The sequence below is a fragment of the Acidobacteriota bacterium genome (assembly GCA_026393755.1).
Taxonomy (GTDB): Bacteria; Acidobacteriota; Vicinamibacteria; order Vicinamibacterales; family JAKQTR01; genus JBAXOX01.
Map to the genome: position 1 here is coordinate 173,015 of JAPKZO010000032.1, position 115,343 is coordinate 288,357.

The window sequence follows — 115,343 nt, forward strand, 5'->3', positions numbered from 1 at the left end:
GAAGAGCGCGGCGGCGCAGGCCGCACTCGGGAGACGCCAGATCCGCAGACCCGCAAACAGAATCGCCAGGGCCGCGATCGCATCCGCGACAAGCCCGATGCCCCTCAGCAGTCCGACGTGATTGGCAATCGCTTTCCAGAACGGCACGGCCAGCACGAACATCCCGGGCGCGTACGGGAATTCGAAGTACGGGGGTGGCGTCACCGATGTAAAGAAGAAGTTGCCGGCAGCCACGTAGTCGGCGCGGTGCGCCTGGAACATGCTGTCGCCGATCGGCGCGTTGGGGTGCAGGAACAGGACGAGCCGCAAGAGGGTGATGACGACGATCAAGAAGACGGTCGTCGGTACGAGGCGTGTCCGAGCGTGCCGCCTGGCGGCAGACCGTGCGCCGATCACCGCGCCGGCAACGAGCGCCCACACGGCCAGCGGCGCGAACGCGTCCGAGAAGTCACACAGGAACGCCGCATCGCGCACGAGCAGCCACGCGTGCCAGCCCGTGGTGGCTACGGCCGCCCCCACAATCACCGGCCACGAGCATCCCGCGACCGCCGCGCCTGCGCCGTAGAATGCCGCGGCCGCGACCGACTGCCCGAGTGCTCTTGTCGGCAGCGGGAACCGGCCCGTCTCGGGCGCGAGCGCGAACGCCTCGACGATGAACCCGAGTGTCCGCTTGTCCTGGGGTCCGGGCACGAACGTTCGTGCCGCCGTCATCGTGACCGAGGCGGTGTCGCGCGTGGCCGGCGGAATCTCGACCGCGATCGCCATTCGATGATCGAGCAGGTCGAAGGGGATGGGACGCCTGGCGCCGTCGACCAGCAGTTCAACTGGCAGCGGGGCCGACGGTCCGCCTCTCGCCACGATCGTCAGCCGATAGCCGACGTGGCGATCCAGCCGCCGCACGCTGACGACCGCGGACCTTCGTGTCCACGCGAACGCCGGCACGCTCTCGGGGTACTCCACGGGGTAGAATCCGCCGGTCTTGAACCAAGCCGGCGAGGTCGAGAGCCAGTCGTTGCCTTCCGAGACCGATCGCACCAGCTCCCGTGGACCGGCGGCATACCACCAGGCCGTTGGCACGGCCAGTCCAATCAGGGCCGAGAGCGCCGTAGCTCCCACGACGCGTACAAGCCAGCCCCGCATGCTTCGCCTCATCTGTGATTCCGGAGACTTGCGCGCTGAGTGCGCGTCGATTCCGGGCCGACGTCCCCCCCGGGCGGGCCGACGCACGGTCGTGAATCGCCCTAGAACGACGTCGCCGTGGCGGCGACCACGCCGAGCGTCCTGGCCGACGCCTCGGCCAGCTCAAAGAGCGGCCGCGGGTAGACTCCCAGGATGATCGTGGCGGCCAGCGCCACCACCAGCACCGCCGCGAGCGCGGGGGCCGGTCTCGGATCAGAGCCGGTGGGATCGCCCTTCATGAACATGAACACGACGATACGAAGGTAGTAGTAGAGCGAGATGGCGCTGTTGAGGACGCCGATGACGGCGAGCCAGTAGTACTGCGCGTCGATGGCCGCGCTGAACAGCCAGAACTTGCCCATGAACCCGGCGGTCGGCGGAATGCCCCCCAGCGACAGCATGAAGATCAGCATGGCCAGGGCGCCGAACGGCTGCCGCGCAAACAGGCCGCTCAGATCCTTGAGTTCGTCGCCGATGGCGTCGGCTCGGCGCATCATGATGACGACGGCGAAGGCGCCGATCTGCATGAAGGCGTAGACCGCCAGGTAGATCATCATCGCCGTGACGCCGCGCGGCGTACCGGCGACGACGCCGATCAACAGGTACCCGGCGTGCGCGATCGACGAGTACGCCAGCATGCGCTTGATGTTGGTCTGCGTCAGCGCGGCGACGTTGCCCACTGTCATCGTGACGATCGCCATGGCGTAGAACAGCATCTTCCAGTCGTCGGCCATCGATGGGACGCCTTCGAAGAAGATCCTGAGCAGCATGGCGAACGAGGCCGCCTTTGATCCGACCGAGAGGAAGGCGGTAATCGGCGTCGGCGCGCCCTCGTACACGTCCGGCGCCCACATATGGAACGGCACCGCCGCGATCTTGAAACCCATGCCGGCGACCACGAGGATGACCGCCAGGACGAGCCACGGATCGCGGCCGTGCTCGGCGATCTTGATGGCGAGCACGTGCAGGTTGGTGGTGCCAGACATCCCGTACAGCAGGGACATCCCGTACAGCAGCAGTCCAAGCGAGAACGTGCCCAGGAGGAAGTACTTGACCGCCGCTTCGTTCGACAGGCGGTTGGACTTGAGCATCCCGGCCAGGATGTAGAACGCGATCGCCATCGTCTCGAGGCCGATGAAGAGCGTGATCAGGTCCGTGCCGCCTGCCATGAACATCATGCCGATCGTCGCGCACAGCACCATGAACACGTACTCGCCGTGCCGGGTCCCCTCGATGTCGAGGTACCGCACCGACATCAGCAGCGTCAGCGCCGCCGAGAGCAGGAAGATCGCCTTGAAGAACGTGCCGAACGCGTCGACGGCGACCACGCCGTGGGCGAGGCTCACAGGCGGCCCGCCGGCCACCGACGCGAGCGTGATCCCGGACGCCGCCAGCGCCGCGATGCCGAGCCACGACATGATCCGCTGATGCGGCCGCGGAATGAACGTGTTCACCACGAGCAGCACGAGCGTGGCGCCGGTGAGCACCAGCTCCGGCAGCAGGTAGTAGAGATCCGAGGTCGAGAACCAGGCTGGCATCAGTCGCGCCCTCCTGTCGGGCTCCCCTCGGGGCCCGGCCCCGGTTTCTTCGTTGCCCCCTTCGACTCGGACCCTTTCGCAGACTCGTTCAGGGCCGGGACTGAAGCCTTGGGCTCGCTCGGGGCCGGTTTGGCGGCCGTCCCGGCGGCGGCATCGCACGGCGCCATCGACACAAACGGGTTGGCGGGCTTGGCGGCCGGTGTCTCGCCGCAGTCATTCGGCTTCGCCGCCGCCTTCGCCACCGCGGGTGCCGCATACGCCGAGTTCAGCCTTGCGATGACGGTCTTGACCGTCGGGTCAATCTTCTCGAGGAACGGCGTCGGATAGATGCCAATCCACACGGCCAGAATGATGAGCGGCGCGAAGGTCATGAACTCGCGGAAATTCAGGTCCAGCAGTTTCTCGTTCTTCGGATTCTCGATCTTGCCGAACATCGTCCGCTGATACAGCCACAGCATGTACGCCGCGCCCAGCACAACGCCGCTTCCCGCCAGCGTCGCCCAGAGCATGCCGTGTCCGGGCACCATGAAGACCCCCGCCAGGATCAGGAACTCGCCGATGAACCCGTTCAGCGTCGGCAACCCGATCGACGACATCGTCATGATCATGAAGATCGCGGCGTAGATGGGCATCACCTTCGACAGCCCGCCGTACTCGGAGATCTGGCGCGTGTGCCGCCGTTCGTAGACGACGCCGACGAGCAGGAAAAGGGCGCCGGTCGAAATGCCGTGGTTAAGCTGCTGGATAATGCTGCCGGCCATGCCGACCGGATTGAGCGCGAACATGCCCAGCGTCACCATGCCCATGTGGCTGACGCTGGAGTACGCGACCAGCCGCTTCCAGTCCTTCTGCGCCATCGCCACCAGCCCACCATAGATGATGCCGATGATCGAAAGCGTCACCATCATCGGCACGAACGTGCGGGATGCGTCGGGCAGGATCGGCAGGCTGAACCGGATGAAGCCGTACGTGCCCATCTTCAGGAGGATGGCCGCCAGAATCACGGACCCGGCCGTTGGCGCGTCGGTGTGCGCATCAGGCAACCAGGTGTGGAACGGGAACATCGGGACCTTGATGGAGAACCCGAGGAAGAATGCCAGGAACAGCCACCACTGCAGGCCGGTGGGAATGTTCGCCGCTTGATACTTCGTGATGTCGAACGACCAGACCTGCGTCACTTCGTGATAGTGGAAGTAGAGCGCCAGAATGCCGAGCAGCATGACCACGCTGCCGACCAGCGTGTACAGGAAGAACTTGATCGCCGAGTAGAGCCGCCGATCGCTGCCCCAGATGCCGATCAGGAAGTACATCGGCACCAGCATCACTTCCCAGAACAGGAAGAACAGCAGGAAGTCCAGCGAGATGAAGGCGCCAATCATCCCGCTCTGGAGGACGAGCAGGAAGATGTAGTACTCCTTGACCCGCTCGGTGATGGCCGTCCACGACGACAGGATGGCGATGACGCCCATCAGTGTCGTCAGCAGGATCAGCAGCACGCTGAACCCGTCCACGCCCAGGAAGTACTCCGCCCCGATCGACGGAATCCAGGGGCACCGCTCGACGAACTGGAACTGCGCGCCAGCCGGGTTGTACGCGAACCACAGCGGCAGCGACACCACGAACCCGATGAACGCGACGATGTTCGCGATCCACCGGATGAGGTTCGTCTGCTGCCGGCTCACGAACAACAGCAGCACAGCCCCGAGAAGCGGGGTGAACAGAATGATCGAGAGAAGATGGGAGTTGGCGTCGTTCACTGCTGCCGTCCTGGATTAAGGGTCACCCGAATCAACATCCGCCTACCGCGACATCAGGTAGATGCTCACAAATGCAAACACGCCGAACAACATGACGAGCGCGTAGTTCTGAATCAGCCCGGTCTGGAGGCGGCGGAACACGAAGCTCCCCTCTTCCAGCACGGCCCCGACGAAGTTCACCAGACCATCGACGACGTACTGATCGATGACGTGCGAGAACCGCGACCACAACATGGTCATCCAGCCCGTGCCGTTGACGGCACCGTCGACCACCTGCGCGTCGAACACCCACAAGCCACGGGCCGACGCCATTGTGCCGGCAATCGCCGTGGCGGCGTAGAACTCGTCCACGTAGTACTTGTTGGAGAGCACGCGATGAGCGCCCGCCCACCGTTGGGCCAGCCGGTCGGCAATCTCGGGCGCCCGCACGTAGAAGCGATACGCGACCATGATGCCGATGACGCCCATCAGAACCGAGACCGCCATCAGGCCCATCTCGCCCCACCACGAGATGTGCGGCTCGCCTTCACCCTCGACTGCTGCAGCATGTGCAGCGGTAGCCGCTTCACCATGCGATTCGACCGTGGATGCAGGTGCGCCCTTCGATCCGCCTTCGCCCCCTTCGGGGGCCGCGGCGTGACTGGCCGTTCCGGCCAGCTCCGCGGTGGTTGCGGGCTTGCTCAGGGTTCTCGCTTCGTTCGTGGCGGATGCCGTCGCGTGTTCCGCCCCGACCGCCTGGGCCACGAAACTCGGCTCGAGGAAGTGCTCGATGTCGTTGTTGCCGTTGAGCGCCGCCGGCACGCCCACGAAGCCCGCGAGGAGCGCGCCCACCGCCAGGATCATGAGCGGAATGGTCATCGACTTCGGCGACTCGTGCGGCCCGTGCCATCCGCCTTCGCCGTGTCCACCAGTGCCGTGACCGGCTACGGCGTGACCGTGGGTTCCACCGCCGCCGTGGCTGTCGTCAGCGGCGTGGCCCGCCCCATGGCCGGCTGACGCCACCGGGCCGTGGCCCGTGGTGGTGCGTCCATGGCCGCCCGCTTCCTCGAACGCCGGGCCGCGGTACGTCCCGAAGAACGTCATCGACATCAGGCGATACATGTAGAACGCCGTCATCAGGGCCGTGACCACCGCGACGCCCCAGATGATTCTGTTGCTCTGGTACGCCCGGAACAGGATCTCGTCCTTGCTGAAGAACCCGGAGAGCGGCGGGATGCCCGCGATCGCCAGCGTGCCGATGAGCATCGTCACGTACGTCACCGGGAGGTACTTCTTCAGCCCGCCCATGTGCCGCATGTCCTGCTGGCCGGCCATTGCGTGGATGACCGATCCCGAACAGAGGAAGAGCAGCGCCTTGAAGAACGCGTGCGTCATCAGGTGGAACGCGCCGGCCGCGTACGCCCCGACGCCCATGGCCAGGAACATGAAGCCGAGCTGCGACACGGTCGAATACGCGAGCACCCGCTTGATGTCGTTCTGGACGAGGCCGATGGTCGCCGCCATGAACGCGGTGGCCACGCCGATAATCGCCACGATCTGCATCGTTTCCGGCGAATGCGAGAAGAGCACGGCGTTGCGGCCCACCATATACACGCCGGCCGTGACCATCGTCGCCGCGTGGATCAGGGCGGAGACCGGCGTCGGGCCTTCCATCGCGTCGGGCAACCAGACGTACAGCGGAATCTGGGCCGACTTGCCGGTGGCCCCGATAAACAGGAGCAGCGTGATGAGCGACAGCGTGCCAAACCCGGCGCTCTCGACGGGCATCGACCCGGCCGCATTCGCCACGGCGCGGAAATCCAGCGTGCCGAACACCGAGAAGATGAGGAATATCCCGAGGATGAAGCCCCAGTCTCCGATGCGGTTGACGATAAAGGCTTTCTTACCGGCGTCAGATGCGCTCTTCTTCTCGTAGTAATAGCCGATCAAGAGGTACGAACAGAGCCCCACGCCCTCCCACCCGACGAACATCACGACGAAGTTGTCGCCGAGCACGAGCATCAGCATGAAGAACACGAAGAGGTTGAGGTATGTGAAGAAGCGCGCGTAGGCGCCTCTCGACTCTCCGTGCATGTAGCCGACCGAATAGACGTGGATCAGGAACCCGATCCCGGTGACCACGAGGATCATCATCGCGGAGAGCGGGTCGAGCCGGAATCCCCAGGGAATGCTGAAGCTGCCGATCGTGCCGTCTCGCAGCTGCAGGGGCAGCGCGGAGATCCAGGTCAGCGGGCGCACGACGTACTCGCGCGCCTCGGGCCCGAGCGTGAGCAATTCGAAGAAGGCGTAGAACGACAGTGCCAGCGCGCCGGCCATCGTCGCACACGCCAGCAGGCCCGCCGCGCGCTTGCTGAAGTAGCGCACGCCGACGACGCCATTGACGAGGGCGCCAAACGCGGGCAACAGAGGAATCAGCCAGATCAGGTGCATACCACTCACCACCGCATCAGGTTCATCTCGTCGATGTTGATGGTTTCCTTGTTGCGGTAGAACGCGAGGATGATGCCCAGGCCCACCGCGGCCTCGGCCGCCGCCACGCAGATGACGAACACGGCGAAGACCTGCCCGGTCACGTCTCCAAGTTGCCGCGAGAATGCGATCAGGTTGATGTTCACCGCATTGAGCATCAACTCCATCGACATGAGAATGATGATGATGTTGCGGCGCGTCATCACGCCGACGACGCCGAGCATGAAGAGCGCCGCCGAGAGCACCAGGTAATGTGTCTGCGTAACCATCTGATCCTCTACTGCTGCCGCTTGGCCAGCACGATGGCGCCAATCATCGCCACCAGCAACAGCACCGACGCCACCTCGAACGGCACCAGGTAGTCGGTGTACAGGGCGCGGCCAACCTGCTCGATGTTCTTGGCGTCCAGCGTTCCCCCGAAGCCCGACGGCTTGAGCCATCCATAGGCGCCAATCGCCATGAGTTCCGCGAACACGGCCAGCGCCATCACCAGGCCCAGCCGGCCGAGCCGGCGCGGATCGACGTGCAGCTCGGGCGGGCGCTTCAGGTTCACCAGCATCACCACGAACAGGTACAGGACGACGATGCCGCCGGCGTAGACCATCACCTGGATGACGGCCAGGAACGGAGCCTCCAGCACCACGTACAGCGCCGCGACGCACAGGAAATCGGCCACCAGAAACAGCACGCTGTGCACGGTGCTCTTCGCCGTGATGACGAGCACGGCGAATCCGAGTATCAGCGCGGCGAAGATGTAGAACACAACGGCTTCGGCCATAGTTCTCCGCGAGGGGCGCTATCGGTTCAGCAGCACCTTCAAGAAGCCGGTCACCACCACGTTCAGGATGGCCAGCGGAATCAGCCACTTCCAGCCCAGTCGCATCAGCTGGTCGTACCGGTAGCGCGGGTACGTCGCGCGCACCCACAGGAAGACGTACAGGAAGAGGAACGTCTTCAAGCAGAACCAGATCCAGCCCGGCACGATCCCGAGCCACCACAGCCACGACACGTTCGGGAACGGCTGCAGCCAGCCGCCGAAAAACAGCGTCGTCGCCACCGCCGACACCACGATCATGTTCGCGTATTCGGCCAGGAAGAAGAACGCGAACCGCATCCCGGAATACTCGGTGTGGAAGCCGGCCACCAGTTCCTGCTCGGCTTCCGGCAGGTCGAACGGCGCGCGGTTGGTCTCGGCCAGCCCGCCGACACAGTAGATGAAGAACGCGACCGGCTGCATGAACGCGAACCACATCCCCGCCTTCGCCTGCGCGGCCACAATCCCCACCATACTCAGGGTGCCCGCCAGCATGATGACCGTGACCAGCGTCATCGTCACCGCGATCTCGTAGCTGATGAGCTGGGCGGACGCCCGCAGGCTGGCAATCAGCGGATACTTGCTGTTCGACGACCAGCCGCCGAGGATGATGCCGTAGATCCCGAGCGAGGCCACCGAGACGATGTAGAGCATGCCGACGTTCACGTCGGCGATGCGGCCAGAAATCGGCAGCCCGAACAGCTTCATCTCGTTCGACGCGAACGGGATGACGGCAAACGCGATGAGCGCCGGCACCAGCACCATGATCGGCGCCGCCGTGAACACCCACTTGTCGGCCATCACCGGCGTGATGTCTTCCTTGACGAACAGCTTCAGCACATCGGCCAGCGGCTGCAGGATGCCGTGCGGCCCTACGCGCATCGGGCCGAGCCGCACCTGCACCCACGCCTGCACCTTGCGCTCGAGTAGGACGATGTACATCACCGTCGCCAGCACCGCCGCCAGGACGATGACAATCTTGATGAGCGGGAAAACGACGGCTTCAGTCATGGGTCGTGATTACCTACCGATCCACCTCGCCAAGCACGATGTCGATGGTGCCAATAAGCGCCACGACATCGGCAATCAGGTGGCCCCTCACCAGCTGCCGGAGCGCCTGCAGATTGCAGAACGACGGCGGCCTGACCCGGAACCGGTACGGGCTGACCGACTTGCCGTCGCTCACGATGAAGTACCCGAGCTCGCCCTTCGGCGCTTCGATCGCGTGATAGGTCTCGCCCGCCGGGGGCTTGATCAGGCGCGGCACCTTGCCCATCACCGGCCCCTCGGGAAGCCCCTCGACCGCCTGGCGGATGATCCGCAACGACTGGCGGAACTCCTCGAGGCGGACCAGGTAGCGATCATACGTGTCGCCCTTGACCCCGATGGGAATGTCGAAATCCATCTCCGCGTAGGCGGCGTACGGCTCGTCCTTCCGGACGTCGCGCACCACACCCGACGCGCGCAGGGGCGGACCGCACATCCCGATGGCAATCGCGTCGGCCGCCGAAATGACGCCGACGTTGATGGTGCGCTCCATCCAGATCCGGTTGCTCGTCAGCAACTGCTCGTACTCGGGCAGCTTCTGCTCCTGGATCTCGCAGAACCGCAGCACCTTCTTGTCCCAGCCCTCCGGCACGTCGGCCGGCTGGCCGCCGATGCGCATGCAGTTGTACGTCAGCCGCGCGCCGCAGTACTCCTCGAACAGGTCGAGCACCAGTTCGCGTTCCCGCAATCCGTAGAGCAGCACGGTCAGCGCGCCGATGTCGGCGGCGTGCGTGCCCAGCCAGAGCAGATGGCTCGCGACGCGCTGAAGCTCGGAAAGGATCGTGCGGATGTACTTCGCCCGGCGCGGCACCTCGAGCGACATCAACTTCTCAACCGTCTCGACGTAGCCAAGGTTGTTGGTCGCCGCCGCGCAGTAATCCATCCGGTCCGTAATCAGGACAATCTGCGTCCAGTCCCGGTTCTCGCAGAGCTTCTCGACGCCGCGGTGCAGGTAGCCGATGACGGCGTCACAATCGACGACCTTCTCGCCGTCGAGCTTCAGCACAAGCCGCAGCACGCCATGCGTGCTGGGGTGCTGGGGCCCCATATTGATGACCAGTTCGTCGGTGTCGAACATCGGGCGGGCGGGTTCTCGCTGCATGGTCACGGTGCTCACTCGATGTCGGCCTCAACCGCCGTCTGCCTTGCCTTCAACCAGTCCTGCGGGTTCTCCATCAGGAGCTCACCAGGTCCCTCTAGCGGGTAGTCCTTGCGCTGCGGATGCCCCTGCCAGTCGAGCGGCATCAGAATCCGCCGGAGATCCGGATGCCCGGTAAACGGCACGCCGAACATGTCGTACACCTCGCGCTCCAGCCAGTTCGCGGCGGGCCACAGACCGGTCACCGACGGCACGGATTCGCCATCCGCCAGGTGCACCTTGACGCGCAGCCGATGCCGCAGCCCGATCGAGTAGAAGCTCAGGATCAGATCAAACCTCTTGCCGGGCCGGGCCGGCCAATCGCTCGCCGTCAGATCGGACAGGTAGTTGAACTCGCACTCGGGCGCATCGCGCAGGAAGGCCGCCACGTCCAGCAGCCGGTCGGCAGCCACGACGACCGACCAATCGCCGACCCAGAAACTCACCTGTTCGACCGCACCCGGCAGGCCGGCCTGTAGAGCCGCGATGAAGGGCGGCATCGCCATCTCGGCTGGCGGCGCCTGATCGGGCGGCATCTTTACAATTTCTTCGGACATTACCGCTCTCCGACTACGCCCATTCCAAGGCGCCCTCACGCCAGGCATAAACATACCCGACCACGAGGATGAACAGAAACACCATCATCTCGATGAATCCAAACCACAACAGCGAATCCATGATGACGGCATAGGGATAGAGGAACACCGTCTCCACGTCGAAGATCAGGAACAGCATGGCCACCATGAAGTACCGCACGCTGTAGCGGTCACGCGCGTCGGTCTTCGGCTCGATCCCGCACTCGTACGGATCGAGCTTGACCTTGCCCGCCCGGTGCGGCGCAACGAGTCGGGCCACCAGCAGGGTGCCCACCCCAAACGCAATCGCGACCAGGATGTAGATGAGAATCGGAATCCACGCGTTGACCATCGACGTATCACCCGGGAGGGACAACAGGAACGCCAGCCTCTCGCACCGGCGCGTTCAACACCACAGCCCACGGGTTATAACACGCGCCTCAAAGATCGGTCAAGAAGGCCAAGTGGCGTGCTGACAATCATTTCGAGCTTTCGCTATACTGATTAACGAGCCTGCCTCCAACAAGGATGAATGAGCCGTGAACCTGACGCTGCTGCGCGCGCCTCGTCGGCTGGTGTTTCCCGTTCTGACGCTTGCGTTGTTCACCGCACTTCTCCCCGGCCGTGCGGCCGCTCAGGCGCTCGAACGCGACATCTTCGTATCCGTACTTGATCGCTCAGATAAACCGGTGCCGAATCTCGGACCGCGCGATTTCGCCATCCGCGAGGATGGCCGCCTGCGCGAGGTCCTGAGAGTGCGCCGGGCGACCGAGCCGATTGATCTGGCGGTGCTGGTCGACACCAGCGCGGCCGCCGGAGCACAAATCAGCGATTTGCGTCTCGGGCTCGAGGCGTTCGTCAGAAGAATGCTCCCGCAGGCGCACATCGCGCTGGTTGAGTTCGGCGAGCGCCCCCATGTGCTGACCGATTACACGAGCAACGCCGCACTGCTGGCGCAGGGCGTCGGGCGGATCTTCTCGATTGCGGGGTCCGGCGCCTACGCACTCGACGCGATCGTTGACACGCTGAACGGGATGAAGAAACGAGAGGCCGAGCGATCGGCGATCCTCGTCGTCTGGCTGGGCGGCTATGAATTCAGCAACCTGGCGTACAGCCGCGTACTGGACTTGCTTGCCGAACAGGGCCCGGCGCTTCACGTGCTCACGGTCTCGGCTGGCGTTCCCCCCGACATGATGACGGTCGACGGGCAGAGCCGCGAACACGTGTTTGACGCCGGCACACGCACGAGCGGAGGCAGCCGGCGGAACGTGCAGTCGTCGATGGCCATCCAGGACGCGCTGGGTCGGGTCGCGACAGAACTGCTCTCGCAGTACCGCGTCACCTATGCGAGACCGCAGATGCTGATTCCACCCGAAACGATCGACGTGCGTGCGACCAGATCCGGTCTGACCGCACGCGGCACGCCGGTCCGGGTCAAGACGAGTCCACCCAGGTGATGTTCCGATCACGAACGGTCGCCCTGGCCCTGGTGCTGGCCGCGGCCGCATCGGTGGTTCTCGCCGGGCGGCCGACGCCGCAGGGCAACACGCCGTTACAAAGCGGGGCGTTCCGCAGCGGCGTCGACGTCGTCGCACTCAACGTGACCGTCACCGATGCCGCCGGACGATACGTCATGGATCTGTCCCGGGACAACTTCTTCGTCTACGAGGATGGCACCAGACAGGACGTCACCTTCTTCAGCCGCACCAGCCTGCCGCTCGCCATCTCCCTGCTGGTCGATACAAGCGCCAGCATGGAAGACAAGATGGCGACGGTCCGCGCGGCAGCCACCGGATTCGTCGCGCGCCTTCGGCCCGAAGATCGGACGCAGCTCATCGAGTTCGACAGCCGCGTCAATGTCCTGCTGCCGTTCACCAGCGCTCATCCGGATCTGAATCGCGCCATCGCGTCGCTCGAGACCGGCGGGTCGACCGCGCTCTACAACGCGGTCTACATCTCGCTCAAGGAACTCAAGAAGAACCAGGCGCGCAGTGCCGACGAACTCCGGCGCCAGGCCATCGTGCTGCTGACCGACGGCGAGGATACGTCGAGCCTGGTTCCGTTTGAGGAAGTCCTCGAGCAGACGAAGCGGTCCGAAACCGCGGTCTATGCCATCGGCCTGCGCGCGCAGGATTCGAATATCGGCAAGGAACACAGCGAGGCGGAGTACGTCCTCCGCCAGATCACCAGCCAGACTGGGGGCCGCGTGTTCTTTCCCGAGACGGTTGCGGACCTTCCCGGCATCTACAACCAGATCTGGCAGGAGCTCTCGAGCCAGTACCTGGTGGGCTACTCGTCGAAGAATCCTCGCCGGAACGGCGCGTGGCGCCAGGTGGTCGTCCGCGTCGAGCGCCCAGGCACGACGTCGAGGACCCGGCAAGGCTACTACGGGCCTTCGCTCTGATATGCTACGTTCGCCTGGCCGGCAGCCGGGCAGGTGTCCCATGCCCAACCGTCCAATGGTGTGTTTTATCGGGGCGGGCCCGGGCGATCCGGGCCTGATCACTGTGCGAGGCGCCGACAGCCTCGGGCAGGCTGACGTGGTTGTCTACGACCGGCTCGTTCACCCGTCTCTACTGCAGTATGCCAGGCCTGATGCCGAGCGGATCGACGTCGGGCGTGCGGCGCCACAGGGTACGGCCCGCGACGCGATTGCCTACCTCCTGCTCGAGAAGGTCCGCGAAGGCAAGCGGGTGGCACGCCTGAAGTGGGGTGATCCGTTTGTGTTCGACGATGGAGGCGAGGAAGCCCTGTTTCTCCACGAACATGGGGTGACGTTCGAGGTGGTGCCGGGTATTCCCGCGGCCGTCGGTGGCCCCGCCTACGCGGGCGTCGCGGTCACGTATCGAGGAGGCGGAGATACACTCACGCTGGTGCGCGGCAACGAGGACGCGGCAGAGGACACGCCGGACCTCGATTGGGCGAGCCTCGCCAGACTCGACGGCACCATCGTCTGCTACGCCGGCCCCCGACAGCTTCCGGCCATGCTCGCGGCGCTGCGGGCCAATGGACGGCCTGCCGAGGAGCCGGTGGCCCTGATCTACAACGCCACGCTGCCCACGCAGCGCACGATCGCCGGCACGCTGGCCTCGCTCGCCGACGCGGCCCTGCCCGCCGACACCCGGCCGGCCATCGTCGTCGTCGGACGCGTGGCCGCCCTGCGTGAGCACATGCGGTGGTTCGACGTGCGCCCGTTGTCGGGACGGCGGGTGGTGGTGACCCGGCCGCGCGAGCAGGCCCGCGAACTGGTCGACCTGCTCGAAGATCAGGGTGCCGATGTGATCGTGGCACCGACCGTCCGCATGGCGCCGCCGACAGATTATGCCGCGCTCGATGAGGCCTGTGGGAAGGTCGGCACGTTTGACTGGGTTGTGCTGCCGACACTGGCCGGGACCGACGTCTTCCTTCGACGGCTGCTGGCGGGGCCTGGTGACGTCCGCAGCCTCCATGGCGTGGGCATCTGCGCGATTGGCCAGACGTCGGTCGATCGGTTCGCGGCGCTTGGCGTTCGGGTCGATGCCCAGCCGTCTGAGTACCGGCCCGAGGGCATCGTCGAGGCGCTGTCCGACACGCGCCGGCTCGACGGCCGTCGAATCCTGATTCCGCGCGCCGAAGGCGTCCGCGACGTGCTGGCGGCCGAGCTCCGGAGAGCCGGCGCGGAAGTGACCGAGGTCGCCGCGTATCGGATTGTGAAGGTGCTGCCCGGCGATCCGGGCGAGCCCGATCTGTACAAGAAGCTGCTCGAGCAGCAGGTCGATATCCTCGTGTTCGGCAACCCGTCGACCGCCGGCGAATTCGTCGACAGTTACGGTGCCGAGGCGCTGGTTGATCTGCTGCCGACGACACTGGTCGCGTGCATCGGCCCTGTGACCGCGCAGGCGCTGCAGGCGCATGGGATCCACACGGACATCGTCGCCGACGCTCATACGAGCGCGGGGTTGGTCGCGGCCATTGTGCGTCATGTGCGCGCGATGAAATCGGCGTAGCCGGACGCGAGCCATTGCCCAGTCGCCATCGACCGCCCGGAATCTGGATCAGGCTGGCCGACGCGCTCACGCTTGCGCTTCTTGCGCTTGCAGGCTTCGCCTTTGTCACCGGCGGCGTACGCGGAAGCGTCTTCGGCGTCATGGTCTCGGTCACGGCCGCGTGGCGCCCGGCACTGTGGGCGGTCCTGATTGCTGCCCTTCGCCACGCCATCTTCCGTGATGACAATCTGTGGCGCCGGGTGAAACGCCGGCTCTGCCCTCTCGGCGACGTCTACATCGACCAACACGCCGCCACTCGCCTCACTGCTGCCGAGTTGCTGGGCGTGACTGCGCTGATGGCGGCGCTGACGCTCGTAATGACCTGCCCGCAAGTGCTCCGGATGGGTGCGGTCAGGGATCTCGGCGACCCGCTGTTCTCGATCTGGCGGCTGTCGTGGATTGCTCACCAGATCGTGAGTGATCCGCTGAACCTGTTCGACGGGAACCTGTACTACCCCAACCGATTGACGCTCGCCTATTCGGATTCGATGGTGCTCCCGGGCGTCATCACCGCCCCGTTCTTCTGGCTTGGTGTCCCGGCCGTGCCGCTCTATAACGCGGTGGTGCTGGCCTCGTTTGTCGCCGCCGGTGTTTCGATGTACGTGCTGGTTCGGTCGCTGACCGGGCAACCAACCGCGGCGCTGGTGTCGGGCGTCGTCTTCGCGTTCTATCCCTTCAGATTTCAGCACTACAACCACCTGGAACTGCTCTTGCCGTGCTGGATGCCGCTCGGATTGCTGGCGTTGCACCGGACGCTCGAGCGAGGCCGGCTGCGGGATGGACTGATGACGGGTGGCGCGGTCGCCGCTCAGTTGCTTTCGTGCATGTACTTCGGGGTGTTCTTTGCGGCGTACCTCGTGCCAGTCGGCGCCGCGCTGGCCATCGGTGGCCGTCGCGTGGGCCGGGCGGTGAAGCCTCTGGCTGCCGGAGCGCTGGTGGCCGCGGTGCTCGTCATTCCGATGGTGTCGCCCTATCTGCACGTCCGGCAACAACTGGGGGAACGCAACCTGGACCAGGTCGAGCACTACAGTTCGAGACCCGGGGATTATCTGGTGGCGAACGAGACGAACGCCACGTGGGGAGGTCTTCTCGGTCGTGGAGATCATGGACCCGAGGACTCGTTTCCCGGGGTGCTCGTCGTAATTCTGGCGCTGGTCGCCATTTGGCCTCCCCTCTCTGTTCCGCGGATCGCCTACGCCCTCGGCGTCCTCTTCGCATTCAATCTGTCGCTTGGGTCGAATGGGAAGGTCTTTCCGGCGCTCTATTGGGCGTTGGTCCCGTTCCGCGGCCTGAGAGCGCCGGGACGCATGTCGATGCTCGTCGGACTGTCGCTCGCCGTACTCAGTGGCTACGGCGTCGCGCGCCTGAACGCGTACCTGCGTCGGCCATGGATCCGGATCGTGTTCGCCGGAGCACTTTCGGCGATCGTGCTTCTCGAATCTCGCTCAATGCTCCCGTTGGAACAGGTCGCGCCGCCAAGTGCCGTGTACCAGTGGTTTGACGGCCGGCCGCCGGGGGTTGTGGCCGAACTTCCTGCGGAGCCTGGACTCGACGCCCAATACACGTATCTGTCGACGGTTCACTGGCAGCCGATTGTGAATGGATACAGCGGCGTGTCGTTGCCGTCGTTCGAGGAATTCAGGCCGCCGATGAGGACGTTCCCGGACGATTCCTCGGTTCGATTGCTCCAAAGCCGCCACGTCGATTACGTCGTGCTGCACGAGGAGTACTATGGCCGCCAGGCCTACCGCGCGGTCGTCGAGGCGCTCGACCGGCGATCGGATCTGCGAGAGCGCGCCCGCGCCGTCACCGACGGATACGAAGCCCGGATCTACCAGGTCGTCAGATAGTCGCCCCGTCCCCGTCGCCTCTCCCTACCGCTTCCGCCCCTTGAGCAGCACCGCCACCTCATCCGGCCTCGCGTTGTTGTAGTCCATCCGCACGCGGCCGTCAGGGGTCATCGTCACAACGGCGGGGATGGAGCTCGCGGTGAGATACCACCCGGCCGGCAGGACGACGGCATTGCGCGGGCGGCCCAGGCTCCGATCCCAGACGAACTGGTCGCCTTCCATGTAGTACCGACTCTGGTCTGCGTAGGTCTCGCTGATACGCAGGCGCACCGACTGGCCCTGTCGCACGGCCGGGAACCGGATCACCACGATCTCGGAATCAGGCTGGACCGGATCGCCGACATCGAGCTTGGCCGCAATGATCTCCCGGCCCGCGATCGTCTCGACCTTCAGTTCCTCGCCGGTATCGAGCAGCCGCGCCGCAGGGCTGGACGCCTTGCTGCCCGCGCGCACGACGTTGAAGTACGCCGCGACGCCGGGGCGCGACTCGGTGTAGTCGTGGTAGAGCGCGAACGCGTGCGTGTCGGGTTGCTGCAGGAAGTACACGATCTCGCGATCCTGATGGGCGCGCTCGTCCAGCCGCGAGGCCATCGAGGGCCCCGATGCCGCAATCGCCCGTGCCACGGGGGATGTGGCACGATCCGCCCGTGTTGTGGGATCCAGGGCGGACACCCTCGGCGACGCCGTCGTCTTCGGGAGCGGCCGCGCCCTCACGACAAGCGGGGCTTCTCCCGGAGATGCATTGAGGAAGCTGATATTGATGCGGCCGTCGCCCTCGGTCAACACCTGCGACGGCACGTTGCACGCCACCAGTTCGTATCCCGGCGGCAGCACGACCGCGTTCCGCTTGATCCCCAAGCCCCGGTTGAACACGATGAGGTCGCCCTCGCGGTAGTAGGACTTCGGATCCTTGTAGGTCTTGTCGATGCGCAGGCGGGTTTCGCCCTTCTCAGGCACCGGCCTGGCCAGCGTCACCTGGATGTAGTTGGCTTCCAGGTCCGCGTTGGCCTGGCCGGCCGCTCGCGCCTCGGCCCCGGTCACCACCTTGAACGGAAGCGGCTGCCCGGTCATCTGATCGAAGACCGCCTCGTCGCTGACCTCGCTGCCCTTGCGGATCACGTTGAAGAAGAAGCGGGCGCCGGGCCGGGTGGCAGTGACCTCGTAGACGATTTTGAACTGCGCCGTTTCGGGGGCCTGCAGTTCGTATCGGGTATAGTCGTCGCCCTCGTGACGTTCGACGATGGGCGAGGCGGGCGGCGCTGATTGGGCGTTCGCGGCCAACACGGCCGCCAGCAGAATGGCGCCAACGACGAACATCGACACGACGTGGCGGCGAGAAGCTGGGCTAAGCATACGGATCCTCCGGACTTGGAGGATATGGTGTATCACGTTTTCTCTCAATCGGCTCATGGTGCAGCGGCCGTGTGAGCGCGGCGTCGGCGAGACACGACCTCTCTCCTCTCACTGGCCTCTCACTGAGCCGCAACCGGCTTGTGCTGCCGCCAAGCAGCGATTTCGGCGGGAGACCTGGCGCCCGACCTCGAGGGCCGCACGCGTCTCGTAGTAACCACGACCCGCTGGCTCATAGCCGATTTGCACGTAGTGTGCGCGCGGCGTCGCGCACGTCGGGCGCGGCGGCGATTTCCACGGCGTGCTGGAGCTCATGGCCCAGCACGGCGAGGAGCTCGGACTGGACGCCAGGGATCGCGACTCTGATCCTGACGTGCCTGACAACGGGCGTCGCGGCGATGACGCGCGCATCTCCATTGAGGCCTTTCTTCGGCAACGTGTGCGCCTCGATCCCGACGATGAGGTCAGTGGACTGGAGGTCGGTCACCAAGCGCGCGATCGTCGGCGACACCGCCACGGCCGCTTCGAGCAGGCGCCGGGCCTCACCATCAAGGCAGCGGACGCGCGAGTTGGGCGAGAACACGAACGCTGCCGGAGCAGGTGCGTCCTGTGCGGCGACGGGATTCGTCACGGTTGCGAGCATCAGTAGGGCGGCAGCAAGAACGCCGATCGTGTGGGTGCGCATCGCTCGGACCTCCTTGGTCATGAGCGAAATGTGCGCCTTCCAGCACGAGCCTGAAATGGACGGAAAGTCCCCTGATCAGGGAACGTACGTCCCTATCTAAGTAGATGATTTTGAAGGAGTTACTCCGGGATGTCCCCGGCTGGACTATCCGGCGGGATCGGTAAGAGTCGCACTGTGTTCCGGCGGGTCGTGCACGACGATCACTGCGGCGCCAATGCGAATTTCATCGCCATGAAGCAGGCGCCTCAAGCCCTCGACGCGCTCACCGTTGACGAACGTTCCGTTGTGGCTGCCCAGATCTTCGAGCATCAGGCCGATGTCATCGACGAAGAGGCGGGCGTGACGCCGGGAGACCACTGACGAGTCGATCCAGATCGCGGAGTCCGGCTCGCGCCCGATGAAGTGTGTTCCCGACGAAAGCGGGATAGCCCGATCGTTCCACACCAGGCGAACGAGGCGCGCCGACGCGATACGCCCGCCGACCGACGGCGAGGTGCCGGCTGCCTCAACGCGTTCAACGGAAGCAATGAACCGGTACCCGCGCCGTTCGAGCGTCTCGACAAATCGCGGGCTCTCGGCCAAATCCCCAAGCGCACGACGGATCTTGCCGACCGCCTTGTTCAGGCCGTGGTCGAAGTCGACGAACACCGCGTCGGCCCACAACGCGGCGCGCAGTTCGTCGCGCGTCACGAGGTCGCCCGGGCGCGCCACGAGTATGGCCAGCACCTGGAACGGCTGATCCTGCAGCGCGATCCTGACGCCGCGCTTGCGCAGTTCACCTGTCTTGAGATCCAGCTCAAACAGACCGAAGCGGACGAGGCGCGGAAGTGATTCCGGAGTCATTGGTGTCGGATCCGGCCGCGGGTGCGCGACAGGCTCGACGACGGCGTCGATGCGACTGTACAGAAAACCGGCGGCCGATTCCAGCAGAGAGAACGGCTGCGGTCGCCATTGAGCGTCCCCGCCGGCGAGCGCGGGCCGCCGCCCTTTCGGGCGCAGACACCGAGGGCCGCTCCGCCCGTTTCTGTCCGTCCGCTCGCCTCCGCTCCGAGGTGATGACATAATGCCCTTGATGCGACAAGTGGGACATCGGTCTCCAAACGGAGACGCACTGGCCGACCAGCGAGCGCTCACCAGAACGGCCGCCGTCCTTCGCGCCACCACGGCGCTTGTCCCGCGCGGCGTGTATCGCTTCCGCAACTTCGACGAGGCTGATCGGTGGCTGATGGACACGATCCGGCGTACGCACGCGCACCTGAACCCGACGATCTCGTCCGGCTCTGCCGGGCGCTGAACGACGCCGGGGCCCGGTACGTACTGATCGGCGGATTCGCCGTGATCGCCCACGGCGCCGCCCGCTTTACCAAAGACATCGATCTCCTGGTCGACGACGCGCCGGAGAACGTGGCGCGCGTCAAACGGGGGATGGCCATCCTGGCCGACAATGCCGCCGCCGAGGTCGCCGACACTGACCTGCGCGAGTTCGTCGTGGTGCGCGTGGCCGACGAGTTCCTCGTTGATCTGATGGGCCGTGCCTGCGGCTTGTCTTACGCGGACGTCGTCGCCGACGCGGAGTCGCGCCAACTTGAAGGAGTGTCGGTTCTGGTCGCGAGCCCGGCCACACTCATCAGAACTAAACAGACCGCCCGCGCACAGGACGCTCTCGACCGGGCTTTTCTTGAAGGGGTGATTCGGGATCGGGACACGGGCATCGGGTGATGCGCCCGCCGAGGGCGTGTCGGTCGCCCGCGCGCCCCGAACGGCCTACTTCGGCGCCGCGTCGGACCTTCCGGTCGCATTCCCTCCCGGCGTGTGCTCGTCGGCGAGGTCGGCGTGCTCGGGATACAGCTTCCGGATGCAATCGGGGCAGATTCCATGACTGAACGCCGCCTCGGAGTGGTCCCGCACGTACTGCTCGATCTGATTCCAGTAACCGCCGTCGTCGCGGACCCGTTTGCACGACGCACAGATCGGCAGCAGCCCGCGGAGGGTCTTGATATGAGCCACCGCCTCGTCGACCTTGGCCTGCAGGACGCGCTGCCGCTTGCGGAGTTGCCCGGTGCGCAGCCGATAGAGACCGACGCAGGATGCGACCAGCGTCAGCGCAGCACAGCCGTAGAACAGGAAGGTCTGATAGAAATGCGGCTCGAGCACGAAGTCGAATGACGCCGGGGTCCCGCTCCAGACTCCGTCGTCGTTCGCCGCCTTCACCAGGAAGCGATGAGAGCCGTACGGGATGCTTGTGTAAGACGCAGAACGCTGCGCGCCCGCGTCGATCCATTTCCGGTCAAAGCCTTCGAGCCGATAGACGAACCGCATCCGTGCCGGCGCGACGAAACTCAACCCTGTAAAGCGGAACTCAAATCGCTGGCTCCCCGCCTGGATGTGGTCGCCCGGCTCGATCGGCCGCCCGTCCACAATCACGTCTTCGACGAGAACCGGGGGCGGCTTGGGGTTTCTCCGCAGATTGGCTGGATCAACCGACGCAAGGCCCTTGAGCGTCGCGAACCAGAGCCGCCCGTCATCGGTCCTCCACCCTCCGGGACTGCCGCCGTTGCATTCGCGGCTCTTCATTCCGTCGGCTTCCGTGTACGTCGTGGACGCAATTGATGTGGCCCGGCCGTCCGAAAACGCCTCGAGTGCCTGCTTGCTGACGCGGAAGATCCCGGTATTACAGCTGAGCCACAGGTTCCCCAGCTGATCGTCGACGATCTGGAATGACGTGTCGCTGAAGAACCCGTCGCGCGTGCCGTACGCGGTGATGCGCCCGTTCTTGAACCGGTTCAGACCGCCGCCGTACGTCGCTATCCAGAGCGTGCCGTCGTCGTCAAAGTGCAGCGACCTGGCAAAGTTGTTCGAGAGTCCTTGCGAGACGGTGTACGTGTGAAAGACGCCGTCCTTGAAGTGATTCAGTCCGCCGTAGCTGCCAATCCACAACGACCCGTCTTTGTCCTGCACCATGGCCCTCACCCGGTTTTCTGCCAAACCGTCACGGGTGGTGTAGGTGACGAGACGATCACCGTCGATGTAACTCAGACCGCCCCCGTTGGTTCCGACCCAGATCCGGCCATCTCGATCCTCGAACACGACACGGACGGAGAAACCGGGAAGGCCTCGTGATTGGTCATAGACCTCAAACACGCCCTGCCTGTACCGGTAGAGCTGTCGTTCCGTGCCAATCCACAGATTTCCCTGCCTGTCCTCGAGGAGCGCCCGGACGATCGTGCCGGCCAGATGCCCGCGGGTATCCAGAGGCGTGAATCGGCCGTCCTTGAAGTGGTATACGCGGCCGTTGCCGGATCCCGCCCAAAGACCGCCGTCCCGGCTTCCCGTGACGGCGTACACGTCATCGGACGGCCCGAGTTGTGGCCCGTACGTTGTGAAGCTCGCATCCCGCCAGCGGTCGAGGCCGCCGCCGTTGGTGCCTATCCAGTAGCTGCCCTCGCGATCCTGCATGATGGCGGTCACGTCGTCATTGGCCAGGCCGTCGCGCGAGGTGAGCGTGCTGACGGCACCTTTTTCGAGTCGAGCCAGTCCTCCGCGGGTACCCACCCAGACGACCGCCGCGTCGTCGACATGGAGCGTCCGAACGACATCGTTGGGCAGCCCCCCGCGCCGAACCGTGTAGGTGGCCGCTTTACCCTCACGCCATCTGGTCAAGCCCTGGGTGGTTCCGATCCAGATATTGCCCTGGCGATCGCCGGCCAGGGCCGTGACCGAATCGCCGGCCACGCCGTTGCGACTGGTATAGGTCACGAATTTCCCGTTGTCGAACCGGCTGACGCCGACGGCGGTTCCCACCCACACGACGCCGCGCACGTCGGCGATGACGGAGGTGGTGGAGCGGCTGCCCAGGCCGTCAGCGGTTGTAAACGTCGTGAAACCACTTTTCGCGGACCAGCGGCTGACGCCCCCGCCTTCTGTCGCAATCCAGATCGCTCCGTCGAAGTCTTCAGCCAGATCCATCACCGAGTCGCTCGACAAGCCGTCTGTCGTCCTGAAGAGCCTGAACTGTCCGTCCTTCATGCTGATCAATCCGCCGCCATATGTGCCAAGCCAGAGTGTCCCGTCCCGGGCCTCGAGGAGCGCCTCCACGTGGTTGCTGCGGAACTGTGGCGTGTTCCGGCTGCCGTACACGGTAAAGCGGACCCCGTCAAAGCGGACGAGGCCTTCCTGGGTCCCGATCCACAGGTAGCCGTCGCGTGTCTGCACCACGGCCTGGATGGAGTTCTGGGGCAATCCGTCGGCCGCCTGCCAGTTCTCGTGACTGAACTGACTGATCAGATGGGTTGGAGTCTGCGCGGAAAGATTGGTGACACAGCCCAGCAACAACAATCCAACGCAGCACGACAGGCACAAGCTCCCGACTGCGGCACTGTGGCGTTCGGCACACCTTGCCCGGCGATTCGTCGATTTCATCAGCGCCTTTGGAGCATCACCGCGGCAAGCATCAGTCCTCACGCCAATAGAAGAGATTACTCTCCACGAAGGCGGATTGCCAGATCGATCGAGACATGCCTGTGTGATTCCAGATCGCGGGCGACGCCGGTGTTTCTAGTGCCCGCCCGGGATGAAGCGCTCAAACCAGGAGAAGCGCGCAAGGTCGTTGTAGACCACCGTTACCATCAGCAGCATCAGCGCCACGAAACCGGCCATCATCATCCGTTCTTTGACCTTCAGGCTGAAGTTGCGGCGGGCCACCGATTCGATCGCCATGATGAAGATGTGGCCGCCGTCGAGGATCGGAATCGGCAGCAGGTTCAGCAGGCCGAGGTTCAGGCTGAGCGAGGCCATGAACGAGAAGAGCGCCAGCCAGCCGAGCGCCGCGTAGTCGCCTGACAACTGCGCAATGGCGACGGGCCCCATCAGCTGGGAGGGAGACGTCTCGCGCGTGAACAGGCCGCCGAGCGTGCGCGCAATCAGGCCGCTGAACTGGATATTGCGATCGATGCTCATCCGGAGCGCGCCGAGGATCCCGGGCTGCACGAGCTTGACCGCGTCCAGAATGTTGACGCCAATCACGCCAATGGTTCCCTGGCGCCGCGGTGTCACGGTGATGTCGAGCGGGGCACTGGCCCGCATGACGCGAAGCGTCATCGGCACATCCGGGAACTTGCGAATCGCCGTCGACAACTGGCCCGAAAACACGATCGTCTCGCCGTTGGCGGTCAGGACGATGTCGCCGATCCTGACGCCGGCCTTTTCTGCCGGCCCGCCGCTCTCGAGAGTCACGATGCTTGGATGGACATCCGGCAACACGCCGATGTCGCCCACCTGCATCCTGGTCTGCCCGACCGGCGTCACCGTGATGACCGTGTCGCGTCCTTCGCGCAGCAGCGTAATCGGCACCTCGCGATTCGCGCGACCGCCAATCGACAGGTAGAAGTCCTCCCACGTGGCCACCGGCTGGGTCCCGACCTTGATGATTCGATCGCCCGGTTTGATCCCGCTCTGTTCCGCCGGCGACTTCGGGGTGACAGCGCCGACGACGACCGGCGCGTCCTGGAACGCGGGCACCTGTGCGCCCTGCGCGTTCACCACCCACATCAACGCCACCGCCAGCACGATGTTCATCAACGGGCCGGCAACCAGAATGCGGAACCGGTCCCACCGGCTGCGTCCGAGGAATTCGCCCGGGCCGCCCGAGAGCGGCTCCTCCGGGTTCTCGCCCGCCATCTTGACGTAGCCGCCCAGTGGGAAGGCGCTGATGCAGTACTCAATGTCGTTGCGCCGGAACTTCAGCAGTTTCGGGCCAAATCCGATCGAGAACGTGATTACCTTGACGCCAAGCCAGCGTGCAACCAGGAAGTGTCCAAATTCGTGCACGAATACGAGGACGCCGAGCACAAACACGAAGGCAACAAGCGAGTTCAGTGAATTCATGACCAAGAGGAACCCTCACCCTTGATTGTAACCCCGGACCAGTTCCTGGGCGAACTCTCGAGCCCAGGTGTCGGCGTCGCGGACTTCGGCGAGGGTGGCGGCGGTCCGACCGGCATGATCGTCAATCGCGCGCTCGATCACTTCGGCAATCTCCACAAAACGGAGGCGGCCGGCCAGGAATGCGGCCACGGCCACCTCGTTGGCGGCATTGAGCACAACCGGCAGGCTTCCCCCGGCTCGAAGAGCGCGGTAGGCCAGGCCGAGGCACGGAAAGCGCGCGTGATCGGGCGGCAGGAAGTCGAGAGGGCCGCACCTCACGAGGTCGAGCGATGGCAGCGGACTGCTCCAGCGCGCCGGATACGAGAACGCATACTGGATCGGCAGGCGCATGTCTGTAACGCCCAGTTGCGCGATGATCGAGCCATCGCACAATTCCACCATGGAATGCACGACGGACTGCGGATGCACGAGGACGTCGATCTGGTCGGGGCCCGCCCCGAACAGCCAGTGCGCCTCGATCACCTCGAGCCCCTTGTTCATCAGCGTCGCCGAGTCGATCGTGATCTTGCGCCCCATGCGCCAGGTCGGGTGGCGCAGGGCGTCTTCGGGGCCGACCTTCTTCAGTTCTGCCGCGGAATGCCCGCGGAACGGGCCGCCAGATGCCGTCAGAATCAACCGCCTGATCTCCGCCTGATCGCGACCGTGGAGGCACTGATGAATGGCGTTGTGCTCGCTGTCGACAGGCAGAATGGCGACGCCGCGGCGCCTGGCCGCCTCGGTGACAATCCCGCCGGCCATCACGAGCACTTCCTTGTTGGCCAGCGCGATGGTCTTGCCGGCCTCGATCGCCGCGAGTACGGCTTCGAGGGCGGCGGTGCCGGACGAGGCGCACAGCAGCACGTCGACGTCCGGGTGTGTGGCCACTGCGAGCAGGCCTTCGGCCCCGGCGGCGCAGACGACGGGGCGCAAAGTCCCGAAGCGATGCATGGCCGCCTCGAGCGCGTGGGCGGTGGCCATCGCCAGCACGCGCGGTCGGTGATGTTCGACCTGGGCGGCCAGCAGCGTCGAGTTGCTTCCGGCGGCCAGCCCCACAATCTCGAGGCGGTCCGGGTGCGCCTCGACAACCGATAACGCGCTGCGGCCGATCGATCCGGTCGATCCGAGGATGGCCACGCGGATCTTCGGGGCGTGCGATCGGACGCGGCTCACGTCAGCAGCCTCAGAAACAGGTAGAACCCCGGTCCGACGAGCAGCAGCGCGTCGATGCGGTCGAGCACGCCGCCGTGGCCGGGAATCAGTCCGGAACTGTCCTTCACGTGCGCGCTGCGCTTCAGCAGCGACTCAAACAGATCGCCGGCAAGCCCAAGCGCCACCATGACGGCTCCGGCGCCGGCAAGCCACCAGATCGGGAGCGCAGGAAGCCAGATTCGGCCAAGGACGATCATGACCGCCACGCCGGCGACAAACCCGCCTGCGGCGCCTTCGATCGTCTTCTTGGGGCTGATCGTCGGGGAGAGCTTGTGCCTGCCGAACAGCCGCCCGGCGTAGTATTGCGCGCTGTCTGACACCCACACGACGATCAACACGAGCATGAGGGCCTCGCGGCCGAACATGCCGCGGATAGCCACCAGACAGCCGAGCGGCAGGCCCAGATAGACGACCGAGAACAGCGCCGCCGCGGCCGAGGCCGGCACGTGCGACGCCGGTTGATACGCGCCGAGCACGGCCGCCGAGATTGCGATCAGGATGGCGACCAGGACGAGATCGGCAGGCGTCGGCCCAGGCCAGGCGAACGCCGCCGCCGTGACCATGGCAGCGGCGCAGGCCGGGACGCGCGGGATGAGCACGCCCGTCTTCTCGTACAGGTCCGCGTATTCGACAAAGGCGGCCACAAGCACGGCCTCGACGAGCAGCAGGACCACCCACTGCGGCGCAAACAGGACGCACGAGACGACAAGGGGGATTAGAACGACGGCGCTGAGGATGCGAGTCACCGGGCCACGCGAGCATGAGCCGGTGGCGCGATGCCGCCGTAGCGCCGATCGCGTTTCTGGAAGTCGGCGACGGCCTCCAGCAGGTCGCGGCGGCGGAAATCCGGCCACAACACGTCGGTGACGTAAATCTCCGCGTAGGCAATCTGCCACAAGAGGAAGTTGCTGACACGCATCTCGCCGCTGGTCCGGATCAGCAGATCGGGGTCTGGCTGGCCGGCCGTGTAGAGAAACTCACCGAAGCGACGCTCGTCGAGGTCCTCGATCCGGACCCCGGTCTCAACGATGCGGCGGGCGGCATCCACGATTTCGGCGCGCCCGCCGTAGTTCAGGGCGATGTTGAAGAACATCCCGGTTGATGACGCCGTGGAGTCAACCGCCCTGACCAGTTCCTTCTGCACGTCGGAGGGCAGGCCTTCGAACCTGCCGATCACCCGGAACCGGATGTTGTTGCCGATGAGCGTGTTCAACTCGAGGCGCAGGTAGCGCTTGAGCAACGTCATCAGCGTCTTGACTTCAACTTGAGGGCGCTTCCAGTTCTCAACCGAAAACGCGTAGAGCGTCAGCACCTGGATCCCGAGCCGCGCGCAGGTTTCGACCGTGTCGCGCACGGCCTCAATGCCGGCATGATGGCCCTTGACGCGCGGCAGATGGCGCTGTGCCGCCCACCGGCCATTGCCGTCCATGATGACGGCGATGTGAGCCGGAAGCCGATCAAAGTCGATGGCCCGCGCCAGCGCCTCGTCAGACGAGCCAGCCTTCACCCAGGCCAGGAGTTCTTCACGCGACATGCGGATAACCTGATGGACGCAAGCTCTAATCTTACCGACTTCCTGCACCAGGCGCCACCGCCGGACGGTAATCAACGCGGACGAGCACCAGGCCGCGCGGCGGTGCGGTCGGGCCTGCCTCGCGACGGTCTGGGCGGCCCAGAAGCGCCGCAATTGAATCGACGGCGCGGCGATGATCCCCGACTTCAACCAGCGTTCCGACAACCGCCCGGACCATGTGGCGGAGAAATCCATCGGCTTCGATCCGCACGACGACCGGATGGCCCTGGCTGTCGCTGGTGACGGATTCGAATGGTGACGCGACCCCGGCCGATCGCACCGCCCCGACGGCGACCCTGGCGGACCAGATCGTCCGCACGCTCGTCTTGACATCACTTCCAGCGGATTGGAACGCCGCAAAATCGTGGCGTCCCTCGAGCAGCCGGGCGGCGGCGTCCATCGCGGCAACATCCAGCACGCGCGGAACATGCCAGCACGACGCCCTGAGCAGCGGTGGCAGCACGTCGCCCTGCCAGATCCAATACTCGTACGTCTTGCCCGACGCGCTGAACCGGGCATGGAACTGGTCGGCCACGTCCTCGACACTGACGACCCGGACATCAGGAGGGAGAATCGCGTTGAGCGCTCGCTTCAGGGTTGGCTGATCCAGCGAGGTCGCAACCCGGGCGCTCGCAACCTGGCCCAGGGCATGGACACCGGCATCCGTGCGGCCGGCGCCGGCCACCACGACTGGCGCCCCATCAATCCGGCTGAGCGCCTCTTCGATCAATCCCTGAATGGACTGGCCGTTGGTCTGCCGTTGCCAACCCGCATAGGCGGAGCCGTCATAGGAGAGCGTGAGTTTCAGGACACGGGGCATCGACATCCACTCTTACTACTTCCCCGTCCTCGACCCCGGTTTCGTCACCGGGATCCCCTGCGCGCACAGCGGGCAGGCCTCGGGCTTGTAGGTCGGCGGCGTCAGCGCGGCCAGCGCCGAAAATGGCACGTCAACCGGCGACCCGCTTCCACTGCGATTGATGACGGCGCCGGCTGCCACCACGGTGGCCCCGGCAGCCCGAGCCACGTCCATGGTCTCGCGGGTCGAGCCCCCAGTGGTCACGACGTCTTCGACGACCACCACTCGATCGTCGGGTGCCAGGCCGAACCCCCGTCTCAGCGTCAACACACCCTCGACGCGCTCGGCAAAGAGAGCCCGCACGCCCAGCGCCCGGGCCACCTCGTGGCCGATGATCAGGCCGCCAAGCGCGGGGGACAGCACCGCGGTCGCGCCCAAACCGGGCATCAGGGCCGCCAGCGCCCGACCCAGTTGTTCGGCTTCGGCGGGATGCTGCAGCACCAGCGCGCACTGAAGGTACGCCGGGCTGTGCAGGCCCGACGAGAGCCTGAAGTGCCCTTCGAGCAGCGCACCCAGGCGCCGAAACTGGCCCAGCACATCTTCCTGATTCATTTCCGGAGCCCCCCGGTGAAACGGCCCTCGACCCGTCAAACGGTCGTGTTCCTAGCCTTCGTGAATGGTCCGGGCTAGTATACCCGGAGCGGATTTGCTGAACCGTGGTCCAACCTGATCCGTCTATATCCAGAGGACAGTCGTGTCCGAAGGGCGCGCCCGCGAGGACTCGCGCCGGCAAGCCGGCTGGGCCGATTAGGGAAGTTATCGCACAAGCCCTGGAGTCGATGGCAATGCCTCAACAGCTTTCTCGTGCCGCACGGATCAGTCTCGTCGTGCTTTCGATCATCGGCCTCTCGGCGTCCGCCTTCGCGCAGACGTCCGCCCCGGTGCCGGCTGGGTCGGCCCAACCGCTGTCACTCGAAGAGGCGGTCAAGCTGGCCCTCGAGAACAATTTGAACGTCCGGGTCGAGAGAATCAATCCGCAATTGCAGGACCTGTCGATCGCCCAGGCCCGGACGGCGTGGACGCCCAACCTGACGTCGACGGTGCGGAATGGCCGGACGGTCAGCCCCATCACCAGTTTCTTCGCTGGGGCAAGCAACCAACTGGTCCGCGATTCGTTCTCGGCCAATGTCGGCGCCAATCAACTGCTGCCGTGGGGCGCCAACTACACGGTGTTGTGGGACGCCTCGCGTGGAAAGTCGAACAGCGTCTACGACAGCCCGAACCCCTCGCTTGCGTCGAATCTCAATTTCACGTTCACCCAGCCCCTGGTCCGCAACCGGCAGGTTGACAACGCCCGGCAGCAACTCACTGTCACGCGGATGAACCGGGAAATTTCTGATGTGTCGCTGCGCCAGACGGTGCTGGCGACGATCCGCAACGTGAAGTACGCCTACTGGAATCTGAAGGCCTCCGCGGCGGCGTATGTCGTCGCCCAGCAGTCGCTCGACCTGGCCAAGGAATCGCTCCGGAACAACCGGTCGCGAGTCGAAATCGGGACGATGGCGCCCATTGATATTGTCGAGGCCGAGGCCGAGGTGGCGCGGCGCGACGAGGCGGCCATTGTCGCCGAATCGAACGTGCGTCGGGCCGAGGACGCGCTGCGGACGCTGATCCTGGATCCGAAGTCCGCAACCTTCTGGGCCGTGAAGTTCGACCTCACGGACCAGCCGGTGTTTGCGCCGCCCACTGTTGACGTGGAAGGCGCGGTCAAGGCGGCACTCGAGAAACGGACGGACTTGCGCTCGGCGCGCAAGAACCTCGATCTGACTGAATCGAACATCAAGTTCCAGCGCAACCAGATACTGCCCGACGTCAATGCCCAGGTGGCGTACGGACTCACCGGATCGGGAGGCACGGAGCTGACCTTCGGCGAAGGCGGTTTCCCGCCGCCGGTGATCGGCCAGGTCAAAGAGGGGCTTGGCAAGGTGTTGAGCCGGTTGTTCAGCAACGATTTCCACGGCTGGTCGTTCGCGGTCAACGTGTCTTACCCGATCGGCACGAGCATCGCCGAGGCGAACCTGGCCCGGACGAGGCTGCAGCTGTCGCAGGCGCGAATCCAACTGCAGAACCTCGAACTGCAGGTGACCAGTTCGGTGCGCGATGTGGCCAGGCAGGTCGAAACCAACCAGAAACGCGTGGTGTCCACCCAGGCAACCGAGCGGTTGATGGCGCGGCGGCTGGAAGCTGAGCAGAAGAAGTACGCCGCCGGCATGTCGACCACGTTCCTGGTCTTCCAGGCCCAGCGCGACCTGGCCGATGCGCGGTATTCGGCGCTGGCGGCGCTGCTCAACTACAACACTTCGCTCGTGGATCTTGAGACGGTTCAGGAAGCGCCCACGGCGGGCGGCTCGTCGATTTCAGTCGGCGGCCAGTAGTTGCATCATCGCGGCCGGGAAAGATTGCTGTACACTCCCCCTCGTGTCCGGCTTAACCGTCACGATCGTTACGCTCAACGAGTCGGCGAACATCGCCGCGGCCCTCGAGTCGGTCTCGTGGGCCGACGAAATCGTGGTCGTTGACGCTCAGAGTACGGATGACACGGTCGCCATTGCCAGGCGATTCACCGATCGCGTCGTGACGCGGGAGTGGCCCGGATACGTCGCGCAAAAGAACTACGCCGCCTCCATTGCCTCCGGCGACTGGATCTTCTCGCTCGACGCGGACGAACGTGTCACGCCGGAGCTGGCCCGCGAGATCAAGACACTCCTGAAAGGCGATCTTCCGTGCGCCGGATACCGCGTACCTCGCGTGAGCCATTATCTGGGTCGCTGGATTCGGTCCACCGATTGGTACCCTGATTACCAGCTCCGGCTGTACGACCGGCGGCGCGCCCGCTGGACCGGCCGGTACGTTCACGAGTCGGTCAACGCCGAGGGCCAGGTCGCCCGCCTTGGCTCGGCTCTGCAGCATTACCCGTACCGGGACGTGTCACACCATCTGGCCACGATCGATCGGTACTCGAGTCTCTCGGCACGCCAGATGTTCGAGGATGGGCGACGCGCCAGTGCCGTTCAGCTCGCGTTCCACCCGCCCGCGGCGTTTCTGCGCAACTACCTGGCCCGCGGCGGCGTTCGCGACGGCGCGGCAGGGTTGATTGTGTCGATACTGAATTCGTACTACGTGTTCCTGAAGTTCGTGAAGTTATGGGAGATGGGAAGAAGTAAGAAGTAATGCCCTTTTCCCTCCACATCGACACCGCGGTCTCCTGGCGCGGAGGACAGAGCCAGGTTCTCCAGACGGTGATGGGCCTCCGCGCGCGCGGCCACCGCGCCGCGCTGGTAGCTCATCCGAAAGGAGAACTCGCCCGCCGGGCCCAGGAGGGACACGATCTGATTCGCCTGGCGCCGCTGCATGAAGTCGATTTCGGGGCGGCGCTCAAGTTGTCGCGCGTGCTGCGCGAATTGAATCCTGACGTCGTTCACGCGCACGATCCGCATGCGGTGGCAATGACGGCGATGGCGCTGTCGATGTTCGGCCGCGAGAGACGGCCGGCGTTTGTCGTCGCGCGCCGCGTCGATTTCCATCTCAAGCAGAACTCCTTTTCCCGCTGGAAATACAAGTTGGCCGACTGCGTCGTGTGCTCGTCGAATGCGATTCGGGCGATGGTCGTCGAGGATGGCATCCCGGATGATCGCGTGATCACGGTCTACGAGGGCGTCGATGTCGATCGGATCGCCGCCATTCCCGCGGCAGACGTCCACACGGAACTCTGGCTGCCGCCGCACGCGCCCGTTGTCGGCAACGTCGCGGCGCTCGTCGCGCACAAGGGCCAGCGATATCTCATCGAGGCGGTGCCCCTCATCGTCCAGCGACTGCCCGACGTGCAAGTGCTTCTCTTCGGCGAAGGCGAGCTTCGATCGCAGCTGCAGCGGCAGATCAAGGCGCTGGGGCTCGATCATCACGTCCGGCTCGTCGGCTTTCAGCCCAACGTGCTCGCGCTCATCAAGAGTCTGGATGTGTTCGTCATGAGTTCGATCACCGAGGGCCTCGGGACGTCGATCCTGGATGCGATGGCCTCGTCCAAACCCGTCGTGGCGACCGACGCGGGAGGCATCCCGGAAGTCGTGGAGCACGGGGTCACCGGGCTGCTGGTGCCCGCCCAGAAACCCGCCGCGATGGCCGAGGCCATCCTGCGTCTGCTCAACGACGCGCCGCTCCGGACGCAGATGGGCAACGCGGGCTTGGAACGGGTGCGGGCCCGATTCAGCGTGGATCGGATGGTGGACGAGACGCTTGCGGTCTACGAGCGCGCGGCCGGCATGCGCCCCGCAGCGGGCAATGGGAGTCCCCCGCCGGCCGATTGAATCCGCACAAGTTCAGCATCCCGAGGTGGCACAGCGCAAAGTCGTAGCGCACCGGATCATCAGGATCGAGTGTCCGCAGGGAGGCCGTGATGTCGGCGGCCATCCGCCAGCCCGGTGTCCGATAGGTCGTCAGGCCCAGGCACTGGCCAACGCGAACGACGTGCACGTCGAGCGGGATGATCAGGCGCGACGCCGAAACGCGCTTCCAGACGCCGAGGTCGATCCCGTCGCGACGCACCATCCAGCGAAGAAACAGGTTCAGGCGCTTGCACGCGCTCCCGGCCGAGGGCCGCGCGAAGAAGGTGTGGACACCGGGCCGTCCTGCGGTGCGCCCGTACACGCGCCTCAGATCAACCTGTTTCGCACGCTCACAGAAGCGATCAAGCCCCGGACCAATATCCGGCGACGAGGGTGTATCGCCGTCAATAAAGAACTGCTCGAGCGATCCGGCATCCTCCAGCAGCTGCTTCAGCGTCCAGAGCAGCGCTGCAAGGTCCCGCCCGCGCGTCCAGCGATGCCCGAGATGTTCAAGTCGTGCGGCGTCGCGCTCCGGCTCGAACCGCCGGACGAACGCCGACGGCGACGGTCCCATCACCTCAAGCAAGGCATCGATCGAGGCCAGGATGCCGGCCACACGGCCAAACGCGAGGCCGGCTGCACAGAAAGCGACAATTTCGGTGTCGGCCGGATCGGTGAAGGGGCGCACCCGCTCGATCGGATCGCTGATGCGCCCGCTCCAATCACACTCGCGGTACAACCGGTCGAGCGCGGGCTTGAGATGGCGGACGTTTGCCGTGTGGCCCCCTAAAACGCGCTGATCGCCCGTCCCTCGCGACATAGCGGGCACGAGGCAACCGGGTAGTTATCCGGCGCCCGGTACTCGGCCACGGCCACATTCGGGACCCCGAGATTGACGATGGCTTCGAGCCGATCACAGATCTCCACGGTGCCGATCACGATGCCCCCGGCCTGTGCGACCAGCGCGGCGCACCGCTCAAACGTCTGGCCGGTGTTGCGCACATCGTCGGCGATCAACACCCGCTTGCCCGCCATCTGCGCGCCGTAGAACGGACGCAGCGTGTGGCCGCCGGCGTGGTCGGGCGCAAAGGGCGCGAACAGCCGCGCCGGTTCCGTCAGTTTGCGCCGGCTGTCGAGCAGGCCGGCAATCGTGTGCGCCAGCAGCGCCCCGCCGGTGGCAGGTCCGGCCACCACGTCGGCCTGTTCGATCATCGCCGCCGGCATGAGATCAATCAGATCCTGGGCGAACCGCCAGATCGTCGAGGGAAACCTGAACAACTGGTGCGGGTTCAGATACACCCTGCCGTGGTACCCATTGCCATAGTCGAAGTGGCCGTCGAGCATGAGCACACCTGCCCGCTGCAGTTCGTCGAACGCCTTCTGGCGGATCTCGTCACGACCTCTCACACCTCTCTCCTCTCCAGGCCGGCGGCCTGAGATACGGCGGCATTGGCAAAGACGACGCGGCCCCCGATGAAGGTGGCGGCCACTCCGCCCCGAAGCGGCCACCCGTCAAATGGCGTGTTCCTGGCCTTGGAGCGGAACGCGGCGGCGGACACGATCACCTGAAGGTCTGGAGCCAGAATCGTGATGTCCGCGGTGTCTCCAGGCGCAATCCGCCCGCCAGGCAGCTTGAGAATCCTGGCCGGGTTCACTGAAAGCAGCTCAACCAGCCGGCCCATGCCGATGACGCCGGCGTGGACCAGGCCGTCGATGCAGAGCGACACGGCCGTCTCGAGGCCGACGATGCCGAACGACGCGCGGTCGAATTCCACTCTCTTGTCGTCGGCGTGATGCGGCGCATGATCGGTCGCCACGACGTCGATCGATCCGTCTCTGATCCCGGCCAGCAGCGCGTCCCGGTCGGTGTCGCCCCGGAGCGGCGGATTCATCTTCAGGTTGGTGTCGTAGATGAGCGGGGCCCGAAGCCGCTCGTCGGAGAGGGTGAAGTGGTGCGGCGTCACCTCGCAGGTGACGCGGGCACCGCGCGACTTCCCGGCGCGCACCGCGCGCACCGCGCCGGCCGTGCTCAGGTGGGCGATGTGGACGTGCCCGCCGGTGGCGTGGGCCAGGACGATGTCGCGCTCGACCATCACGTCTTCGGCCGCCGCCGGGATGCCCCGCAACCCCAGTTGAGCGGCGTGGAATCCCTCGTGAGCCACGCCCTCTCCGGCGAGCGACCGGTCTTCGCAGTGGTCGATGATGGGCATGTCGAACATGCCGGCGTACTCGAGCGCACGCCGCATCAGCGCCGCGGTGGCCACCGGCCGACCGTCATCGGAAAAGGCGACGCACCCGGCTTCTCGCATGTCGGCGATCTCGGCCAGGTGCTCCCCGTTCGATCCGTTCGACACGGCGCCGATCGGGTACACGCGGGCCAGATTCGCCGCGGCGGCCTGCTTCAGGATGAAGCGCGTCACGCTCGCGTTATCGTTGACCGGGTTCGTGTTCGGCATGCACGCGACGGCGGCAAAGCCGCCAGCCACCGCGGCCGCCGTGCCGCTGGCGACCGTCTCCTTGTGTTCATAGCCCGGCTCGCGCAAGTGCACGTGCATGTCGATCAGGCCCGGCACAACGACCAGCGACGGACCCAGTTCCACGATGTGGGCCCCGGCGGCCGCCTCGGCGGGAATCGACGTGTCCACCCGGGAGATTCGATCGCCGTCCACCAGCACGTCGCGAATCCCATCGATGCCGGATGCCGGGTCGACGACGCGGGCGCCTTTAAGCAGCAGCTTCATTCTCGCCTCCTCCGGCCAGCAGGTAGAGCACCGCCATGCGAACAGCCACGCCGTTGGTCACCTGATCGAGGATGACCGACGCGGGCCCGTCCGCGACCTCCGATGCGATCTCGACCCCACGGTTCATCGGCCCGGGGTGCATGATGATGGCATCGGGCTTGGCAAGCCGCACACGCTCCGGCGTCATCCCGAACACGGTGAAGTACTCCCGCAGCGACGGGAAGAAGCCGCCCTGCATGCGCTCGAGTTGAATGCGCAGCATCATGATCGCGTCCGCCCCGTCGACCGCTTCGTCGACGCGGGTGGTCGCATGGACGCCGAGCCGATCGAGCCCCGGGGGCATCAGCGTTGGCGGGCCGCAGGCCCAGACGTCGGCGCCAAGCTTGGTCAACAGCAGGATGTTCGACCGGAACACGCGGCTGTGGAGCAGATCGCCGACAATCGCGATCTTCAGCCCGGCAATCCGGCCCTTGCGTTCGCGGATGGTGAAGGCGTCGAGCAGGCCCTGCGTCGGGTGCTCGTGCGTTCCGTCCCCCGCGTTCACGATTCCCGCCCGGCAGGTGCGCGCCAGCAGGTGGCATGCGCCCGACGAAGCGTGTCGAACCACCATGATGGCCGGCGCAATCGCCTCGAGGTTGAGCGCGGTGTCGATCAACGTCTCACCCTTCACGACGCTCGACATCGCGATCGCGATGTTCAGGGTGTCTGCGCTCAACCGTTTCTCCGCAATCTCGAACGACGTTCGCGTCCGCGTTGACGGTTCGAAGAACAGATTGATGACCGTCTTGCCCCGCAACGTCGGTACCTTCTTGATGGACCGCGACGCGACTTCCTTCATCGCCTCCGCGGTGTCCAGGATCAGATTGATTTCCGACACGTCAAGGTCGGCAATCCCGAGCAGGTCCTTGCCCCGCAGACGACTGGCTGTCTCGCTCATGCCTGGTCTCCTTCCGCGCGCTCGATGCTCACCTCGTCGACCTCGTCGACCTCGGAGAGGCGGACCCGGATCGTCTCGGCCAGCGCAGTCGGCAGGTTCTTGCCGACGTAGTCGGCCTTGATCGGCAGCTCCCGGTGGCCACGGTCGACCAGCACAACGAGCTGGATCGTGCGCGGGCGGCCAAAGTCGATCAGGGCGTCGAGCGCCGCCCTGATGGTGCGCCCGGTGAACAGCACATCGTCGACGAGGATGATGTGGCGGTCGTCGATGGAGAACGGGATCTCGGTGGGCCGGACGATGGGCTGCGGGCCCACCGCGTGCCGCATCAGGTCGTCTCGGTAGAGCGTGATGTCGAGGGCGCCGTTAGGCACCTCACGGCCCGTGATCGTCAGCAGGAGCGAGGCCAGCCGGCGGGCAATCGGCACGCCGCGAGTCCGCACGCCGACCAGTGCGAGTTGGTCGACGCCGCGGTTGCGCTCGACGATCTCGTGCGCGATCCTCATGAGCGATCGGCTGACGCGATCGGCATCCATCACGATGGGCATGGAATCCTCCTGGGAACGGAGAGTCGGGATTCGCGCCTTCGTCCTGAGCCTGTCGAAGGACTTCGGCGTGGCAGGCGGGGTTCGGGAATCGGGATTCGGGATTCGGGATTCGGGAAGCGAGGTTGAACGTCGGTCGGGAAGCCGACCGGGAGTCAGGCGGAGTGCGGCGATGGTTCACGATGTGCCTCTTTGTGGCCTCTCGGGCCACCGTTAAAGAGCTACCTAAGTATACCGCTACCGCTCGTATGTGGGGATGTACGTAATCGGCCGGTGCGTCGTGAAGTCCCGGCTGAAGATGTCGGTCCTGGCAAATCCATCCATGTCGCGGCCCACCGGCAGTCCGAAGAAGTACAACACCGTCGGTACGAGGTCGACAATCGACGCCCGGGCATATCGGCCAGGCGTGACGGCCGACCCGAACACAAACATGAATCCATCCGGCGCGCGCTCGTGAGTACCGGTCGGCACGGGGTTGCCAAATGTCCTCTCCAGCAACTGTTTCCCGATGTCCATCGGGTCCATGCCGAAGCCGGACATCACGATCAACAGGTCTCCCGGCCGCATCCCGGCAATCGCCCGGCCCACAGCGGCGTCGGCGGCTGCGTAGAATCCGCCGAGTGCGAGGTTGTATCGCTCGACGTCCTCGGCGGACACATCGCCAAACGGATTGGGCTGCGCATAGCGAAGCAGATAGTGCCCCGCCGCATCAAGACATCTGTACCGAACGGCTCGGAACCGGCTGGGGAAGGATCCCTCCAGATCGGTGGCCATCCGCTCGTACGCGCGGTCTGAACGGCACGTGCTCGCGATCAGTTCGCTCGCATCGCTGCGGGCCGGCGCCGGCGCTCCCCGCGTATCGACTCCGGGATTGGTGAGCGCGGCAGCGGCCACACTCGCCGCTTCGCGCGGCCAGGCGCCCTCGGTGTTGTCGAGGTCGACGCTCGATCCCGCCAACTGCGCGAACTCATCGCTCACCTGGTACCCACGCAGTTCGCGCGCCGGCTGCGTGACGGACCAGTTGATGATCCCGACTGGGACGCCCTGCTGGCTGAGGATGTTCCAGAGTGATCGCGCCGTCAGGTCGCGGCTCGTATGAAGCTGCTGTCGAAGGAAACCAAACCGCACGAGCGCGTGCGCAAAACACGAATCCGGCAGCACCTCGATCGCGTCCGTGCCGCCAACGGGCCAGTACGTGGCCGCCGACCTGATGCCGGTCTTCACCGGCAGTTTGCCCGTCGCCGCGGCGGTCCACACCGTGCCTGGCTGAGTGGGACGGATCGTCGCGACGTGCATGAACGCCGCCGACTGAGCCAGCCGTCCGAAATGCGGCAGACGTCCATCGGCGGCTCCCGGCGCGATGACATCGAGCGAGGCGCCTTCAAACAGCAGCAGGGTGACCCGGCTTTCGCCCGCTGCTTCGGCCGTCGCGGCGAGGCCGCCCGCGTCGCGCGGCGGTCTGGTGGCATCGGTGCCGGGGCCCCGAAACGTCATCGGCACGGCCACCGACGCCATCAGAAGCAACGCCAGCAGGACCGGTTCGTACTTCGAGCCCAGGGGGGCCCTCCATCGATGCCAGATTGCCAGCATCAGCATGAAGGCGGCACACAGCGTGAGGGCCACCGCCCCGCCCGTCATCCGCAGCACGGTCGACGGGTCGAGCACGGGACCAAAGCCCTGCAGGTTCGTCCAAGTCAGAGCTGCGCCCGTCCCCGCGCCAATCGCGCAGAGCCACACGAGCACGCGGAAGCTGATCCAGCCGGGCGAGATCGGCTCGGCCGCCACCACCTGGTGCACCACGATCAACCCATAGAAGACAGCCGCGACGTTGAGGCCGTAGGAGGCGACCAGCGTCAGTACAAGCGCCGGAAAGCCTGCCAGCGAGTAGTGCGGGTTGAGTTGCAGCATGAGCACGGCGATGTACAGCGCGACGGCCACGCCGGCAATGACCGCATTGGTGAGCATTCGAAGATATCGCACGTCGCTCAGGCTCCGGCCCGTACTTTACACCTCCAACGGTATACTTTCTCCATGGCTGCTCCGGTCGATGTGCACGCCGAGGTGCTTTCGAACACCCACCTGTCGGCGGACTACAACGTACTCGTGCTAGCGGCCCCGGCGATCGCGGCGTCGGCACGGGCCGGTCAGTTCGTGATGGTCCGGACCGTGGGCGGCACGGACCCGCTGCTTCGGCGGCCATTCTCGGTCTTCGAGGTGCTCCGGCGAGCCGACGCCACACCGTACGCGATATCGGTTTTCTGCAAGCGCGTCGGCGCCGCTACGTCGCGCCTGTTCGAGGCGGCGGTCGGTGATCACCTCGACTGTCTCGGTCCGCTCGGCAAGCCCTTCGCCACAGTCGGCCCGCCGTCGGAGGCATGGATGGTGGCCGGAGGCGTGGGCCTGGCGCCGTTCGCCACGCTCACCGAAGAGCTTCGGTCAGCGGGCACGAGGACGCGGCTCTTCTACGGCGGCCGCAGCCACACAGACCTGTTCTATCTTGACTGGTTCGAGAGCCGTGGCGTCGCACTTGAACTGGCGACCGAAGACGGCAGCCGCGGCACCGACGGCCGCGTGACCGTGCCGCTCGAGCGCGCGCTCTCGGCGCAGCCCGCATCAGCCGGCCTCACGCTGTACGCCTGCGGGCCTGAACCCATGCTCAAGGCGGTCGCCGATCTGGCCCGCCGCTACCAACGCCCGTCCCAGCTGTCGACCGAGCGGATCATGGGATGCGGCATGGGCGGATGCTACAGCTGCGTGATCCGTGTTCGAGACGAAGACGGGCACGCGCACTTTGTGCGCTCGTGTCTGAACGGCCCGGTGTTTCGTGGCGATGATCTGGTGTGGGAATGAAGGCTGATCTGAGCGTCTGCATCGGCTCGCTGGTGCTGAAGAACCCCGTCATCCCAGCCAGCGGCTGTTTCGGTTACGGCCTCGAGTACGCGGACGTGGTCGACCTGGCGAGCCTCGGTGCTATCGCCGTCAAGGGCCTCTTTCTAGCTGAACGAGAGGGTCATCCGCCGCCGCGGATCGTCGAAACGCCGTCGGGCATGCTGAACGCGATCGGGCTCCAGGGCATCGGCGTCCACCGGTTCGTCCGTGAGAAGATGCCGGAGTTGCGGCGTCTCGGCGCGGTGGTCATCGTCAACATCTGTGGATCGACCATTAGTGAGTATGTGGAACTGGCCCGCATCCTCTCGGATGTCGAGGGCGTCGCAGCGCTCGAGCTGAACATTTCGTGTCCCAACATCAAGGAAGGGGGCATTCAGTTCGGTTGCGATCTCGCCAGCACCCATGCCGTCGTCAGCGCCGTGCGCCAGGCGACGCGACTGCCGATCATCCCGAAGCTGACGCCCAATGTGTCCAGTGTGTCGTCATTCGCCAAGGCGGCCGAAGAGGCGGGCGCCGACGCGGTATCGCTCGTCAATACGTTTCTGGCGATGGCCATCGACGTCGAGACGCGGCGGCCAAGACTCTCCAATGTCGTGGGTGGATTGAGCGGACCCGCCATCAGGCCAATCGCCGTGCGGATGGTGTACGACTGCGCGCGCGCCGTGCACATCCCGATTATCGGCATGGGGGGCATCGCCTCCGCGCGGGATGTTCTCGAGTTCATGATCGCCGGTGCGACCGCCGTGCAAGTGGGCACGGCGTGCTTTGTCGATCCGTTCATCTGGACGAAGTTGATCGCTGGTCTCGACGAGTACCTCGAGCGGCACGGCATCGAACGCGTCGCCGACCTGGTGGGGACGTTGAACATCGATCGCGACTAGATACGGTTTCACGCTCTGCGCTTAGGGGTGTCAGAACCGGGTGTACACCGTTCTGGGGACGCTGTTGGCATGACTGCTCAGAATCCGATCATTGTCGCGCTGGATGTGGACAGCCCGTCGAGCGCGCTGGCTCTGGCTGACCGGTTGCGGGGCGTGGTTGGCGCCGTCAAAGTCGGCAGCCAGTTATTCACCGCAGCCGGGCCTGAAATCATCCGCCGCCTCACCGAGCGCGGCCACCGGGTCTTCCTCGATCTGAAGTACCACGACATCCCGAACACCGTCGCGGCAGCGGCAGCCGAGGCAGCCAGACTCGGCGCCTGGATGATCGATGTGCACGCCAGCGGAGGTCTCGCGATGATGAAGGCGGCCGGCGAAGCCGCGCGGGCGAGCGCGGCCGCGGCCGGCGTGACGCCCCCGCTCATCATTGCCATCACGGTCCTGACGAGCTTCGATCAGAACACGATCGCGTCAGTCGGCATCCAGCGGTCGATTCTCGATCAGGTCGACGCGCTCGCCTGGCTCGCCCAGGAGGCGGGACTGGACGGCGTGGTGGCCTCGCCGCACGAGGTGGCTCGCCTGCGCGCGGACCGCGGCGATCAGTTCGTGCTGGTCACGCCCGGCATCCGGGCGCACGATCCCGACGACGCCGGCCGCAAGCGCGATGATCAGGCCCGGACGATGACGGCTGGCGCAGCGATGGCCGCTGGCGCCAGCTTCATCGTCGTTGGCCGGCCGATCATCGCCGCGCCAGATCCACTCGCGGCCGCGAAGGCTCTGGCGGAGGAGGCGGGCGTTACTTTGCCGAGATGACGAAGTGGCCGCGCCGGTTCTGCGACCAGCAGGCCTCGTTCTCCTCGGAACAGGACGGCGACTCCTTCCCCTTACTCACGACCATCACGCGATCGGCCGCAATCCCGAGACTGGCCACGTAGTCGCGGACAGCCGCCGCCCGGCGCTCCCCGAGCGCCATGTTGTATTCGCTGGTGCCCCGTGCGTCGCAATGTCCCTCGATCACGATCTTGGCGCCGGTCCAGCGCTTGAGCCAGTCAGCGTTCTTCTGCACCGCCGCGCGGGCATCGTCACGCAGGACCGCCTGGTCGTAATCAAAGAACACGTCCTGTAGCGGCTTCTCCGCATTGAGGTCGGCGAGGCTCTTCCGGGCGAACAACTCGTCTTCGGTCAACGGTCTTGGCGCCGGCGGGGGCGGGGGTGGCGGCGGAGGTGGTGGCGGGGGCGGCGGCGGCGGCGGTATCACGGGTGGCGGCGGGGGCGGCGGCGTCGGCGCGGTCACCGGAGCCTTCTTCGAACACGATACCGATGCTCCGACGGCCGCGCAGGCCACCGCGAGCACGAGGATTCGAACAAAGCGGGTCATCAGGCTCTCTCCTTGTGATTGTCGGGGGCCGGTCATGCACGCAGACCGGCCGGCGAGGACAAACCGCCTACCAGTACGATTCTCAACTGGAATCTACGGCTTTCCGGCCGTGCTGTCAAACGCGCGTCCGTCTGCGCGCTCGACACACATGATGAATCACCTGGTGTCCGACCACGTCCCGTCGCATCCGCTGAACTCCACAGTACAATGCACGCGTGGATCGACTGCTTGAAGCCACATCGCGCGCCGAACGCGACGATGGAGTCGCCCGACGTGAGAGAGTCACCGAGGCTGCCTGAGCCGTGCTGCCCGATCCGCGGCGCCCCGCCGTTCCAGTTGGTCAGCCAGAGCGGCGCGGGCGGGTTCGTAGGAAGGATCTACCGAGAGCGCCTCGGCAAAGCGCGCAACTGCGGCGTGCTCATCTCCGCTGTCGCGGCTCAGGAGCCCCAGATTGAAGTAGACGGAGGGTGATCTGGGGTCCACGCGTATCGCCGATTCGAACGCGTCCCGCGCTTCGTTGCCGCGTCCCATCGATGCCAGCGACGCGCCCAGCAGGGCCCAGGCGCGTGCGTGCGCCGGATCGGCTTCCAGAACGACTCGGGCCAGCCTCGCCGCTTCATCAGATCGGCCTTCGAAGAAATGCAGCACGGCTGAGTAGTAGGACGTATCGGGCCGGTCGGGAAAATCACGACTCATCGCCGTGACAAGCGGCGCCAGCGTCTCTGCCGCCCCGCGATCGGCCGCGAGCGAGGCAAGTTGTTCCCACACGGCTGGGTCGGCCGGCGTGCGCCGGGCGGCTTCCCGCGCAACGCGCACGGCTTCGTCCCACTCGTCGTGCGATGCCAAAAGGCGCGACAGCGCGACGCCGGCCGCCGAATTGGCCGGATCCTGCGTCAGCAGCCGCCGCAACAGAACCAACGCTTCGGGCGCCCGGTTGGCTGGCAGAGCCGCCCTGGTGAGACCGTCAAGCGCCCCGCGATCTTTCGTGTCAAGCCCGATTGCACGAACAAAACTCTCCCAGGCCTGGCGCGGGGCTTCGGCTCGCAGGAGCAGGCGTCCTCGGTCGACCCAGTCGGAGGCCGATGCGTACCTCAGAAGACGCGAGAAATCATCCGGCAGATTCTCAGCTTGGAAGAATCTGGGAAGCTCCTCAACGGCCGTCGTGCCCCCGCGTCCGTAGATCGCTTTGGGCGCCGAGTACTCGAGGGCCAGTCGATCGTCAGACTGGAGCGGCGCGTGCGCGGCGTACGCAAGAACCTGTCGAGGATCACCCGCGAGCAGAGACAGCACCGAGAACGGCCGCGTCGCGTCGACCGATCGAAGATCGCCGGCAACCTCTCGTGTGTTCCAAAAGTCTGCGAGACGCGCCGCCCGCAGATCGAGCCGCGTCGTCGACCCAATCAGCAGCACGTCCGATTCTCCGACCAGCCACAGGGAAGTCTCTGGAAAGACGGAGGCGAAGGTCGCCACGATCGATCGCAGATCGGATTCCCGCATGTCGTAGGCGTGCGCCCACTGACAGGCGATTCCGCCGGGTGCGAGCCGGAGGCGCACAGCATCGAAGAACTCGCGAGTGAAAAGCGCTGCCATCCCCGCGATCCATGGGTTTGACGGCTCTGAAATGATGACATCGTAGGCGGTGCGGGTCAGGAGCAAATGCGAACGCCCGTCGCCAACGACCAGCTGCGCGCGCGCATCGGCCAGCGCGTTGTGATTGACGTCCCGGAAGAACTCCGACGCGCGCACAACCTCGGGAGAGATCTCGATTACATCCACGTTCCGCACCGGGTGACGCAGCACGGCGGCCAGCGTCACGCCGCTGCCGAGGCCGATCACGCACGCTCGTCGCGGCGCCGGATGCATCAGCATCGGCAGATGCCCGAGCAGTTTCTGCGTCAGCATGTCGCCGCCGTCCGATGCGTCGATCTTGCCGTCGATGGCGAGCGTCGTCGTCCCGGCTGTGCGTTTGACTGAGACGGTGCCGATCGCGCCATCGGCGTAGTACAGCACCGTGCCTGCCCGAAGAGCGGACTCGGCATCGAGACCTGTCAGGTAGGGCGCGTACTTGTAGGCACCGCTCGCCAGCAGTTCGACATCCCAGGCGGGAACAATGAGTGCCGCGGCCAGAGCCAGGCCCGGTATCAACATCCCGACGATGCGGGGATGGTACGTGCGGGGTGGCATCGACAAGACGATGGCGCTTCCGACGACGCCCAACGCCGCGGATACTTGCACGGTGTGCTGCAGGCCCAGCATGGGAACGAGTACGAAACCTGCCAACAGCGCACCGACGATGGCGCCGGCCGTGTTGGCCGCGTAGATCCCGGCGACATCGTGAGACGCCCCATCGACGTCACGGGTCGCGACAGCCAGCGCGAGCGGAAAGGCCGCACCGAGGGCGCTCGTCATGGGTAGCAGGACCGCGGCGCCAAGGAGCGCCTGCAGCCCGATCATTCGCACAAGGGCAAAATCGGGGGCCGCTGCCGCCTCGGCGATGATCAGCGGAAGACGGTTGATGAATGTGGAGATCCCAACCGAGCCGATCGTGGTGAGCGCCAGGGCCGCACCGAGCCAGAAGACTGGCTGACGCGTCCTTCGCGCCAGCCATGTCCCAAAGGCCGCGCCAAGGGCGAGGCCGCCGATGAAGATCACCAGCATGGCACTGAACGCGTACGTGGTGGGGCCGAGCACCAGCGCAAGCACCCGCGTCCAGGTGACTTCCGAGATGAGCGCCGCACAACCGGACAGCGCCAGGGCCACCGCCGCAAGCCAGGGCCGGGGCGGCGGCAACTCGAGAGTCTGGCCGGGCGGGTCGAGCCGATACCGTCGATTCCGCGCAGTCGTTGCGCGGCGATTCGGCACCGAGAAGACAGGGGGCGCGACTGGACCCGGTGGCTCAGAAGATCGTGCGGCGATTCGGAACGCCGCCATCGCGGCCATCACATTGATCGCGATCGCGGTGGCCACGGTCTGGCGTGCGCCGAACTGCGGCATCAGCAGGAAACCTGCTGCCAGCGCGCCGACGGACGCACCCAGCGTGTTGGCGGCGTACAGCGCACCGGCTTCGCCACCGGGGTGGCCGGCCTCGCGAACCAGCCACCGCGTCGCTGCCGGGAAAGTCGCTCCCATGGCGGCCGTCGGCAGCGCCAGCAGCGCAAGACTGATGGCCAGACGTACGGCACCGAACAGCCACCCGGCGCCATCGTGGCCATACACAGCCGCCAGCATCGGTTTGCACGCTTCAAGGCCGAAGGGCACCAGTATGGCGCTTGCGGCGATGGTCACCTCGAGACCCGCGTAGATACGAAGGGCCCGCCGCCGGGACCATGACGGCGCCAGTTGCCCTGCCACCAGCGCACCTGCTGCCATGCCGCCCATATAGGCCGCCAGCACCGTGCTGATGGCGGCTGTTCCGTGGCCCATGAGCAGGCCGAACACCCGCGTCCAGACGACTTCGTAGATCAGGGCGGCAGCTCCAGACATCGCATAGATGGTCAGCAACGGCCAGTGGCGTGGCTGGAGAGCGGTCTGGGTGAACCCGTCTCGACGGTTCTGAGTCATGGACTTCCTGGCGTCCGCGTTGCGGGCAGATTCTACCAGATGGTCCTCTTCGGGATCCGGACCAATCGGTCGCGCGCCCCGAAGAGATTGATCGTTGAGCGGATCGGCTTGACGGATTCACTGAATGGATCCGTAGATTTCAGGTCCAAAAGGCGTTAGGCTACCGACCGTGCCTCGACGGTCGGCGTCCGACCGCCGACGTCGCTAGAAAGCTGACGAGGAGGGTCAATGTTGCAGAAGAGATCCTGGCTGGTCGCCTCCCTGCTGCTGGTGCTTGTATCTGCAGCCCCCGTGGCGCAATCACAAGGCAGGTTCACGCCTCCGACATTCGGACCATACACCGTCGGTGACGACTACTTTCTCGGCAACTACGCGCAGTTGCAGGCGTACTTCGCCAAACTCGACCAGGAATCGGATCGGATGAAGGTGGTTGAGGTCGGCAAGACCGCGGAGGGGCGACCCATGATCATGGCGATCATCACCTCGCCCGAAAACCACAAGAAGTTGGACCGTTACAGGGACATTTCCCGGCGGCTCGCGCGCGCCGAGGACCTGACCGACGATCAGGCGCGTGCGCTGGCCGCCGAGGGCAAGGCGGTCGTCTGGATCGACGGCGGGCTGCACGCAACCGAAACGGTCAACGCGCAGGAACTGTTCCTGATGGCGTACCAGATGGTGAGCCAGAACGATCCCGAAACGCTTCGGTTCCTCAACGACGTGATTCTGCTCTTGACGCCGGCCAATCCCGACGGCATGGATCTCGTGTCGAACTGGTACATGCGGGAACCGGACCCCAGGAAACGATCCACGGCAGCCATTCCGCGCCTCTACCAGAAGTACGTCGGTCACGACAACAACCGCGACTCGTACATCGCCAATCAACCCGAAACGGAAGCGATCAACCGCCTGCTGTACATCGACTGGATCCCGCAGATCATGTACAACCAGCACCAGACCGGGCCGGTGGGCGCCGTCCTGTTTGTCCCGCCATTCCGCGACCCGTTCAACTACAACGAAGATCCGCTGGTGCCGATGGGTATCGACCTGGTCAGCGCGTCGATTCACAACCGGTTTGTGACTGAGGGCAAGGGCGGGGCGGCGATGCGGTCCGAAGCTGCCTACTCGACGTGGTACAACGGCGGCGAGCGGACGACGGCCGGCTTTCACAATCAGATCGGCATCCTGACCGAAATCAAGGGTGACCCGACGCCGATCGAGATTCCGTTGGTGCTCGATCGCCAGTTGCCCCACCAGGATCTGCCGCTTCCGCTGCCGCCGCAGAAGGTGTGGCACTTCCGCCAGTCGATCGACTACATCATCTCGGCCAACCGCGCCATTCTCGATGTCGCCTCCAAGCACCGGGAGGACTTCCTGTTCCGGATCTATCGGATGGGCCGAAACTCGATCGACCGCGGGAGCAGCGACTACTGGACGCTCCAGCCCCAATGGATCGAGCAGGCGAAGGCCGCGGCGGCGAAGGAGGCAGCAGGCAGCGCCGCCACCCGTTCTGGTCGCGGCGGTGAAACCCGCGTGGGCGAAGGCGTGCCAGTGCCGATGAAGTACTGGGATCTGATGCGCACGCCCGAGCGCCGGGATCCTCGCGGTTACATCGTGCCGGCCGATCAGGCCGATTTCATCACGGCGACGAAGTTCGTCAACGCCCTGATCAAGGCCGGCGTGGTCGTCCATCGGGCGACAGGCCCGTTCCAGGTTGCAGGCAAGACGTACCCGGGTGGTTCGTACGTGGTGAAGGCCGCTCAAGCGTTTCGCCCGCACCTGCGCGACATGTTCGAGCCGCAAGATCACCCGAACGACTTCTTTTACCCAGGCGGACCACCCAAGCCGCCTTACGACGTGACCGGTTACACACTGGCCTTCCAGATGGGTGTGAAGTTCGATCGTATTATCGACGCGTTCGACGGCCCCTTCGAGGCGCTTCCGCTGACGCCTCTCAAGCCAGTTCCGGGCAAGGTGACGGCGGCGGCGAAACCGGCGGTCGGCTACCTGCTCGACCATCGAGTAACCGATGCGTTCGTCGCCACGACACGGCTGCTTGGCGCGAAGGAAGAGGTCTACTGGCTGAAAGCCCCGTTTGCAGTGGGCGGCAAGACCTATCCCGCCGGTACTATCTACGTGCCGAACAGGCCCACGACTCGACCGTTCGTGGAACGGCTGGCCGCCGACTTGGGTTTGACGTTCGAAACAACGGCGGTGAAGCCGGCCGGCGATGCGTTCAAGCTGCGGCCGATGCGCGTCGCCCTGTGGGACCAGTACGGCGGTTCGATGCCATCGGGTTGGATTCGCTGGATGTTCGAGCAGGCGTTTCCGCTGGCGTTCGATGTGATCTATCCGCCGGCTCTCGACGCCGGCAATCTGGCGGCAAAGTACGACGTGATCATCTTCCCGACCGGAGCGATCCCTCTGGTTGACGGAGCGGCCGGCCGGGAGTCACGAGACGAGGGATCGGCTCCAGCCGACCTGCCGGCCGAGTTCAAAGACCGGGTCGGCAGCGTAACGGTGGCCACGACAGTGCCGCAACTCCGGAAGTTCGTGGAAGACGGGGGCACGATCGTCGCCATCGGCTCGTCGACCAACATCGCGTACCATCTCGGACTGCCCGTGACCAGCGCGCTGGTCGACACAACGGCGGCGGGAGTGGAACGTCCGCTGACGGGAGACAAGTTCTACGTTCCGGGATCGGTGCTCCAGGCTAGCGTCGATCCTACGAATCCGTTGGCGTATGGATTCGACGAAACGGCGGACATGATGTTCGACCGAAGTCCGGCCTTCCGTCTCGGGCCTGATGCGCCGCTCCGCGGCGTGCGCCCGGTGGCATGGTTCCCCACCTCTCGGCCGCTCAAGAGTGGATGGGCCTGGGGGCAGCACTATCTTAAGGGCACGATAATCGCAGTGGACGCCACCTTGGGAAAGGGCAAGGTGTGCCTCCTCGCGCCGGAAATCACCTTCCGTGGCCAGCCGCACGGCACGTTCAAGTTCCTCTTCAATGCCATCTACTACGGAGGCGCGCACGTGGTGAACGTGGCGCAGGCCGGTACGGCGATCAGGTAGGCCCCTCGACGGGAAGAGTCGAACCACGTTCGACTCTTCCTGCAGGCCCTTGCCCGCAGGAGAACTCATGCACGAACTTCCCTGTTCTCGTCTCATGCGAACCGTCGCAATCTCAGCGTTGTGCCTGCTGGCTCTGGCCGGACCTGTCTTTGCGCAGGTCGGACGGATCTCGGGTGTTGTGAGCGACGATGTCGGCCAGCCGGTGAAGGGCGCAACAATCAAAGCAGAGAACCCGACCGCGACCCCCGGCACGGTCACGGCCACCGCCGACGACAAGGGCCGATTCTCTATGATCGGGCTGCAGAAGGGCATGTGGTCGTTCACGGTCTCGGCACGAGGCTACGCGCCGGTCCAGGGAAGAACTGAAGTCTCCACGCTCAGGCCAAACCCGCCGATTGAATTCCGGCTGAACCGGACGGCAGGCGGGTCCTCGTCATCCGCGACGGGGGGCGCGGGTTCAAAAGAACTGCAGGCGGCGCTGGAATCGGCCCGAGCATTCGTGGACGCCGGGCAGTACGACCAGGCGATCGCGGCCTACAGGACGATTCTGGAGAAGACGCCTACGCTGACGACGATTAACCTCGAAATTGGCAACGCGTTCCGCCGGAAGAAGGACTACGACCACGCCATCGAGGCGTACCAGGAAGTTCTCAAGACCGATCCGTCCAATGAGCGGGCGAGAATCAGCGTTGGCATGGCCTACATGGAGAAGGGGGATCTGGCGAAGGCCGAGGCGGCACTGACAGACGCGGCGGTGGCAGCTTCAGCCGGACGCGAAGTCTTCTACAGCCTCGGCGAAGTTCTGTTCGCCCAAGGCAAGCCGGAAGATGCGGCCAGGTGGTATCAGAAGGCCGCTGATGCTGATCCCACATGGGTCAAACCGGTGTTCAAGCTGGGAATGGTGGCCATCTCCAGGAACGACAAGGACGCCGCCATCAAGTTCCTCGAAAGAGTCGTCGCCATGGATCCGGCGTCATCTGAGGCCGGGCAGGCCAAGGCGGCGATTGACCAACTCAAGAAGTAGACACGTCGGAGTACAGGAATGCGGGGCCGGGCTGTTGTTGTGCCCGGCCCCGCGGCCTTTCTCGAATCCACAGCGACTAGAACTCGAACTTGAATCCCGCCTTCAGCACGCGCGGCGCGATGATCGACGAGATGCGCCCGAAGTAGCTCACCTTGGTCATGTTCGCGTCAAACTCCGCCTGTGACGCGAATCCCTGGGTCGTCGAGTACAGAGCCTGGGCGGCGTTGGTGTTCAACAGGTTGTGAACCTCGGCGAAGACGGTCGCCTTGACCCCCCCTCGCATCCTGATCGACTTCGCGCCCCGGAACGACAACAGGTTCATCCAATCGGCCCGGTACGTGCCCTGCGCTTCCGCACGAACCGTGGTGGACCCTTGCGTAAGCGCCAACACGAGGTTGCGATTGGTCGGCTGGCCAGAAAGCGCCTGGAAATTCAGGCCGAGACTGATGTCCCACGGCGCCTGAAAGCTACCGATAATCTTGATGGCATGGGGCTGATCGTAGCCGCCCCTGCCGACGACGTTGATTTGGGCGTTGGGATCGTTCGGATCCTCTGCCTGCCGGCCGCCGCTGTCGACCCACACCGGCCCGTCCAGTTTCGACCACACGTACGATGCCTGGAGCTGCCACCGGTTGGCCATTCGCCTGTTGAACGACAACTCCAGCGACTTGTAGTGCAGTGTTCCCGGCACGTTCCGCCGGACAAACGCGTCGGTGCCAAGGTATGCCGCCTGCAGATTGTAAGCCGTGATGGTCGTGTCGTCAGCTGTCCCCTTCAGGTTGTCCGGGCCGTAGTCCGGAAACGACGCCGGCACGTACGCGCCCGCCGGGAACTGGTTGACGTCGGCCCACTGCTTGGTGAACCAGCGCTGTATCCACGACACCGACAGCCCGATGTTGGCGCCTACTTCGCGCTGGAAGCCGAGCGTGATCTCGTCGGTCTGAGGTGCGCTGAAGCCTGGGTCGATGCGGTTGTTCTTGGGAGAGAACACGCTTTTCGGGTTCGGATTGTACTCGTTTGCATCGACCACCCCGTTCCCGTTCAGGTCCCCATACCACGTGTAGATGTTCAGACCGCTTGTGCGCAACACGTTGGGGTTGATGACATCCGAGAAGTGCCACGTGTACATATGGTTGAAGTAGCGTCCGAAACTCACCTTCGCGACGTTGCGCGCATCGCTGGTCACCTTGTAGACGAACCCGAGACGCGGGGCCCACGTCTTCCACGCAAACCCCGACTCGAGCTTCGGATACGTGGTCCGTGGGAACCAGAGCCCGCCACCGGTCTGCTCGGGAAGATACCCGTCGTACAGGGCGTAGCGAAGGCCAAGATTGATCGTCATCCGCTTGAACGAGACCCGGTCCTGTGCGAAGACCGAGATGTTCTTCATGTGCGTCTTCTGGTCGAGGGGCGTGTTGTAGGTCCGAATTTCGTACGGAGTCTGCACCCCACTGACGTTTCGGTACCGATAGAACGTGTCGCCGAAATACCGGAGGCCGTCGGTGCCGAACCCGATCCAGTATTCGAAGCCGGCCTTCATCTGGTGGTTGCCCCCCATCCAGCCATCCCGGTAATGGGTGACGGCCCCATTGAGTTGGAAGCGCCGTGCGTCGCGGAATCGCTCGCCCGAGGCGTGCGCGCCCCAGTAGACGCCAGTAGTCGTGTTGTAGCTGGCCGGCGTCTTTCCGTCCCACTCCTTCGAGTAGTAGGTCGGCCAGTACATCCGCATGAAGCTGGAGGACAGTTCGGAGAACGTGTTCTGGCCAATCACGCTCGTCCAGTTCAGGTTCTCGAGATTCTTATCCGAGATCTGGAACCACGTGGATTCCGGCGGCCGCGTCGCCGACGCGTCGCGGTTTGGCTGATTCTTCCGGTTAAATGTCCAGAACGCCGAGAGGTTGTTGTTCTGCGACAGTTTGTAGGTGGTCCGGAGCACGTAGTTGATCAGCTGCGTCTGGAACACTTTCGGAAAGCCGATGACGTCCTCCTGGGTCTTGTACTTCCGGTAGGAGACGTAGTACCAGACCTTGTCCCTGAGAACCGGGCCGCCGATGTCGGCGTTGATGTCGAGCAGTTGCTTCACGCGCGTGCCGACCGTGATGCCCTGCTTGCGCAGGTTGTCATCGATGTTGTCGCCGACCATGCCTTTGTTGGCGCCGGTAAAGTAAAACGTCCCCTTCAGCCGGTTGCTGCCGGACTTCGGGATGACATTGATATTGGCGCCGCCCGGGCCGCCGATTTCGGCGCCCATGGCCGCTGTATCCACGGAGATCTCTTCGGCAGACCCGTAGTCCATGTAGTACATCGACCCGTAATCCTGCGGCGTGTCGGTACTGACGCCGAAGTAGTTCAGGTTGTACTGCGTCGAACCGTGGGCGACCATGCCGGTCGACGTGCCGCTGTACAGGCCGCCGACGTCCTGGACCCCCATCACCATCCCTGGCAGCATCGTCGTCGATCCGAAGATGGTTCGTTGACTCGGAATCTCACTCAGGATTTCCTTGTCGAGCCGCTGACCCACTTTCGCGTTTTCGACGTCCACGACCGGCGACGCGCCTGTGACGGTCACGGTTTCGCTCAGCGTCGCCAGCTTCATCGGCGCGTCGATCGTCACTGTAGCGCGAACAGCGACGACCACGCCGTCCCTGATGTACGAGGCGAACCCGGCGAGTTCGAAGGTGATCTTGTAGAGGCCAGACGGGACGGCGGGAAACCGATAGGCGCCGTGTTCATTGGTGATGGCGGTCTTCACTCCCATCATGGCTGGCCCCGAGACGGTGACTGTCACCCCCGGAATGATTGCGCCCTGCTGGTCGAGCGTCTTTCCGGTGATTTCACCAAAGTTCTGGCCCGTCTGAGCCGATGCCCCTCCCAGTCCAAGGACCAGGCCGAGCAAGACGGCACCTCCAATTGAGAGAACCCGTTTCATGTGCTCCTCCTCCTCCCCTTCAATCACGAGACGGCATTCGCGCAACCCGTCAGTCACGTCCTGCAGATTGCGCTGTGGGGCTCGACGCCCGCCGCGCGGGTTCTCCCCAACGCGTGAGGGAATTGCCGCGAAACGGTTGTCGGCGATGGATGATTCGCGTCAACTATCGGCACATCGACGGAGGTTGTCAAGCGGGATCAGTCCGGGGGGAACAGTCCGGCCGAGCGCCTCGCGCCGTTGAAGAGTGGCCTCTGCTGCCGCGACGTCCCGTCACTCCGCGGCGAACCCCACAGTACAATGCACGCGTGGATCGACTGCTCGAAGCCACATCGCGCGCCGAACGCGACCATTTCTGGTTCCGCGGATTCCGGCAGTTCGTGACCCCGCTGCTGGAGCAGGCGGCCGGCGGCCGGCCAGGACTGCGGCTGCTCGACTGTGGATGTGGGACAGGCGGCAATCTCCGGCTCCTTGAAGCATACGGGCGCGCGTGGGGATTCGATCTCGCGTGGTCCGGTCTGGCGATCGCGCGGAGCCGTGGCCTCGACCGGCTGGCGCGGGCCAGCGCCGCCCACGTGCCCTTCGCCGCGGAGACCTTTGACATCGTCACGTCGTTCGACGTGCTCTACTGCCTGGAGGCCGCCGTTGAACACGCCGCCGTCCGCGAGATGTGGCGCGTCCTGAAGCCCGGCGGTTCAATCGTGATCAACGTCGCGGCCATGGAGATCCTGAAGGGGAACCACTCGGTGCTGTCTGCCGAGCTGAGACGCTACAGTCGATCGAGCCTGCGCGCACTGCTGGAGCAGGCCGGTTTCACCGTCGAGCGCCTGACCCACACCAACGCGGCGCTGTTTCCCATCACCTTGGCGGTGAGGCTGACGCAGCGCGCCATGGGGCTGGCGGCCGAAGCGGATGCGCTTGGTGAGATCTCCGTCCCGCCGGCTCCCGTCAACGCGATCCTGAGCGCGGCGCTCAGCGTTGAAGCGCGGGTGCAGCGGCTGGTGCGGTTGCCGTTCGGGAGTTCGCTGCTGTGCCTGGCCCGGAAGCCGGTTTGAGCGTGGCCGAGTAGATTCGCAAGGCCAGCGCGCGCTTGTCGGCGTTCTGCCCGCGGTCGGCCGGGCGGAACGATTGATTGCTTTCGATGGTGATCTGTCCACCGGATTGCTTGAGCGCCGAGGCTGGTATTGGGATCGACCAGAAAAAATCGGCAGCAGCCGTACTACTGAAGAGTGACAGACTGCCCGCCTTCACAGTTACGCTGGACGGCGCGGAAAAATACTTCAGCGGCGACTCGCCCGTCAGTTGCAGCACGAGATCGCGATCGACGGTGGTCGTCCGGAGCGCCGCGCGCTCGCTTGCCCATCGCCACGTCTGTCCAGTCGTGAGGTTGTACTCGGGTTCGTACCAGCCGTCACCATACCCTCGCATCACGGCGGTTGGATCCTGGAGGTCGAACTGATCGATCGTAACGACCCCGGTGCGCGCATTCCCGTCGATCGCCCGGGCTTGTATCTCGAGCTTCGCGTACGGTCGGTCGCCAGCGAGCGAGCCGGCCGGCAGCGAAAAGAAACTGAGGAAGAAGGTGTTGGCCGGAGCGACCGTCCACGTGTCGACCTGCCGGCCGTCGATCGTCACGTCCACGCGCGCCGATGGTCCCGTTCCCGCACCGAGGTGGCGGCCGCCGATCATCATGGTGGTCGTCGTCTCGCGTCTCTTCACCCACGCGACCAGCGACCCGAATTCGAGGCCACGGCGATCGGCACTGGCGACGCCGGCGGTTTCCGGCGTCAGAGCCCAGCCTTCTCCGGCAAACCATCCCGGCTGGCGAATCACGACCCATTGCAGTGGGTTGGGCCTGATGCCGCCAAGGTAGATCGGGGTCGACAACGGCCAGGCGTAGTCGCCGTGGATCGCCCGGGCCTCCGGATCGATCAGGACGAGGTCTGTGCGGCGCGGATCCGCAAGGAACCAGACCGGGCGTGATTCGCCGTTCAGCCACGCCGTCACGAGCGACAGCCACTCGTGTTTCGGCGGGGACGGTACGGTTTGCCATCCTGGCGCGGCTGGCGCAGCCGCCTCGACAGCCCTGGCGAAGGCGTGGTGCATGCCCAGCGTCACGCCGGGGGTCTTCGATGACTCGAGGGTCATGTCAGCCAGCGCACGCGTGGTCGGGCTTCCGATCCGTGCGTAGCTCGCGACCACGGGAACCGTCAACACGAGCGACACCACCGACAACACCACGATCGCGCCTCGACCGGAGGCGCGCCCCAGCAGCAGGAAGCCCTTGACTGCCAGGTATGCCAGCGGCGGCACCAGCGGCAAGGCGTACCGTGTCGTGACGGTCTCCTGGAATGCCAGATGGAACAGGCCGTACGGCGCGAACGCCACCAGCAGGACGATCAACCCGCGGCGACGGCGGACGACCATCACGACGGCGCCGACTACCGCAGCCGCAACGATCAGCCACCCGATCTCGGCCCAGTGCAGCACGAACGTCTCATAGAGAGCGAGCGCGAGCTTTCTCGGCGTCGGATGAGTGGCGAGCAGGTCGACACCGGACCAGTCTTCGCCCGCCTGGTTCGCAAACGCGGCCACGTACTTCGACGGGCCGCCGCTTGCCACGACCAGCGGCACGAGCCACAGCAGGATGCCGCCGGCAAACCACACGGTGCCGCCGATGAGTGCCGCGGTGGCTTCGCGCCGGCGCCGGCTGACGATCACGGCCACCAGCAACGGCAGGGTCAGCCAGGCGGCCTGCGATCGCACGCCGATCGAGAGCCCGCAAGCCAGCGCCCCAACCAGAATCAGCCGTCCCGATCGGGCGGCGGCCACCGCGTCGATCTGGCCGGTGGCCGTATCCCGCATGCGCAACTGCTGGACGAGCGCCGTCGCGAGCAGAGCCTGAACCGCCAGCGACGCGGCAAAGCCCAGCGCATCGCTCATCGGACGCGATGCGCTCATCCAGACAAGCGGCGCCGTCATGGTGACCAGCGTCGCGGCTGCAGGTGCGGCCAGCCACGATTCCCAGGGCGCGCCACGACCGTTCGCCGAACCTGCCGCGCCGCCGTCGATCGCATCGAAACAGGCGAAGAGACGCAGCAGCGCGAATGCGGCGAGTGCGCCACACAGCGCGCCCCAGAGAGCCAGCGCGTGCGGTTCGCTCATCACCGTCGCGGCTGTCTTGGCCAGAGCGATGTAGATCGGATAACCAGGTGGATGAGGCCGGTGACGCCCGGGATCGAAGTCGCGGAGGCCGAGGGCGAAATTTGCCGAATCCACGTCCTCGAGCGTTGACGCGAGAAACGGGAGATGGCCGGCCAGGAACAGTGTCGCCAGCGCGGCCGCCACCCACCACGCGCGGCTCCCGCGCCGGACAGAATGCAGCAGATCGGTCACGGGGCTGGTCACACTGATTTCAGCAGAATGCCTTCGTTGAGGCTGCCCATCCGGTAACCCTGGAGATCGAGCGCCACGTACTGATACCCGGCTGCCTTGATGTCGCGGACGAGCGCGTCGCGCACCGCCGGGTCCAGGGCCCGCATCATCTCATCCGGGTCCAGCTCGACACGCGCCAGGTTGTCGTGGTGCCGCACCCGGTACACCGTGAAGCCGAGCGCCCGCAGCGCCTCTTCCGCCCGTTCAATCGTGCGGAGCTTCTGCGGAGTCACCTCGGTGTGGTACGGAATCCGCGACGAGAGACACGCAGAGGCGGGTTGATTCCATGTCGGAAGTCCTGCGCGCCTCGACAGCTCCCGGATCTCGTCCTTGGTCAGGTCGGCTTCATCGAGGGGGCTGACCACACCCATCTCTCGCGCGGCCTGCCGTCCCGGGCGGTAGTCGCCGCGATCGTCGGCATTGGATCCATCGATCACACCGGCGAACCCCTGCTCGCGAGCCAGCCTCGTCAACCGGGTGAACAGTTCACGCTTGCAGTGGTAGCACCGATCGGGTGCGTTGGCGCGGTAGTCGGGGTTGTCGATCTCGGTCGTGACGATGAACTCGTGCCGGAAGTTGAATTGCGAAGCAAGATCAACGGCCATCTTGCGGTGCCGCGACGAGTAGCTCGGGCTGTCGGCCGTGACGCAATGCGCGCGGTCGCCAAGCGTGGACGAGGCCACATAGGCCAGGTACGCGCTGTCGGTGCCTCCGCTGAACGCCACCACGACCGAACCCAGCGAACTGAGCCTCGCCCGCAGGCGCGCCTCCTTCAGGAGACACCCGGCGACCGCCGATTCCGACTCCCGTTGATCGAGCCCTGTGGTGGTCACTCGTCCTCGTCGTCGTCTTCGTCCTCGTCTTCGTCTTCGTCCAGACCGTCCTCGTCTTCGTCTTCATCGTCGACGACGCCTTCGAGGATGATGGGGTTAAGGCTGACAACCTCCAGAGCCGCTCCGCAATTGTCACACTCCAGCGTGTCACCCTTGTCGACATCCAGTTCATCGATGTCGATCTCGAACTCGCACTCGGGGCAAATGGCCATACCGCCTCCTCACGGAACCGCCGGCGTCACGAACCGTGTCCGGGTAGTTGTTCAGTGTGCATCGATCAGATGCGCTCAACGTCTCCTGCGAAACGAGCTTGGATTATAGCGACAAGCCTCAGCGCCCGCAACGCAACTCAGACACGACCGCAGAGGCCAAATCAGACCGTGCAAACCGCGGCAACCCGGACCAGAAAAGAGGGCTAACGTCCATCCGTGCCGCCGCCGATACCTTGCACAGGATGACAAACGCCGGGGCCGCATACAAGACTGTTCTCATTGCCGATGATACGCCGTTTGTGCGCGATCGGTTCAAGTCGGCCATCGAGCACGCCGGACATCGGGCCTGCATGGTCCGCAGCGCGGCCGAACTGCTGGCGCGTGTCCGCGCCGATCAGTCAGAAATCGATCTGGTGGTCGTCGATCTGCGGTTGCCCCACGCCGGCGGCGTCGATCTGGTCCGCTCGATTCGCAAGCTGGACGGCGGCAAGCTCCCGATCCTGGTGTTCAGTGGGACGATCGCGGCCGCATCTGAAGTCCGGGATCTGGCCGGTCTCGGCATCGCCGGGTATGTCAATGAACACAGCGCGGCCCAGCACATCCTGCCGTCGCTCGCGCCGCACCTGTTTCCGGACAACTTCAATCGCCGCCACAGCGCGCGCGTCGTACTGGGCATCCCGGTGGCCTACCGGGTCGCCAACACGATCGCCGCAGCCGTCACGCTGAATCTCGGCAGACACGGCGTGGCCATCCGGACGATGAATCCGCTCGACTCGTCCGCCCGCGCCAGGGTCCGCTTCCGCCTCCCGCACGCCAGCCAGGATGTGGACGCTGACGCGCGCGTCGTCTGGAGTGACGCCCGGGTGGGTATGGGCCTCGAGTTCGAACGCATCGACGCGGTTGATCAATCCGCCGTCGAGACGTTCATCGACTCGCACTAGACATCTTCGATCTGCCGGTCGCCTGTCCGAGGTTTCGGAGAGGAAGTCGGATTGGAAGTACAATCCCCATCACATCGTCCGGGCCGCCTCGGGCCGCCGGTCGAGTCATTCGTAAACGTAGATCGTATCTGTCATCCACGGAGTCATCAGTGATCGAGGTCCAGCACCTCACGAAACGCTACGGCCGCATCACGGCCGTCGACGATGTGACGTTCCGCGTCGAGCGGGGCGAAATTCTCGGCTTTCTCGGGCCAAACGGCGCTGGAAAGACGACGACGATGCGGGTGATTACGGGGTATATGCCCCCGACTCAGGGCAAGGTCGTGGTCGCCGGGTTCGATGTCTTCGATCAGCCCGTCGAGGCCAAGCGTAGAACCGGTTACCTCCCGGAGACGCCGCCGCTCTATCCCGAGATGACGGTCAGGGAGTACCTGATGTTTGTCGCGAAGATCAGGGGCGTCCAATCCGGCGACAGGCAGACGCGGGTCGCGCAGGTCATGAAGAAGACCGCGGTCGCCGACATGGCCGAACGCCACTGCAGCAAGTTGTCGAAAGGCTATCGCCAGCGTGTCGGCCTCGCCCAGGCCATCCTGCACAACCCCGACGTGCTGGTGCTCGACGAGCCAACCGCGGGGCTCGATCCGAAGCAGATCATCGAGACGCGGCAGTTGATCAAGGAACTGGCCGGCACCCACACAATCGTTCTCAGCACACACATCCTCCCGGAAGTGGCGCAGACCTGCCAGCGCGTGGTGATCATCACGAAGGGCAAGGTGGTGGCGGTCGATACCCCGGAGAACCTCACCCATCGTTTGAGTGGCGCCGAGACGATGTACGTCCAGCTGGACGCGGCCGATGCCGACGCCACGTCGGTCCTGCAGGGCGTGCCGGGCGTCACGCGGGTTGGCATCTCGGATCGGCACGGCGCCGCGGTTGGCTATGAGGTTGACAGTGCGCGGGACCGGGACATCCGGCGCGAGTTGTCGGCGGCGGTCGTCGCGAAGGGCTGGGGCCTGCTCGAGTTGCGCCCGCTGAGGATGAGCCTCGAGGAGATCTTCCTGCAGGTCACCACCGACGAGGGCAAACCGGAGCAGCCGGTGACGACCGGGCAGACCGAGGAGGCCACCCAGTGAGCAACATGTTCGCCATCGCCCAGAAGGAGATCAGGGCGTACTTTGCGTCCCCTATCGCCTACGTCGTGATTGGCCTGTTCTCAATCCTGTTTGGCGTCTTCTACTGGACGATCCTCGACTGGTTCGTCAAGCAGGGGATGCAGATGGCGCCGGGGATGGGCCCGCAGAGCCTGAACGTCAACGAGCGGATGATCCGGCCGCTGCTCCAGAACGCGATGGTGATGCTGCTGTTCGTGCTGCCCATGATCACGATGCGCACGTACGCCGAGGAGAAGCGATCCGGCACGATGGAGCTGCTGCTGACCTCGCCCATCACCGACGTCCAGATCCTCGTCGGAAAATTTCTAGGGGCGCTGACCCTGTATGCCGCGATGCTCGGCGTCACGCTCGTCTACGTGCTGGCGCTGTTCGCGTTCGGCACTCCCGAGTGGAAACCGCTGGTCACGGCGTATCTGGGCCTGCTGTTGTTTGGCGGCTGCTTCGTCTCGGTCGGCATGCTGGTATCGAGCTTTACGAAAAACCAGATTGTCGCCGGAATGATGACGTTCGTCGTGTTCCTGCTGCTGTGGGTGATCGACTGGCTCGCCGGTTCGGCCACCGGACTGTTTGGCCCGTCGGTGGGTCCGGTCGTGGAGGAAGTGCTGAACTATCTGTCGATCACGCAGCACTTCGACGACTTCGGCAAGGGCATCATCGACACGAAGCACCTCATCTTCTATGTGAGCTTCATTACGTTTGGCCTTTTCCTGACCGCGCGGTCGGTCGACAGTGAACGGTGGCGGGGATGATGAGGAAACTCGCGGACTATTCGAACTGGCTGGCCATCGCCCTTGTCTCGGTGGCGCTGGCGCTGTTTCTGCAGCCGTGGAGGCCGGAGTGGTCCGGCTACGCGCGGTATCTGGCCGTCGCGGGACTGGTTCTGCTGCTGCTGTCGATGCTGGCGGGGTGGCGCGACATCGCCGCGACGTTCCAGCGCCGGCAGACCAGGCTCAGCACGATCACCATCACGAGCGTCGCGGTGGTGCTGGGAATCCTGGTGCTCATCAACATCATCGGCACCCGGCAGAGCAAGCGCTGGGATCTGACGGCCAACGCCGTCTATACACTGTCGGACCAGACGCAGAACGTGCTGAAGAAGCTCGATGGCCCGCTGGCGATCAAGGTCTTCTACAGCCAGAAGGAGATGGACCTCCAGCGCTACAAGGATCAGCTCGCCGAATATGAGCATGCCTCGAGTCACGTGTCCGTCGAGTACGTCGACGCCGACAGACAGCGCGCCAAGGCGATCCAGTACAAAGTCGAAGCCTACGGTACGGTTGTTCTCGAGTACAACGGGCGCGTCGAGCGCGTCACGGGCAGCGGCGAGCAGGACCTGACCACCGGCATCATCAAGGTGGTAACGGGGACACAGAAGAAGATCTACCTGACGCAGGGGCACGGCGAGAAAAGCCCGGACAGCACCGAACGCGCCGGATTCAGCACGGTGAAGACGTCACTCGAGCGCGAGAACTACGGCGTCGACAAGGTCGCGCTCATCGAACACGGCCAGGTCCCCGCTGATGCGGCGGTGCTCATCGTCGCGGGCCCGAAGACGGATCTGCTCGCGCCGGAAGTGGAAGCGATCAGGAAGTACCTGGCGGGTGGAGGCAAGTTGATGGTGATGCTGGATCCGCCGGAATCCAGCAAGTCGGCGCCGCTTGCCAACCTCGAAGGCCTGCTCCGCCAGTGGGGCTTCGACATCGGCACGAACGTGGTCGTTGACGCGAGCGGCCTCGGCCAGATCTTCGGGGCGGATGCCGCCACGCCGGTCGCGGCCAGCTATCCGGCGCATCCGATCACGGACCGCTTCGGCTACATGACGGCCTACCCGCTGGCACGCTCGATCGGGCCGCTCAAGAACGGGGCGAACGGCCACACTCCGGACACGTTCATCCGGACGAGCCCGCGCAGTTGGGGCGAATCCGACATCGACGGGCTGATGAAATCCGGCGAGGTGAAGTTTGACGAGGGCAAGGATCTCAAGGGCCCTGTGTCGATTGGCGCCGCGGTATCGGCGCCAGTTGATGCGCCGGTGCAGACGCCGGCGGGCGCCGACAAGAACGCGAAGCCGTCCGAGACGCGCGTCGTCGCGATTGGCGATTCGGATTTCGCCTCCAACGCCTACGTCAGCGTGCAGGGCAATCGCGACATGTTCATGAACACGATCGGCTGGCTGGCACAGCAGGAGAACCTCATCTCCATCCGGCCGAGAGAAGCGAGCGATCGCCGGCTGACGATGACGACCGCGGAAACCAGGTTGATCTTCTTCCTGGCCATCTTCGGCATCCCGGGCGCCATCCTGGCGATGGGCGTCTATACCTGGTGGCGGAGGCGTTGATGAGAGGTGTTCGTTCGACGATCCTGCTGCTCGCCGTCTTCCTCGGTCTGCTGGCCTATGTCTACTTCTACGAAGCGAAGAAGCCGGGCGGCCAGGACGCGGGCGAACCCAGACAGAAGGTCTTTACGGTCGAGGCCGACAAGATCGAAGAACTGCAGATCACACTCGCGAGTGGCGACCGTTCGGTCCTCAAGAAGATCAACGGGACGTGGACCATGCTGGCGCCCGCGCAGACGAATGCCGACCAGACCGAAGTCACGTCGATCGCCACCAGCCTGGCGTCACTCGAGCGTCAGCGCGTCGTTGACGACAACCCGGCCGACATTGCTCAGTACGGCCTGGCCAAGCCGCGCGTGGAAGTGGCGTTCCGGAAGACCGGCGACAAGGATGTCACCCGCCTGTTTCTCGGAGAGAAGACCCCGACAGGCGGCGACCTCTACGCCAAACTGCCGGCCGAGAATCGCGTCTTCCTGGTCTCGTCGTTCCTCGACGGGACGTTCAATCGCACGGCGTTTGATCTGCGGGACAAGAAGGTGCTGGTGTTCGACCGCGAGAAGGCCAGCGCACTGGAAGTGGTCACCAAGGACGGCCCGGTGAAACTGGCACTGGTGAATACGCGGTGGCAGCTGACCACACCGGTTGCCGCGCGCGCAGACGCCTCCGCGGTCGACGGCGCGATCGGCCGCCTGCAGACGGCCCAGATGAAGTCGTTCGTGGCGGCCGACGTCCCCGAGAAGGAACTGGGCAGGTACGGGCTCGACAGACCCGACGTCACCGTCTCGGTGGTCTCCGGCAGCGCGCGAGCGACGCTCGCCATCGGGAAGGCCGCCGATGGCGGAAATCTCTATGCCCGCGACCTGTCGAGGCCCATGGTCTTCACTGTCGAATCGGCGCTCGCAACTGATCTGAAGAAGAAAGCCGACGACTTCCGGCCGAAAGATCTGTTCGAGTTCAAGCCGTTCACGATCGTCCGACTGGAGATTACGCGCGGGGCGGCGACCGTGGCGTTCGAGAAGTCGAAGGGCAAGGATGGCGCCGAGAAGTGGCGGCAGGTCGGCCAGACAAAGGATCTCGACCAGGCCAAGGTGGATGCCCTGCTGTCGTCGCTTTCGTCAATCACCGTCGACAAGTACGTGGACGCCAAGACAAAGACGGGCATCGCGTCTCCGGTCGCGGTGGTCGTCGCGAAGTTCGAAGACGGTAAGAAGGAAGAGAAAGTCACATTCGGCAAAGTCGGGAATGATGTCTTCGCGGCGCGATCGGGCGATTCGGGGGCTGCTCAAGTCGCGGCGTCCAGGCTCGATGAGATGCTGAAGTCGCTGGAGGTGCTGAAATGACGCGGCGCTGGTTACCGGTCGCCTTGATCGTGCTGACCGCGGCGTGCGCCCAGCAACCCCGGCCGGCAGTTACACCGCAACTGCCGTCAGGGCCCCTCCCTGGCGCGGCGGCACTTCAGTCGGATCTCTCCTCGATCTTCCAGGCGCCCGCCTTTGGCAACGCAGTGTGGGGAGTCCTGGTCCGCTCCCTCAAGACCGGCGACACGCTGTTCGCGCTGAATCCGCGCACCCTGCTGATGCCGGCCTCGAACATGAAGGTCGTGACGATGGCGGCCGCCGGCGAGACGCTGGGCTGGGACCGCACGTTCAAGACGACTTTGCTGGCGACAGGGCCGATCGAGCAGGGCGTGCTCAAGGGTGATCTGGTGGTGGTCGGCAGCGGTGATCCATCGCTTGGCGGACGGCCGACGGCGGGCAACACGATTTTCGACGCGTGGGCGGCTGATCTGCGCGCGAAAGGCATCTCGGCCATTCAGGGCCGCATCATCGGCGACGATCGAGCGTTCGAACCGCAGGGGCTCGGCGCGGGCTGGGCATGGGATTTCCTGGATGCCGCCTACGCCACTCCCACCGGGGGGCTGAACTTCAACGAGAACACGGTTCAGGTGACCGTCAAGCCAGGTGCGGCGGCCGGAGACTTTGCGGCGGTCGAATCGGCGCCGGGAGGACATGACCTCGTCATCGAGAACGCCGCCTGGACGTCGGCGGCGACAGCGGAAGTGGCCATCAGCCTGGATCGCGCGCCCGGCAGCGCGGTGTTGCGCGTGAGCGGTAGTCTGCCCGCCGGCCACGCTCCGGTTGTCCGCTCGGTGTCGGTCGAGAGCCCGACTCTCCTGTCGGTCGGTGCGCTGCGTCGGGCGCTCTCGACAAGTGGCATTCCTGTCAGCGGGGACGCCGTGGCGATCCGCTCGCTCGCGGCTGCGCCGGATGTGGTGCGCGCGGTCCCGCTTCTCACCTACACCTCGCCGACCCTGACACAGATCGGCAAGCTCACGCTCAAAGTCAGCCAGAACTTGTACGCCGACACGCTGCTTCGACTGATGGGCTGCCCCGCCCCGCTGGAATCCCGCCCGATGTGCACCACTCGGGCAGGCATCCGGACCGTCGGCGAAGTGCTGAAGGGCTGGGGCATCGCGCCAGGCAGTTACGTGATGGTCGATGGATCGGGGCTGTCGCGCTACGACTATCTGACCCCGGAACTCCTGGTCACCGTCCTGACGCGGATGAACAGCGACGAGCGGCATCGCGGGCCATTTCTCGATGCGCTGCCCATCGCCGGTGTGGACGGCACGATCTCCGGCCGGATGCGCGACACGAAGGCGCAGGGCAATGCGCGCGCCAAGACGGGCTCCATCTCAAATGCGCGTGCACTGTCTGGCTTTGTCACGTCAGCCGACGGCGAGCCGCTGGTCTTCTCGATGATCGTCAACAACTTCAACGTCTCACAGGCTGAAGCCGATCGATTGATCGACCGCGCCGTCGTGCGGCTCGCCGAATTCCGCCGCCGGTAGACAGTGGCTTCGCGCCATCACACAGTGGCTTCGCGCCATCACAATGAGGGCTGAAGCGCGCGCTCAATAATCATCTGAAGCGCCGCAAGTATCTCGGCCGGTGATCCGGTCATGCCGCCGCCTTGGGCCAGTTCCGGTTTGCCGCCACCTTTTCCCCCGACCTGGCCGAGTAACGTCTTCAGGATGGCCGACGCATCAACCTGGACGTCCGCAGAGCGTGCCAGCACGACGAAGACCGGCTCGATTGCCGAGATCAGGCCTGCCACGACCCCGCCGTCCGTGGCGGCCGCCGTGGCAATCGTCTTGAGGTCGGCCTGGTCGACGCCAGGAGCGATCTCGAGCACGACCGTCACCGATCCCACCTTCCGGCCGCGGTCGACCATCGCGGCGGCTTCAAACACGGCGAGTCGATCCTGCAGGTCGCGAATCTGGCGCCGCAGATCCTTATTCTCTCCCTGGGCGCGCTCTATCGCCGCGGGCAGCTCGCGTGGAGCGACCGAGATGAGCCTGATGCTTCCGGCGACTGCGTCCCGCACGACGCGGTACTCGACGAGCGCGCGGCCGCCGCAGACGAATTCCAGGCGCATGCCCCCCCGGAACTTCTCCCACGACTTGACGGCGACAATGCCCACTTCGCCCGCGCGCGCGACGTGCGTTCCGCCGCACGCCGACGTGTCGAAGCCGGCGACCTCAATCAGCCGCAATTGGCCGGTGCGTGTTGGTTCCTTGCGAAGTGAAATCGAGGCCGCCTCCTCCTCGGAGACGAACCGAATGGTGACGTCGCGGTTCTCCCAGACGATGCGATTGGCTTCGGCTTCGGCCGTCGCGATCGCGTCGGCCGCCAGCACCTTGTCGAGGTCGAGCGTGGACACCTCGGCCCCAAGATGAAACCCGACCGTCCGCGCCTTTAAGAGCCGGTCGAAGGCGGCCGACAGGATGTGCTGCCCCGTGTGTTGCTGCATGTGATCGAAGCGTCTCGGCCAGTCGACCGTGCCGCGCACAGAGGATCCGGCCGGAAGCACACGGTCGATCACGTGGCCGATGCGGCCGTCTGGAAGATCGACGACGTCGATCACTGTGGCTGCGCCAAGGGTTCCGGTGTCAGACGGTTGCCCGCCGGAGGTCGGATAGAACGCCGTGCGATCGAGCGTGGCGACGAGGCGGCCGTTTTGCATCTCGCAGGTTTCGATCGCTGCATCGAATTCGACAAGAGCCGGATCGGTGTAATAGAGCCGTTCAGTCACAGCGTGTCCTCGAATCGGAATTAGGGTCGGACCTCTATTCCGGTCGTCTTCCCCGAATGGAGATCTGATCCCAATTCCTGGTCAGCAGCGGGTCCGGCACGCCGCACTCGGCGAATCCTCTTGCACGCAGTACGCAGCTGTCACAGTGGCCACACGGCCGCCCGCCGGGTCCAGGGTCGTAGCAGCTATGTGTGAGCCCGTAGTTCACGCCGAGCGCCAGGCCCCGCCTGATGATGTCGCCTTTCGACATCGAGAGTAGCGGGGTGTGTACCGTGAACCGCGCTCCCCCGACACCCGCCCTGGTCGCCAGGTTGGCCATCCGCTCGAACGCCTCGATGAACTCCGGACGGCAATCCGGATACCCGGAGTAATCGAGCGCATTGACGCCGATGAAGATGTCGGAGGCGCCGATCGATTCGGCCCATGCGAGCGCGAGCGAGAGAAACACCGTGTTCCGGGCCGGCACGTACGTTGACGGAATGCCGATGTCGCCGAGGTCACGATCCTTGGGCACGGGGCCCTCGCCGATCAGCGCGGACCCGCCGAATGCCGCCAGGTCGAGCGCCAGGTCGATATGGCGAACCACACCAACCGCCAGCGCAACTCTTCTGGCCGCTTCGATCTCGACGCCATGCTTCTGGCCGTAGAGCACCGTCAGCGCGTACAACTCAAATCCATCGGCGCTGGCGATGGCCGCCGCCGTGGAGGAATCGAGCCCGCCGCTCAGCAGAATGACCGCTTTCCTTCTATCCAACCCCAGCCCCCCAAGGGCGCCGTAGCCCTTCAGTCATGTCTCGGCGAAGGCGGCCCGGCACGCCGAAGCCCGCAGCCGTGTACGGGCGAAGGCGGCTACACTCCCCTCGTGCCCGGCTCCCAGATGTACTTGTGAACCTGGAGGTGCAGCCGCCCCACCAGACGATCTTCGAGCATCCACTCCGCGAGACGCTTCGGGGCGAGGGCGCCATGCACGGGCGACAACAGCACGGCCGCGCACCGGTGGTCGAGTTGATACTGCCCAATCACGGTGCGGGCGAACTCGTAGTCCTGCCGATCCTGGATCACGAACTTCACTTCGTCGCTCGGCGAGAGCCGATCGAGGTTCGGCCAGTGATTTCGTCCGGACTCGCCGCTGGCCGGGCACTTGACGTCGAGGATCTTGATGACGCCGACCGGCACGCGCTCGGCGCTCAAAGAGCCGCCGGTCTCGAGCAGCACCGTTTTGCCGCTCTTCACCAGCGCGGCCATCAGCGGGTAGACCTCTTCCTGCAGCAGCGGTTCACCGCCGGTCAACTCGACGAGCGGACACCCGTACGACTCGACGGCAGCCAGGACGGCGTCGATCGACATCTGGAGCCCTTCCGTGAACGCATAGGCCGTGTCGCACCAGGCGCAGCGCAGGTCGCACGCCGTCAGGCGCACGAACACGCACGGCCTGCCTGCCCAGGAGGACTCGCCTTGAATGGAATAGAAGATTTCGTTGATCGTCAGCATGCGTGGGGTCGGCTCGCTCCCGAGATCAATATTGTACTCCTCATGCGCCGAACCCCCGCAAGTCTCCGCTCCGCGGTCCTGGCGGCCCAGGCTAGAATGATCCGCGGATACCGACGTGGGCGACATACGAATCGGCACATCTGGCTGGAACTACCCGACGGGTCCTGGAACCTGGAACGGGATCTTCTATCCGGCGAAGCAGCGCGGGCGCGCCTTCGATGATCTGGCCTACTATGCCGAGCACTTCGAAACAGTTGAAGTGAACTCGAGCTTCTACCGGTTGCCCGATCCGGCGATCACGCGCCAGTGGGGGGCGCGGACGCCCGCGGGGTTCGATTTCTCCCTCAAGCTCTATCAGAAGTTCACGCACCCGGCGATGTACCAAAGGGCCACGTCGCCCGATCTGCCCGGCGACGGCCAGGCGACGGCGATTCCGGCTGTGACCCGGGTGGACGTGGAGGCGTTTCTCAAGGCGATCGATCCGCTGGCCAACGCCGGCAAACTGGGCTCGTTGCTCGCCCAGTTTCCTCCGAGCTTCCGCGACACGGATGATGCGCGCGAGTATCTCGTCTGGCTGATGGAGTCGTTCCAGCACTACCCCTTGGCCATCGAGCTTCGCCATCGCAGCTGGAGTGATCACGAGCCTCGCATCATCAGCCTGCTCAACGAGCATGGCGCGGCGTGGGTCCAGATCGACGAGCCGAAGTTCCGATTCTCCATCCGGCAGAAACATCTGCCGAATCTTCGCCGGCTCTATTACATGCGTCTGCACGGACGAAACGCCGAACAGTGGTGGACGCACGATCACCCGGACGACCGCTACAACTACCTGTATTCGGCTGGCGAGCTCGACGGCTTCGCCGACACCGTGGCAGCCGTCAGCCGCCTGGTGCAGAAGATCTACGTGTACCTGAATAATCACTTTGCCGGGAAGGCCGTCGCCAATGCGGCGATGCTCCGCCACAGGCTGGGACAGCCGGTCACCGGTGAGTACTCTCGGGACATGCTGACGCGCTATCCCTTCCTGGACGCGGTGGTGCCGCACAAGGGCACAGGCGGGTTGTTCGATGAGGCGGGGCCGGGCGAGGTGATGGCGGAGGGAGAAACCGCAGAGGACGCAGAGTCGCGAGAAGGCTGATGTGGCCGATGGTGGCTGGCCGGAGCGCCTATGTTTGTGAGGCGTCCCCTATTGACCTTCCGCAGGCTCTGCGCACTCTGCGAAAAAAAGTGTCTGGATCTATTTTACATACATTCGCTTGATTGTATCGCCGACTTCGATCTTATCGACGACCTCCATCCCGGAGGTCACCTGACCGAAAATCGCATACTTTCCGTCAGGAATCTTCTTCTTTCCGATTGCAATGTAGAACTGGCTGTCGGCCTTGGCCGCGTCGCCAGAATGGGCCATACCGACTGTGCCCCGCCTGTGCTTCAATTTCTTGCTGATCTCCGCGACGCCAATCGGCTGACGGTTACCTGTCCGGCCCCAGGTGCTTCTGTTCTTGAGGTCCTTCGAGTCGGGATCACCAACCTGGATGACCAGGCCCGGATCGGCCCGGTGAAAATGCTGACGGTTATAGAAGTTGGCCTTCACCAGTTTGAGGAAGTTTTCTACGGTCTTCGGAGCTTCGGAGGGATAGGTCTCGATGGTAATCGTCCCTTTGCTGGTTTCGATGACCACTACCGGCCCACCAGCCGGTGCCTGGGCGGCGCCGACGCCTGTCATCACAATCCACATGCCCACGGCCACCATCAGCACACACGCGCCAGACAATCTGCGCATCGTCTTACTCCTGGTTAGTTCACTCAATCCATGCCGCCGTATCGCCCAAGGCGGAACTGGCTGGATGATACACCATCAGGGGAACCACGATGTAGGATCTCCACGATGAAAGACGAACTCCAGCTTCTGCCAGGCGTCGGTCCAAGTATTGCGGGCGATCTTCGTGCGCTCGGCGTGCGATCCGTGCGCGATCTGGGCCGCCGCGACCCTGAGCGCCTGTACCGGTCGCTCTGTGAGCACACCGGCGAGCGCCAGGACCCGTGCGTGCTCTACACGTTTCGCTGCGCCGTCTATGCGGCCCGGACAAAGGGGCCTGATCCAGCGCTGCTCAAGTGGTGGGCCTGGAAGGACAAGAGGCTCAGCGGCGCACGCCGCGCGACTTCCCAATCGTCGTCACGCCCACCCGCGGGCAGTGGTCGCTGATCGCGCACTCGAGGCAGCGCGGATGGGTCGGCCGGCACACGTTCTGTCCCCACGTCACCAGATAGAGGTTGATGTAGGGCCACCATCGAGCCGGCAGGCGATCGTACAAGGCCTGCTCAGTCTGTTCGGGCGTCATCGTCCGCACCCACCCGAGCCGGTTCGAGATGCGATGGACGTGCGTGTCGACGCAGATGTTGCGTAGACTCTTGAATCCCAGGATGAGGACCAGATTCGCGGTCTTGCGTCCGACACCTCGCAGGACGAGCAGTTCATCCATCGTTCCAGGCACGGCGCCATTGAAGCGCTCCAGCAGAATGCGGCAGGTCTCGCTCACGTGCCGGGCCTTGGTCCGATAGAAGCTGACCGGGTAGATGAGTTTCGCGATCTCGGGCACGCTCAGCGCCGCCATTCGACGAGGCGTCGGGGCCTTCCTGAACAGGCGCGCCGAGGCCGCCGCCGTGGTTGCATCCTGCGTGCGCGCCGAGAGCAACGTCGCAATCAGTACCTGAAAGGCATCATCCTGCTGTTCTTCTGCGATCTTCTCGACGATCGGCAGTTCGAGGCCGGTGATCGCCCTGGCGAGTCCGCGCATGATCCACTCGATGTCGCGGAAATGTGGTTTCGGCATCGGCGTTCCGAAAGATTCAGGCGAGCGGAACGGGCGTGAGCGGTGCGTGGCCGGACAGCACGGCCAGCACGTTGCGGGCGGCCAGATCGGCCATTGCCGTCCTGGTCTCCACCGTCGCGCTGCCGATATGCGGGGCGAGCACCACATTCTCGAGCGCGAGCAACGCCGGATGGACAACCGGCTCGCATTCGTAGACGTCGAGCGCCGCGCCTCCGATCACGCCGCTGCGCAGGGCCCAGACAAGCGCGTCCTCGTCGACCACCGGCCCGCGTGACGTGTTGATCAGGCGGGCGCCCCGCTTCATTCTGGCCAGCGTCTGCCGATTGATCAGATGTCTGGTCTCCGGCGTCAGCGGCACGTGGAGGGAGATGACATCCGCGGTCGCCAGCACCTCGTCGAACGTGAGTCTGGTGCAGCCCGCGCCCTCAGACTCCGACCCCGGCGCGTCGGCGTCGAGCGTGGCATAGACCACGCGCATGCCGAAGACCGGTGCTCGAGCGGCCACCGCACGCCCGATGCGTCCGAACCCGACGAGACCGAGTTGCTTGTGCCGCAGGTCCGATCCAAGCAGGAAGTCGAGGGCCCAGCCCTTCCACTCGCCACTCCGGACGAGCCGTTCACCCTCGGAAATGCGGCGCATGACGGCCAGCAGGAGGCCCCAGGTCAGATCCGCTGTCGCTTCGGTCAGCACGTCCGGCGTGTTGGTGACGACAATGCCGCGGTCGCGGGCGGCGGCCCGATCGATATTGTCGAATCCCACGGCGATGTTGGCTACGATCCGCAGGCCTGGGGCCGCGTCGAGCACCTCACCGTCAATGCGATCGGTCAGCAGGCACATCAGCGCCTGTTTGCCCGCCAGCCGCGCCTTGAGCTCCTCCTTCGGAATCGTGTTCGCGCCGACGTAGAGATCAACGTCGCAGACTGACGCGAGACCAGACAGAACCGGGTCGGGAATCACGCGGGTGATGAGCACGGCCGGCCGGGACATGTCAGCCACGCGACACGAACGCCTGCCGGCACTTGTCGGAGCAGAAGTACACCGTGCCCGACTTGCCGCGAACAGCCAGAGCGGAACTCGGCACCACGAACGTGCCGCAGACCGGATCGCGCGCCATCACCTGCCCCTTATCCGTCTTCCGGGCGGGCGACTTGGGCCCGATTCCCTCTCTGAGTCCACGGACAAAGCTCCGCAGCGCTCGTCCGACGAGAAGCGCGAGCAGCCCAAGTACGAGGAATCTGATCAAGAGGCGTCCCAGCATCGCGATCGGCGTGAACCGTGCTCCTTATTTCTTCAAGATGCCGGACGGCGACGCGCCCGCGGCGACCGGAGCGCTGCCGGCGGGCGGCATCGCTCCATCCGGGTGGGCCGCCTTCAGATTGTCCAGGGCCCGCTGGGCCGACGAGGCTTCCTCGCTGCCGGGTGCGAGCTTGATGACTTCGTTCCAGGCCTCCGTCGCGCCGGCCAGGTCTTGCTTGCCGAACGCCTTGACGACACCCAGATTCAGCCACGTCTTGGTGTGCTTCGGGTCAATGGCCAGGGACGCCGACATCTGCGTGATCGCGCGATCGGCTTGATCGGTGTAGTAGTAGCAGATCGCCAGGTCCGTGCTGACGTTGACGTCCTTCGGGACGAGCGCCAGCGCCTCCTCGTACCACCTCGTCGCTTCCTGGTAGCGTCCGGCGTCGAAGTACATGTCGCCAAGGTGAACGCGCGACGGCACATTCCTGGGATCGCGCTCGGCAATGTTCCTGAGCGGCGCAGCCTGGCTCTCGTCCAGTGCCGGGCGTGTCGCCGGCGTAGCAGCGGTCTGAGCCGTCTGCGCCGCCGGCGCGGCCGCTGCGCCCCCCGCGACGATGCGCATCGGAATCTGCTGGGTTCCGATCACCCAGCCCACGATGAGTCCAAACAGCGCGCCGGCCACGGCAAATACGATCGATTCAGTCTTCATGATGTCCCACTGATCATCACAACGTGCGAACGAACCATTCCACCACCGCGGTCGCGAGATCGGGGTCGCGGCTCAACATGAGCGTTCCGTGACCCGCGCCAGCGAGCACGCGCAGTTCGCGAGGGCCGTTCCCCATGGTGACCATGCCGCGTGCCGAGCGCAGGGCGTAAGGATCCTCGCTGCTCGCCACGAGCAGCGCCGGTCGTGAACCGAACTTCCTGAGCGCCGGCTCCATGCGCAGATTGCGGTACTCGAGCGACGGCGACAGCAACGCCAGCGACCTGACCGACGCGTCGTTGCCCGCAGCGATCGCCGCAACGTTTGCCCCGACGGACGCTCCGGCGATCCCGATGCGGCCGGGAGCAATCTCGGGGCGGGCCGACAGGTAGGCTTTCGCGGCCTCGGCGTCCAGCACGAGGTCCGCGAGGTCGTCGCCGCCCCTGGCATCGATTCCCGGCTGACCTGCGCGGCGGAAGTCCACCGACAGCGCGGCGATTCCAGCCTCCACCAACTTCTGCGCCGCCGCGTCCCAGTCGTGCCGCGAGCGCGCCATCATGTGCAGCAGCACGACGGCCGGAGCCGGATGCCTGTCTGGCAGGAACAGCGTCCCGGTGATCTGGGCGCCGTCCCGCGCGTTGAACGTCACGGTCTGCGGCTCTACGGCCAACACCGGCGCAGCGAGCGCGAGGAGCATCGCGATGACGCCGGGACATCGTCGACGGTGCCGAGTGTCGCGGTTCATGTGCGCAGCAACGCCACCATCTCGCGCACCGCCCGATCGAGCCCGACCAGCGCGGCGCGCGCCACAATACTGTGACCAATGTTCAATTCGATGATGTGCGGGACCCTGACAATGGGCTGCACATTCAGGTAGTTCAATCCGTGCCCGGCCAGGACCTCGAGCCCGATCGTCGCCGCACGGTCGGCACTCTCCCGGATTCGGGCCAGTTGTTGTGGTCTCGCGCCATCAGCCGCGTCCGCGTACGGTCCCGTGTTGATTTCGATCGCGTCCGCGCCAGCGTCCTTGGACGCATCGACCTGTGCCGCAGTCGCATCCACGAAGATGCTCACGCGGATGCCGGCTGGCCTGCAACGTTCGACTGCATGCCGAACGGCGGAAATGTTGGCGGCGACGTCCAGGCCGCCAGTCGTGGTCACTTCCTCGGGACGCTCGGGAACCAGCGTCACCTGGTCCGGCTTCACGCGGCAGGCGATGTCGACCATCTCCGGCGTCGCGGCCATTTCAACGTTGAGCTTGCTCTGTACGATCTGCCGGAGCAACTCCACGTCCCGGTCCTTGATGTGGCGGCGATCGCTGCGAAGGTGTACGGTGATGCCTTCGGCGCCGGCCAGTTCCGCGATGACCGCGGCGGCGACCGGTTCGGGTTCACGCGCTTTGCGCGCCTCGCGAATCGTCGCGATGTGATCGATGTTGACGCCTAGACGCATCGTCTGGCTCCTGCTTCTAACTTCTTGCTTCTTCCCTACCGTGGTGTCGCATCCGGCAGTCCGCCATCCACTGGAATGGTCGCTCCCGTGGTGGGCGACTGGCGCGTCGCGAAATAGAGCACCGCGTTGGCCACGTGCCGCGCGGTCACCTTGGCCTTCAGCAGATTCCGCGTGCGGTAGTACTCTTCGAGCCCGTCCTGGTCGAGGCCGCGGGCCTTCATCCGGTCGGGGCCGACTTCCGCCCACAGGCCTGACCGGCGCGTGCCGTGGCCAAACACGGCGTCAGGCGCTACCATGTTCACTCGCACATCGTCGTCGGCCAGCTCCAGGCTCGCAATCCGGCCAAGCTGATGCGAAGCCGCCTTCGTGGCGCTGTACGCGCCGAACTTCGCGCCGGGCGCGAACACGTTCTTGGTCGACACCAGCACGATGTCACCGCCTGTGCCCTGCACAGCGAAATGACGGCCCGCTTCGGCCAGCACCAGCAGCGTGCCTTCGATGTTGACCCGCTCCAGCCGGCGGAACGCCTCGACATCCATGCTGACAAGCGGCGAGACGTGAGCGATGCCGGCGTTGATGATGACCAGATCCACGCCGCCCCAACGGCTGGCCACACGCCGGAACGCCGCAGCGACCGACCCCTCGTCAGTCACATCCATCGGCACCGCGCTCACCTGCCCCGCCCCCGCGAAGCTCCGGCCGAGCTCGGCGGCCAGCGCATCGAGGCGCTCGCCAGGCAAATCGGTCACCACCACATGACAGTTCTCGTCGAGCAGGCCCTGCGCGATGCCTGCGCCGATCGCTCCCGCCGCGCCCGTCACCAACGCGACGCGTCCCGCCAGTGCGCCGCGAACGCCTATCAGCTTCGCGTGCTGCAAACCGCGGTATTCCATCTCGAAAAGCTGCAGCTCTGTCAGGCCCTCATAGGTGCCCATCTCGGCGATGGCGAGCTTGACCTGCAGGGTCTGCGCCGTGATATCGCGACTGATGACAGCGGCCTGATCGTCATGGCCCGCACAGACGGCGCCCACACCCGGCAGGAGCACGACGCGCGGCAAAGGAGCGAACGTGTCGAGCCAGTTCGGCCTCGCAGGGCGATGCCGGCCCAGGTACGACTCATAGGCGCTGGAGTACGCCTGCACCGCCGCCGAGAATGCTTCTTTGAACCTGGCGGGGTCGTCCCAGGCGGGCGCGTCGAACCAGAGCGGAAGGCTCCTGGTGCGAATCAGGTGATCGGCCGTGAGCGGCGGTGTGAGGAGCGCGTCCTTCGCCCCCGGCTGATCCAACGCGCCCAGCACGCGATCGTTGACGAGCGGTGCGAGAACCACGCGATCCCACCGTGGCTCGGCTGAACTGGATCGGCGCGCGAGTTGGCCGCGGATGATCGGCCCGACGGTGGCCAGCCGTTCCCAGGCCTCGGCGACAGCGGTCCGCGACATCGTGATGGTCCCGCCTCTGCGCGATCGCGCGGCGAGAAATGCTTCGGCCCGCGCGACCAGGTCGATATGCGTGTCATAGGAGGCGCGGGCGGTATGTCCCCACGTCATCAGCCCATGCTTGAGCAGCACGAGGCCCCGCGCGGCTGGCGCGGCCTCAACCGCCGCCGCGGCGGCCTTCGCCAGCAGGAACCCGGGCTCGACGTACTCGACGACGGCCACGTCTTCGCCAAACGCCTCTCGCACCAGGGCGGCACCACCGCGCTGGTTCGTCAGCGCGAGGACGGCGTCAGCGTGGGTATGATCAATGTAGATCCCCGGTAGGAAAGCGTGAACCAGGGTTTCGATCGACGGGGTCGGGCCGCACGAATCGAACAGCGCCCGCCGCAACTGGTTGGCCATCTCGTCGTCTGCCAGATGGTCGAGTACGCCGAAGCGGCGCAGCCACGTCAAATCGAGAGCGGGGTGGCCCCCGGGGCCAATCGTGGCCATGTCGAAGCCTGACGCCTTGACGAAGATGGCCGGGACCATGTCGCCGAAGGCGGATGGGTGCTCCGCTTTCAGCGACGTGTTGCCGCCGCCGTGGAGGACAAGCGCCGGGTCGGCACCGAGCAGGCGGCTGGTGTACGTTCGCAGGGCCAGCATCTCGCTGATGCCAGGCCCGAGACGCTCAACCGTCCGTGCCGCTTCCCGGTCGTCCCAGCGGTTTGTCATCGTGTTCCGCCTACTTCCTGTTCTTCGGCGTCCGCTGGCGCTCGCCCTTGAGCGTGAGGTAGAGATCGTAGGCCTGGCGAGGCGGCATCAGCGTGTGCACGACCTTGCCGACGGCCTGGATCATGGCGGCCGGCGCGTCAGACTGGAAGATATTGCGTCCCATGTCGACACCCGCCGCGCCCTGACTGACGGCGTTGAATGCCATCGTCAGCGCATCCAGTTCGGCCAGTTTCTTGCCGCCGGCCATGACGATCGGCACCGGACAGCCAGCGGTCACGGTGTCGAATCCCTTCTCACAGTAGTAGGTCTTGACCACCTGGGAGCCAAGCTCCGCGCAGATGCGTGTCGCGAGGCCGAGGTACCGGGCGTCTCGCGCCATGTCCTTCCCCACCGCGGTGACGCCCATCGTCGGCACGCCATACCGGAGTCCCATGTCGACCAGACGCGTCATGTTGTGGACGGTCTGCGTCTCGAACTCCCCTCCGATGTGCACCTGCACCGCCATCGCGGAGACATTCATTCTGAGCGCATCTTCGATGTCGACGGCGATCTGCTCGTTCGACAGTTCCTTCAACGTGCTTGGGCCGCCGGTCGATCGCATGACGACGCCGTGCCCGAACGACGCCGGAATCGTCGACCGCAGGATGCCGCGCGTGCACATCAGCGCGTCCGCGTACGGCAGTAGCGGCACGATGGTCAGATCGACGCGCTCCAGGCCTGTGGTGGGCCCGAGAAAGTAGCCGTGATCGATCGCCAGCATCACCGTGCGTCCGCTCTCGGGCCGGAAGATTCGGGCCAGGCGATTCCGCATGCCCCAGTCGAGCTGGTGCGCGCCCTTCAGGTAGAAGCCCTCGTGGCTGGCTGGCGTCTCCACGAAGAAGTTCTTGGTCTCTTTGACGTCGTCGATATCTGCCATTGAATGACTCCTATGCCCCGATTTCCCGCCTCACGGCGGAAGCAATCTCCTCCGCCCACGCGTCGATTTCGTCCTGGCGTTCGCCCTCAATCATGACGCGCAGCAGCGGCTCGGTTCCCGAATAGCGCACCAGCAGCCGCCCGCGCCCGTCGATCCGACTGGCGACCGCCGCCGCCGCGTCGGCGATGGCGGGAATCGCGTTCCAGTCTCGCTTCTCGCGCACTCGGACGTTGAGCAACACCTGCGGGAACGTCTTCAGGTCAGACGCGAGGCGCGCCAGCGGCTCCCCCGTCTCGGCCATCACCCGCAGCACGTTGATCGCGGTCACCAGGCCGTCCCCGGTGTAGAGGGAATCCGCAAAGATGATGTGGCCGGACTGCTCGCCGCCCAGCGCGAGATTGTCCTTCAGCATCTCCTCCATCACGTACTTGTCGCCGACCGGGCAGCGCACGAGCCCGATCCCGAGATCCCGCAGCGCCAGTTCGAGGCCGATATTACTCATCACCGTCGCGACCACGGCGTTGCCCCGCAGCCGGCCAGTCGCCTTCATCTGTTTCGCGCAGAGGTAGAGAATCGCATCGCCGTCGGTGATGGTGCCGTTGGCATCGATCAGGATGGCGCGGTCGCCGTCGCCGTCGAACGCCACGCCCAGCTGGCAGCCGCGTTCGACGACATGCGTGGCCAACATCTGCGGATGCGTCGATCCGCAGAGCAGGTTGATGTTGCGTCCGTCTGGCGCACACCCGATGGCGGTGACGTCGAACCCGAGCGACCGCAGTGCGGTCGGCGCCAGCCGCGACATGGCGCCGTGGCCGCAGTCCAGACAGATCCGGCGTGCGTGGGTGGGAAACAGGCCAGCCATCGCCTCGCGTGCGTGGGCGAGATAGACCTCCTCAAGATCGACCTGCTGGATCGGAGGCGCCTCGCCTTGCGGCTCCTGCCAGGACGCGTCGGCAACGATAGCCTCGACTTCTGCTTCGAGCGCTTCCGTGAACTTCGCGCCCGCGCCCGAGAACACCTTGATGCCGTTGTCGTGGTAGGGGTTGTGTGACGCCGAGATGACTACGCCTGCGGTGAATCCCCGACTGCGCGTCAGATACGCAACCGCCGGCGTCGAGATCACGCCTGCGCTGGTGACAACCGCGCCATTGGCCGTCGCACCAACGGCCAGATCGCGCTCGATCCACTCGCCCGACTCGCGCGTGTCCCGCCCAATCAACAACTGCGGCGCTTCGGACGCCGCGGGCAACACCCTGACGAGCGCCCAGCCGAGGCGGCGAATCGTCCGAACGTCGAGCGGCGGCACACCCGCCCGCCCCCGCACCCCATCTGTCCCGAACAGTCGTGTACTCATTTGACGGCGACCTGAACCTGTGCCGGATCGATCCGGACGATCGTGAAGTTTCGAGAGGGCGCAATCGTCACGGACAAGTCGTATCGACCCGGGCCGAGTCCGCCCAGGTCGACGGACGCTTCGAAGGCGTCCGCCGTCAGACGACGGAGCACGTCCTCCTGACCGCGCACCGTGACCACCACACTTATCGGGGTGGATCGGGCCGCGCGTCCGTCGCGCAGATGGAACATCCGCACGGGCACGTTGGCGATGGTGCGCTCGGTCCGCGTCGCCGCGATCTCGACGAGCACCCGCGCATTGCGGCCGTTCTTCAAGTGCGCGGTGCTGTTCGGCATCCCGATCGTGACCGACTCGCGCACTGAGGAGGTCGCGCCTTCGATCAACACCGGCTCGGTCACCGCCTGCTGGAGTCCGCGCAGGGCGCCTTCCGGACCGACGACCACGACTTCCGCCGGGTCGGTGGCAATCCGCTCCACGGCGTATCCAACGGCTGGCTGGCCTTCGATCGACGGCACGACCGGCACAGTCTTGGTCATCGTCCGTTCGAACACCAACGTCGATGTCGCCGGCGCAACCGTCTTGACCTCTATGCCGAACGGCACGCGGACGTCTTCCGGGGCGAGATGAAACAGGTGCCGCCCGACCCCGGCGTTGGACAGGTCCATGATCGCCATGACGTCGCCGGCCTGGAGATTGCCCAGCGCGCTGGACGAACCGCGCACGCGGACGTCGACCGTCCCCGGCATGTCGCCTACCATCTCGATTCCATCAGGCATGTTCTGCAGCTCGAGCGGTACGCGCAGGCTGCGCTCGACGATCTTCTCGCCTCCGACCAGCACCCACAACAGGGCGGCGATTATCACCGACAGCGCCTTGAGACGAAAATGGCGAAAGGGGTTGTAGGCCATCAGTCGAACGACCCCGTTGATTGGCGTTCGGCGACACGCCGCCGATGCGGAACGAGCGCCCGCAGCCTCTCCCGCAGGCGATCGGTGTCGAGGTCCCGTACCATTCTGCCGTCGAGAGCGAGCGAAATCCGGCCGGTCTGCTCCGACACGACGATGGCGGCCGCATCAGACTCCTCGGTCAGACCGATTGCGGCGCGATGACGTGTCCCCAGATCCCGGCTGACCGCGGGATTGATCGTCAGCGGCAGAAAGCAGGCCGCCGCCGCGATCCGGTCGCCTTGGATGATCACGGCCCCATCGTGCAGTGGCGATCGCACCTGGAAGATGCTCTGCAGGAGATCGTACGTCGTTGTGGCGTCGAGCGGGATGCCCCCCTCGATGTAGTTCCGCAGTCCGATATCACGTTCGATGGCGATGATGGCGCCTGTGCGCTGGCTCGCGAGCATCGTGGTCGCCACGACGAGTTCCTCGATCAGTTCGTCGTTCGACTCGGTCCGCGTGAAGAACCGGATGAACCGCGCACGTCCGAGGTGAGAGAGCGTGCGGCGGATCTCGGACTGAAACAGCACAATGGCCGCAAACACGACGTATCCGAAGATGTTGCGGATGAGCCAGTTGATCAGATCGAGGTGCCACCACCGCGACAGGTAGTAGACGCCGACCAGCAGGCCCACGCCGATGCCCATCTGCACCGCACGCGTGCCGCGAAGGAGCTTGAGCAGCTCGTAGATCGCGATGGCGGCGATGAGAATGTCCAGCACGTCGGTCCACGCGACGGGCGCACGCTGGAGCAGTCTGGTCAGGCTATCCACGTCGGTCTCTCTACTCCGGCATTGACGTCAGGCAGCGGCGAATCAGGCGGTGGCCCGCTGTCGAATCGCATCGGCGACGCGCGCCACCTGCACCATCGGGCCGACGTCGTGCACGCGCACAATGTGGGCGCCAGACAGTATCGCGGCGGCGACGGCAGCGGCGGTGCCCCAATCCCGTTCAGGCGGCGCCGCCTGTCCCATCGCGGCCGTCAGAAACGACTTGCGCGACGGGCCGATGAGCAGGGGCCGGCCCAGCGCGTGAATCCGCCGCAACCCGGCAAGCAGCGCGAAACTGTCCTCGGCGCGCTTGGCGAATCCGAGGCCAGGGTCGAGGATGATGTGATCGGCACCGATGCCGCCCGCCGCGGCTCGGTCCAGGGCCTGACGAAGCTCGTCCATCACGTCGGCCACGACGTCGCCGTACACCGCCTCGACGTACATCTGCCGCGACCGGCCTCGAGTGTGCATCAACACCACGGCCGCGCCGGTCTCTGCGACCACGTCCGCCAGCTTGTGATCATACCCTAACGCGCTGATGTCGTTCACGATACAGGCGCCCGCCGAGAGCCCCGCGGCGGCCACTCCCGCCTTGTAGGTATCAACAGAAATCGGAATGCGCAATCGCCCGGCAAGCCGCTCGATCACAGGCATGACGCGAGCCAGTTCGTCAGCCTCGGAAACCGGCTCAGCGCCGGGCCGTGTCGATTCGCCGCCAATGTCGATGATGTCGGCGCCGGCCTCCTCCATCCGCAACGCAAGCGCCATCGCCTCGTCCGGGTCCGTCACGCTGCCGGCGAATGAATCGGGCGTGGTGTTGAGAATCCCCATGACGAGCGTGCGCGATCCGAGCGCAAGGCGTCGGCCATGGGCGAGCGGGATCGTGAACGTGCCGCGGGCAGGATCGGTTTCCATTGGCTCCCCAATTCTGCCAGAAGGCGGCGTGGAGGTGTGTACCCGTCTCTGTCTTCAGCGCTCCTGCGGCAGCGGTTGCTGAAGCGGCGCGACAATGCCCGACGAGGCGTGATCGGCATCGGTCGCGGCTGGCGTATCGGCAACGACGACGGTGGGTGCCGGGCTCTCGGGCGGAACCTGGTCGAGCGCCTCTCCGGCGACGATGCGCCTGACCTGCTCGCCGTCGAGCACCTCGCGCGTGAGGAGCTCGTCGGCGATTCTGGCCAGCGCCTCGCGGCGCGTCACCAGCATGTCTCTGGCGCGATCGCGATTCTCCGAGACGATCCGCCGCACTTCCTGGTCGATCTTGACCGCCGTGTCTTCGCTGTAATCCTGGTGCTGCGCGATCTCGCGGCCGAGGAAGATCTGCTCTTCCTTCTTGCCGAAGGTCAGCGGCCCCATCTCGGGGCTCATGCCCCACTCGCACACCATCTTGCGGGCCAGATCGGTCGCCCGCTCGAGATCGTTGCCGGCACCGGTGGTGACGCTGCCAAGACAGATTTCCTCGGCAATGCGCCCGCCCATCAGGATGGCAATCTGGTCGAACAGGAACTCGCGCGTGTAGTTGTGCTTCTCGTCAATCGGCAGCTGCTGCGTGAGGCCGAGCGCCATCCCGCGCGGGATGATCGTCACCTTGTGGATCGGATCGGCGTTGGGCAGTACGACCGTCAGCAGCGCATGCCCGGCTTCGTGGAACGCCGTGACGCGCTTCTCCTGCTCGCTGATGACCATCGAGCGCCGCTCCGAACCCATCAGAACCTTGTCCTTGGCGAACTCGAAGTCGGCCATCTTGACGGCCTTCTGGTTGTAGCGCGCCGCGCCAAGCGCAGCCTCGTTCACCAGGCTGGCCAGGTCGGCACCCGAGAAGCCCGCGGTTCCCCGAGCCAGCACGGCCGGATCCACATCGTCGGCCAGCGGAATCTTGCGCGTGTGCACAATCAGAATGCCCTCGCGTCCGCGCACGTCGGGCCGATTGACAATCACGCGCCGATCGAAACGGCCGGGCCGCAGCAGCGCCGGGTCGAGCACGTCGGGCCGGTTGGTGGCCGCCATCAGGATGACGCCTTCGTTCGACTCGAAGCCGTCCATCTCGACCAGCAGCTGATTCAGTGTCTGCTCCCGCTCGTCATGGCCGCCGCCGAGGCCGGCGCCGCGGTGCCGCCCGACGGCGTCAATCTCGTCGATGAAAATGATGCACGGCGCGTTCTTCTTCCCCTGCTCGAACAGGTCGCGCACGCGCGACGCACCGACGCCGACAAACATCTCGACGAAATCCGAGCCGCTGATGGAGAAGAACGGCACGTTGGCCTCGCCGGCCACCGCGCGCGCCAGTAACGTCTTCCCCGTTCCCGGCGATCCCATCAGCAGGACGCCCTTCGGGATGTGGCCGCCGAGCTTCTGGAATCGCTGCGGCTCCTTGAGGAACTCGATAATCTCCTGCAGTTCTTCCTTCGCCTCGTCGACACCCGCGACGTCCTTGAACGTGGCCTTCTTCTGCGAACCTGACGACAGTTTCGCCTTGCTCTTGCCAAACGAGAGCGCCTTGTTGCCCCCCGTCTGCATCTGCCGCATGAAGAAGATCCAGAAGCCAATCATCAGCAGCGCCGGGGCCCACGAATAAAGCAGCGCCGCCCATGGGCTGGCGGTGGCCTCTTCGGCCTTGATCAGGACATTGCGCTCGACGAGCTTATTGCCCAGCCCTTCGTACTGCGCCGGGGCGTAAGTGCGGAACGATTCGTTCGCCTTCGTCGTGCCCGTGATTTCGCTGCCCCTGATGGTGACCTGCGAGACCTGCCCCGTGTCGACCCAGGACATGAACTCACTGAAAGTAATGGACTTATCCCTGGGCCGGAAACCCTCGGACAGGTTCCAGACAAGCGTGGCCACCACGACCAGCACCAGCCAAAAAACAAGACTCCGAATCGTAGAATTCACCTAGGACTCTCCCAGTCGGCTAAGCTTCAAGATTACCACGGTTTGCGTGCAATCCGTGACCCTCGCCTCGTCGCCGGCGACATACCCCGCGACCCACACGATGCGGTCTCGGGAGTCGACGACAACCGGCACCCGATCTCGCTCTGTGCGAGGCACTTTCAGGTCAACCATGACGTCCTGCAGTTTCTTTTTCCCGCCAAGCCCGAGAGGCCGCACCCGATCGCCGGGAATCCTCGATCGGACCCACAAGCCTCCAGCGGCGGCCTCGGAATCGATCACGGCCACGTGGCTCACGGTAATCCCTTTCGTGTGAGCCATTTGCGGAATATCGGCTCGAGCCTCGGACGTCTCGATCACACATCCGCACTCGGGAATCACCAGGCGACCCGGAACCGGAAGGCCGTAGTTGAAGCTGACCGGAGCGTCCGAATCCCGCGACTCCCTTCTAGATAAGACAACGGCTGACGGATTTCGTTCCATCCGAACGCCGGGAAGATCGGCGGCGGCGCGGGAAACACCCCCCGCGGCCAGGCCGAGCACCTGCTCGACATGGTCGAATCCGACGAACCGGGAGTCGTTCACGCGCAGGAGCGCGATCCGGACAACGCGCCGGGCGACGGCCACGGGCAGGGCTCTCAGACGCTCCACATCGAGCGCGATGCCGCGTTGGTCGACGGGCGATTCGACTGACGCGTACGCCTGTTCGGCCATCTGGTCGATGAGCGTCGATTCGTCTCTCAGCACGAGCGCCTGGCGCGCCAGTACGGCGGTGATGTCGGCATTCAGATGCCGGGCAAGCAGTGGCAGCAGGCGATGACGAATCCAATTGCGCGGAATGGTCAGGTCAGCATTGGTGGAATCGTCGCGATACCCTTCACCCGCCTCGGCGAGCCACTGCACGAGATCCTTCCGGCGGATATCGAGCAGTGGCCTGACGAAGATCCCGCGTGCCGGCCGAATCCCCGCCAGCCCGGACGAACCGGCACCCCGCAGCACGCGCAGCAGAAAGGTCTCCGCCTGATCGTCCCGCGTGTGGCCGGTGGCCACGTGGTCGGCGCCCAGGCGATCGGCGAGCTGACTGAACCACGCATATCTGGCGCGGCGGGCCGCCACTTCGATCGACACGTGTTGTGCCCGTGCGAGCGCGGCGACGTCCGCGGATCCGACGTCGACTGGCACGCCGATGCGGTCCGCGAGTTCGCGGCAGAACCGTTCGTCGTCATCGCTCTCGCTGCCCCGCAACTGGTGATTGAAGTGCGCGATCCCGGCGAGGGCGAACCCGCACTCGGGCGCGAGTTGCCTGAGCAGCAGCAGCAGCGCCACCGAGTCGGCGCCGCCAGACACGGCCGCCAGCACCTGGCACCCGGGCGGCAGCAGCCGGTCGCGCTCGATGGCGCGGCGGACCCGATCGTGAAGCGGCTTCATGGCAGGATTAGGCCGGAAACGGTTTCATAACCTGCGTAACGCGCCTCGTTCGAGGCACCAGAACGCGTGATGAGACCGGTTCCAGTCAGAAAACGATCGAGGGGCCGAACGTTGCCGACGCACGACCCCTCGATATACTGGTGCCGGTGCAGGGACTTGAACCCCGGACTCCGCGGATATGAGCCGCGTGCTCTAACCATCTGAGCTACACCGGCGTAACCCAACGATTTTATCACACCGAAATTGGGGTTAGAGTCCCAGCACGTGGTGGAACTTCGGAAAACCGCTGAGCCTGGACAGGGGAAGCGGCCATCGCGCACCGTATACTTCACCAATGGCCCACGGCCCTACGGCGATCGACGTCACCCCGGCAGCGCGTCGCCCGCCGCTCAAGTGGGCCGGTGGCAAGCGGTGGCTGGTGCCGCACATCAGGCCGTTGTGGGCTCCTCACCAGACGAGCCGACTGGTCGAACCGTTTTGCGGAGGCCTCGCGGTGGCGCTGGGCCTGGCGCCTCAGCGGGCGCTGCTCAACGACATCAATCCCCATCTCATCAACATCTATCGTCATCTGAAGCGGGGACTGACGATTCGTCTCGAGATGGAGAATGACTCGGCGGCGTTCTATGCCCATCGGCTGCGCTTCAACGATCTGCTGGCGGCCGGCAAAACCCGCACGATCGAAGCGGCGTCGCTGTTCTACTACCTGAATCGAACGGGATACAACGGGCTCTGCCGCTTCAACAGCCGCGGCCAGTTCAACGTGCCGTTTGGACGCTACAAGCGGATCACGTACGCCAGGGATTTCGACCGCTACGCGGACATCTTCGACAACTGGGAGTTCCGGAGCGCGGATTTCGAGAGGCTGCGATTGCGCGCCGACGACTTCGTCTACGCGGACCCGCCCTATGACGTGCCGTTCACGCAGTACGCGCGCGGCGGCTTCTCGTGGAGCGACCAGGTTCGTCTTGCCGAATGGCTCGTTCAACATCCGGGCCCGGTCGTTCTGTCGAACCAGGCGACTCCGCGCATCGTCGCCCTCTACGAGCGCCTCGGCTACGCGCTGAAGTTCCTGGCCGCGCCTCGCAGAATCAGCTGCACCGGCGATCGCGCGCCGGCCCGCGAAGTGCTGGCCACGCGAAACCTGTAGACAGGCGCAACGCCTCGTCGCCAGAATGACTCCCGGCGTGTTACACAGGCGGCCCCAGCAGTGTCGCCAGCCGGCTCAGGACGTCGGCCACAATCTCGCCAGGCAGCCTGCACGCGAAAACCGCCCGCCTCTCTCGCCAGTCGAGGCCCTTCAGGTGGTCCGTGAAGGCCAAGACAGGCTGCGCGAAGAGCGCATACGTCAGACCGGCGACGAGCCCTGGCAAGGTCCATTTTGCCGGCTTGTGCGAGCGGGACTGCGGCGTGGAGACCGCACGCGCCGCCAGTCCAATCCTAATCGTGGGCGGCTTCAATGATCGCGGCGGCGAGCAGCGGAATCAGGATCTCGTGCTGGCCGACCAGGCTGTAGCCGTGGCCGCCGGTGCCAGCTACTGGCCGCGTCACCACGTTGGTCTGCGGGCGGTACAGCCGCGCGAAATCGAGATTGACCGTCGTCAGCCCGGTGAGCGGGATGCCGCGATTGCGGGCGAGCGCGACGGCTTTCAGGAAGACCTCGGGCAGCACGACCGCGGAACCGCAGTTCAGATACACGCCGCGGTTGAGCCGCGCGACGTTCGACACGAAGTAACGGAAGTCGCGCAGGCTGCCGGCGCCAAGCGCCTCGCCTGATGCATCCGGGTGCATATGGATGATGTCGGTGCCGAGCGCCACGTGGACGGTCAGCGGCACGCCCAGTTGCGCCGCGGTCGCCGCCACGCTCAGATGGCCGAACGGCAGTGCGGCATCGACCAGGAACTTCCCCACCGACTGTCCAATGCCCAGACCCTGGTTCACGCCCTCGTTGATCGCGCGATTCAGCAAACGCCCCGTCTCCTCGGCCATGCCGAATCGGCCTGCGCCGAGCGTCTGGTCGACGTCCTCTGATGTGGACCCGGCCAACGCAATCTCGAAATCGTGGATGATGCCAGCGCCATTGGTCGCAAACGCCGACACGAACCCTCGCCGCGCCAGATCAATCAGAATCGGCGAAACGCCGGTCTTGACGACGTGCGCGCCGAATCCCCAGATGATCCCGCCGCCGCTGGCGCGGGCCTCGACAATGGCCTGCACTACTGCGCGGAAGTCGGCGCCGCCAAGGATGTTCGGCAGGCGATCGACAAGGGCGGCGACCCCGTCGCCACGCTGATGTGGCGTCGCAAAATCCACAACCGACGCCTTGCTCGTGCGCGAGGCGAGCGGATATGTGTGAACATCCGACAGGTCGAATTCTTCGTAAGGAAAAGTCACGGCGCGCTCCTGCAGGAGGTGGACGCTCGTCAGTCGTCAGTAGACGGTAGCTACCCGCGCGGCGAAACGCAAGAGCCCAGGCGAATCCCAAATCCTGTATTCTCCGCGCAGCCCCCAAAGGCACGGCTGGGCGGCTTCCGAAGCGGCCCCTCGAACCAAGAGAAGAGAACGCGGGGACGCGGAGGAACCGCCCACCCGTGACCTGCGACTGCGCGCAGTCGTCGCTAACTGATCGCTCTCGCGATGGCGCACGCGGCCTTGGCCCGCCGAAGCGATTGCTAGCTGATCGCCCGAGCAATCGCGAAGGCGGCACCGGCGGCCAATCCGCCAATCACCGTCGTTTGCACTGCGCTGCGCACGGCGTGCGCGCCGGTGAAGCGACCTTTGATGTAGCCGAACACCGCCAGCGCCAGCGCCGTGACCGCTATGGATGCCGGCAACGCACTGGCCACGGTGCTCTGCAGCATGTACGGCAGCAGCGGAATCAAACCACCGACAGCGTACGATCCGGCAATCGTGACGGCGCTGTGCAGGGCTCGTCGCGGATCCGGCTCCTCCAGCCCGAGTTCGAACTTCATCATGAAGTCGACCCACGCCTTGGGCCGCGCTTTAAGCGCCGCAACGACCGGCGCACTCGCTTCCTGGTCGATACCATACGCGCACAGCACTTCCTCGATCTCAGCCACTTCGCGCTCGGGCGTCTCGACGACTTCCTGCTCCTCGCGCCTCCGCTCCGACCGATAGTGCTCGGCGTCGCTGCGCGCCGCCAGGTAGCCGCCCAGGCCCATGGCAATCGATCCCGCCACCACCTCGGCCAGGCCGGCCGTGACGACGATGCGCGATGCGACCACCGCACCCGACAGTCCGGCGGCCAGCGCAAAAGGCACCGTCAGACCATCGGACATGCCGATGACCACGTCGCGAACAGTCTCGCCGGCGGTGAAGTGATGCTCGACGTGGGGCGTCACTGGCATGTGCTCTCCTCGGTAGTGGGGTCGGACCTCGTTTCACTCTCGCACCACCCGGATGGGCTGATGGCAGAAAGTGAAATAAGGTTCGACCCTCGCTTACGTTATCAACATTGCGTCGCCGTAGCTGTAGAACCGGTAGCGCTCCGCGACCGCTTCGGCGTACGCGCCGAGAACCGCCTCCCGCCCTCCGAACGCCGCCACCAGCATCAGCAACGACGAAGCAGGAAGATGGAAGTTGGTGACGAGCGCCCCAACGGCCCGGAACCGGTAGCCCGGGTAGATGAACAGATCGGTCTCGCCCGCTCCCGCTTCGACGCGGCCGGCCCCATGCGCCACGGCCGTCTCGACCGCGCGCGTCGTCGTCGTGCCAACCACCACGAGCCGGCGGCCGGCGTCGAGCGCGGCTGTGATCCGTGCCGCGGCGTCGGGTCCGATCTCGTAATGCTCCGCGTCGACCGTATGCGCCTCCACTTCGTCTACTCGAACGGGCTTGAACGTGCCGTACCCGACGTGCAGGGTGATGTCGGCGCGTTCGATACCGGCAGCGTCCAGTTGTGCCAGCAGCGGGCCGGTGAAGTGCAACCCCGCAGTCGGCGCGGCAATCGACCCGGGCTCGCGGGCGAAGACGGTCTGGTAGCGCTCGCGGTCCAGATCGAGATCCGCGCGCTTGATGTAGGGCGGGAGGGGAATGCGGCCGATCGCCTCGATCACATCCATCACGGGACACGGTTCGTCGGTCCACAAACGGATTTCCCGACGTCCGAAGAACCGCTGTGCGAGCACTTCGGCCTGCAGCACGCGGCCGCCGCGCTCGAACCGCAGCAGGCGCCCTGGCTTGAGACGCTGCCCGGGATGCACGAGCGCTTCCCAGCGTTCATCGTCCAGCCGCGCCACCAGCAACACCTCAACGGCACCGCCTCCCGGCTCACGTGTGCCGATGAGCCTCGCAGGAAAGACGCGCGTGTCGTTGAGGACGAGCAGGTCGCCTGCCCGCAGCCAGTGCGGCAGGTCGGCGACAGCGGAGTGCGTGCGCGCACCGGTGTGCCGATCGAGCACGAGCAGACGTGACGCCCCACGCTCGCCGGGCGGAAACTGCGCGACCAGTTCAGGCGGCAGGTCGAACGAGAAGTCGGCGACTTTCACGGGGAGAGACCAACGACACGGAGTTTCACGAGTCTCGCTACCGGGACCTCAGGCCGGGCTGGAGCCCGGCGATCCCAGGCGCGCGCCCGAACCCCGAATCCCGGCCGAAGCAAGTTCAGAACGCCCAGCGCAACAGCACCGATCCGACGGTGAAGCCGGCGCCAACCGACGCGAGCAGCACCAGGTCGCCCTTCTTCAACCGGCCCTGCTTGATGGCGTCCTGCAGGGCGAGCGGAATGGTCGCGGCGGTTGTGTTGCCGTAATCCTGAATGTTGAGCATCACCTTCGAATCGGGAAGACCGAGCCGGCTGGCGGCCGACGTGATGATGCGTCGATTGGCCTGATGCGACACGAAGAGCGCCACATCGTCTGGACCGAAGCCGTGCTTCTCAAGGATCCGGCGGCTGATCTCCTCGGTCTTCCGGACGGCGAACTTGAACACGGTCTGGCCGTCCTGCTTCACGAAGTGCAGGCGCTGATCCACCGTCTCGTGGGAAGCCGGCCGCAAGCTGCCGCCCGCCGGCATCTGGAGCGCCGGCGCGCCGCTGCCATCGATCTCGTGCTCGAAGCCGAGAATCTCAAGACCGGGTTCGGCGGCCGCCTCAACGACGACCGCGCCTGCGCCGTCGCCGAACAGCACGCATGTCGTGCGGTCGGTGTAGTCGATGATGCTCGACATCACATCGGCCCCGACGACGAGCGCGTGGTTGCTCTTGCCGGTCGACACAATCTGGCTGGCCACCGCCAGCGAGAAGGTGAAGCCGGAACAGGCCGCCGCCAGATCGAACCCCCAGCACCCGGGTGCGCCGATCTTGTTCTGGATGAGCGCCGCCGTGCTCGGAAAGAACATGTCCGGTGTCGTCGTGCCTACGATGATCAGGTCGATATCGGCCGGCGTAAGCCCCGCCTGCGCGATGGCCTTCAACGCGGCTTCCTTGCCCAGATCGGACGTCGCCACGCCCTTATCGACAATATGCCGGGTATGGATACCCGTGCGCTGGAGAATCCACTCGTCGGTGGTGTCGACCATCTGGCTCAGCTTCTTGTTGTCGAGAATGCCGGGAGGCAGATAGGTTGCCAGCGAACTGATGCGCGTCGGTCGAAGCATGTGTCCGTTCACCACAGTCCCGAATCCCTTCCTGGGGCCTTGAGGCCGAAATATTCATAAGCGCGGGCTGTCGCCACCCGCCCCCGCGGCGTGCGATCAAGAAAGCCGATCTGAATTAGAAACGGCTCGTAGATGTCTTCGATCGCGTCTTTCTCTTCGCTGATCGCCGCCGCAATCGTGTTGACACCCACCGGCCCGCCACCGAACTTGTCGATAATCGTGCGGAGCAGGCGGCGATCAATCTCGTCAAAGCCATGCTCGTCCACCTCGAGCATCTCCAGTCCTGCCCTGGTCGTCTCGCCTGTGATGTCCCCGTTGGCACGCACCTGCGCGTAATCGCGCACGCGCCGCAGCAGCCGATTCGCGATGCGCGGCGTGCCGCGCGATCGCCGCGCAATCTCGCGCGCCGCCTCATCGCTGGTGGCGACGCCCAGGATGCGGGCCGAGCGGCGCACGATCTCCTCGAGGTCGTCGTCGCCGTAGAAGTCGAGCCGATGGACGATGCCAAACCGGCTCCGCAACGGCGAGGTCAGCAGCCCCGCGCGCGTCGTCGCCCCAATCAGCGTGAATTTCTGCAGCGGCACTTTGACCGAGCGGGCGCCTGGGCCCTGGCCGATCATGATGTCGAGCTCGTAATCCTCGAGAGCCGGGTAGAGAATCTCCTCGATCGTCGCCGCCATGCGGTGGATTTCGTCGATGAAGAGGACCTCGCGCTCCTTGAGGTTGCTCAGGATCGCAGCCAGGTCGCCAGGCTTCTCGAGGACCGGTCCCGACGTCGAGCGCACCGGCACGCCGAGTTCGTTGCCAATCACGTAGGCGAGCGTCGTCTTGCCGAGTCCTGGCGGACCGTACAGCAGCACGTGATCCAGGGCTTCGTTCCGCTGCCTGGCCGCCGTGATCGAAACCTGGAGGTTCTCGCGCACGCGGTCCTGGCCGATGTACTCGTCGAGCGTCCGCGGCCGGAGCCCGGCTTCGAAGACCGTGTCCTCGTCTTCGCGTACGGGTGTGACGATTCGATCGTCAGGCATCGTGTCAGCTCAGACGCGCCAGTTCGCGCAGCGCCTGTTTGAGCACCAGTTCGAAGGTCGGCGACTCAACTCGCGCGAGCGCCGCGTCCACAGCTTTCTCTGTAAGAGGCCGATGATATCCCAGGTTCAGCAGCGCCGAGAGCAGGTCGCGGCGAAGATCCTCGCCCGGTTCGTCTGCTTCCCGGCCCGCGCCGGGCTCGAGACCGAGGCCCGTCGGCAGGCGATCCTTGAGCTCGAGGCAGATGCGTTCCGCCGTCTTCTTGCCCACGCCGGGAATCGCCGTCAACCGCACGACATCTCCGGCCTGCACCGCGCGCACCAGGTCGGCTGGATCGATCCCGGACAGTACCGCCAGCGCCAGCTTCGGCCCGATGCCGCTGGTGGCAATGAGCCGCTCGAAGATTTGCTGCTCGAACACCGTCACGAACCCGTAAAGCGCCAGCGCGTCTTCACGCACGTGCGTGTGGACGCGAAGAGCGACTTCGGCGCCGGGCTCGCCAAGTCTATAGAACGTGGACAACGGCACAGACACGTCGTAACCCACGCCGGCGACGTCGACAATGATCCGGTTCGGCTGTTTCTCGGCCAGCCGGCCGCGCAGAAACGCAATCATGGGCGGTACTCGCGCCAGCTTTTCGCTCCGCGGGCGCCCCGCTTCGCGCCGGTTACGATCGCGGCCACGGGCCCCCCGCTGGCATGCACGTGGCAGATGGCCACCGCCAGGGCGTCAGCCGCGTCGTGAGGAGCCGGGACATCGGTCAGGCCGAGCATGAGGCGTACCATCTCACCGACCTGCTGCTTTTCGGCTCGGCCGTACCCAACCACGGCCCGTTTGATCTCGGCCGGCGCGTACTCGAACACCGGGTATCCGCCCTCGACGGCGGCAAGCAGCGCCACGCCCCTCGCGTGGCCCAGCTTCAGCGCGCTTCGCACGTTCTTTGCGTAGAACACGTTTTCGATCGCGACGCAGTCCGGCCGGTGCTTCGTGAGCAGCAGGCCGAGCGCCTTGTAGATGGTCAGCAACTTGTCGGGAAACTCGGCCTTGGGGGATGTGGCGATCGCGCCACACGCGACAAGTGTGTGCCGGCTCCCATCAGTCTTGATGCAGCCGTAACCGGTCCGCTCAGAGCCGGGGTCGATGCCGAACACCTTCACGCGTAGGAGGCCTCGAGGTCCTTTTCGCTGATGTCGGCGTTCGACCAGACGTGCTGCACGTCGTCGTGATCCTCGAGCAGGTCGAGCAGCTTGATCATGCTCTGGGCCGATCGGCCCTCGAGCGAGACGTAGATGGTGGGGATCATCGACACCTGCGCCGAGATCGCTTCGATGCCGAGCTTGTCAATCGCCTCCTTGACAGTGGGATAGACGTCGGGCGCGCTCAGCACTTCCCAGTTGTCGCCGTCGTCGCGCAAGTCCTCGGCGCCGGCGTCGAGCGCCGCGGCCATCAGCGTATCTTCCGCGGCCTTCGTCTTCTCGATGACGATGTAGCCCTTCTTCTCGAACATCCGGCGAACGCTGTTGGTCTCGCCGAGATTGCCGCCGTACTTGCCGAGCAGATGCCGGATCTCGCCAACGGTCCGGTTCTTGTTGTCGGTCATCGCCTCGATGAGCAGCGCCGCCCCGCCCGGACCATAACCCTCGTACGTGATTTCTTCGTACTGGACGCCGGGTTCCTCGCCGGTACCACGTCGGATGGCCCGCTTGATGTTGTCGGCCGGCATGTTCGCGTTCTTCGCGTCGGCGATGATGGTGCGAAGCCGCGGGTTCGTATCGGGGTCGCCGCCGCCACCGCGGGCGGCCACCGTCAGTTCCTTGATGATCCGGGTGAATGTGCGGCCCCGCTTGGCATCAGCGGCGCCCTTCTTGTGCTTGATCGTCGCCCACTTGGAATGGCCAGACATGCGGAAACTCCAGCAACATCTCGAGGAAAACGGCCGGAAAAATGCGTGTTAATCGTAGCATAGCCAACCCGCGCGAAGCCAGACGACGACCGGGACGCCGGACGCGGCAGCCTCACCTACTTCTTCAGCTTCTGTTCGACGCTGTGCACCTTGTCGTCGAGCGTCTGTACCTTGTCGATGCGGGTGCCCGCCTTGATCACCGTCGAGATGCGCGGCGCCCCCATCTGGTGAACAACCTCGTGGCAGCGTTTGATGGCCGCAAACACGTCGTCCCATTCTCCTTCGACGTTGGTCCCGTACGCGTGGAGGCGGGTGGTCAGATTCGCCTCTTTGAAGACCTGCTCGCACCTGGCGACGTAGCTCGAAAGCGACACGCCCACACCAATCGGCACCACAGCGACATCCACCATGACTTTCACGGCATCCTCCTTACGTTTCCCTCCTGGCGTGCCCGGCGGGCCACGATCAGCCAGACGTCCGCACGGGGGTCCCACGGCCCGCCGTTGTAGTCGCCGAGCACGGCCGAGACGGCGAAGCCGGCCAGTTCGAGACGACGTGTCATCTCCTGCACCGACACGGTTCTGAAACTGATTGAGAACTTGTGCACGTGCCGGCTCGTGCCCCGCCGTTCGACAAACTCCTGATCGAAGACGGTCACGCCGCGCGAGCGATCCTGGCGGACCGATTCGATCAGCGTGATGCGCGCCCTGCTTCCACGCATGGTGCCGCGCAGCTTGACGCGCCGATCGTATTCCTGCCACGACACCAGATCGGACACCATGTCGATGGCAAAGGTGCCGCCCTTCTTCAACACCCGAAACGCGGCGGCCAGCGCGGCATCGAGCGCGTCGTCATCGAGCAGCGACTGGAGAATCCCATACGGGGCGGCAACCAGAGAGACGCTCGCGGCCGGAAAGGGCAGAAACCGGATGTCGCCCCGAACCAGGTGCAGATGTGCGCCGAGTTTCGCCAGCCTCGTCCGCTTTCGTGCCCGCGCCAGCATGGACGCCGATCGATCGACGCCAATAATCTGAGCACCGGTGCGCGCGATGGGCAGCGAGACGCGTCCCGTGCCGCAACCCAGTTCGAGCACGGGCCCGCCGGTCTTCCGCGCCATCTGCTGCCAGAACTTCACGTCGCGACGGCCCATGGTCTGGGCATTCTCCCAGTCGTAGAACCGCGCGTAGTCGTCCCAGCCTCGCCAGCCTTCCATCGACATATGGTTCTAGAACCTCATGCCCACGACAAGCGGCAGGAACTTGCCAGTCGCCGGCACCGGGCCTGCAGGCGTGGAAAACGTCGGGCCCCACACGTAGTGATACCGCATCTCGGCGAAGAAGCGGCTCATGGCGACTCCCGCGCCGACATTGACGCCGAAATCCGTGGTCGATCGCGTCGCGGCCGCTCGGTCTGCCGCCACCGGGCCGGGAAAGCACACGAACCACCACGGGTTGCAGACCGAGATCGGATCGTCGGTCGCCACGGTCAGGCTGACGCTGCGGTGGTAGATTCCGACGCCTCCGGTCACGTAGATGCGAACTCGTTGTGCCGGTGCCCGAAAGACGACGTCGGCGGTTCCAAACTGCATGCGCGGTTCCACGTGGACCGGACCGGACGCGGGGAACTGCGGCGTGTCCTTTGCCCCGAGCGTTGTGCGGACATAGTCGAACCTGAGACCGATCTGTTCGCCGATATTCCAGGTGACGCCGAGATCGACGCCGAATCCTGTGGTGAACTGCCTGGCGCTGCCCGAGAGGGGGCCGACAGCCGTCGCGCCGGCCGTCAACGCGATCGTTCGAGCCTGGGCCAGCAGCGACGCCGGCGCCATGAGGCACACCATCGCCATCATCACGGCTGCGCGTCGTCTGATCATGGTCACCTCACGGAGACAGATGTTCCGGCCGCGCGAGACTCTCGCCGCGACCGCGAACAGCGGCCGGCGAAGTCCGGCGAGTGGTCATGCCGGCTCGCTTGTCGTCGAGCATTGCTCCGCCAGTCTACAACAGCCCCAGACGGGGCACGCCGACAGGACTGCAGGCCGGGCTGTCCGCCTCCGCGCGTAGCGCTACGGCGAGACCTCGACCGTAGCTCAACGAGCGAAGTCGGGGAGCCCGTCCTTCGGCGCTGCTCAGGACGCCCCGAGCAAGGTCGAGGGGCGGCGATCCCAGGGAAAGGCTGACCCGGTCCCCAAGGTGTGCATAATACGTTCGATGGCCCACATGGATGACCTCGCCCGCTGGCGCGACCAGTTTCCGATCGTTTCGCGATCGGTCTACATGATCAGCAACTCGCTCGGCGCGATGCCGCGCGACGTCGCCCGATCCCTTGCCGAGTACGCCGACGCATGGGCCACGCGCGGCGTGCGGGCGTGGGAAGAGCGCTGGTGGGAACTCGCCGGAGAGGTCGGCGACCGCGTCGCGCGCATCATCGGCGCGCCGGCCGGATCGGTCAGCATGCACGAGAACGTCACGACCGCGTCGGCCGTGGCGCTGTCATGCCTGCGCCGTGAGGGTCGCCGTCGCCGGATCGTCTGCACCGAGATGGACTTTCCGTCGATGGTCTATCTCTACCGCGCGCAGGCGGCGCTCGGCTTTGAACTGAAGATCGTGCCGGCGCTCGACGACCTCTCGGTGCCCGGAGATCACATCGCGTCGGCCATCGACGATCGGACCAGCGTGGTCGCCCTCTCCCACGTCCTCTTTCGCAGTTCCTACATCGTCGATCCCGCCCCCGTCATCGAGCGCGCACACCAGGTGGGCGCTGTCGTCATTCTCGACGGCTACCAGTCTGCGGGGATCATCCCGGTCGATGTCGCGACGATGGGCGTGGACTTCTTCGTCGGCGGCTGCCTGAAGTGGCTGTGCGGGGGGCCCGGCAACGCCTTTCTCTACACCGCCCCGTGGATCAAGTCGGAGCGGCCTCCGGGCCTGACCGGATGGGTCGCGCACAAACGCCCGTTCGACTTCGACATCGACGACGGCGCGCTGCGGGAAGACGGGATGGGGATGATGAATGGCACGCCCGCCATCCCGGCGTTCTACGCGGCCCTGCCGGGTCTCGACATCATTCAGCAGGTCGGCATCGGCCGGATTCGCGAGGCGTCGACGTCGATGACGAGGCGGTTGCTCGAATTGGTCGACGAATATGGGTTCTCGTCGGTGGCGTCGCGCGACCCGAGGCGGCTGGCGGGCACGGTCGCGGTCGCCGTGCCTGACGCGAAGCACGTGTCCCGTGCGCTCAAGGCTCGCGATTACGTAGTCGACTATCGGCCCGGCGTCGGCATCCGCATCTCGCCGCATTTTTATAACACGATGGACGAAGTCGACGCAGTGATGCGCGAACTGGCGCGCATCGTGCGCGATAAGGACTACGACGCCGGCGCCCCCTCCACGTCCGTGGTGACGTAACGGGCCGCACGGATTCCGCCTACCGGTCGAGGATGCTCGCCTCGTCACTGTGGGGGCGGGCGAGAGATCCCCCCGGCGATCGCCGGATCAGCCAGGCGGTCCACATCACCCATCCCATCGACGCACACGCCACGCCGACCATTGTCCGAGACGACCAGGGCAGGTCCATGGACGGTGCCCTGTCGGCCAGCCACCGGCTGCCGCCGGCGAAGAATTGGAGGAGACTGCTCGCGCCGGATCCGTCGTTCCACAACAACTTCGGATGCTGCCAGACGACGATGTTGAGGAGCACTTGCAGCGCAACCAACGCACGTACGGTTATCGGGAGCCGTCCGAGGCGCGTAATCGCAAAGAATGCTGCCGTTGCCAGCAACGGCACGACCGGCACCAGAAACCGGGCGGCTGGAGACCAGCCACCTCGCCACCCATGGGGATTCAGCAGGGGCACGGCCATCGGACCGACGTACGCGGCCAACACGAAGATCAACTCGGCACACCACTCACGTGAGCGCTTCCAGAGGAACACCAGACCCGGCAGCGTGAGAAGGTAGATGGGCGCGTAGGCCAGAAGTCCGTGCTCCTGATCGAAGAGCCAGCCCAGGAGCCGCGCGGCTGTCTCAGCCGCCATCGCCGACGCGCCGCCGGTCCATTCCGCCCGGGCGTGCGGCGTCATGATCCACGTACCCCAGAACTCATAATTCACGAGCGTCCGAATGCCAATGAAGACCAGGGCCGCCGTCATGAACGACACGAGGGGCCCGGTTCTCGGCTGTGCGCGCCAGCACCGCCTCACGCCGAGAACAAGCAACGCGGCCACCAGCCCGACGTTGCGAACGTGGACGAGCAGAAGATATCCAGTCAGGCTCCCGGCGAGGAGAGCGCTTCTTGTCGTCGGCATCCTGTCACGAAGTGTCATCCAGATGACCAACGTCATCCACGCTGACACGATCTCGGTGAAGAACAGGAAGGAATGCGAAAGCAGCGGCGGGGAGAGCGTGAACAGAAGGGTCCAGCTGGCGGCACGTGCTGGCACCCCCGTCATATCGAAGAACACATCGTAGAGCCGCAGGCCGATCAACACGGTCACCGCGATCATGCCGAGGCTCAGAAGATGTCTCAGAATCACCGGCCCATTGAGGCGGGTGCGTTCGAGCAGGCCGTGCGGGGCGTGCCCAGCCAACCACTCCGCCAGCGGATAAGCCAGAGCGTAGTAGGGTGCAAACATCAGGGGCATGCCAATGTCGTGAACGGGACGGAGGCGACCGTTCGTGCCGACGATGGCATGGCGTTCGGGTTCCAGTTTGCCCCCGAACACCAGCACGCGCGGATCCCCGTAGTTATTCGTGAGATCGATGTCACGATCAAAGACGATGGAATGCATGATCATCGCGTAGTGCGGCTCGTCACCCGAACCCGCATACGTGCCGTGGGTGATGAGCCCCCACAGAACCAGCACGATGACCGCTACCGTGATGCGACGACCCAGGCGCGCGCGGGCTGGCCCATCGGCTGACATGCGCATCCTCCCTGTGGAACTATGGCGGTTCTGTCGTCAACGCGGGGTACAACACGAGTGGTTGCGACGACGACGCCCCAGATGGTCGGCATGAATACTATGGTCTGGCGTAGAATCCGCAGGTGCAGTTTGCCCCAGAAAGCGATCTAAGGATCTAGAATCTGAGGACCATGCATCGATATCATCACGGCCCATCGACACTTCCCCGCCCGACAGTGTACGCGACCCTGCTGATCGCCGCTCTGATGGCGGGCGTCGCCACCGCGCAGGCGCCGCCGGCTGATCAGGCTTATGCGCGCAGCATCGATCAATGGCGCGTTGCGCGAGAGGCGGCCCTCAAGACCGACGACGGGTGGCTGACGCTTGTCGGGTTGTTCTGGCTGCAGGAGGGCACCAACTGCGCGGGAGCCGACCCGGCGTGCCGAATCTCCCTGGCGGCGGGATCGGCGCCGGCCAGAATCGGGGATTTCGTCTACGCCTCAGGAACGGTCACGTTCAAGCCGGCGCCGCAGGTGGATGTCCGGATCAACGGCAAGCCTGCCGGCGTTCAGGTGCTCAGCGCGCAACCGGGGCGCTACGACACGGTCTCGATCGGCACCGTCACGATGTTCGTGATCACGCGCGGTCAGAGATGCGGCGTGCGTGTCCGGGATACCGACAGCCAGGCCCGCCGCGATTTTCGTCGCGTCCGGTGGTTCCCGATCGCACCGTCTTACCGGGTGACGGCCCGCTTCGTGGCTCATGCGGCGCCGACGTCAATCATGATTGTCAATGTGCTCGGCGACGTCGAACCCTGGCCGAGTCCGGGCTATGCGGAGTTCACGCTGGGCGGCCGCTCGTATCGACTGCACGCCGTGCTCGACGGCCCGAACGCCCAAGAATTGTTCTTCATCTTCCGCGACCTGACGACGGGCAAGGACACCTATCCCGGCGGGCGGTTCCTGTACGCCGATCTGCCATCGAACGGTCAGATGGTGTTGGACTTCAACAAAGCGCACAGCCCGCCCTGCGCCTTCACGCCGTACGCGACGTGCCCGCTTCCGCCCAAGGAGAACGCGCTGGCGGTCCGCATCGAAGCGGGCGAGTTGAATCCTCACCCGTCGCGCTGACATCATCTGCGTTTCCATTTGTATCTACGAATAGATATATATGGATACGAAGTAGTTGACAGGCGTCCCGATCGTCCGGTAAGCTCCTTCTTCTGATGGCAACACGGCTCGGTTTCCCTCGTCCGGCGATGATGGTCATGCGGATGCTGGTCATGCGAATGACCAGCGTCGGTGGGAGGATCGTGTCCGGCCTGTAGCGCAGCAGATTTGAAGCCAGAGGGACCACGAACACCCGCCGCACTGGGCAGCCAGTCGGCGGGTGTTCTCTATGTACAGCGGCATTGTCGCCGGGCAGCACGCCCGGCTTCTAACCCCGGAGGATTGCTCATGTCGACGTCACCCTCTTCGTTTGGCCCCGCCACACTGGCTCTGCACGGCGGCCAGTCTCCAGACAGCGCAGTCGGCGCCCGCGTCGTTCCGATCTATCAGACCTCGTCGTACGTCTTCGAATCGGCCGACCACGCGGCGGCGCTGTTCTCGATGCAGGCGAGCGGACACATCTACACGCGCATCGGCAACCCGACCACCGAGGTGCTCGAACGCCGGCTGGCGGATCTCGACGGCGGAGTCGGTGCCCTGGCGCTCGCGTCTGGGCAGGCGGCCGTCATCACGGTCGTGCTGGCGCTGGCCCGACCGGGCCAGAACATCGTGTCCTCGCGCTTCCTGTACGGCGGGACGTACAACATGTTCCACTACACGCTCGAACGCCTGGGCATCGAGACGCGCTTTGTCGATACGTCCGACCCGGCCAACGTCGCGCGCGCCATCGATGACCACACGCGGCTGGTCTACACCGAATCAATCGGCAACCCCACAAACAACGTGGACGACCTTGAGGCGATTGCCCGCGTGGCCCACGACGCCGGCGTGCCGTTTGTCGTCGACAACACCGTGTCACCGCACATCTTCAGGCCCATCGACCACGGCGCCGATATCGTCGTGTATTCGCTCACGAAGTTCATCGGGGGACACGGCAACTCCATCGGCGGCGCCATTGTGGATTCCGGCCGCTTCAACTGGGCCAACGGACGCTTCCCCGAATTCACCGAACCGGACCCGTCGTACCACGGGATCGTCTTCTGGGAACTGTTCGGCACCCACGAGCGCGCGGTCGCCCCTGGCGCGGCGTTCATCACGAAGGCGCGCGTGCAGTGGATTCGCGATCTCGGCGCGTGCCTCTCGCCATTCAATGCGTTTCTATTCCTGCAAGGCATCGAGACGCTCTCGTATCGGATGGCGGCGCACTGCGCCAACACGAGGCACGTCGCCGAGTGGCTGACGCGGCACCCGGATGTCGCGTGGGTGAACTACCCCGGTCTGGCCGGCCACCCCGACCACGCGCGCGCACAACGGTACTTCCCGTCGGGAGCTGGCGCGATCATCGGCGTCGGGATTCGCGGCGGATTTGAAGCCGCGAAACGCTTCATCGACAACCTGCACCTGTTCAGCCACGTGGCGAATATCGGCGACGCCAAGAGCCTGGTGATTCACCCGGCGTCAACGACGCACCAGCAGTTGTCGGCGGAGGAGCGCCTGGCCGTCGGAGTGCCGGATGATTTCGTCCGCCTGTCGATCGGCATCGAGGACGCCGCCGACCTGATCGCGGATCTGGACCAGGCCATTGCCGCGGCGGCGTCCGGGATAAGGGCTGCGTGATGGTAATCACGGGCGCCGGGGATGCGTCGCTGCTGGAACACGGCGCGTGGCGGCAGCGCGCTCGGAGTTGTCTGTGCGGGCGCCGCCGGCGAAGCGGGGACCATCTCAATGCGCGAGTCGTCTGGCGCGGACGAGCAGGGTCAATCCTCCATCGCCCGCGCCGCGCCGGTGGCCTTGCAACAGCGACGCCAATGCCCACAGCCCTCCGAGGGCCATGTACCCCGCCGGTCGCAGGATGCGGATCGCGCCGCTGAGATCGTCGAGCTTCCACGAGAGGCGGACCAGTCGGAGTTCAACGGGAGACGACAGGATGTACCGAGCTGTTTCGATCTCGAATCCTGTCCGCGTCAGCTTCTCTCGAACGTTGTCGATCGTATAGAACGTGCTGACGGCATAGCGCTTCCGGTGCCGCTCCCGTTCCGCCGCAGTAATCTCCCGATTCGACAAACTGTCCGCCGAGAACACGAAACGGCCCCCAGGCTTGAGCGACCGCGAGACATTCCTCATCACGCGCTCGTCGCAGCCCAGGTGTTCCATCACGCAGAGGCTGACAGCCTTGTCAAACGAGGATTCGGGATAGTCGATCGCCTCGGCATCCAGAAGAACAAATTCCGTCCGGTCACCAGAGTAGCAGCGCCGGGCGGTCGCCATCCTCGCCGCGTGGGCGTCAACTCCGACGACCGTCGCCCCCGACTTGGCGATTCGCCAGTCATAGGAGCCGTCTCCGCACCCGATGTCGAGAATCCGCTCCCCTGGCCTGGCGTCCAGCCACTCGATCACGGTGGCGCACTCCTCGACGCGCCGGAAATTCAGCCGGCTGAGCAGCGGGAGCAGACGACCGGTGAACGTCATCGACAACTCGTGCTCCTCGTCCCGTCATTGGCGTTATGGGCGCGGCAGCCGGCCGCGCGTGTCATTGGTGTCAGACACGAATGCGAAGACGATATCATTACCCGATGCCTGCCATCACGTTTGATCTCCCCGCATTTACACGCGACCAGGCCGTCGCCGCCTCCGAGCGGCTGTACGGAATCCCGGCCGCCGCCGAGCATCTTCCCAGCGAGCGCGACCAGAACTTCCTGCTGACGGCCAGGGACGGCCAGCGCTTCGTGCTCAAGGTCTCGAATGCCACGGAGGATTCCCGGACGCTGGACCTCCAGAACCAGGCGCTGGGCCATGTGGCGCAACATGCGCCCGACTTGACGCTGCCTCGCATTTGTCCCTCCCTGGCCGGGCGCCTGATCGAGACGCTCACCGACGATCGCGGAAGACCACACCAGGTCCGGTTGCTGACCTGGGTGGCCGGCACGATGCTTGCTAACGTCGCGCCGCATCTGCCGGATCTGCTGTGCAGCCTGGGCCGCTATCTGGGCCAGTTGGACGCGGCGCTGGAGTCGTTCGACCACCCGGCCGCGGATCGCGATCTCAAGTGGGATCCGCGGGGGGCGTCCTGGATCGGCGATCACATCGATCAGATCGTTGACCCCGCGCGACGCGAACTGGTGAGGCGAGTCACTGCGTGGGCCGACAACGAGATCGCGAGGCTGGCGGCGTCGCTTCGCGTGGGCGTGATCTACAACGACGCAAACGACCACAACGTGCTGGTGGCTGGCGCGGCTCCGTACGACTGCCGCGTGGTGTCGGTCGTCGATTTCGGCGACATGCTGCGCACGTGGACGGCGAATGAAGTGGCCGTCGCCTGCGCGTATGCCCTGCTCGACAAGCCGGATCCGCTCAAGACGTGCGCGTCGATTGTCGCCGGTTACCATGTCGCCAGGCGTTTGACAGAACCGGAGATCGACGCCATCTTCCCCTTGATCTGCAGCCGGCTCGCCGTGAGCGTCGTCAACTCGGCCATCCAGCAGCGCGCGAAACCCGGCAACCAGTACCTCGTCATCAGCGAGCGACCGGCGTGGGACGCGCTGGCGCGCCTGGCCACGGTCAACCCCTCTCTGGCACGCGCCACACTTCGGGCTGCGTGCGGACTTGAACCCTGCCCGACCGCGTCACGCGTGGTGTCGTGGCTGCGAGATTCCGCCTCGGCGGTTCGTCCGGTACTCGATCCGGATCCCCGGACCGCCACAACGGTGCGGTTCGATCTCGGCGTGGCCAGTGCGGAGGCCGGCGCGCCGACACTGTGGGCGGACGTCGATGCCTTCTCGCGGGAGTTGTTCGGCCGGATGGCCCGGTCCGGGTCCCCGATCGGGATTGGGCGATACGACGAAGTGCGCGCGATCTACTCGGACGACATGTTCAGCACGCCCGGCAACGACGGACCGGAGTGGCGCACGGTGCATCTCGGCGCCGACCTGTTCGTTCGGGCTGGCGCACGCGTCCTGGCCCCGCTCGATGGCCACGTCACGAGTGTGGCCGACAATGCCGGCAAGGGCGACTATGGGCCGACGGTGATCCTGGAACATCGCGCGGGAGCGGGTGGTGACGCCTTCTACACCTTGTATGGCCATCTGGCGCGCGAGTCGGTCAGATCGCTTCGTGAGGGCCAGGCGGTAGCGCGCGGCACGCAGATCGCGACCATTGGGACCTCGTCTGAGAACGGCGGGTGGTCGCCGCACCTGCACTTCCAGATCATCATGGACCTGCTGGGCTGCCACGGCGACTTCCCGGGAGTGGCACGGCCGTCCGAGCGACAGGTGTGGCTGAGCCTCAGTCCCGATCCCTACCTGATTCTGCAGATCCCCGGTGGCGTCACCGCCGTCCCGCGTCCGTCAGGCGCGGGCCTCCTCGCGGCGCGCCGCGAGCACGTCGGGCCGTCATTGAGCGTCTCTTACCGCCGGCCGCTCACCATCGTCCGGGGGTGGATGCAGCACCTGTACGACGCGGGTGGCCAGGCCTACCTGGACGCCGTCAACAATGTGCCGCATGTCGGCCATTGCCATCCGCATGTCGTCGAGGCCGGCCAGCGCCAGATGGCCGTGTTGAACACCAACACCCGGTACCTGCATGACGCCTTGACGCAGTACGCCGATCGGCTGTCGGCGATGCTGCCCGACCCGCTGCGCGTGTGCTTCTTCGTCAACTCCGGAAGCGAGGCCAACGAACTGGCGCTGCGGCTCGCCCGGGCGGTTACGGGCTCGCGCGAGACCGTGGTTGTCGATGCTGCATACCACGGCAACACGACGAGCCTGGTCGAGATCAGTCCCTACAAGTTCGACGGACCAGGGGGCAGCGGCGCCGCCCCGCACATCCACAAAGTGCCGACGCCGGATGTCTACCGGGGGCTGTACCGCGGTCCGGCGAGTCACGCCGGGGCATTGTACGCCTCGCACGTCGGCGACGCCGTCGACACGATCGTGAAACGGGGCGGTCGGCCTGGCGCCTTCATCGCCGAGTCGATCCTCAGTTGCGCCGGCCAGATCGTGCTGCCACCGGGATACCTCGCGGAGGCGTACCGCCACGTGCGCAACGAGGGCGGCGTGTGCATTGCTGACGAGGTCCAGGTCGGATTCGGACGAGTCGGCACCCATGTCTGGGCGTTCGAAACGCAGGGCGTCGTCCCCGACATCGTCACGCTAGGAAAACCCATCGGAAACGGGCATCCCCTTGGCGCCGTGATCACGACTCGCGAGATCGCCCGGGCATTCGCCAACGGCATGGAGTACTTCAACACGTTTGGCGGCAACCCGGTGTCCTGCGCGATTGGCATGGCCGTCATCGATGTCATCGAGCGCGAACACCTGCAGTCGCAGGCGCTGCAAGTCGGGACGCATCTGCTGTCTCGCCTGAAAGACCTCATGTCACGGCATCGAGCGATCGGCGATGTGCGCGGGCTTGGCCTCTTTGTCGGCGTCGAACTCGTACTCAACCGCGAGACGCTGTCTCCAGCGGGCGCCCTGGCCGGGATCGTCGCCAACCGGATGCGCGATCGAGGGGTCCTGGTCAGTACCGACGGCCCATTGCACAACGTTCTGAAGATCAAACCTCCGCTCGTGTTCACGATTCACGACGCCGACGTCCTGGTGGTGACGCTGGACCACGTCCTCGAAGAGACGGCGCGCAACGAGCCCGCAAAGTGAACTCCCCGCAATCTCGTTGAACCGGGCGACCGCGAAGTTCGTCTACGCTCAACAGGGACGCGTGTGTCTGCCGGAGGTGCCACTGTGAGGATGAGATCGTCTATCGGACTGTTTCTGGCATGCGCCAGCGTCTCGTTCCTGACGGGAACCGGTCACGCTCAACAGAAGCCCACGACCGTGACGCCGCTGAATGACCTCGACACCTTCATGGCGAAGGTGCTCGAGCGCCGGAACGACAACTGGCGCACCCTCCACGACTACATCCTCAGCGAGCGTGAACAATTCCTGATTGTCGGACCTGGCGGCATTCGCCTCGATGGTCTCGACCGGGAATTTCACTGGTTTGTGCAAGATGGATACCTCGTGCGAAGCCCGGTGAAGGCCAATGGCGTGGCGCTCGGCGAAACCGAGCGGCGGCAGTACGAGCAGAAGTGGATGGCCGACGAGAAGCAAAGGGAACAGCGACAGAAGGAGCGCGACGCGAAGAAGATTGTGACCGGCGTGGGAGACGTGGTTCGGCAGTCCGGCGAGCCGCGGTTCATCTCGGAGGCCTACTTCATGAAGTTCCCCTTCGAGCCGGGCAACTACTATCTTGTCGGACGCGGGACGCTGGAAGAGCGTGACGTCGTCATCGTCGAGTACTACCCGTCGCGGATGTTCAAGGACGACGAAGAAGAAAACGGCACGACCACGTCTGTGAACGCGACAGGCAATGCGCAGATGGCCTCGAAGGATCAGCGGACGAAGTCCAAGACAAGCAAGCCTTCGCCAAAGGAGCGCAACAAGGACGACGAGCTGGAGCAGGACATTCAGCGCAGCTTGAACAAGGTCTCGCGCGTCACCATGTGGATAGATTCGGAGGATCGCCAGATCGTGAAGTACGCGTTTGACAACGCCGACTTCGGGTTCCTGCCCGGCCGGGCGATCGTACGGGTGGACGAGGCACGGGCCTCGATGACGATGGGGAGGTACTTTGAGAACGTGTGGCTGCCGAAGCAGATCAGCTTTGGGGCTGGCGCGACATTGGCGACCGGGTCGTACCGTTTCACGTATGACCGATCGTTCTACGACTACCGCAAGGGCGAGGTGAGCGCGCGCATCAGGGCGTATGTCCCGAAGGACGACAAGTGATCCGGCGGTTCGGGGTGATGGCGCTTGGAATCGGCCTCGGGCTCATGCCCCCGGCCGCGTCGCGCGCATTGGCCCAGACGTCCGACATCGTGTCCGAGATTCGCATCCACGGAAACTACCGGACGCCGGACGCTGATGTGCTCGCACTGGCCGACGTCAAGGTCGGAGGGACCATTGATTCGACTGGCATCGAGGCGATCGCCGAACGCTTACGGAAATCCGGCCGGTTCGAGTCGGTTGAAGTTCGCAAGCGGCTGCGGTCGCTCACGGCCACCGATCAGGTGTCGCTCATCATCGTCGTCGAGGAGTATCCGTCGACGGACAAGGGCGGAGGCGTTCCCGGTCCACTCCGGCGGATTGGTGACAGCGTGATGCTGATGCCGGCGCTCGACTGGGCGGACGGCTACGGCCTGACGTACGGAGGCCGGATCAGTTTCGTGCAGGTGCTGGGCAAGCAGGGGCGGGTCACCGTGCCGCTCACCTGGGGCGGAACGCGCCAGGCGGCCGTCGAGCTGGATACGACGGTGGATGGCGGGCCGTTCAAGCGGCTCCGCGCTGGTGGGTCGCTGGTAAGCAGGAACAATCCCGGATTCGACGTTCGCGACTTCAGGAAGAGCGTATGGGCCGACGTGGTGACTCCGGCGTGGAAGGCGGTGAGCCTCGGGCTGCATGGCGCGTGGTCGGATGTGACATTCGGAGAAGAACGCGATCGGCTTGCGACGTACGGCGCGGGCGTGATTGTTGACACGCGCGACAACCCGGCGTTTCCGCGCAATGCCATCTACGCCAGCGCCTGGTGGAACCGTCTGAGCCCAAGGGCGGGCGCCGCGGTATATCGCTACCGCCTCGAGGCCCGCGGGTACCTCGGGTTGATCGGGTCGACGGTCCTCTCGGTACGGGCCGTGTCGGATACGGCAGATCGCGTTCTCCCGGACTACGAGAAGGCGTTGCTGGGCGGAATCGAGACGCTCCGAGGGTTCCGGGCGGGGTCGTTTGTCGGCGACAATCTGTCCGTCGCATCCGCGGAATTGCGAATCCCGCTTCACTCCCCGATGAGCGTCGGGCAAAGCGGATTGACCGTGTTTGCCGACGCCGGCGCGGTGTACGACCACGGGGTCCGGCTGTCCGACGCCAGGCGGCGCTACGGCGTGGGCGTCGGCTGGTTCGTTCGCGCGCCGCTCGTGCAGTTCGGCATCGACGTGGCGCACGGGTCCGGCGGCGGCACGCGCGCACACGTCACGGCCGGCCTGCGCTTCTGAACACCACACCACTGGTCTCCCCCCACGGTATCCGAGCCACCGGGTAGAATGGGCGCGGAGGCTCGGTGATGCGTCAACAACGGAACACCCTGGTGCCGGCTCTATTGATCCTGCTGGCCGTTGGCCTGGGGCACGGGCTGGCGTCAGCCCAGACCCCGCCTGTTCCGCCCGCGGCACAATCCGCACCTTCCCCGCCCGCGGCACAATCCGCGCCTCCGGCACCGGCAGTCGCTGATGATCCGCTCGGCCGCGAGACGCCAGATCTTGAGCGGCGTCTGCCAAAGTCGCTGACATCAGCCCAGATCGGCGAACTGCCGGCGTGGGTGCCCATTGCGCTCACTGTGCTGCTGGTGGCGCTGTACTACCTGATGCGCCTGGTGCTGGCGATCGCGGCGGTACTGGTCGATCTCGTAAGGCGCATCCGGCACCGCCCTGGCTCCACACGGCGGTCGGGGGCCTGGGCCACGCTGGTCAGGCCGTCGGCGTTTCTCCTGACGATCGGCCTGCATCGCCTCATCGCTCTGCGACTCGGCATCCCGCTGCTCTTTCGCTACTACTACGACCGGCTCGTCGTCGTGCTGCTGCTCCTCGGCCTGGTGTGGTGGCTGTGGCGCATGGTGGACTTTGTCGCCAATCGCATCCGCGATCGCCTCCTGACGACGTACCCGCGAACCGCCCAGTCGGCGTATGTACTGGGCCGACGCATTCTGAAGGGCGTCGCCTTTGCGTTTGCCCTGCTCATCGGGTTGGCGGCGTTCGGCGTTAACCTCAGCGCGACGCTTGCCGGCCTGGGCATTGGCGGACTTGCGATTGCCTTCGCGGCGCAGAAGACGCTCGAGAATGTGTTCGGCGGCATCTTCGTTTTGAGCGATCGCAGCCTGCTCGTCGGAGATTTCTGCCGGCTCGGGCAGCATGTCGGCGAGGTCGAAGACGTCGGACTGCGCACGACCAGCCTGCGCACGCCCGGCCGCACGCTGGTGCACGTGCCCAACGGCACACTCGCCACAATGGACCTCGAGAACTTCAGCCGGCGCGACAAGTTCCTGCTCAATCCGACCATCGCGCTGCACTACGAAACCAGCCGCGCCCAACTCGAACAGGTTCTGGCCAGCATCCGCCGGTTGCTCACCGATGATGCGCGCTTCGAAGCCGGAACGTCGCGAGTCCGATTGATCCGCTTCGGATCATCGTCGCTCGACATCGAGGTGTTTGCTTACATCGCAACCCGGGATTTCGCGGACTTCCTCGCGATTCAGGAAGAGATCCTGCTCGGCGTGATGGATGTCGTGCAGAAGGCCGGCACCGCGCTCGCCGTGCCGTCACAGACGATGTACGTGCGCCAGGAGACGGCCGAGACACCGGCCAGGCCGGTCGCGTTCGAGTAGGATGAGTTCATGCTGCTCGCCGAAGTATTGACCGACGCGGTGGTGCTGGCGCCGCTCACCAAGGGAGGCAACCTTCCGTACCGCCGATTGTGCGTGTCGCTGGGCGCTCGCGTCACGATGAGCGAGATGACCGTAGCGCGGCGTCTCAAACAGCGGCGCCGGGGCGAGTACGCGCTGATTCGGCGTGCACCTGAGGAGACGTTCTTTGGCGTGCAGTTGGCTGGCACCAATCCTGAGGAAATGGGCTGGGCCGCCGCGCTGGTCGAATCGCGCGGGGCGGATCTGGTCGATCTCAATGTCGGGTGCCCCATCGACTACTTCACCAGCAAGGGTCTCGGTGCCGCGTTGTCGCGACAGCCGGCCCGGATCGGCCGCATCGTCGAAGCAATGAAGCGCTCGGTCGAGCACGTCCCTATCACCGTCAAGATCCGGCTCGGGTGGAATGAGAAGTCCCGCAATCACGTCGAACAGGCGCGGGCGGCCGTCGAGGGAGGCGCGGATGCGATCGTCGTGCACGGGCGGACCAGGGATGCCCGGTATCGATCCGCGGCCGACTGGGATGCCGTCGGCGAAGTGGTTGCGGCCGTGCAAGTGCCGGTCGTGGGCAACGGCGACATCCTGTTTCCCTACGAGATTGCCGGGGCCCGTTCGCGTTCCGGGTGCGCGGGTGTGATGGTGGGTCGGGGCGCGCTCATCAAGCCGTGGATCTTCCGGGAGGCCGCCGAAGGCTATCGCGATATCACGGCTGACAAGCGCCTGGCCATCTACGGCCGATATGTCGATTTCGCCCTCGAACACTGGGGGGGCGACGAACACGGCCGCGCGCGCGTCGCTGACTTTACGCGGTGGCACTTCGGGTTCTGGTGCCGGTACGTGCCGCAGCGGGCTGACGGGTCGTTTCCGACGATGCAGGGCCGGGACCCGCGGGATTTCGGCCGGACACCACTCGAGGCCCTGCTCGCTCGCGGCGACGCCGCGGCACACGCGTGGCTGGCCGACCGGCTGGTCGCGCACGAAACGGTAGACCCGGATGCGGCACCGCCACCGACCGAAGAGGTTGAGAGCGACGAATCCCAGGTTGCCGGATAGCCGCTCCCAACGGGCGCAATGAATTGCGCCCCTACGACACGTCGAGGATGTATCTTTCGTCGGGAAGGCATTGGAAGCCATTATGAAGACACTGGTGTTGTTGAGGCACGGCGAAAGCACGTGGAACAAGGAAAACCGGTTCACCGGCTGGACCGACGTCGAATTGAGCGAGAAGGGCGTGCAGGAGGCTATCGAGGCCGGCCGGATCTTGAACGACGGCGGCTACGCATTTGATGTGGCCTATACATCGGTGCTCAAGCGCGCCATCAAGACGTTGTGGCTCGCGCTCGAGCAGATGGATCTGATGTGGATTCCCGTGCACAACTCATGGCGGCTGAACGAGCGTCACTACGGAGCCCTGCAGGGCCTGAACAAGGCCGAGACGGCGGCCAGGCACGGGATGGAGCAGACACAGATCTGGCGGCGGAGCTACGCGGTGCCGCCGCCGCCGCTGGCGCCTGACGATCCGCGTCATCCGGGCCGCGATCCGCGGTACGCCTCGCTCCGGCCGGAAGAACTCCCGCTCACTGAGTGTCTCAAGGACACCGTGGCGCGCTTTCTGCCGATCTGGCACGAGACCATCGCGCCAGCCGTGCAGAGCGGCCAGCGCGTGCTGATAGCGGCGCACGGCAACAGCCTTCGCGCGCTGGTGAAGTACCTGGACAGCATCCCTGATGACGCGATTGTCGGTCTCAATATCCCGACCGGAATCCCGCTCGTCTACGAACTCACCGACGATCTGCACCCTATTCGCCACTACTACCTGGGCGATCCCGAGGCCATTGCCAGGGCGAGCCAGGCAGTCGCGAATCAGTTGAAGGGTGGCGCGCAGTAGGATCGCCGTCACAGAACGCTGGGGGCAGCCATGGCCAGCATTGACCCCGAGATCGCCCGCCGGATCGAAGAGGTGTTCGCGGCACAGCGCGCGCGGGCGCTCGAACTGCGCGGCTCCACGGCGCAGCAGCGAATCGAGAAGCTCAGAAGGCTCATCTCCGCAGTCGAGACTCACCGAGAGAATATATGTGCGGCCGCGGCCGCCGATTTCAGCAAGCCCCGGCCCGAGGTGGATCTCACCGAACTGCTGCCCGTCATCGCCGAGGCCAGGCATGCCATTCGGCACCTCAAGGGATGGATGCGGCCGCACCGCGTTTGGCCGACGCTGGCGATGATGGGAACGTCTGCGGAAATCCGGTACGAACCCATAGGCGTCACGCTCATCATCGTGCCGTGGAACTACCCGTTCAATCTGGCGTTCTGTCCCCTCGTGTCGGCGATCGCCGCTGGCAACACCGCCATCATCAAGCCGTCCGAAATGACGCCCCATTGTTCCGCGCTCACTCGCCGGCTGATCGAGGAGACATTCGATCGCTCGGAGGTCGCGGTGTTCGAGGGAGATGCGGCGGTGGCGACGGCGCTGCTGGACTGCCCGTTCGATCACGTCTTCTTCACCGGCAGTCCTCAGGTGGGCCGTCTCGTGATGGCGGCTGCGGCAAAGCACCTGTCGTCGATCACGCTCGAGCTCGGCGGCAAGAGCCCGACCATTGTTGACGCCACCGCCGATTTGAAGCACGCCGCACGCGCGATTGTGGGGGGCAAGTTTGCCAACAGCGGCCAGACCTGCATCGCGCCCGACTACATTCTGGTCCAGGCCACCGTGAAGGATGCCCTGGTCGCCGAGATCATCGGCAGCATCGAGCATGCGTACGGAGCGGGCCCCGACCGGCAACGCGCGACTCCTGACTACTGCCGGATCGTGAACGAGAGGCACTACCAGCGGGTGCGCGGGTTGTTTGACGACGCGGTCGCACGAGGGGCACGCGTCGTCTACGGCGGGGTGCTCTCGGGAGACGACCGGTTCGTCAGTCCCACGCTGGTCTCGGATGTCCCGCCGGACAGCCGGATCATGGAAGAGGAGATCTTCGGCCCCCTCCTGCCCATGGTCAGCTTCACCGACATCGGTGAGGCCATCGCGCTGGTCAACAGCAAGCCCAAACCCCTGTCGTTGTACGTGTTCAGCCGCAGCCAGCCGAACATCGATCGCGTGCTGACCGAGACGTCGGCCGGCGACACGTGCATCAATCACACCGTGATCCACTTCCTGCACTTGAACCTGCCCTTTGGCGGCGTCAACAACAGCGGCATCGGCAAGAGCCACGGCGTCTTCGGGTTCACAGCGTTCTCGCACGCGCGATCGGTGCTGCGCGACAGGTGTAGCATCGTGCACTGGATGTTTCCGCCGTACACCGCGCGTGTGCGCAAGCTGATTGCGTTAACGCTGAAGTGGTTTACCTAGAAATGACCGCCGGGTCCCGACGAGGCGGGAAATGGTCGTCGGCCAACTGTCGTCCCGCACAGAGCCCCCGTTGCCGGTGATGGCCGCGACGGCCGGCGACGGACTGTCCTTGACGGCCGGCGCTATTCGCGCGACACTTGGATCTGGCAGGACGCCTAGGGGTGGCCTAACGATACGGCCTGAGATCACACCCTCGAACCTGAACCGGGTAGTACCGGCGTAGGGAAGGCGATCGGGAGCCTGGGCTCCCCATCGATTCGAGAACTCCCCAAAGCATCCATTTCACTCGTTCAGCATGAGATTCGTGCCTGACGAGAGAAGGGGTGACCATGAAGACATGTCGATCATCGTTCAGAGCGCGCGCCGGGGTCGCGCTGCTATTCGCGATTGCCGCGAGCCTCGCCGGAGTGGCGGCAGCGCAGGAGTCCACCATCACGATTCACGGAACAGTCCGTACGGCTGCCGGCTCTCCGCTTGCCGCGGCGGTCGTGTCAGCGGAGAACGGAGCCAAGACGACGACCGACGAGGCGGGCCGGTTCGCCCTGACTCTGGCGCGCGGACGGCACGATCTGCGCGTGACGCATCCGACGTATGTGCCGGCCAGAAAGACCCTCAATGTCGAAGGGCGACTCGACAACGTCGACCTGGTCCTCGAGCCGCTGGCCCGGTTCACGGAGAACGTCGTGGTCGCGGCCGTGCGGGCGGACGCCGAAGCGCCAATCACCAAGCGCGATCTCGATCGGCAAGAAATCGAATCGCTGAACTCGGGGCAGGAAATGCCGTACCTGTTGAAGCAGGTGCCCTCGCTCACGCAGTACTCCGACGCCGGCTCCCCAACCGGCTACTCGTACCTCTACCTGCGTGGGATCCCCCAGACACGGATGAACATCACGTTTGATGGCGCCCCGCTCAGTGAGCCCGAGGACTCGGCGTTCTACTTCTCCAACTTCGGCGATTTCGCAAACGCTGTTCAGAGCATCCAGGTGCAGCGGGGGGTCGGCACGTCCACGGTCGGCACGGCCTCGTTTGTCGGATCCATCAACTTTGCCAGCATCGACCTCAAGGATAAACCCGAGGCCGACATCCGAATGAGCAGCGGTTCGTTCGGCACCAACCACGTGAGTGCGGCCGGGCAATCCGGCAGGCTGGGTGGAGGGTTCAAGCTCTATGGCCAGGCGGCCTACCAGGACTCGAACGGCTTCCGTGAGCATTCCGGCGTGAACCAGCAAAGCGTGTACGCAGGGGCCACGCGCGATTCGGACGCGTCCTTCTTCAAGGTTTTCGGTTTTCTTGGGCACGAGCGCACCAACCTGGCGTTTCTCGCGGCTGACGAAGACACACTGAAGCAGGATCGACGCGTCAACCCGCTGGGCCCGGATGAGCGCGACGATTTCGTGCAAGGTTTTGTGAACGCTCAATACCATCGCGCGCTTGGCCCGTCGGCGGAACTGTCGATCCAGGGGTACTACAACGGAGCAGGTGGCTGGTATCGCCTCCGTGATGCGTCGATCGGGCTATTGCAGTACGGGCTCGACTGGCGCAATCTCGGCGCGATGGCGACGTTCCACGCGACGCGCAATGGGCTCGACTTCAGCTGGGGCGCCCATGTCAGTACCTTCGAGAGCCAACACAACCGCGACATCGTCGGTGGCCTGCACGAATACACCAACCACGGCTTCAAGAACGAGATCAACAGTTTCGCCAAGGTGATCTCCACGAAAGGGCGCTGGCATCACTACGCCGATCTCCAGGTTCGGTGGGCCCGCTTCCGCTACGACGGCGTTGCTCCGCTGGGCTCGGTCGGCTGGACGTTCTTCAATCCCAAAATCGGCACACGTGTCGACCTCGGACACGGCGCAAGCCTCTACGGATCGGTGGGCCGGGCGGGCCGGGAACCTGGCAGAAGCGACATGCTGCAAGGCGAGGATAACGCCAGCGTGCCTTACGATCTCAGGGCCGTTTTGCCGGAACGGGTCGTCAACGTCGAGTCGGGCGTCGGCTTCTCGCGTCCCGGCTTCACCGCACAGATCAACGCCTACTTCATGGAGTTCAGGCACGAGATCGCGCAAACAGGCGAACTGTCCGAGATCGGATTGCCGCTGCGCCGCAACGTGGACCGCAGCTTCAGACGCGGCGTCGAGATCGACCTGACATGGCGGCCGTGGTCGTCGCTCCGGCTGCGTCACACGGCCACCTACAGCTACAACCGTATCCGGACCTGGACGCAGTTCTACGACATCTACGACACGGCTGGCACGTGGCTGACGACCACCAGCCTCGCGCACACCAACGTCACACCGCTGCTGACGCCATCGGTGCTGGCGAGTGCGTCGGCTGACTATTCGCCCGCATCGTGGCTCACCGTGAGCGGGGCGGGGCGCTATGTCGGTCAGTCGCACCTCGACAACACCGGGAACCCGGCATTCGTCGCAAAGGGGTTCTTCGGCCTCGACGCCGTGGCGTCGATCAATCTCGCGCGGGTTCTAGGCTTCGCGGCTCGAACTGCGCCACGACTGCGGATCCAGATGGACAATGTCCTCGACAACCGGAACATGCTTCCGAGTGGATACAGCTACTTGTTCTTCACCGAGGGCGCCGCCGGGCGGCTGGAGCCTGGCGGCACCAGGTACTACTACCCGCTTGCCACCCGGAGCATCATGGTGATGCTCGACTTGAAGTTGTGAAGACACCCAATGGGCCCGTTTGAAATCGTCGGCGTCGTCACCGGCATTCTCGGCGTGTGGCTGACGACGCGCCAGAAGATCTGGTGCTGGCCCGTTGGGCTCGTTTCTGTCATTGCGTTCATCGTCGTCTTCTTCGAGGCGAAGTTGTACGCCGCCATGGGGCTCCAGGTCGTCTACGTGGTCCTGGCTTCCTACGGCTGGTACGCGTGGCTCCACGGCGGAACCGACCACGGCGAGTTGCGGGTCTCGCGCATTTCGAATCGAATTCTGGTGCCGTTGACGGCTTTGGGATTGGCATCGACCGCGCTCCTGGGTGTCTGGCTCCAGCGCCGCACCGACGAAGCGCTGCCCTTTCTCGACGCCTTCACCACGTCGTTCAGCCTGGTCGCCCAGTGGATGCAGACGCGCAAGCACCTGGAGAACTGGTCGCTCTGGGTCGTGGTCGACCTGATCTACATCAGCATGAGTCTGACCCAGGGTCTGAGGCTGACGGCGGGCCTGTATGCCGTTTACGTCGTCCTGGCGCTTCTCGGCTACCGCGACTGGCGCCGGTCAATGACGGTGGCCCGGGAGCCGGCATGAGCGCCTGGCCGCTCGTCGTTGTGCTCACCGGCTCGGAGTGCACCGGGAAGACAACGCTCGCCGGTGACCTGGCGGTATATTTCGGGGCACCCTCGTCGCCGGAGTACGTCCGCGAGTACCTCGACCGCAAGGGCACGCCGCTCGACGCGTCGGATGTGTCGTCGATCGCACACGGACAGATGCGCGTCGAGGACGAAGCGGCCTCGTCTGCGTCGCGTCTGGTCATCAGAGACACCGACCTCATCAGCACCGTGGTCTACAGCCGGCACTACAATGGCGCGTGTCCGCCGTGGATCGCTGATGCAGCGAAGCAGCGGTTGGCGGACCTGTACCTCTTGCTGCACCCGGATGTGCCGTGGCAGGCGGATGGCCTCCAGCACGACAGGCCCGAGCAACGAGCTGACATGCACGAGCTTTTCCGCCGGCAACTGGATGTGTCCGGCGCTCGCGTCGTCGACATTGTTGGATCGTGGGAGACGCGCCGGGAGACTGCGATTGAGGCTGTCACGCAGGCGGTCGCCCGAGCCTTGTCGGCCGCGTCGTCGGCTTGAACGGACGCGTCGGTCTATGCGAGGTTCCCGTTCTGCCTCGTCTTCAAGAAGTCACACCACTTGTCCATCCCTGCGCCTGTCTGTGCCGACACTTCGAAGATCCTGGCGTTCGGACTGACGCGGCGGATGTTCTCGAGGGCCGAGGCGCGGTCGAAGTCGACGTGCGGCGCCAGGTCGGTCTTCGTGATGACCACAACGTGGGCATGGCGGAACATCGGCGGGTACTTGAGCGGCTTGTCCTCGCCCTCCGTGACCGAGAGCAGCGCCACCCGCAGGTCCTCACCGAGATCGAACTCGGCCGGACACACGAGGTTCCCCACGTTCTCAATGATCAAGATGTCCAACGTCTTCGCATCAAGCTGCCCCACGGCGCGCGCGATCATCTCGGCGTCCAGGTGGCAGAGCGTTCCGGTGGAAATCTGGACGACCGGCGCTCCGGTCGTGCGCAGCCGCCGCGCGTCGTTGTCGGTCTCCAGGTCGCCGACGATGACACCCACGCGTGCGGCAGGTTGCAGCCGCTCGATCGTCTTCTGAAGCAGCGCCGTCTTGCCCGACCCGGGAGACGAGACGACGTTCAGCGTGAGCAGGCCCAGTGCCTTGAAGAAGCCGCGGTTGCGCTCGGCCATTCGGTCGTTGGCCGCAAAGACGGAC

100 protein-coding genes, 1 tRNA gene and 1 riboswitch (2 of these 102 running past the window's edge) are annotated in these 115,343 nt (G+C 65.2%); of the genes, 36 read left to right on the forward strand and 65 right to left on the reverse strand.

Annotated elements, in window-relative coordinates:
* The 10 genes from NTV05_14415 to ndhC form a co-directional block, all read right to left on the reverse strand.
* Positions 1 to 1,140 carry the 5' portion of a hypothetical protein gene (locus NTV05_14415; GenBank protein ID MCX6545591.1) on the reverse strand. 801 nt of this gene lie to the left of the window's left edge, so the window shows 1,140 of its 1,941 coding nt (coding positions 1-1,140); the start codon lies at positions 1,138 to 1,140; its stop codon lies off the left edge, out of view.
* A gap of 101 nt (positions 1,141 to 1,241) precedes the next feature.
* A complete protein-coding gene (locus tag NTV05_14420) occupies positions 1,242 to 2,717 on the reverse strand; it encodes an NADH-quinone oxidoreductase subunit N (protein MCX6545592.1) in 1,476 nt (491 codons plus the stop codon).
* Positions 2,717 to 4,474 carry an NADH-quinone oxidoreductase subunit M gene (locus NTV05_14425; GenBank protein MCX6545593.1) on the reverse strand — a complete coding sequence of 586 codons (1,758 nt, stop codon included), beginning with the start codon at positions 4,472 to 4,474 and terminating at the stop codon, positions 2,717 to 2,719. Before NTV05_14425 ends, NTV05_14420 begins: the two co-directional genes overlap by 1 nt.
* Before the next feature lie 42 nt (positions 4,475 to 4,516).
* Positions 4,517 to 6,904, reverse strand: a complete 2,388-nt coding sequence (gene nuoL, locus NTV05_14430) for an NADH-quinone oxidoreductase subunit L (protein ID MCX6545594.1) — start codon at positions 6,902 to 6,904, stop codon at positions 4,517 to 4,519.
* A 5-nt stretch (positions 6,905 to 6,909) separates the two neighbouring features.
* Positions 6,910 to 7,212: an NADH-quinone oxidoreductase subunit NuoK gene (gene nuoK, locus NTV05_14435; protein ID MCX6545595.1), complete on the reverse strand. Its 303-nt coding sequence runs from the start codon at positions 7,210 to 7,212 to the stop codon at positions 6,910 to 6,912.
* Between the two features lie 8 nt (positions 7,213 to 7,220).
* Positions 7,221 to 7,721, reverse strand: a complete 501-nt coding sequence (locus NTV05_14440; protein ID MCX6545596.1) for an NADH-quinone oxidoreductase subunit J — start codon at positions 7,719 to 7,721, stop codon at positions 7,221 to 7,223.
* 18 nt (positions 7,722 to 7,739) lie between these two features.
* The gene (gene nuoH, locus NTV05_14445; GenBank protein MCX6545597.1) at positions 7,740 to 8,768 is read right to left on the reverse strand and encodes an NADH-quinone oxidoreductase subunit NuoH; all 1,029 of its coding nucleotides are present in this window, start codon (positions 8,766 to 8,768) and stop codon (positions 7,740 to 7,742) included.
* A 13-nt stretch (positions 8,769 to 8,781) separates the two neighbouring features.
* On the reverse strand, positions 8,782 to 9,882 hold the full coding sequence (locus NTV05_14450) for an NADH-quinone oxidoreductase subunit D (GenBank protein MCX6545598.1): 1,101 nt from the start codon (positions 9,880 to 9,882) through the stop codon (positions 8,782 to 8,784).
* A 35-nt stretch (positions 9,883 to 9,917) separates the two neighbouring features.
* Positions 9,918 to 10,499 carry an NADH-quinone oxidoreductase subunit C gene (locus NTV05_14455; GenBank protein ID MCX6545599.1) on the reverse strand — a complete coding sequence of 194 codons (582 nt, stop codon included), beginning with the start codon at positions 10,497 to 10,499 and terminating at the stop codon, positions 9,918 to 9,920.
* Between the two features lie 13 nt (positions 10,500 to 10,512).
* On the reverse strand, positions 10,513 to 10,869 hold the full coding sequence (gene ndhC / locus NTV05_14460) for an NADH-quinone oxidoreductase subunit A (protein MCX6545600.1): 357 nt from the start codon (positions 10,867 to 10,869) through the stop codon (positions 10,513 to 10,515).
* 187 nt (positions 10,870 to 11,056) lie between these two features.
* Here ndhC and NTV05_14465 point away from each other — a divergent pair, with 187 nt between their 5' ends.
* The 4 genes from NTV05_14465 to NTV05_14480 are packed head-to-tail and all read left to right on the forward strand — an operon-like array spanning position 11,057 to position 16,392.
* A complete protein-coding gene (locus tag NTV05_14465; GenBank protein ID MCX6545601.1) occupies positions 11,057 to 11,974 on the forward strand; it encodes a hypothetical protein in 918 nt (305 codons plus the stop codon).
* The gene (locus NTV05_14470; protein ID MCX6545602.1) at positions 11,974 to 12,921 is read left to right on the forward strand and encodes a VWA domain-containing protein; all 948 of its coding nucleotides are present in this window, start codon (positions 11,974 to 11,976) and stop codon (positions 12,919 to 12,921) included. The genes NTV05_14465 and NTV05_14470 overlap by 1 nt, the downstream gene beginning before the upstream one ends.
* A gap of 40 nt (positions 12,922 to 12,961) precedes the next feature.
* Complete coding sequence (cobA, locus tag NTV05_14475) at positions 12,962 to 14,503, forward strand: uroporphyrinogen-III C-methyltransferase (GenBank protein ID MCX6545603.1); 1,542 nt, start codon at positions 12,962 to 12,964, stop codon at positions 14,501 to 14,503.
* 14 nt (positions 14,504 to 14,517) lie between these two features.
* The gene (locus tag NTV05_14480; GenBank protein MCX6545604.1) at positions 14,518 to 16,392 is read left to right on the forward strand and encodes a glycosyltransferase family 39 protein; all 1,875 of its coding nucleotides are present in this window, start codon (positions 14,518 to 14,520) and stop codon (positions 16,390 to 16,392) included.
* Between the two features lie 24 nt (positions 16,393 to 16,416).
* Here the strand turns inward: NTV05_14480 and NTV05_14485 are convergent, their stop codons facing one another.
* From NTV05_14485 to NTV05_14495, 3 genes are all read right to left on the reverse strand, one after another.
* The gene (locus tag NTV05_14485; GenBank protein ID MCX6545605.1) at positions 16,417 to 17,745 is read right to left on the reverse strand and encodes a hemophore-related protein; all 1,329 of its coding nucleotides are present in this window, start codon (positions 17,743 to 17,745) and stop codon (positions 16,417 to 16,419) included.
* A gap of 229 nt (positions 17,746 to 17,974) precedes the next feature.
* The gene (locus NTV05_14490) at positions 17,975 to 18,427 is read right to left on the reverse strand and encodes a hypothetical protein (GenBank protein MCX6545606.1); all 453 of its coding nucleotides are present in this window, start codon (positions 18,425 to 18,427) and stop codon (positions 17,975 to 17,977) included.
* 144 nt (positions 18,428 to 18,571) lie between these two features.
* Positions 18,572 to 19,270 carry an FHA domain-containing protein gene (locus tag NTV05_14495; GenBank protein MCX6545607.1) on the reverse strand — a complete coding sequence of 233 codons (699 nt, stop codon included), beginning with the start codon at positions 19,268 to 19,270 and terminating at the stop codon, positions 18,572 to 18,574.
* Between the two features lie 375 nt (positions 19,271 to 19,645).
* Between NTV05_14495 and NTV05_14500 the strand changes: the two genes are divergently transcribed.
* A complete protein-coding gene (locus tag NTV05_14500; protein ID MCX6545608.1) occupies positions 19,646 to 20,146 on the forward strand; it encodes a nucleotidyl transferase AbiEii/AbiGii toxin family protein in 501 nt (166 codons plus the stop codon).
* A gap of 45 nt (positions 20,147 to 20,191) precedes the next feature.
* Here NTV05_14500 and NTV05_14505 read toward each other — a convergent pair whose 3' ends face one another.
* From NTV05_14505 to pyrE, 7 genes are all read right to left on the reverse strand, one after another.
* Positions 20,192 to 22,756, reverse strand: a complete 2,565-nt coding sequence (locus NTV05_14505) for a triple tyrosine motif-containing protein (GenBank protein MCX6545609.1) — start codon at positions 22,754 to 22,756, stop codon at positions 20,192 to 20,194.
* Positions 22,757 to 22,981: 225 nt separating this feature from the next.
* Entirely contained in the window at positions 22,982 to 24,310 is a 1,329-nt protein-coding gene (rseP, locus tag NTV05_14510) for an RIP metalloprotease RseP (protein ID MCX6545610.1), read from the reverse strand.
* Positions 24,311 to 24,325: 15 nt separating this feature from the next.
* On the reverse strand, positions 24,326 to 25,519 hold the full coding sequence (locus tag NTV05_14515) for a 1-deoxy-D-xylulose-5-phosphate reductoisomerase (GenBank protein ID MCX6545611.1): 1,194 nt from the start codon (positions 25,517 to 25,519) through the stop codon (positions 24,326 to 24,328).
* Positions 25,516 to 26,304 (reverse strand): phosphatidate cytidylyltransferase, encoded by a 789-nt coding sequence (locus tag NTV05_14520; protein MCX6545612.1) that lies wholly within the window; start codon positions 26,302 to 26,304, stop codon positions 25,516 to 25,518. The genes NTV05_14515 and NTV05_14520 overlap by 4 nt, the downstream gene beginning before the upstream one ends.
* Entirely contained in the window at positions 26,301 to 27,092 is a 792-nt protein-coding gene (locus tag NTV05_14525) for an isoprenyl transferase (protein MCX6545613.1), read from the reverse strand. Before NTV05_14525 ends, NTV05_14520 begins: the two co-directional genes overlap by 4 nt.
* A 31-nt stretch (positions 27,093 to 27,123) precedes the next feature.
* Positions 27,124 to 27,951 (reverse strand): tRNA pseudouridine(38-40) synthase TruA, encoded by an 828-nt coding sequence (gene truA / locus NTV05_14530; protein ID MCX6545614.1) that lies wholly within the window; start codon positions 27,949 to 27,951, stop codon positions 27,124 to 27,126.
* Positions 27,952 to 27,966: 15 nt separating this feature from the next.
* On the reverse strand, positions 27,967 to 28,542 hold the full coding sequence (gene pyrE, locus NTV05_14535; GenBank protein MCX6545615.1) for an orotate phosphoribosyltransferase: 576 nt from the start codon (positions 28,540 to 28,542) through the stop codon (positions 27,967 to 27,969).
* Between the two features lie 233 nt (positions 28,543 to 28,775).
* Here pyrE and NTV05_14540 point away from each other — a divergent pair, with 233 nt between their 5' ends.
* From NTV05_14540 to NTV05_14550, 3 genes are read left to right on the forward strand one after another with little or no spacing between them, the layout of a single operon-like run.
* Positions 28,776 to 30,365, forward strand: coding sequence for a TolC family protein (locus tag NTV05_14540; GenBank protein MCX6545616.1), 1,590 nt, complete (start codon positions 28,776 to 28,778; stop codon positions 30,363 to 30,365).
* Between the two features lie 43 nt (positions 30,366 to 30,408).
* Entirely contained in the window at positions 30,409 to 31,161 is a 753-nt protein-coding gene (locus tag NTV05_14545) for a glycosyltransferase family 2 protein (protein MCX6545617.1), read from the forward strand.
* A complete protein-coding gene (locus NTV05_14550) occupies positions 31,161 to 32,294 on the forward strand; it encodes a glycosyltransferase family 4 protein (protein ID MCX6545618.1) in 1,134 nt (377 codons plus the stop codon). The genes NTV05_14545 and NTV05_14550 overlap by 1 nt, the downstream gene beginning before the upstream one ends.
* Here NTV05_14550 and NTV05_14555 read toward each other — a convergent pair.
* From NTV05_14555 to NTV05_14580, 6 genes are all read right to left on the reverse strand, one after another.
* Positions 32,194 to 33,132 carry a TIGR02757 family protein gene (locus tag NTV05_14555; protein MCX6545619.1) on the reverse strand — a complete coding sequence of 313 codons (939 nt, stop codon included), beginning with the start codon at positions 33,130 to 33,132 and terminating at the stop codon, positions 32,194 to 32,196. The two genes, NTV05_14550 and NTV05_14555, sit on opposite strands and share 101 nt — an antisense overlap.
* Positions 33,099 to 33,719, reverse strand: coding sequence for a phosphoribosyltransferase family protein (locus tag NTV05_14560; GenBank protein ID MCX6545620.1), 621 nt, complete (start codon positions 33,717 to 33,719; stop codon positions 33,099 to 33,101). Before NTV05_14560 ends, NTV05_14555 begins: the two co-directional genes overlap by 34 nt.
* On the reverse strand, positions 33,716 to 35,053 hold the full coding sequence (locus tag NTV05_14565) for a dihydroorotase (GenBank protein MCX6545621.1): 1,338 nt from the start codon (positions 35,051 to 35,053) through the stop codon (positions 33,716 to 33,718). The genes NTV05_14560 and NTV05_14565 overlap by 4 nt, the downstream gene beginning before the upstream one ends.
* Positions 35,037 to 35,990, reverse strand: coding sequence for an aspartate carbamoyltransferase catalytic subunit (locus NTV05_14570; protein ID MCX6545622.1), 954 nt, complete (start codon positions 35,988 to 35,990; stop codon positions 35,037 to 35,039). Before NTV05_14570 ends, NTV05_14565 begins: the two co-directional genes overlap by 17 nt.
* Complete coding sequence (pyrR, locus tag NTV05_14575; GenBank protein ID MCX6545623.1) at positions 35,987 to 36,535, reverse strand: bifunctional pyr operon transcriptional regulator/uracil phosphoribosyltransferase PyrR; 549 nt, start codon at positions 36,533 to 36,535, stop codon at positions 35,987 to 35,989. Before pyrR ends, NTV05_14570 begins: the two co-directional genes overlap by 4 nt.
* Before the next feature lie 234 nt (positions 36,536 to 36,769).
* Positions 36,770 to 38,512 carry an alkaline phosphatase family protein gene (locus NTV05_14580; protein ID MCX6545624.1) on the reverse strand — a complete coding sequence of 581 codons (1,743 nt, stop codon included), beginning with the start codon at positions 38,510 to 38,512 and terminating at the stop codon, positions 36,770 to 36,772.
* 51 nt (positions 38,513 to 38,563) lie between these two features.
* On the opposite strand from NTV05_14580, the gene NTV05_14585 reads away from it, so the two are divergent.
* From NTV05_14585 to pyrF, 3 genes are all read left to right on the forward strand, one after another.
* Complete coding sequence (locus NTV05_14585; protein ID MCX6545625.1) at positions 38,564 to 39,382, forward strand: dihydroorotate dehydrogenase electron transfer subunit; 819 nt, start codon at positions 38,564 to 38,566, stop codon at positions 39,380 to 39,382.
* The gene (locus NTV05_14590; protein ID MCX6545626.1) at positions 39,379 to 40,302 is read left to right on the forward strand and encodes a dihydroorotate dehydrogenase; all 924 of its coding nucleotides are present in this window, start codon (positions 39,379 to 39,381) and stop codon (positions 40,300 to 40,302) included. The genes NTV05_14585 and NTV05_14590 overlap by 4 nt, the downstream gene beginning before the upstream one ends.
* A gap of 69 nt (positions 40,303 to 40,371) precedes the next feature.
* Positions 40,372 to 41,112, forward strand: coding sequence for an orotidine-5'-phosphate decarboxylase (gene pyrF, locus NTV05_14595; protein ID MCX6545627.1), 741 nt, complete (start codon positions 40,372 to 40,374; stop codon positions 41,110 to 41,112).
* On the opposite strand, the gene pal is transcribed toward pyrF, so the two are convergent.
* A complete protein-coding gene (gene pal, locus NTV05_14600; GenBank protein MCX6545628.1) occupies positions 41,096 to 41,677 on the reverse strand; it encodes a peptidoglycan-associated lipoprotein Pal in 582 nt (193 codons plus the stop codon). The genes pyrF and pal overlap by 17 nt on opposite strands.
* A gap of 282 nt (positions 41,678 to 41,959) precedes the next feature.
* Positions 41,960 to 45,238 carry a fused MFS/spermidine synthase gene (locus NTV05_14605; GenBank protein ID MCX6545629.1) on the reverse strand — a complete coding sequence of 1,093 codons (3,279 nt, stop codon included), beginning with the start codon at positions 45,236 to 45,238 and terminating at the stop codon, positions 41,960 to 41,962.
* 228 nt (positions 45,239 to 45,466) lie between these two features.
* On the opposite strand from NTV05_14605, the gene NTV05_14610 reads away from it, so the two are divergent.
* Positions 45,467 to 48,307: a M14 family metallopeptidase gene (locus NTV05_14610; protein ID MCX6545630.1), complete on the forward strand. Its 2,841-nt coding sequence runs from the start codon at positions 45,467 to 45,469 to the stop codon at positions 48,305 to 48,307.
* Between the two features lie 94 nt (positions 48,308 to 48,401).
* Positions 48,402 to 49,331, forward strand: coding sequence for a tetratricopeptide repeat protein (locus NTV05_14615; GenBank protein ID MCX6545631.1), 930 nt, complete (start codon positions 48,402 to 48,404; stop codon positions 49,329 to 49,331).
* Positions 49,332 to 49,407: 76 nt separating this feature from the next.
* Here NTV05_14615 and NTV05_14620 read toward each other — a convergent pair whose 3' ends face one another.
* The gene (locus NTV05_14620) at positions 49,408 to 52,260 is read right to left on the reverse strand and encodes a carboxypeptidase regulatory-like domain-containing protein (GenBank protein MCX6545632.1); all 2,853 of its coding nucleotides are present in this window, start codon (positions 52,258 to 52,260) and stop codon (positions 49,408 to 49,410) included.
* 305 nt (positions 52,261 to 52,565) lie between these two features.
* Here NTV05_14620 and NTV05_14625 point away from each other — a divergent pair, with 305 nt between their 5' ends.
* Complete coding sequence (locus NTV05_14625) at positions 52,566 to 53,312, forward strand: methyltransferase domain-containing protein (protein MCX6545633.1); 747 nt, start codon at positions 52,566 to 52,568, stop codon at positions 53,310 to 53,312.
* Here NTV05_14625 and NTV05_14630 read toward each other — a convergent pair.
* The 3 genes from NTV05_14630 to NTV05_14640 are packed head-to-tail and all read right to left on the reverse strand — an operon-like array spanning position 53,230 to position 56,737.
* Positions 53,230 to 55,665 (reverse strand): DUF2723 domain-containing protein, encoded by a 2,436-nt coding sequence (locus NTV05_14630; protein ID MCX6545634.1) that lies wholly within the window; start codon positions 55,663 to 55,665, stop codon positions 53,230 to 53,232. The two genes, NTV05_14625 and NTV05_14630, sit on opposite strands and share 83 nt — an antisense overlap.
* Complete coding sequence (gene larE, locus NTV05_14635) at positions 55,662 to 56,525, reverse strand: ATP-dependent sacrificial sulfur transferase LarE (GenBank protein ID MCX6545635.1); 864 nt, start codon at positions 56,523 to 56,525, stop codon at positions 55,662 to 55,664. The genes NTV05_14630 and larE overlap by 4 nt, the downstream gene beginning before the upstream one ends.
* Positions 56,522 to 56,737, reverse strand: coding sequence for a hypothetical protein (locus NTV05_14640; protein MCX6545636.1), 216 nt, complete (start codon positions 56,735 to 56,737; stop codon positions 56,522 to 56,524). The genes larE and NTV05_14640 overlap by 4 nt, the downstream gene beginning before the upstream one ends.
* A gap of 242 nt (positions 56,738 to 56,979) precedes the next feature.
* Here NTV05_14640 and NTV05_14645 point away from each other — a divergent pair, with 242 nt between their 5' ends.
* The 6 genes from NTV05_14645 to dacB all read left to right on the forward strand — a co-directional run bounded on the left by NTV05_14645 (position 56,980) and on the right by dacB (position 64,036).
* Positions 56,980 to 57,678: a response regulator gene (locus tag NTV05_14645; protein ID MCX6545637.1), complete on the forward strand. Its 699-nt coding sequence runs from the start codon at positions 56,980 to 56,982 to the stop codon at positions 57,676 to 57,678.
* Positions 57,679 to 57,827: 149 nt separating this feature from the next.
* Positions 57,828 to 58,811, forward strand: a complete 984-nt coding sequence (locus NTV05_14650) for an ABC transporter ATP-binding protein (GenBank protein MCX6545638.1) — start codon at positions 57,828 to 57,830, stop codon at positions 58,809 to 58,811.
* A gap of 5 nt (positions 58,812 to 58,816) precedes the next feature.
* Entirely contained in the window at positions 58,817 to 59,599 is a 783-nt protein-coding gene (locus NTV05_14655) for an ABC transporter permease subunit (GenBank protein ID MCX6545639.1), read from the forward strand.
* The gene (locus tag NTV05_14660) at positions 59,596 to 61,188 is read left to right on the forward strand and encodes a Gldg family protein (GenBank protein ID MCX6545640.1); all 1,593 of its coding nucleotides are present in this window, start codon (positions 59,596 to 59,598) and stop codon (positions 61,186 to 61,188) included. Before NTV05_14655 ends, NTV05_14660 begins: the two co-directional genes overlap by 4 nt.
* Entirely contained in the window at positions 61,188 to 62,525 is a 1,338-nt protein-coding gene (locus tag NTV05_14665) for a DUF4340 domain-containing protein (GenBank protein ID MCX6545641.1), read from the forward strand. Before NTV05_14660 ends, NTV05_14665 begins: the two co-directional genes overlap by 1 nt.
* Positions 62,522 to 64,036: a D-alanyl-D-alanine carboxypeptidase/D-alanyl-D-alanine-endopeptidase gene (gene dacB / locus NTV05_14670; protein ID MCX6545642.1), complete on the forward strand. Its 1,515-nt coding sequence runs from the start codon at positions 62,522 to 62,524 to the stop codon at positions 64,034 to 64,036. The genes NTV05_14665 and dacB overlap by 4 nt, the downstream gene beginning before the upstream one ends.
* A gap of 38 nt (positions 64,037 to 64,074) precedes the next feature.
* Here the strand turns inward: dacB and NTV05_14675 are convergent, their stop codons facing one another.
* From NTV05_14675 to NTV05_14685, 3 genes are all read right to left on the reverse strand, one after another.
* The gene (locus NTV05_14675; GenBank protein ID MCX6545643.1) at positions 64,075 to 65,280 is read right to left on the reverse strand and encodes a DHHA1 domain-containing protein; all 1,206 of its coding nucleotides are present in this window, start codon (positions 65,278 to 65,280) and stop codon (positions 64,075 to 64,077) included.
* A 34-nt stretch (positions 65,281 to 65,314) separates the two neighbouring features.
* A complete protein-coding gene (gene queC, locus NTV05_14680) occupies positions 65,315 to 66,034 on the reverse strand; it encodes a 7-cyano-7-deazaguanine synthase QueC (protein MCX6545644.1) in 720 nt (239 codons plus the stop codon).
* 95 nt (positions 66,035 to 66,129) lie between these two features.
* Positions 66,130 to 66,771: a radical SAM protein gene (locus tag NTV05_14685; protein ID MCX6545645.1), complete on the reverse strand. Its 642-nt coding sequence runs from the start codon at positions 66,769 to 66,771 to the stop codon at positions 66,130 to 66,132.
* A gap of 115 nt (positions 66,772 to 66,886) precedes the next feature.
* Here NTV05_14685 and NTV05_14690 point away from each other — a divergent pair, with 115 nt between their 5' ends.
* Entirely contained in the window at positions 66,887 to 67,909 is a 1,023-nt protein-coding gene (locus NTV05_14690) for a DUF72 domain-containing protein (protein MCX6545646.1), read from the forward strand.
* A 99-nt stretch (positions 67,910 to 68,008) separates the two neighbouring features.
* Here NTV05_14690 and NTV05_14695 read toward each other — a convergent pair whose 3' ends face one another.
* Positions 68,009 to 68,554 (reverse strand): peptidylprolyl isomerase, encoded by a 546-nt coding sequence (locus NTV05_14695; GenBank protein ID MCX6545647.1) that lies wholly within the window; start codon positions 68,552 to 68,554, stop codon positions 68,009 to 68,011.
* 105 nt (positions 68,555 to 68,659) lie between these two features.
* On the opposite strand from NTV05_14695, the gene NTV05_14700 reads away from it, so the two are divergent.
* Positions 68,660 to 68,977 (forward strand): helix-hairpin-helix domain-containing protein, encoded by a 318-nt coding sequence (locus NTV05_14700; protein ID MCX6545648.1) that lies wholly within the window; start codon positions 68,660 to 68,662, stop codon positions 68,975 to 68,977.
* On the opposite strand, the gene NTV05_14705 is transcribed toward NTV05_14700, so the two are convergent.
* The 15 genes from NTV05_14705 to NTV05_14775 form a co-directional block, all read right to left on the reverse strand.
* Positions 68,913 to 69,605: an endonuclease III gene (locus tag NTV05_14705; GenBank protein ID MCX6545649.1), complete on the reverse strand. Its 693-nt coding sequence runs from the start codon at positions 69,603 to 69,605 to the stop codon at positions 68,913 to 68,915. The two genes, NTV05_14700 and NTV05_14705, sit on opposite strands and share 65 nt — an antisense overlap.
* A gap of 16 nt (positions 69,606 to 69,621) precedes the next feature.
* Positions 69,622 to 70,593: a D-glycerate dehydrogenase gene (locus NTV05_14710; GenBank protein MCX6545650.1), complete on the reverse strand. Its 972-nt coding sequence runs from the start codon at positions 70,591 to 70,593 to the stop codon at positions 69,622 to 69,624.
* 1 nt (position 70,594) lies between these two features.
* The gene (locus tag NTV05_14715; GenBank protein ID MCX6545651.1) at positions 70,595 to 70,849 is read right to left on the reverse strand and encodes a hypothetical protein; all 255 of its coding nucleotides are present in this window, start codon (positions 70,847 to 70,849) and stop codon (positions 70,595 to 70,597) included.
* A 39-nt stretch (positions 70,850 to 70,888) separates the two neighbouring features.
* Positions 70,889 to 71,554, reverse strand: coding sequence for a tetratricopeptide repeat protein (locus NTV05_14720; GenBank protein MCX6545652.1), 666 nt, complete (start codon positions 71,552 to 71,554; stop codon positions 70,889 to 70,891).
* Positions 71,555 to 71,570: 16 nt separating this feature from the next.
* Complete coding sequence (locus tag NTV05_14725; GenBank protein MCX6545653.1) at positions 71,571 to 72,296, reverse strand: alpha/beta hydrolase; 726 nt, start codon at positions 72,294 to 72,296, stop codon at positions 71,571 to 71,573.
* Positions 72,293 to 73,003: a pyridoxine 5'-phosphate synthase gene (locus tag NTV05_14730; protein MCX6545654.1), complete on the reverse strand. Its 711-nt coding sequence runs from the start codon at positions 73,001 to 73,003 to the stop codon at positions 72,293 to 72,295. The genes NTV05_14725 and NTV05_14730 overlap by 4 nt, the downstream gene beginning before the upstream one ends.
* Positions 73,004 to 73,038: 35 nt before the next feature.
* The gene (locus tag NTV05_14735; protein ID MCX6545655.1) at positions 73,039 to 75,153 is read right to left on the reverse strand and encodes a bifunctional aldolase/short-chain dehydrogenase; all 2,115 of its coding nucleotides are present in this window, start codon (positions 75,151 to 75,153) and stop codon (positions 73,039 to 73,041) included.
* 10 nt (positions 75,154 to 75,163) lie between these two features.
* Positions 75,164 to 76,069 (reverse strand): 3-hydroxy-5-phosphonooxypentane-2,4-dione thiolase, encoded by a 906-nt coding sequence (gene lsrF / locus NTV05_14740; protein ID MCX6545656.1) that lies wholly within the window; start codon positions 76,067 to 76,069, stop codon positions 75,164 to 75,166.
* A gap of 10 nt (positions 76,070 to 76,079) precedes the next feature.
* Positions 76,080 to 77,423 carry a phosphoglucosamine mutase gene (gene glmM / locus NTV05_14745; GenBank protein MCX6545657.1) on the reverse strand — a complete coding sequence of 448 codons (1,344 nt, stop codon included), beginning with the start codon at positions 77,421 to 77,423 and terminating at the stop codon, positions 76,080 to 76,082.
* Complete coding sequence (locus tag NTV05_14750) at positions 77,420 to 78,331, reverse strand: CdaR family protein (GenBank protein ID MCX6545658.1); 912 nt, start codon at positions 78,329 to 78,331, stop codon at positions 77,420 to 77,422. The genes glmM and NTV05_14750 overlap by 4 nt, the downstream gene beginning before the upstream one ends.
* A complete protein-coding gene (gene cdaA, locus NTV05_14755; GenBank protein ID MCX6545659.1) occupies positions 78,331 to 79,143 on the reverse strand; it encodes a diadenylate cyclase CdaA in 813 nt (270 codons plus the stop codon). The genes NTV05_14750 and cdaA overlap by 1 nt, the downstream gene beginning before the upstream one ends.
* Positions 79,144 to 79,185: 42 nt before the next feature.
* Complete coding sequence (folP, locus tag NTV05_14760) at positions 79,186 to 80,055, reverse strand: dihydropteroate synthase (GenBank protein ID MCX6545660.1); 870 nt, start codon at positions 80,053 to 80,055, stop codon at positions 79,186 to 79,188.
* A gap of 54 nt (positions 80,056 to 80,109) precedes the next feature.
* Positions 80,110 to 82,029 carry an ATP-dependent zinc metalloprotease FtsH gene (ftsH, locus tag NTV05_14765; GenBank protein MCX6545661.1) on the reverse strand — a complete coding sequence of 640 codons (1,920 nt, stop codon included), beginning with the start codon at positions 82,027 to 82,029 and terminating at the stop codon, positions 80,110 to 80,112.
* Positions 82,030 to 83,454 carry a tRNA lysidine(34) synthetase TilS gene (gene tilS, locus NTV05_14770; GenBank protein ID MCX6545662.1) on the reverse strand — a complete coding sequence of 475 codons (1,425 nt, stop codon included), beginning with the start codon at positions 83,452 to 83,454 and terminating at the stop codon, positions 82,030 to 82,032. It abuts the gene before it with no gap.
* 138 nt (positions 83,455 to 83,592) lie between these two features.
* Positions 83,593 to 83,669, reverse strand: a tRNA-Met gene (locus tag NTV05_14775).
* Between the two features lie 119 nt (positions 83,670 to 83,788).
* Between NTV05_14775 and NTV05_14780 the strand changes: the two genes are divergently transcribed.
* Entirely contained in the window at positions 83,789 to 84,601 is an 813-nt protein-coding gene (locus NTV05_14780; GenBank protein ID MCX6545663.1) for a Dam family site-specific DNA-(adenine-N6)-methyltransferase, read from the forward strand.
* Between the two features lie 290 nt (positions 84,602 to 84,891).
* On the opposite strand, the gene NTV05_14785 is transcribed toward NTV05_14780, so the two are convergent.
* From NTV05_14785 to NTV05_14835, 11 genes are all read right to left on the reverse strand, one after another.
* Positions 84,892 to 85,845, reverse strand: a complete 954-nt coding sequence (locus NTV05_14785; protein MCX6545664.1) for a hypothetical protein — start codon at positions 85,843 to 85,845, stop codon at positions 84,892 to 84,894.
* A gap of 278 nt (positions 85,846 to 86,123) precedes the next feature.
* Positions 86,124 to 86,819, reverse strand: coding sequence for a VIT1/CCC1 transporter family protein (locus NTV05_14790; protein ID MCX6545665.1), 696 nt, complete (start codon positions 86,817 to 86,819; stop codon positions 86,124 to 86,126).
* Positions 86,820 to 86,912: 93 nt separating this feature from the next.
* On the reverse strand, positions 86,913 to 87,959 hold the full coding sequence (gene queA, locus NTV05_14795; protein ID MCX6545666.1) for a tRNA preQ1(34) S-adenosylmethionine ribosyltransferase-isomerase QueA: 1,047 nt from the start codon (positions 87,957 to 87,959) through the stop codon (positions 86,913 to 86,915).
* Positions 87,960 to 88,074: 115 nt separating this feature from the next.
* Positions 88,075 to 89,067, reverse strand: a complete 993-nt coding sequence (locus tag NTV05_14800; GenBank protein MCX6545667.1) for a ketoacyl-ACP synthase III — start codon at positions 89,065 to 89,067, stop codon at positions 88,075 to 88,077.
* Positions 89,068 to 89,075: 8 nt separating this feature from the next.
* A complete protein-coding gene (ruvB, locus tag NTV05_14805; GenBank protein ID MCX6545668.1) occupies positions 89,076 to 90,095 on the reverse strand; it encodes a Holliday junction branch migration DNA helicase RuvB in 1,020 nt (339 codons plus the stop codon).
* Between the two features lie 4 nt (positions 90,096 to 90,099).
* A complete protein-coding gene (ruvA, locus tag NTV05_14810) occupies positions 90,100 to 90,708 on the reverse strand; it encodes a Holliday junction branch migration protein RuvA (protein MCX6545669.1) in 609 nt (202 codons plus the stop codon).
* The gene (gene ruvC / locus NTV05_14815; GenBank protein MCX6545670.1) at positions 90,705 to 91,250 is read right to left on the reverse strand and encodes a crossover junction endodeoxyribonuclease RuvC; all 546 of its coding nucleotides are present in this window, start codon (positions 91,248 to 91,250) and stop codon (positions 90,705 to 90,707) included. Before ruvC ends, ruvA begins: the two co-directional genes overlap by 4 nt.
* The gene (locus NTV05_14820) at positions 91,247 to 91,996 is read right to left on the reverse strand and encodes a YebC/PmpR family DNA-binding transcriptional regulator (GenBank protein MCX6545671.1); all 750 of its coding nucleotides are present in this window, start codon (positions 91,994 to 91,996) and stop codon (positions 91,247 to 91,249) included. Before NTV05_14820 ends, ruvC begins: the two co-directional genes overlap by 4 nt.
* A 116-nt stretch (positions 91,997 to 92,112) precedes the next feature.
* Positions 92,113 to 92,415: an MTH1187 family thiamine-binding protein gene (locus tag NTV05_14825; GenBank protein MCX6545672.1), complete on the reverse strand. Its 303-nt coding sequence runs from the start codon at positions 92,413 to 92,415 to the stop codon at positions 92,113 to 92,115.
* Positions 92,412 to 93,215, reverse strand: a complete 804-nt coding sequence (locus tag NTV05_14830; GenBank protein ID MCX6545673.1) for a class I SAM-dependent methyltransferase — start codon at positions 93,213 to 93,215, stop codon at positions 92,412 to 92,414. The genes NTV05_14825 and NTV05_14830 overlap by 4 nt, the downstream gene beginning before the upstream one ends.
* Before the next feature lie 6 nt (positions 93,216 to 93,221).
* Complete coding sequence (locus NTV05_14835; GenBank protein ID MCX6545674.1) at positions 93,222 to 93,869, reverse strand: outer membrane beta-barrel protein; 648 nt, start codon at positions 93,867 to 93,869, stop codon at positions 93,222 to 93,224.
* 337 nt (positions 93,870 to 94,206) lie between these two features.
* Here NTV05_14835 and NTV05_14840 point away from each other — a divergent pair, with 337 nt between their 5' ends.
* Positions 94,207 to 95,403, forward strand: a complete 1,197-nt coding sequence (locus NTV05_14840) for an aminotransferase class V-fold PLP-dependent enzyme (GenBank protein ID MCX6545675.1) — start codon at positions 94,207 to 94,209, stop codon at positions 95,401 to 95,403.
* A 19-nt stretch (positions 95,404 to 95,422) separates the two neighbouring features.
* Here the strand turns inward: NTV05_14840 and NTV05_14845 are convergent, their stop codons facing one another.
* Entirely contained in the window at positions 95,423 to 96,919 is a 1,497-nt protein-coding gene (locus NTV05_14845) for a hypothetical protein (GenBank protein MCX6545676.1), read from the reverse strand.
* Positions 96,920 to 97,089: 170 nt separating this feature from the next.
* Between NTV05_14845 and NTV05_14850 the strand changes: the two genes are divergently transcribed.
* Complete coding sequence (locus tag NTV05_14850; GenBank protein ID MCX6545677.1) at positions 97,090 to 98,028, forward strand: DUF1684 domain-containing protein; 939 nt, start codon at positions 97,090 to 97,092, stop codon at positions 98,026 to 98,028.
* A gap of 327 nt (positions 98,029 to 98,355) precedes the next feature.
* A complete protein-coding gene (locus NTV05_14855) occupies positions 98,356 to 99,684 on the forward strand; it encodes an O-acetylhomoserine aminocarboxypropyltransferase/cysteine synthase (protein ID MCX6545678.1) in 1,329 nt (442 codons plus the stop codon).
* A gap of 105 nt (positions 99,685 to 99,789) precedes the next feature.
* On the opposite strand, the gene NTV05_14860 is transcribed toward NTV05_14855, so the two are convergent.
* Complete coding sequence (locus NTV05_14860; protein ID MCX6545679.1) at positions 99,790 to 100,536, reverse strand: class I SAM-dependent methyltransferase; 747 nt, start codon at positions 100,534 to 100,536, stop codon at positions 99,790 to 99,792.
* An 80-nt stretch (positions 100,537 to 100,616) separates the two neighbouring features.
* Between NTV05_14860 and NTV05_14865 the strand changes: the two genes are divergently transcribed.
* From NTV05_14865 to NTV05_14910, 10 genes are all read left to right on the forward strand, one after another.
* Positions 100,617 to 103,718, forward strand: coding sequence for an aminotransferase class III-fold pyridoxal phosphate-dependent enzyme (locus tag NTV05_14865; GenBank protein ID MCX6545680.1), 3,102 nt, complete (start codon positions 100,617 to 100,619; stop codon positions 103,716 to 103,718).
* A gap of 90 nt (positions 103,719 to 103,808) precedes the next feature.
* Positions 103,809 to 104,849 (forward strand): hypothetical protein, encoded by a 1,041-nt coding sequence (locus tag NTV05_14870; protein MCX6545681.1) that lies wholly within the window; start codon positions 103,809 to 103,811, stop codon positions 104,847 to 104,849.
* Entirely contained in the window at positions 104,846 to 106,108 is a 1,263-nt protein-coding gene (locus NTV05_14875) for an FtsQ-type POTRA domain-containing protein (GenBank protein MCX6545682.1), read from the forward strand. Before NTV05_14870 ends, NTV05_14875 begins: the two co-directional genes overlap by 4 nt.
* A gap of 68 nt (positions 106,109 to 106,176) precedes the next feature.
* Positions 106,177 to 107,493 carry a mechanosensitive ion channel family protein gene (locus NTV05_14880; GenBank protein MCX6545683.1) on the forward strand — a complete coding sequence of 439 codons (1,317 nt, stop codon included), beginning with the start codon at positions 106,177 to 106,179 and terminating at the stop codon, positions 107,491 to 107,493.
* Positions 107,494 to 107,502: 9 nt separating this feature from the next.
* On the forward strand, positions 107,503 to 108,582 hold the full coding sequence (locus tag NTV05_14885) for a tRNA-dihydrouridine synthase family protein (protein ID MCX6545684.1): 1,080 nt from the start codon (positions 107,503 to 107,505) through the stop codon (positions 108,580 to 108,582).
* 82 nt (positions 108,583 to 108,664) lie between these two features.
* On the forward strand, positions 108,665 to 109,417 hold the full coding sequence (gene gpmA, locus NTV05_14890) for a 2,3-diphosphoglycerate-dependent phosphoglycerate mutase (protein MCX6545685.1): 753 nt from the start codon (positions 108,665 to 108,667) through the stop codon (positions 109,415 to 109,417).
* A gap of 30 nt (positions 109,418 to 109,447) precedes the next feature.
* Positions 109,448 to 110,875 (forward strand): aldehyde dehydrogenase family protein, encoded by a 1,428-nt coding sequence (locus tag NTV05_14895; protein ID MCX6545686.1) that lies wholly within the window; start codon positions 109,448 to 109,450, stop codon positions 110,873 to 110,875.
* A gap of 147 nt (positions 110,876 to 111,022) precedes the next feature.
* Positions 111,023 to 111,118: riboswitch (TPP riboswitch) on the forward strand.
* Positions 111,119 to 111,204: 86 nt separating this feature from the next.
* The gene (locus tag NTV05_14900; GenBank protein ID MCX6545687.1) at positions 111,205 to 113,559 is read left to right on the forward strand and encodes a TonB-dependent receptor; all 2,355 of its coding nucleotides are present in this window, start codon (positions 111,205 to 111,207) and stop codon (positions 113,557 to 113,559) included.
* Between the two features lie 9 nt (positions 113,560 to 113,568).
* A complete protein-coding gene (gene pnuC / locus NTV05_14905; protein ID MCX6545688.1) occupies positions 113,569 to 114,141 on the forward strand; it encodes a nicotinamide riboside transporter PnuC in 573 nt (190 codons plus the stop codon).
* Positions 114,138 to 114,692, forward strand: coding sequence for an ATP-binding protein (locus tag NTV05_14910; protein ID MCX6545689.1), 555 nt, complete (start codon positions 114,138 to 114,140; stop codon positions 114,690 to 114,692). Before pnuC ends, NTV05_14910 begins: the two co-directional genes overlap by 4 nt.
* A gap of 14 nt (positions 114,693 to 114,706) precedes the next feature.
* On the opposite strand, the gene hypB is transcribed toward NTV05_14910, so the two are convergent.
* Positions 114,707 to 115,343, reverse strand: partial view of a hydrogenase nickel incorporation protein HypB gene (hypB, locus tag NTV05_14915; GenBank protein MCX6545690.1) — the 3' portion only. 8 nt of this gene lie beyond the right edge of the window; 637 of the gene's 645 nt are visible here — the last part of the coding sequence; the start codon falls outside the window, past its right edge; its stop codon occupies positions 114,707 to 114,709.

Coding starts and splice junctions, on each gene's coding strand:
- NTV05_14420 (MCX6545592.1), bottom strand. CDS start 2,717: ATGCCAGCCTGGTTCTCGACCTCGGATCTCTACTACCTGCTGCCGGAG.
- nuoL (MCX6545594.1), bottom strand. CDS start 6,904: ATGCACCTGATCTGGCTGATTCCTCTGTTGCCCGCGTTTGGCGCCCTC.
- nuoK (MCX6545595.1), bottom strand. CDS start 7,212: ATGGTTACGCAGACACATTACCTGGTGCTCTCGGCGGCGCTCTTCATG.
- NTV05_14440 (MCX6545596.1), bottom strand. CDS start 7,721: ATGGCCGAAGCCGTTGTGTTCTACATCTTCGCCGCGCTGATACTCGGA.
- nuoH (MCX6545597.1), bottom strand. CDS start 8,768: ATGACTGAAGCCGTCGTTTTCCCGCTCATCAAGATTGTCATCGTCCTG.
- NTV05_14450 (MCX6545598.1), bottom strand. CDS start 9,882: ATGTTCGACACCGACGAACTGGTCATCAATATGGGGCCCCAGCACCCC.
- NTV05_14455 (MCX6545599.1), bottom strand. CDS start 10,499: ATGTCCGAAGAAATTGTAAAGATGCCGCCCGATCAGGCGCCGCCAGCC.
- ndhC (MCX6545600.1), bottom strand. CDS start 10,869: ATGGTCAACGCGTGGATTCCGATTCTCATCTACATCCTGGTCGCGATT.
- NTV05_14470 (MCX6545602.1), top strand. CDS start 11,974: ATGTTCCGATCACGAACGGTCGCCCTGGCCCTGGTGCTGGCCGCGGCC.
- cobA (MCX6545603.1), top strand. CDS start 12,962: ATGCCCAACCGTCCAATGGTGTGTTTTATCGGGGCGGGCCCGGGCGAT.
- NTV05_14485 (MCX6545605.1), bottom strand. CDS start 17,745: ATGCTTAGCCCAGCTTCTCGCCGCCACGTCGTGTCGATGTTCGTCGTT.
- NTV05_14490 (MCX6545606.1), bottom strand. CDS start 18,427: ATGCGCACCCACACGATCGGCGTTCTTGCTGCCGCCCTACTGATGCTC.
- NTV05_14495 (MCX6545607.1), bottom strand. CDS start 19,270: ATGACTCCGGAATCACTTCCGCGCCTCGTCCGCTTCGGTCTGTTTGAG.
- rseP (MCX6545610.1), bottom strand. CDS start 24,310: ATGAATTCACTGAACTCGCTTGTTGCCTTCGTGTTTGTGCTCGGCGTC.
- NTV05_14525 (MCX6545613.1), bottom strand. CDS start 27,092: ATGTCGCGTGAAGAACTCCTGGCCTGGGTGAAGGCTGGCTCGTCTGAC.
- truA (MCX6545614.1), bottom strand. CDS start 27,951: ATGCCCCGTGTCCTGAAACTCACGCTCTCCTATGACGGCTCCGCCTAT.
- pyrE (MCX6545615.1), bottom strand. CDS start 28,542: ATGAATCAGGAAGATGTGCTGGGCCAGTTTCGGCGCCTGGGTGCGCTG.
- NTV05_14540 (MCX6545616.1), top strand. CDS start 28,776: ATGCCTCAACAGCTTTCTCGTGCCGCACGGATCAGTCTCGTCGTGCTT.
- NTV05_14550 (MCX6545618.1), top strand. CDS start 31,161: ATGCCCTTTTCCCTCCACATCGACACCGCGGTCTCCTGGCGCGGAGGA.
- NTV05_14555 (MCX6545619.1), bottom strand. CDS start 33,132: ATGTCGCGAGGGACGGGCGATCAGCGCGTTTTAGGGGGCCACACGGCA.
- NTV05_14565 (MCX6545621.1), bottom strand. CDS start 35,053: ATGAAGCTGCTGCTTAAAGGCGCCCGCGTCGTCGACCCGGCATCCGGC.
- NTV05_14570 (MCX6545622.1), bottom strand. CDS start 35,990: ATGAGCGAGACAGCCAGTCGTCTGCGGGGCAAGGACCTGCTCGGGATT.
- pyrR (MCX6545623.1), bottom strand. CDS start 36,535: ATGCCCATCGTGATGGATGCCGATCGCGTCAGCCGATCGCTCATGAGG.
- NTV05_14585 (MCX6545625.1), top strand. CDS start 38,564: ATGGCTGCTCCGGTCGATGTGCACGCCGAGGTGCTTTCGAACACCCAC.
- NTV05_14590 (MCX6545626.1), top strand. CDS start 39,379: ATGAAGGCTGATCTGAGCGTCTGCATCGGCTCGCTGGTGCTGAAGAAC.
- pyrF (MCX6545627.1), top strand. CDS start 40,372: ATGACTGCTCAGAATCCGATCATTGTCGCGCTGGATGTGGACAGCCCG.
- pal (MCX6545628.1), bottom strand. CDS start 41,677: ATGACCCGCTTTGTTCGAATCCTCGTGCTCGCGGTGGCCTGCGCGGCC.
- NTV05_14605 (MCX6545629.1), bottom strand. CDS start 45,238: ATGACTCAGAACCGTCGAGACGGGTTCACCCAGACCGCTCTCCAGCCA.
- NTV05_14610 (MCX6545630.1), top strand. CDS start 45,467: ATGTTGCAGAAGAGATCCTGGCTGGTCGCCTCCCTGCTGCTGGTGCTT.
- NTV05_14615 (MCX6545631.1), top strand. CDS start 48,402: ATGCGAACCGTCGCAATCTCAGCGTTGTGCCTGCTGGCTCTGGCCGGA.
- NTV05_14620 (MCX6545632.1), bottom strand. CDS start 52,260: ATGAAACGGGTTCTCTCAATTGGAGGTGCCGTCTTGCTCGGCCTGGTC.
- NTV05_14640 (MCX6545636.1), bottom strand. CDS start 56,737: ATGGCCATTTGCCCCGAGTGCGAGTTCGAGATCGACATCGATGAACTG.
- NTV05_14645 (MCX6545637.1), top strand. CDS start 56,980: ATGACAAACGCCGGGGCCGCATACAAGACTGTTCTCATTGCCGATGAT.
- NTV05_14655 (MCX6545639.1), top strand. CDS start 58,817: ATGTTCGCCATCGCCCAGAAGGAGATCAGGGCGTACTTTGCGTCCCCT.
- NTV05_14660 (MCX6545640.1), top strand. CDS start 59,596: ATGATGAGGAAACTCGCGGACTATTCGAACTGGCTGGCCATCGCCCTT.
- NTV05_14665 (MCX6545641.1), top strand. CDS start 61,188: ATGAGAGGTGTTCGTTCGACGATCCTGCTGCTCGCCGTCTTCCTCGGT.
- dacB (MCX6545642.1), top strand. CDS start 62,522: ATGACGCGGCGCTGGTTACCGGTCGCCTTGATCGTGCTGACCGCGGCG.
- NTV05_14685 (MCX6545645.1), bottom strand. CDS start 66,771: ATGCTGACGATCAACGAAATCTTCTATTCCATTCAAGGCGAGTCCTCC.
- NTV05_14695 (MCX6545647.1), bottom strand. CDS start 68,554: ATGCGCAGATTGTCTGGCGCGTGTGTGCTGATGGTGGCCGTGGGCATG.
- NTV05_14700 (MCX6545648.1), top strand. CDS start 68,660: ATGAAAGACGAACTCCAGCTTCTGCCAGGCGTCGGTCCAAGTATTGCG.
- NTV05_14705 (MCX6545649.1), bottom strand. CDS start 69,605: ATGCCGAAACCACATTTCCGCGACATCGAGTGGATCATGCGCGGACTC.
- NTV05_14710 (MCX6545650.1), bottom strand. CDS start 70,593: ATGTCCCGGCCGGCCGTGCTCATCACCCGCGTGATTCCCGACCCGGTT.
- NTV05_14720 (MCX6545652.1), bottom strand. CDS start 71,554: ATGAAGACTGAATCGATCGTATTTGCCGTGGCCGGCGCGCTGTTTGGA.
- NTV05_14725 (MCX6545653.1), bottom strand. CDS start 72,296: ATGAACCGCGACACTCGGCACCGTCGACGATGTCCCGGCGTCATCGCG.
- NTV05_14730 (MCX6545654.1), bottom strand. CDS start 73,003: ATGCGTCTAGGCGTCAACATCGATCACATCGCGACGATTCGCGAGGCG.
- NTV05_14735 (MCX6545655.1), bottom strand. CDS start 75,153: ATGACAAACCGCTGGGACGACCGGGAAGCGGCACGGACGGTTGAGCGT.
- lsrF (MCX6545656.1), bottom strand. CDS start 76,069: ATGGCAGATATCGACGACGTCAAAGAGACCAAGAACTTCTTCGTGGAG.
- glmM (MCX6545657.1), bottom strand. CDS start 77,423: ATGAGTACACGACTGTTCGGGACAGATGGGGTGCGGGGGCGGGCGGGT.
- NTV05_14750 (MCX6545658.1), bottom strand. CDS start 78,331: ATGGCCTACAACCCCTTTCGCCATTTTCGTCTCAAGGCGCTGTCGGTG.
- folP (MCX6545660.1), bottom strand. CDS start 80,055: ATGGAAACCGATCCTGCCCGCGGCACGTTCACGATCCCGCTCGCCCAT.
- tilS (MCX6545662.1), bottom strand. CDS start 83,454: ATGAAGCCGCTTCACGATCGGGTCCGCCGCGCCATCGAGCGCGACCGG.
- NTV05_14780 (MCX6545663.1), top strand. CDS start 83,789: ATGGCCCACGGCCCTACGGCGATCGACGTCACCCCGGCAGCGCGTCGC.
- NTV05_14790 (MCX6545665.1), bottom strand. CDS start 86,819: ATGCCAGTGACGCCCCACGTCGAGCATCACTTCACCGCCGGCGAGACT.
- NTV05_14800 (MCX6545667.1), bottom strand. CDS start 89,067: ATGCTTCGACCGACGCGCATCAGTTCGCTGGCAACCTATCTGCCTCCC.
- ruvB (MCX6545668.1), bottom strand. CDS start 90,095: ATGCCTGACGATCGAATCGTCACACCCGTACGCGAAGACGAGGACACG.
- ruvA (MCX6545669.1), bottom strand. CDS start 90,708: ATGATTGCGTTTCTGCGCGGCCGGCTGGCCGAGAAACAGCCGAACCGG.
- NTV05_14820 (MCX6545671.1), bottom strand. CDS start 91,996: ATGTCTGGCCATTCCAAGTGGGCGACGATCAAGCACAAGAAGGGCGCC.
- NTV05_14830 (MCX6545673.1), bottom strand. CDS start 93,215: ATGTCGATGGAAGGCTGGCGAGGCTGGGACGACTACGCGCGGTTCTAC.
- NTV05_14835 (MCX6545674.1), bottom strand. CDS start 93,869: ATGATCAGACGACGCGCAGCCGTGATGATGGCGATGGTGTGCCTCATG.
- NTV05_14840 (MCX6545675.1), top strand. CDS start 94,207: ATGGCCCACATGGATGACCTCGCCCGCTGGCGCGACCAGTTTCCGATC.
- NTV05_14845 (MCX6545676.1), bottom strand. CDS start 96,919: ATGTCAGCCGATGGGCCAGCCCGCGCGCGCCTGGGTCGTCGCATCACG.
- NTV05_14850 (MCX6545677.1), top strand. CDS start 97,090: ATGCATCGATATCATCACGGCCCATCGACACTTCCCCGCCCGACAGTG.
- NTV05_14855 (MCX6545678.1), top strand. CDS start 98,356: ATGTCGACGTCACCCTCTTCGTTTGGCCCCGCCACACTGGCTCTGCAC.
- NTV05_14860 (MCX6545679.1), bottom strand. CDS start 100,536: ATGACGTTCACCGGTCGTCTGCTCCCGCTGCTCAGCCGGCTGAATTTC.
- NTV05_14865 (MCX6545680.1), top strand. CDS start 100,617: ATGCGAAGACGATATCATTACCCGATGCCTGCCATCACGTTTGATCTC.
- NTV05_14870 (MCX6545681.1), top strand. CDS start 103,809: ATGAGATCGTCTATCGGACTGTTTCTGGCATGCGCCAGCGTCTCGTTC.
- NTV05_14880 (MCX6545683.1), top strand. CDS start 106,177: ATGCGTCAACAACGGAACACCCTGGTGCCGGCTCTATTGATCCTGCTG.
- NTV05_14885 (MCX6545684.1), top strand. CDS start 107,503: ATGCTGCTCGCCGAAGTATTGACCGACGCGGTGGTGCTGGCGCCGCTC.
- gpmA (MCX6545685.1), top strand. CDS start 108,665: ATGAAGACACTGGTGTTGTTGAGGCACGGCGAAAGCACGTGGAACAAG.
- NTV05_14895 (MCX6545686.1), top strand. CDS start 109,448: ATGGCCAGCATTGACCCCGAGATCGCCCGCCGGATCGAAGAGGTGTTC.
- NTV05_14900 (MCX6545687.1), top strand. CDS start 111,205: ATGAAGACATGTCGATCATCGTTCAGAGCGCGCGCCGGGGTCGCGCTG.
- pnuC (MCX6545688.1), top strand. CDS start 113,569: ATGGGCCCGTTTGAAATCGTCGGCGTCGTCACCGGCATTCTCGGCGTG.
- NTV05_14910 (MCX6545689.1), top strand. CDS start 114,138: ATGAGCGCCTGGCCGCTCGTCGTTGTGCTCACCGGCTCGGAGTGCACC.